This is a genomic window from Siphonobacter sp. SORGH_AS_0500 (assembly GCF_031453245.1).
Classification (GTDB): domain Bacteria; phylum Bacteroidota; class Bacteroidia; order Cytophagales; family Spirosomataceae; genus Siphonobacter.
In genome coordinates this window covers 3433401-3548743 of the sequence record NZ_JAVIYT010000001.1, presented here as the reverse complement: position 1 = coordinate 3548743, position 115343 = coordinate 3433401, and the positions used below count along the sequence as shown (strand labels likewise).

Below are 115343 nucleotides of genomic sequence, written 5' to 3'. Positions count from 1 at the left end.
AAGCTGATGAGCAGACAGGTCGCAATACCAAAGGCCAGACCGAAAAGGTTAATGGCCGAATAGGTCTTGTTTCGCCAGAGGTTACGGAGGGCGATTTTGAAATAATTAGATAGCATATCGATTGCTGATTGATCGTTTTTGGTTGTTAGGAAACGAGACTTTCCGAAGAGGCTGATGGCCATTTTACAAGCAACCGCCCTTTACAGACAATCATCAACTAAGAACTAACACTCACCCTTTACTCACTCTTTAAACTCCTGACCGGATTGGTCAAAGCAGCCCGAATGGACTGGTAACTCACCGTCCCCAGAGCAATCAGCAAGGTTAACAACCCCGCTTCCGCAAATACCCACCATTGTACGGAAACGTGATAGGCAAATTGTTCCAGCCAGCGATCCATCGTTACCCAGACCATCGGAATCGAGATAAGCAGAGCTATCGCCACCAGTTTGATATAGTCTCTGGTGAGAAGCGTTGAAATTTGAAGGACACTGGCTCCCAATACTTTACGAATACCGATTTCCTTGGTTCGCTGTTCGGCACTGAAGGCAGCCAGCCCCAACAGACCCAGGCAGGCAATGAAAATGGACAAGCCCGAAGCCAGTGTAAAGAGTGAACTGTATTGCTGCTCGGTCTGGTACTGTCGGTTGTAATGCTCGTCGGCGAAGTAAAAACTAAAGAGGTTGCCCGGAAAGTAACGTTCGTAAGCAGCTTTTAACTGCTGAATATGCTCATGAACGTAATCCGTTGAAATTTCGGCGGTCAGATACGTGGTGTTCTGTTGGGGCCAGTAAACAATGGGCTGAATAGCCTCTTTCAGACCCAGGTGGTGATAGTTTTTTACAACGCCAACCACTTCAACAGCCTGTCCGTTGAATAAAACCGTTTTGCCGAGAATGGATGAGGGAGAATAGCCTAACTTGGCCGCTGTCGCTTCGTTGACCATAAAGGCATGAACGTCGCTCCAGGGTTTTTCGGTTTCGCTTTTTGTGAAACTACGGCCACTGGCCAGGGAGATTCCGTAAGTCTTGAAGAACTGATCATCACAGATTAAGACGGCAAAGCTCGTTTTCTGGTCGGGTGAAGACTGATCCGTTCGCAGGACGTTTTCCGTGGAAAAATTAAAACCACTTCCCGGTACATTGCCAGAGGAACTAAAGGCCGTTACAAAGGGAAGCTGACTCAGGGCATTTCTGAAGCCAGCCGTACGGGTCAGGAACGTGCTGTCGCGACCCACTTCTGGTCCCTGCATGACCAGCCGTTGTTGCAGGGTAACTCCCAGATTCTTCCGTTGCATGTAATGCAATTGCTGGTAGACAATAAAAGTCGCCGCAATAAGGGTGATGGAGATACTAAACTGAAAAAGAACCAGTGACTGGCGTAACCAGCTTTTGCCGGACTTGAGCAAGCCGCCTTTTAAGCTAAGCAGTGGATTAATACCACTCAGGGCAAAAGCCGTATAAAAACCAGAGACACCGATGCCGGCCAGAAAGAAAATGAAAGCGTAGAACCAGTAATGAGAGTCGAATAAAACGGACAGGGAAAGGTTCTTCTGGATCAGTGCGTTGAAAGGAGACTGAAGTACATCGACTACTACAAAAGCAACTAGTAAAGCGATGATATTCAGTATGATAGATTCGCCCAGAAATTGACCAATGATTTGAAAGCGATGGGCTCCGATTACTTTTCTTACCCCCACTTCTTTGGATCTTTTGGAAACCAGAGCCGTACTTAGGTTGACGTAATTGAACCAGGCAATGAGTAAGATGAGCGAGGCAATGCCACTCATCAGGTACACAAAGCCCAAATTTCCGAAGGTGATGAACGAATCGGTTAGCGAAGCTCCCAGGTGTTGAAATTGAACGGCTTGTAACCGGATTTGATCCGTGCTTCCGGTAGGCAACGTCTTGAGTAACTGATTGAATTTCTGTTCTGCCCTTAATGCTTCGGCCTGAGGGGTGAGTAACACATAGGTGGTTACAAACTGAGCTCCAACGCCAGCGGGGTCTACCCAGCTATTGTCTTTAATGACCGAAGGATTCGCCAGCGTAGCCATTGAAAAGATAATATCTGCCTGGATATCAGAATTTTCCGGCATATTCTCATAAACCAAAGCTACGGTGTATTCCGTTTTTCCAAACTGATTATCAACCGTAATTGGTTGACCTACCGCCGCTGCATTACCAAATAATTTTTCGGCTTCACGTAGGGAAAGGCCGACGGTTCTGGGCTTGTTCAGCTCAGAAACAGACCCTGATTGAACCGGAAACTGAAAGAGATGAAACAGTGAAGCGTCGGCATAAATAGTCTTATCTTCCCGAATGGTTTTTTCCGCAACCCTGACCATGCCATTTCCCAGGCCTTCGGCAATCCGGCAGTAGGATTCTAGTTCCGGGAAATTAGCCCGGAGTATTACCCCGGGAGCTGAAGAAGACTGCGTTGAGCCCGACTGCGGCTGCATCAGGACTCGGTACAGACGAGTCAGCTTAGGGTGGAAGGTATTAAAACTCCGCTCAAAACTAACGTACTCCAGAATGAGAAGTGAGGCCGTTAACCCCAATGCCAGACCGGTTAAATTCACTGTGGAAAACAGTCTGTTCTTCCACAGACTTCGCCAGGCAATTTTCAGATAGTTCTGTAACATGACTGTTAGGGTCTTAGGCTTTGTTGGTTATGGGTTGTTCGTTGACGGTTATTGAGGAGAATACGTTTAATCAGCGTCGATTTTGAAGTATTTTCTGAAAATACCCTTCAAAACAAGGACCAACCATCAACTACCCGTTACTCACTTTTCAGACTTTTCACAGGATTGGCGGTTGCTGCCCGGAATGCCTGTGAACTCACCGTAAATACAGCAACGATAAGAGCCAGCAAGCCCGCTCCAACAAACACCCACCAACTGAGCGAAACGTGGTAGTAGAATTTTTCGAGATAACCATTCAAGGCCCACCACGCAATTGGTGAGGCTAGTACAAAGGCAATACCGACTAGCTTCACAAAATCTTTAGATAAAAGCGTAATGACGCTGATTATACTGGCTCCCAGTACTTTTCGTATGCCAATTTCTTTCGTACGTTGTTCAGCTGTAAAGGCCGCCAGCCCTAAGAGTCCTAAACAGGAAATGAAAATGCCCAGTCCGGCGAAGATGCGGGCCAGTGCACCTGCGACTTGTTCCGTACGGTAGAGTTTTCCGTATTCCACATCGGCGAAATTGTACGTGAAAGGGAATCGGGGATTTACCTCTTTGCATACGGATTCCAAACTGGCAAGGGCCTGTTGGGTCTGGCCCGGCTGCGTACGCACCATCATCTGGCCGTAGTAGGTGGGAGACCAACCGACGTTCAATCGCAAAATCAGCGGTCTGATTTGTTCATGAAGGGAATGAAAATGGAAATCATCGACTAGCCCAACAATAGTGCCGGGACGATCCCAAAAAGTGATGGGTTTACCCACTGGATCTTTGTATCCCATCAGTTGGGCAGCGGCCCGATTTACTAATACGGCCCCCGAATCGGTGGCGTATTTAGGAGAAAATTCCCGTCCGGCTAGTAGTTTAATGCCCAGTGTTTTCAGTCCGTCGTATCCAATAGCCGATGCCTCAAAAAGTGGACGACTTTCAGGGTCTTTACCGGGCCAGGATACGCCCGTGGTATTGCTCCCAAATTCGCCTAGTGCCTGATTAATGGAACTCACGGCCAGGATGCCCGGCTTGCGTAACAACTGCTGCTGAGCCACGGGAAATTTGGTTGATAACTCGCCTTCCAGGGGGACGTAAATCAGGTTTTCGCGATTGTATCCCAGGTTTTTGTTCTGGATGAAATGCACCTGCCGATAAATAATGATCGTTCCGATGATCAATAAAATGGAAAGGGTAAACTGAAAGACGACCAATCCCTGACGGAACAGTTTGCTGCCTCTGGAAAATTTCAGTCGGCCTTTCAATACGCGGGCAGGATTAAATCCAGACAGATAAAACGCCGGGTAACTTCCCGCAATGACACCAGTCAGTAGCGTAATGCCGAGCAGAAGCACATACGTAGACGCACGGGTATACTGTAAATCCAGTTGTTTTTCGGTAAGTTCGTTGAAACTAGGTAACACCAGTTCAATCACCCCAATGGCCAGTAATACGGCTAGAAAAGAAATCAATAAGGATTCTGAAAGAAACTGCCCAATGAGTGATTCACGAACGGCTCCCATCACTTTCCGAACGCCCACTTCGCGACTCCGACGCTCCGAACGGGCCGTACTTAAATTCATGAAGTTGATACAGGCAATCAGTAATATAAAAATGGCAACAATACTAAACAGCCGGACGTATTCGATACGACCGCCATTCTGAAATCCACCCCGCCAGTCATTATACAGATATGACTCGCTTAGTTTCTGCATGAAAAGATCGTTGGGGTATTCTTCTTTCCGGTAATTATTCAGAAATTTTTTAAGGCGTTTTTCCACGTTAGCCAGATTCGCATCCGGACGAACTTCAAAAATGAGCCGTGGGCCGTTGTTGCCCCAGTTTTCAATCCATGAATTCCGTTTACGGAAGTCCTCCCATGTTAACAGGAAATCATATTTCTCAGAAGCCTGAGGAGGAAGATTTTCGAATACGGCGGTAACTTTATACGGAGTGGTACTGCCAGCTACCTCCACCGTTTTTCCGAGGGCTTTTTCGGGGCTGCCAAAGTAATTATCCGCCAGTTTTCGGGAAATAGCTACGCTTTCTGGTGTTTTTAGTGCGGTAGCTTTGGTCCCTGCCAGTAACGGTATGGAAAGCATTTTGAACCAGTCTTCACCGGCCCAGCGAACCTTCTGTTTATTGAATTTCTCACCAACGGTAAAATTCAACTGATCTTCCCAGGTAAAACCAGAAGCGTGTACAACCTCTGGAAATTTCTTTTTCAACTCATAACTGAGCATCCCGGGTGTATGAGATCCGGCATTGGTTTCTCCGTTAAAAGTCTGTCGCTGCATGACCCGATACAACACCGGGCTTTTTTCGTGGAAACTATCCATTGCCAGCTCATCCTGCACCCAGAGCCCAATCAGCAAACTACAGGAGACGCCCAAGGCTAGCCCAACAATATTAATGAGCGAAAACACACCATTCCGTATCAAATTACGAAAAGCAATTTTAAGATAGTTGGTGAACATGGGTAGTCTTGAGTTTATTTCTGTTTACCGTTGTCGGTTTTCTGTTGTCAGTTTATTCAAAGCAACTCAAATGATGACTATAAGAGAACTGAAAACAGAAAACCGTAAACTGAAAACTAGATGTGAAATTTCGTATTTACGTTTTCCGTAACGACGTGGCCATCGAAGAGGTTAATGATCCGGTGGCTGTAGTTGGCGTCGTAAGGGGAGTGGGTTACCATGATGATCGTCGTCCCTTCTTCGTTGAGCTGCTGTAAAAGTTTCATTACCTCTTCCCCGTTAGTCGAATCAAGGTTACCCGTCGGCTCATCGGCGAGGATTAGCTTCGGCTTGGCAACAACCGCCCGGGCAATGGCTACCCGTTGCTGCTGACCACCCGAAAGTTGTTGCGGGAAGTGGTCTTTCCGGTGCATGATGTTCATGCGGGTTAATACCGTTTCCACGAGTTCCTTGCGTTCGGAAGCTGACTTGCCGAGGTAAAGCAGGGGTAACTCTACGTTCTCATACACCGTCAGTTCGTCAATCAGGTTAAAGCTCTGGAATACGAATCCGATGTTTCCCTTGCGAAGTTTAGCCCGCTGACGTTCCGAATATTTCGAGATTTCTTCACCCCAGAAGTTATACTCGCCCGTGGAAGGGTTATCGAGCATTCCTAATACGTTCAGTAAAGTTGATTTGCCGCAACCCGAAGGTCCCATGATGGCAACAAATTCGCCGTCAGCAATTTCTACATTGACGTGATCCAGAGCCGTTGTTTCAATTTCTTCAGTACGGTAAACTTTGCGGAGGTTTTTGATTTGAATCATGGTTTGGAGCTTCAGGTTGTTTTAACCACAGAGTTACTCAGGGTTTCGGCACAGAGTTCTCAGGGTACTTTTTATCAGATTAAGCTTTTAAATACGAGTACTTGATTTTCTGTCCACAAACGCACGAGGGTTCAAAAGGATTAAAGCGTGGTGAAACCTAGTGTCTTTGAGCCTTTGTGGCAAAAGATTTGGTATTCGCAGTCCTTTACTCATGGGTTACTCTGTGCAAAACTCAGCGTAACTCTGTGGTTAATATTTACTGGGGTTGCTTATTTTCCTTCAGGTTGAGCACTTCGTTATCACCGAAGGTTTCATAACTGGACGTAATTACTTTTTCACCGGGTTTCAGGCCATCCAATACTTCGTAATACGTTGGGTTTTTACGGCCTAACTGAATCTGACGTTTCACCGCCCGCTCGCCATTGGCTTCAACTACGAATACCCAGTTACCGCCCGTTTGCTGATAGAAACCACCCGTAGGCAGCAGAACTGCCTGCTCAGGTTTACCCAGTTCCAGACGAATGCGGAGGGTCTGACCGCGACGAATATCCGTTGGAGCCGTTTGAGCAAACAACATATCCACTTCAAAACGACCGTTGGTTACCGTCGGGAAAACCTTATCGACGATCAGTTTATACTCTTTACCGTCTAGATCTGCGTAACCTTCCAGCCCTTTCACAATGCGAGGCAGGTATAATTCGTCAATGGGCACGCGAACCTTAAATTTATCCAGAATATCGACCTGTCCAATCTTGGTTCCTTTGCTGATTAACTGACCAATCTGTAAGTCGGTAGCGGTTGAGAGTTGTCCTGAAATGGGAGCACGTACCAATAGGTTATCCAGCATTTGACCGACATTCTGAATGCTTTCCCAAATCCGTTTTTCAGATTGCGTTAGCTGAGCATTTTGTTGAATACGAATAAGCGAATCCTGCATGTACGAACGCTGGGTAACGTTCCGGCGGCGTTTCTGATAGGATACGTCTTCCCGTACATCCTGTTGTTCTTTTTCAGACAAATACTTGGATGCCCGATCGTTACGATTCAATTGCTGCTCCTTAATTTTTACCTGATAATCAATTTCAGCCAGCGTATTTTGTAAGGCTAGGGTGTTTTGTTGCAGTTGCAGACGCGAAGTCCGGGCGTTATTTAACTGATCGTACAGAGCCGTTTCACGCGTTAATACATTCAGTTTTAATTCCGTATTGGAAAGTTGAAGAATGACGTCACCCGCTTTTACCATATCACCCGACTGCTTGAAAATCTTCTCAATGGACCCTCCCTCTACCGCATCTAACTGCACACTTTGAATCGGAATAACCGTTCCGTTTACGGGGATGAACTCGTTAAAAGCCCCCTGCGAAACCGTTGAAATGGTCTGTTTTTCGGACTCTACCCGAAGCTGACTGCGTTTGTCCCGAAAGACCACCGCCCATAGTGTGAGTGAGACCAGGAGCAAGCCACCAATGATGAAAAACACACGCTTCGAGTTCCAGAATTTTTTTTCAATTTTCTTATCCACGGGGAAAATATGGTTTTAAGTTGTTAGTTAATGGTTGTCGGTTGATGGAAGATAGTTCGTGGTAGACTTAAACTAGCCGCTAGTGACGAACAACCATCAACTAATTCATGAGTAATTCCTTCAGCTTCAACTTCGCCCGCATGAACTGGGAGCGGGAAGTAGAGGGAGAGATATTTAATAATTCGGCAATTTCTTCATGGCTGTAATCCTCCAGCAAATGCAGGGTTAATACGGTACGGAAGCCATCGGGTAACTTCATCAGGGCCGTTCTAACTTCCGAAACTTCCCAATCGTCGGGTTCTGTGGCCTGTACAAAGGCTGCTTCTATGCCTTCTTCCACCTCTACCAACTGTACCCGCCGCTGGCGAAGCCGATTGAGAGCTTCGTTCACAACGATTTGTTTTAGATACGCTCCGACGGTACTTTCCTGACGAAAATCATTAATTCGCTGAAAGAACTTGACGAAAGCGTCCTGTAACACATCTTCGGCTTCGGCGGTGTGATTCAGGATTCGGTAACAAACGTTATACATTGATTTGGAATACAGCCGATACAGTTCGTACTGGGCAGAGCGGTCACCGCGGCGACAAGCTTCTACCAGAGCAGTACGATCAGTTTTACAAAGCGTTTCCATAATCTCAGTTGTTAAAAGGCCGTCGAACGGCGTTAATGAGGCCGTCCGACGGTAATCGAAACTAAACCCTGATGCCTTAACTTTCCAAAGCTGTGCCAAAGTTTGAAAAAGGCCCTCAGGAGCTCAAAAAGGGCATTTTTTAATAAAATAGTGTTCGCTGGCGTACAGCTACTGTACGGAATCGAACACTTTTTAGTAGCTTTCTGGTGTTATCTGTGAATGGTACAGTTTTGATCAGTACTAGGTAACTCTGAAATCATTTTTCAGGACCTGAAATTTTAGAAAATACAACCCAATGCCATTAACCTCTGCCCGTATTCTGGTCGTTGATGATAATGAAGACCTGCTAAAAGCGGCTCGGTTGTTGTTAAAGCAACATTTTACCCGCGTTGATACTGAGAAAAATCCCGAAAATCTACCGACTTTATTACGTCAGGAAGGATATGACGTGATTATGCTGGACATGAATTTCACCCAGGACGTGACTTCGGGGACGGAAGGATTTTTCTGGCTGGATAAAATTCTGAAAATCGACCCGGCAGCTATTGTCTTACTAATTACCGCTTATGGCGACGTGGAAATGGCCGTACGGGCCGTGAAATCCGGGGCGACTGATTTTATCCTGAAACCCTGGAGTAATGAGAAGTTACTCGCAACGCTATTTTCGGCCCTGTCCCTTCGGAAATCCAAACTGGAAATTGAAAAGCTCAAGTCTCAAAATGCCATTATTTCAAGAGACCAGCACGCTCGTTTCGGCGAAATGGTGGGCGTCAGTCCGGCCATGCACGAGGTTTTCGGCACCATTCAGAAAGTAGCCGCTACTGATGCCAATGTCTTGATTTTGGGTGAAAATGGAACGGGTAAGGAATTGATAGCTAGATCATTGCATCAGAATTCGAACCGAGCTCGTCAGGCATTTATTAGCGTTGATTTAGGAGCAATTAGCGAGAATCTTTTTGAAAGTGAGTTATTTGGCCACGTCAAAGGAGCCTTTACCGATGCCCGCGAAGACCGGGCCGGACGCTTTGAAGCCGCCGATGGAGGAACCATTTTTCTGGATGAAATCGGGAATCTTTCTCTGCCAATGCAGGCCAAGTTACTGACCGTTCTGCAAAGCCGTCAGGTCACACGGGTGGGGTCCAATCGGCCTAAATCTATTGATATGCGATTGATTTGTGCGACCAACATGCCTTTGGCCGAAATGATCACCAAAGGTGAGTTTCGGCAGGATTTATTATACCGCATTAACACCATTGAAATACGGATTCCGGCTCTGCGGGAGCGGCCCGAAGACATTGAGTTACTGGCTCATCATTACCTGCGGGTCTACACGCAAAAGTACCGCAAACGCATTCGGGACGTAAGTCCACCGGCTATTCAACGGATGACAAAATACGGTTGGCCGGGAAATGTGCGGGAGTTACAGCACGCCATCGAACGGGCCGTGATTATGTGCGAAAAGGATATGCTGCAACCCGAAGATTTATTCATTTCAACGGCTCAGAAAACGCCCGAAAAGCAAGCTTCGGCAGAAACCTTATCGCTCGATCAATTTAATCTGGATGAACTGGAAAAAGCCATCATTCGAAAAGTATTGAACAAGCATAGTGGTAATATTTCCAAGGCCGCGACGGAGTTAGGATTAACCCGTGCTTCTTTATACCGAAGACTTGAAAAATACGGGTTGTAAAACTGTTAATTTCCTTCTTACCCTTTTCTTATGTTAACTCTTTTTCCAACCCAGTATTCTACCTTATCTTCTAAACACCTAGGAACGTATATCGGAGAAAAATACGGGTTTTTGAAGGTCTCATGCCGCTTTTTGCTAAGAGGTGTGAGCGATACGTACGTTATTGAACATGCGGAAGGAAAAGCAATTTTAAAAATCTACCGGGAGTCCCATCGAAGCCTAGATGAAATAAAAGGGGAGGTAGAATTATTAGCTATTTTAAAATCAGGAGGTGGAAAAGTGGCGGAAGCCCTGATCGACTTGGAAGGTAATGCCGTTCAATCCTTTCAGGCAGCGGAAGGAATCCGTAATGGCGTCGTATTCAGGTATGCCTTGGGAAAGAACGTCTATGACTTCACAGATGAACAACTGGAGGTGCTCGGACGCGAAATGGCTTTTAATCATAAGATTACTAGCCAGACTCAATTGCATTACCCTCGTCAGGAATATACTATTGAAGCCACGATTGACAGGCCTCTGGAAGTAATTAAACCCTTTTTAATGGATTTTCAGGAAGAGTATCAATATCTGGAAGAGACGGCGAAACGGGTAAAACAAAAGATCAATAGTTATGACCTTCAGTCGTTTAGTTATGGCTATTGTCACTACGACTATCTACCTAAAAATTTTCATTTCGACGAGCGTAATACAATCACCGTTTTTGATTACGATTTCGCGGGAAAAGGGCTTTTGATGAATGATCTAATGACTTTTATGATGCATTATTTCTTTCATACTACGCTCAATCGCATTAGTTATGAAGAAGGAGATCGGCACTTTACTCTTTTTATTGAATCCTATCGAAAAGTAAAAGCTATCTCAGATCAGGAGTTGGAGTTAATGCCGTATTTAGGCTTTGGATTCTGGTTGTTTTACCTAGGTTTTCAGTGCGAAAATTTTGACGACTGGTCGAATACTTTCTTTAGTTCCAGGTATTTGCAGGATCGAGTTTCTATTATTAAAAAATACATGGGTCGGTATTGTCCCCTTTAAATAAGCGACGCTTTAGCAAATGGCATGAGGAATTTTTCGGCTCAGATTTACATACGTATTCTCATTTTAGTGCTGGTCAGTTTATTACTGGCCTACCTCTGGTTTAACTCCCGCCTGATTGTTACCAAAGGCGTTTTAATCCTTGTCCTGTGCTATCTGAGCTTTGATCTGGTTTCCTACGTAAAAAAGGCCAATCGCCGGGTTATGGATTTATTCGAAGCCATTCGTTATGCTGACTTTACCCGTTCCTATACTACCCGTTACTTGGGCGGCTCGCCGGAGTATGATTTTCTGGTGAAGGAGGTGATCGATTCCTACCGGAAAAACCGGACGGAAAAAGAAGAACTCGTTCGTTACCTCGAAACCATCGTGCAGCACCTGAGTGTCGGACTGATTGTTTTTGGAAAAGACGGGCACGTTGAGACGGTGAATACCGCGACCAAACGGTTAGTAAACCAGGTGGTTATTCGAAACATTCAGGATTTGAAAGCAGACATTCCGGCGTTGGTGGAGGCCTTGGAAACGGCTTCTTCCGGCGATACGGGTTTGTTAAGAATTGACTTAACTGGCGAGGAACGCACCGTGGCCTATGCGGTAACGGAGTTCATCCGTAAAGACCAGAAGCTGAAACTGGTTTCGCTGAAAGACATACAGTCGGAGTTACAAAATCAGGAATTTGATTCCTGGCGAAACCTGACGCGGGTATTGACGCATGAAATCGTGAATTCCATCACGCCGATTCATTCGCTCTCTGGTTCATTGAAGGGATTGCTCGAAGCGGAGTGGGAAAATGACCAGCGATTAACCGAAGAAACGTACGGCGATTTGATGGATTCGCTAGCCGTTATGGAGCGACGAAGCCAGAGCTTAATGCAGTTAATCGACGCGTATCGACGCTTTTCAAGACTACCGAAACCTGACTTTAAGATGGTCTCCATCAGTACGGTTCTCCAGAATCTCGTCAGCTTATACCGGGGTGAAGTAGCCGAAAAAGGAATTGAGCTAAGCGTCAGGGTGGAACCAGAAACGCTCGAAGTAACCGCTGATCCTCAGTTAATTGAATTTGTATTGATCAATCTCGTCAAAAATGCCATTCAGGCAATGGAAGGTGTGCCCGATGCCCGGCTGGAATTGATTGGCGAGTTGGACAAAAGCCAGCGGGTTTCCATTCATGTGGTTGATAATGGAAAAGGTATTATTCCCGAAGCCATGGATAAGATTTTCGTTCCGTTTTTCTCAACAAAGCAGGGTGGTTCAGGTATTGGCCTAAGCCTTTCCCGACAGATTATGCTTCAGCATCGGGGCATCCTAAGAGTAGAATCTGAACCGGGTGTAAAGACGGTGTTTACGTTACGGTTTTAATACATATCAGAATTTTACTTGGCCTGGGGAATGTAACTGGCGTGAATGTTGCGTCCTCTGATTACATCTGGGGCTATCCAGCCTGGGGCTATTCGTGTTTAACCCCGCTGGGGTTGTTGTTAAAATTGTTAAATAGGTTTACGAAAAATAACCCCGGAGGGTTCAATATGAGTAGCCTCGGATAAAATCCGGGGAGATAAGGTTGGTAATGATAATTTATTTCATGCCTGAAGCATGCATCATTACTTTATCTTCAGAGTCTTTCCTCCAAAGCAAAGCGAAGAAACGCATTCCGATTCACAATCGCAGAAGATTGCCAAAGCCCTGATGGTATTAAAGTCTTCGATTATAAATTTTAGACAGCTTTTAATACATCCCAGAATTTTCAAGAAGTTATGGGAAAAGTTTTTAGGTAATTAAAGATTACTCATAAAACCGGGGCAAGGCCCATTGGTATCTTACTACGAGTAACCGAAAAACAAAAATGAATCCAATGGCTACCGCTTTCGCCCAGGGAGCTGCCATGGGAAGTTCCAGCATCAGGTAATACAATCCGCCACCGATGATACTGGCCGTCGCGTAGATTTCCTTTTGGAAAACGATGGGAATATCATTCAAAAGAATATCCCGAATGACGCCACCAAAACAGCCCGTAATCACGCCCAAAGCAATACAGATGCCTGGAGGTAATCCATAACGGCTTGCTTGTTCAATACCTACAATGGTAAAGAAGCCCAAACCCAGGGAGTCAAAAAGCAAAAGAGGTTTCTGTAAACGTTCCGTTCCGCGACGAAGAAACATGGATACCACAGCGGCACCGAGAATTAAGAGGGGAGTGGTAGTCGTTCGCATCCAGGACACGGGCGTATTCCCTAATAACACATCCCGAACGGTTCCGCCGCCTACGGCAGTGACGAAGGCAATGATTAACACTCCAAAAGGATCCAAACGGCGTTGCATGGCCGCAAAGGCTCCGGAAACGGCGAAGGAAATGGTTCCGCCCCAATCCAAAAGCCAGCTATATTCCAGCATACATATTTAATAGATTGGGGCAAAAGTAGGGATTTCAGAAGCTCATGTTCACTCCAATCCCTTTATCAGCCGGGCCCAACGTTTTCCAGAGGTGTTCATGCTTTTGAAAATGTTGTCGATGAACGAGATACATTAGGCCATCAAAAACAAATAAAAAAGCCCCCTGTAGCATAACGGATTTGCCAAAACCCTGATTTCTAGCATTTTCCTGGTTCTTTCCTTTTTCATTGAGGTAGGCTCCCCCCGCTACGTAAGCTACATCGAGAGCGGTATTGACCAGAAATATTTTTTCGAATTTTTCCTGTTGCTGCAAGACTTCGTAAGGCGTGCGAGGTCGAGGGGAGCTGGTTAAGGTACCGATACCCGCTAGTAAAAGATTGACGGCTCCCCAGCCCATATTCATTTGGTGGAAAGCTTTCGCCTCGCCAGAGCTTCGGGCTAGTTTCGACCCACTGTAGGCCAGATTACCCACGGCCCAGCCACCTAATACGTACAAACCCTTTCTAGTGAGGGCGATACGGTTTTGATCGAACTCGTTGGAGGTTTGAGTTAAGCCCTGACGAGGAGTGCCGAGGCACAGAACCAGAAGTGACAGTAATTTTTTCAAGATAGTAACAAATTGGTTGTAAGGTAGATAAGTCAGAAAAGGGCATGCCAGGTAAGTTCAGTAGGGTTGATTTGGAATAAGCTACTACCTTTGTAGAATATTGAATGATTTGGTCGGCGTTTCCCATGCCATTACTTGAGCAATCCGATTACCGTCCCCCGTTTTGGCTGCCTGATGGGCATGCCCAAAGTATCTTCCCCGCTTTGTTCCGAAAAGTGACGGGTGTTGTGTACGAACGCGAACGCATTTCTACCCCCGATGACGATTTCCTGGATTTAGACTGGCGAATGAATACCGATCTGAGCAAGAGCGGTTTGCGTCCTCTGGTTATTCTGAGTCATGGCCTGGAAGGGAATTCTTCGAGTCAGTATATATTGGGAATGGTGAAACACCTAAATGCTCATGGCTACGATACCCTGGCCTGGAATTTCAGAAGTTGCTCGGGAGAAATGAACCGCCTGCCGCGTTTTTATCATAGTGGAGCAACCGATGATCTGGATTTTGTGGTAAAATACGCCCTGACGAAGGGTTATAAAGAGGTATATTTGATGGGTTTTAGCCTCGGCGGTAACCTGACGCTCAAATATTTAGGAGAATTGGCTGAAAATGCTTACCCCGAACTCCGAAAAGCGTTAGTCTTCTCCGTACCTTTGCATCTATCAAGCGGAAGCACGCACCTCGAACGCTGGCAGGCCTGGGTGTATTCGGATCGTTTTAATCGTTCGCTGAAGAATAAAATTCGGCAGAAAGCGGCCCTATTACCCGATTTAATTGATGCCAGCCACATTGATCAGGTGCGTACCATCCGGGATTTTGATAATTACTACACTTCACAACTACACGGGTATCCGGATGCGGAAACGTACTACGAAGCGAATTCTTCGTTGTACTTCATCGAAAAGATCCGCCTTCCTACCAGAATTGTCAATGCACAGAACGATCCGTTCCTGTCCAGCGACTGTTACCCGTACGACCGCTGCAAACCACTGAAATACGTCTGGTTACAAACGCCACCGCAAGGCGGGCATTGTGGTTTTTATCAGGCCGGATACAAGGGGGTGTTGTGGTCGGAGGAATTGGCGTTAAGGTACCTCCTCGAACCATCATAAACGTATTTGAACGAAACCTACTCGTAATTTGCTTCCAATGAAGTAAGTGCGACCATTGTTAATAATCCGTAATAAGTAGCGGTCAATCTGAATATGTTGACAAAAACCCTGGAACAAACCTACTTCGTGATCGATTTCGATTCGACGTTTACGAAGGTTGAAGGACTCGATGAATTGGCAGCCATTAGCCTGGCCAGCCAGAAAAACCGCGATGAAGTCGTGGGTAAAATTAAGGAGTTAACGGATCGTGGAATGGCTGGCGAGTTGTCGTTCGAGCAAGCCTTGCAGCAGCGAATAGAATTGCTGAGTGCCAGTCGCGAACACGTGGACCTGCTGGTAGAATTTCTACGGGGTAAAGTATCCGATTCGTTCCTCCGTAACAAGGAATTTATCAGCGAATATCGCGATCAGATTTATATTGTCTCCAGCGGTTTTCGGGAGTTTATCGAACCCATCGTAACGGAAATGGGCGTTCGCGAAGATCATGTGTTTGCCAATACCTTCCGCTTCGACGAAGCCGGAACGATTGTAGGGTATGACGACACAAACGTGTTATCAAAAAATGGGGGTAAGGTAAGTCTGCTCAGACAACTGAGTCTACCCGGCGATGTCTACGTGATTGGCGATGGATATACCGATTATGAGCTTCGCGAATCTGGTTTAGCCAATAAATTCTTTGCCTTTACCGAAAATATTGAACGTCAGAAAGTAGTCGAGAAAGCCGACCATATTGTAAACTCGCTCGACGAATTCTTATATATCAATCAGTTAAGCCGGAGTCAGTCGTATCCTAAAAGTAAACTGAAAGTATTATTGCTGGAAAACGTGCACGCCCGTGCCGTGGAAATGTTCAGCCGTGAAGGGTTTCAGGTAGAGTTATTGAAAGGAGCTCTGGACGAAGACGAACTGATCGAAAAAATTAAAGATATCAGCATTCTTGGAATCCGTTCGAAAACAATGGTTACCAAACGAGTGCTCGAAAATGCTCCCCGTCTGATGGTAATCGGTGCGTTCTGCATCGGTACGAACCAGATTGACCTCGCTACCGCTGAAGAGCGGGGTGTGGCTGTCTTTAATGCTCCTTACTCGAACACCCGTTCTGTCGTAGAAATGGCCGTGGGCGAGATGATTCTGCTCATGCGGGGTATTTATGACAAGTCCGTTAAAATGCACGAAGGCATTTGGGACAAGTCAGCGAAAAACTCGAACGAAGTACGTGGGAAGAAAATCGGGATGATTGGCTACGGTAACATCGGTATCCAGCTTTCCGTGGTGGCTGAAGCTCTGGGGATGGAAGTATTATTCTTCGATCTGGTTGAAAAATTACCGCTTTCGAACGCTCGTCAGTGCCACACGCTGGAGGAATTACTCAACCAGTCAGACGTGGTAACGCTGCACGTGGATGGTCGTAAAACCAACTCGATGCTCATTGGAGAGAAGGAATTCAACCAAATGAAAGATGGCGTGGTTTTCCTGAACCTGTCGCGTGGGCACGTGGTCGATGTAAAGGCCATGGCAAATGCCGTCAAATCGGGTAAAATTCGTGGAGCCGGGGTAGATGTATTCCCTCAGGAACCCAAAACCAACGACGAAATTTTCGAAAGCGAACTGAGAGGATTACCCAACGTAATTCTGACTCCACACATCGGAGGAAGTACCGAGGAAGCTCAGGCCAGTATCGGCGAATTCGTGCCCAATAAATTGCTGGGGTATGTAAATACGGGTAGTACGTATGGCGTGGTAAACTTCCCCGAAGTAACCCTGCCGCCTTTACACGATGCCCACCGGTTGCTGCACATTCACCAGAACGTACCCGGTGTGATGTCCAAAGTGAATGGAATTTTCGCGAAATACGGGGTTAACATTGTAGGGCAGTATCTGAAAACGTCCGAAAAAATTGGTTACGTAATTACCGACGTGGCTAAAAATTACTCCAAGGAAATTGTGCAGGAATTGAAGGAAATTGAAGAAACCATCAAATTCCGGATGTTATATTAATGAATGAAAGCCAGTACGCTTTAGGTTGTACTAGAGCTTACTGGCTTTCTTATCTTGCTGTTTATAGCCATGTCTCAATTGTACTTTACCCCTGGTCCGGCGGAATTATATCCTACGGTTGCTCAACATATTCAAACGGCTCTTGCTGAACAGGTGGGTTCAATTTCGCACCGTTCGGCTGCTTTTCGCAAAATTTATCAGCATACGGATGAACAACTGCGGACATTACTGAATATCCCTTCTTCGCACGCGATTTTATTTACTGGCTCGGCAACGGAAATCTGGGAACGAGTCATTCAGAACTGCGTAGAATTTGAAAGTTTTCACTGTGTCAATGGGTCTTTCTCGCAAAAATTCTATGATACAGCCAATGATCTGAAGAAGTTCACCCATTTGTTTGAAAAGCCACTGGGACAGGGTTTTGATTATGATGATTTCGTGAAAGTAACCGACGGCACGACGGAGGATACTAGCGGAAAAGTGAAAATTCCTGATTACGTCGAACTGGTTGGTTTAACTGCCAATGAAACCTCAACGGGCGTTCAGATGCGTGGCGTAGATATCAATAAGTTAAAGCGGAGTTACCGTTCTAAACTATTCTGTGTTGATATGGTGTCGTCAGCTCCCTATCACTCGCTTGATTTTGAGGAGGTTGACTCTGCCTTTTTCTCCGTGCAAAAGTCATTTGGGTTACCCGCCGGTTTAGGGGTATGGATTGTGAACGAAAAATGCCTAGCGAAGGCAGAATCGCTCAAAGCCAAGGACAACGTAATTGGCTCGTATCACAGTTTACCCAGTCTCTGGAAAAATTACAAAAACTTTGAAACACCAGAAACACCTAACGTCTGGAATATTTACCTGTTAGGAAAAGTGGCCGAAGACATGAATCGCGTCGGTATCGAAACCATTCGAAGAGAAACGGATGCGAAAGCCAAGAAGATTTATGATTTTCTGGAAAAAACGGAAGGGTATGAGCCCTACGTTAAAAACCCGGATCATCGCAGCCCAACCGTGGCCGTAGCGAACACCATCGAATCTTCGAAAGAACTGATTGAACGTATCAAGAAAGAAGGAATGGTTGTGGGAAGTGGATACGGAAAAGCGAAAGATAGCCAAATTCGAATTGCTAATTTCCCGGCTGTTTCGATGGAACAGGTAGAGCGACTTTTACAGGCGATGAAGCCCGTATAAGTAGTTGATCGTTTTGGGTTGTTAGTTGATAGTCAACGTTTGACAACCGAACCCTGTATGGCTAAATAACTATAATAATTTAACTTGTAGTTTTGAAAGATGATGAAAGAAGGCTGGCTTTGCACCAGCCTTCTTCATGCCTGAAGTTTTACACTTATCAACGTATATCCTAAATCTATTTAATCCATGAATTGGGGAATTCTTGCACCCGGACACATCGCCCGCAAATTTGCCGAGGACTTACAGTACGTTGCCGGATCAAAAATGGTTGCCGTAGGCTCGCGTAGCCTGGATCGGGCCATTGGCTTTGCTGAAGAATTCGGCGTAGCCAAAGCCTATGGTTCGTATCAGGAACTGGTCAATGACCCCGATGTGCAGGTGGTGTACGTGGCCTCGCCACACTCTGAACACTATGAACATACACTGTTGTGTCTGAATGCTGGAAAACACGTGCTTTGTGAGAAAGCCTTTGCTTTGAACACCGAGCAGGTGCGGGAAATGACGGCACTGGCCAAAGAGAAGGAGCTTTTTCTGATGGAGGCGATCTGGTCCCGGTTTCACCCAGCCATTCTGCAAACGCTGGAAATCGTTCAGTCGGGACAAATAGGAGAGATTGTCCACGTGCAGGCAGATTTTGGCTTTAAAGCGGAATATGACGTTACCAAACGTTTATTTAACCGCGACCTGGCGGGTGGTTCGTTGTATGACATCGGTTTGTATCCACTTTTCATTAGCAAGTTATTACTGGGTGTTCCCGCCGAGATCAAAGCCTTAGGCACAATCACCGAAACAGGGGTAGATATGAACTGCTCGATGGCCCTGCGTTACGACTCAGGAGCTACCGCCAGCCTGTTCTCTACGTTTGCCGCAAAGACGGACACGACCTGTACGATCTACGGGACTAAAGGTCAGTTATTCATTCAAAGCCGTTTTCACGAAACGACCGGGCTGACGTTATACCCTGAAGATGCCATGCCACAAAGTATCTCAACGGAACGTATAGGCTGGGGTTATGCGTATGAAGCCGAGCACGTGCAAAATTGCATCAGCGAAGGATTAACCGAAAGTCCCTTATTACCGCATTCGTTTAGTATTGAATTAATGGAGAGTCTGGTTGACATTCGGAGACAAATTGGAGTTGTGTATCCCGGTGACGAAAAATAGTTAAAAAATTTTTCGCTGGTAAGTGATTGGTAATCAATCCTGGTGAAAAAAAATATCGTAAAAAATGAATTTTCTTTGCTCTGGGACTTGCCAAAGGCGTTTTTAAACCCCTATATTTGCAACCCAGTTCGACGGATAAGTCGTCAGAACAAAGAGAATGGTCCGGTAGTTCAGTTGGTTAGAATACCTGCCTGTCACGCAGGGGGTCGCGGGTTCGAGCCCCGTCCGGACCGCAAGTTTAGTGACAAAAAGATTACAGTACAGTGCCTCAAAGGTCCGGTAGTTCAGTTGGTTAGAATACCTGCCTGTCACGCAGGGGGTCGCGGGTTCGAGCCCCGTCCGGACCGCAAAAGCCTGGTAACGCAAGTTATCAGGCTTTTTGCATTAGGGCTTTAGCAGCATTCTTTCTAGGATCATTATTAGTTTAGTTCTTTTCCTTATTCTATCGAGAGCGAAGGAACTTGCTTGACTTTAAGAAAACTTTCTCAATCAAAAAATAACTGCTTACTTCAAACTAGTACGCATTACCTAGTAAGGTTTCTCACTGCGTTCGAAATGACAGAGGCGAGGTCTTTTTTTACTTCTAGAATACGCTTTTATTCTCCTCTTCTGTCATCCAGAGCGAAGCGAAGGACCTTGCCTAGGCTTAGGAGTACTTTCCTTTACCATGCCGCGGAATGATAGGTCAATAAAAAAAGCTTCTGGACTACCCAGAAGCTTTTTTAACAGGTAAGTGAGTTACCGTCCCAATCTTCCCAAGTACCCAATCGATAAACCTACATTTAGCATTCGATTTTCAGGTTGATTTAACCAGCCGTTGGCGAAGTCACCCATGGGGTAATATCCCCGGGCTTCAATCAAGAATTGACCATAATGACTGTTAATGGCCACGCCCATGCCTCCCGCAGCTCCATAACCCGTACGATGGTTGAAGTCGTCTTTTTCATATTCCAGCGTTTCTTCGGGCTGTCCAGGATATTTGGTTTTGGTATCTAGGGCATAACTCGCCTGGGCACCGGCATTGATAAAAAACTGCGTCGTGTTACCGAATGAAAAACGAAAAAGAATCGGTACATCTACACTGGAACGGGTTATTCTGGAATTCTGATTTTGCCCGAAATACTTGGTTGTACTTTGGGTATAAAGAATCTCAGGTTGTAAGGCTAAAAAACCACCTAAGGCTAGTTTAGCGGCCAGACCTCCCTGAAAGTCGGGAGCAAGTCCTAGTTCAATCGGACGGTTGTTGTTAATTAATGCCGTGTGCGTGCCACCAACTTTAAAACCCAAATAGCTTTGACGTTTGAAATCATCGCGATGATTATATCGATGAGTAGATTTTTTGGACGAGCTAGGATAGCGATAGTAACGATACTGAGCCTGACTTGTAGCGACAATTCCCAGTAAAAGGGCAAGTACAATGGATAAGCGTTTCATACGTGAGTTGTTTTAAAACTCATTGTACTTAAAAAATAATGCCAAAAGGTTTGATAAATAAGTATTTTGTGATGGTAAGTACTTATGATTATTTCGGCGGAAGAATAACGGTTATACTAGGGTTAAATAGACTTTCAAATTTTCCATGTGGAGATGCGATTTATCGCGTATGGCCTGGAAATGCGTTCGCGTTTAAAGAGAGCAAGCCTGATTAGGAAAAATCAGACCCGTAACCCAAATAAAATCCGGGCCTTTACAGACCCGGATTTTTGAGTAATGAAATACAGATTTGAATTTATTTTTTCTGGAATTCGATGGTATCCAGTGCAAATAAATCCTGATTATCCTTAACCTCTGGATTGATGAATACCAGATAAAGATCGCTGGAACGAGTGACTGGGATACTAGCAAGGGTAGCCTTTGTTTCACCCGTTTCACGAATGGTTGCCTGACCAATGACTTTTCCGGTCGGCGAGCCCAAACGCACTTCCACTGTGCCCCCTGCGGCTTTGCCAGGAACCGTTACGGCGTTGAAAACTAATGCCCCAATATTGGTCAGGTCAATTGCTTTAAAGCCGATGTAACTGCCAGTAGTAGTAGCTACTGCCAGGTTTTTCTTCAGTTCCCGGGAGTTCATCGTCTGAATGTATTTCGACACATCGTTACTCAACGCCGGAACTTTAGAGCTACGCAACGTAGCCGTCTTCTGAACCGTTTGAGGAGCAATGGCACCTTTTCCCCGGTCGGTATAGCTGGCCGCAAAAATGTACGTTCCATTCTTGCCATTATCCTGCGGAACGTAATTACCTTTCACGGGCTGGCTCATTTTCTTCTGGTCGCTCAGGCTTAGAATGTACTTCACCATTTCGCCGACGTCAGCTCTGCTGAGTTGGGGGTGAGCACTCATGGGCTGTTCACCCCAAACGCCCGCTCCGCCGTTGATGACCTTTGTAATCAGTCGGTTCTGTACATCCTGGCCTTTGTACTTTTTCGCGACGTCGCGGTAAGAAGGCCCAATGGATTTCTTATCGATGGAGTGGCAGGCTTTACAATCCGAAAGTTCCATGAGGCGTTTGCCCGTCGAGAAGCTCGTATTCATCTGGTGCCCCTGAGCGATAATGGTTTTATCGAAACCTTCCAGGAAGTTGATATTTACCATTACATCTTCTTCGGGGATTTTCTTCGTAGCCAGCGAACCGTCTTCTTTATCCGAAACCTTCACTTCGTAAGTAACGGGCTGGTTATTAAAGTAGAAAGTCTGATTGCCTTTAACGGCCAGTTCCACTTTGGGTAACTCATTGCCTGCCGTTACTTCCAAGGCTTGCTGGCTAGTATGGCCTGCCGCGTCCGTAACTTTCAGGGTCGCCTTATAGGTACCGGGCTTAGTGAAGGTATAAGTCGCCGTTGGCGTTTTGAATTTTTTACCCGCAATGGTCCATTCATAACTCAAGGCATCACCTTCATAATCCATCGAACCTTTGGACGAAAACGTTACCTGTAGAGGAACCGCTCCGGCTTCTTTGTTTGCCTGGGCTACCGCTACCGGCGGACGATTTCCGGCATTATACGTAATGCGAGTCAGGCGGGCCTCGTCGTTTTGAGCAAACCAGTTCGGACCGTATTCCAGCATGTACAGCGACCCATCCCGATCAAATTGCATGTCAATGGGGTGCGAGAATTTCCAATCGGGCAGGAAGCGTTCAATACTCTGTAAATTGCCGTTAGGCTTCATCGTTACAATATTAATGTAATCCCGAATCCAGTCGTAACTGAAAAATTTACCCTGATAGAATTCCGGAAATTTCACCTTCGAATCGGCGTCATAATCTTCCCAGTAATAAACCGGCCCTGCCATGGCATTACGTCCACCTTTACCCACGATTTCCCCAAACTCTGGCGAATCGGCGTAGGGGTAATAAATCATTGGTTTCTGAGCCGGGGGTAACTCCTTCAAACCCGTGTTATGAGGCGAGTCGTTAATGGGCTTCGCCGGATCGTATTTTTCACCTGATTTCTTCTTTTCGAAATCGTATCTGTTATACGCCCGGTTATCCGCTACAAACAAGGGCCAGCCAAAGTAACCCGCTTGCCGGGCCTGGTTTACCTCATCGTGTCCGCGTGGCCCGCGACCTTCAATGTCATTACCGGCATCCGGGCCTACTTCGCCCCAGTACAGGTAACCGTTGTGCTGATCGACTGAAATGCGGTAAGGGTTACGGTTACCCATCACGTAAATTTCGGTTAAGGCCTTGGCCGTTCCTTTTTTGAAGAGGTTTCCCTCGGGAATGCTGTAACCCGCCGTTCCGTCGTCGTTAGGTTTAATTCTTAAAATTTTACCCCGATAATCATTGGTGTTTGAGGAGGTAGCCCGGGCATCATACCCCCGGCGGCCTTCCCGGCCATCGCTTGGCGAGAAGCCTTCCGAGTCGAAAGGATTGGTGTCGTCACCCGTAGAAAGGTATAAGTTACCCGCTTTGTCGAACTCAATCGAACCGCCGGTGTGGCAGCAGCCGTCGCGTTTGACAGGTACACGAAGTAAAACCTGTTCGGTGTTCCAGTTAATCTTTTCGTTCGCTGGATCAAACTTCACCCGCACCAGTCGGTTGGCCGTGTCTGCTCCGTATTTCGCCGCGGAAGGAGAATAATACAGATACATCCAGTGGTTATCTTCAAATTTCGGATCCAGGTTAATGCCCATCAAACCATATTCAAATTCCTTGTAAACCTTAACCGTATCCAGCGACTTTACTTTCGAGCTTTTCTTTGGATCGTAATACCGAATTTCACCGCGACGCTGGGTATAAAAAACCTTCCCGTCCCGAACGGCTAACTCCGTAGGTTCGTATAATTTTTCGTCGATGGTTTGACGAGAAAAACGGTTCTCTTCGGGTGCCCGTTGCGTTTTAGCTTTTTTGTAGTCGAGCGATGCTCCGGCTGAGGCCCAGCGTAAACCTCCCCAAAGGTGTTGCAGGAAAAGCGGTTCCATGAACGTCTCATCGGTATGACCATAAGCCGTGTAGAACATCCGACCGCCATCAAATTCATGATACCAGACCATCGGGTGGTTTTCGCCAGCGTTCATTTTTGAATCGCCGTATGACTTTTCATCGACGGTAATGAGCACCTTAATGTCAGGATTTACATTCTTATAGTCGTAGAATTCGTCGGTACGCTTGAAAGTCGTGGGTAATTCTGCCGTTGCGGGATGGTTCTTGTCGCGAACAGTCATGTCTCCCGTCCGAACGTTGGGATTACCGGGGTGGGAGAGAAACCAGCCACCCACCAGCTTCCCGTACCAGGGCCAGTCGTATTCGGTATCGGCGGCGGCGTGGATGCCTACATAGCCCCCACCAGCCTGAATGTAACGTTCGAAGGCTGCCTGCTGGCTATCGTTCAGAACATCTCCCGTCGTGCTGAGGAAAATGACTGCCTTGTATTTTTTGAGGTTGTCCTCGGTAAAGGCTGCGGAATTTTCGGTGGCATCTACCGTAAAATCGTGCTTGCGACCTAAGGCTTCAATGCAGCGAATACCCTGCGGAATGGAGCTGTGTCGGAACTTAACCGTTTTTGAAAAGACTAATACTTTTTTACCCTTCAGGGGATTTTCGGTAACCTGAGCTTTAACCAGAGCTGGCAATAGCAAGAGGCAAAGCCAGAGGGCTCGTTGCCACGCGGAGAGACGCATAAGAATTAATAGTTTAGAGATCGTACTCAAAGATAAGGAGTTTTAAGTGTATAGTTGACAATTTAAGCTGGTTCTGGACTATAAAAATGAACCGAATATTTCGAATAGACCATCAGGAAGGCAGATTTGTTTTAGCCGCAGGAAAACCACGAACCCCTGCCCAGCATGGACTTGATTTAGAAAAAAGGGTATGTTTCTCGAAAATCAGTAGGCTTAACGTTGAAGCTGGTCGCTAAAAAAGAAATCTATATCTCAAAGAAGTAGTAAACCCATTGAATTGACTTTTATTTTTATACCTTCGAATTCTGAATATACTTCCATCTGTTTAAAGCCTATCTGAAAATTATGTCGCTCGTACCCCTCCGAAAAAGCCTATTCAGGTTTCTGTACTTCATTTATTTGTTCGGGGGCATTACTTTAGCATTTGCACAAAAGACGGATTCACTAGCCGTATTAACAGCTCAAGAATCTGCCATTCAACAATACCACAAAGCTACGTTCCTGAATGCCCGTTACTTTAACGGTAGAGAATATACGATTCAGGAATTCCGTCCTATAGGTCACCAGTTTTTTGAATCATTAGACTGGGATACTACCTCTATTGTTTACAATGGATATTCTTACGATGGCGTACATGCAGTCTATGATATTCATCGGGATATTTATGTCATTCAGAATCATGACGGGCTGAATCGAATCATGTTAAGTCCAGAAGACTTATCGGGTTTCACCATTCATGGGCATCGTTTTACCAGACTTAGCAAAGGAATCAATCCGGGTTATTACGAAGTTATTTACGACGGAAAAACGAAAGTATACTGCAAGCGATTCAAAACCCGTACGGAAGACCTTTCGGACAGGACCGTTCAGATTATCTACAACATTGATGATCGGTATTACATTCTTAAAGATCAGAAATACCATCAGGTCAAAAGTAAAAAATCGGTACTTCAACTATTGGGTGATAAAAAACGGGAAGTCAGGCGATTTATGCGAGGCAAATTATACAAAGAAAACCGGAAAAAGTCTATCGGTGAAATGGCGGCATACTACGATCAAATCAGATGAAAAAACTTCTCCTTCTTTTCTTTTTGTCAGGTTTATTTAGTTTTCAGGTTTCGGCTCAACTTTCTTTTGATGGAAAAACCGTGAGCGGGAGCGTAACCGGATTAAGCTTTCGGAACTTCGTAAAATTGATTGAAAGTAACTCTGACTACTACTTCTACTATAATCAGACTGATACGGATAGTGTATTTGTGACCGCATCCGTCACCCAAAAGTCTTTACCCGCTTTTTTGAATCAGGTTTTTCAGGATACCGATTTGAAATATGCGATTGATGCTCAGCATCATATTTTTATTACCAAAGATCGACCCATTATCACGACCTTACCCAAGGGCGTTTTTGATGCCAATCGAGAATTAGATACTACCATTTCTTACGATTTTCACGATAAAGAATTAACCGCCCGACTGCTTTCAACGGCTGAAAGCAAGGTGTATGATATTGGCATAAAAACGTACCGAATCAAACCCGGCAACGCGACCGTTAGCGGTTCCGTCCGAAATATTGTTACGGGTGAACCCGTGATTGGGGCTTACATTACGGTAGAAAAATCTACAGCCGGAACCTCTACGGATGCCTTTGGGAATTACAGCCTAACCCTGCCGAGAGGTCGTCATACGCTTAGGGTGCGAAGCATTGGAATGCGGGAATCGCAACGGCAGATTGTGTTGTATTCTAACGGTACGCTAAATATCGAAATGGTTGAAAGTATCACCGCTTTGAAGGAAATTCTGGTCAAATCAGACCTGGATGCCAGCGTTTCGAGTAACCAGATGGGCGTGTCAAAACTGACCATTAAGACGATGAAGCAGGTACCGACGGCCTTTGGCGAAACGGATGCCTTGCGGGTAGTATTAACTCTGCCCGGCGTGAAATCAGTAGGGGAGAGCAGCACGGGGCTGAACGTACGGGGTGGCTCTACCGATCAGAACCTGATTTTATTTAACGATGCGACCGTCTATAATCCTTCGCACTTATTCGGCTTTTTCTCAGCTTTTAATCCTGATATTCTAAAGGAAATTGAATTATACAAAAGCGATATTCCGGCTCGACTGGGCGGTCGCTTATCGTCGGTGCTGGATATAACAACTCGGGAAGGGAATAAAAAGAAATTTTCGGGATCGGGTGGCATCGGATTATTAACCGGGCGATTAACGCTTGAAGGACCGATTATCAAAGACCGGACGTCGATTATGGTGAGTGGCCGCTCGTCTTACTCCAACTGGATTTTAAAGCAGGTAACCGACGAACGTTATAACAAAAGCCGGGCTTCTTTTTATGACGTGAATGTTCAGGTGAATCACGAAATCAATCAGAAAAGTAGTCTGATGATTATGGGATATATCAGTAATGATCACTTCAAGTTTAATTCAGATACTACCTACCGGTACGAAAGCCAGTTAGCCTCGATTAAATGGAAGCGAATCTTTAATCCTAAATTATTCGGAACCTTTACCGGAGCTTATACCCGTTATCGGTATGACATTCAGGGAGAGCAATTCCCGATTAATGCGTATAACCTGAAGTTTGGTATTAATCAGGCGAATATAAAAGCTGATTTTAGTTACATCCCGAATACAAAGCATACCATGGATTTTGGGATTAGTTCGATTCACTACAAGGTTCAGCCGGGTTCTTTTTACCCCCGAGGCGAGGGATCTCTTGTAAAACCAGAATTGATGGAACCGGAGCAAGGCGTAGAAAGTGCGGTGTACTTTTCAGAGCGGTATGATGTCAATCGAGCCCTCGCTATTACCGGTGGTATTCGCCTTTCCATGTTTCAATATTTAGGTCCTAGAAATGTAGCTCAATACGCCGAAGGATTACCTATTGATAAGTTATATACGACTGGTTTCCGCTCCTATGGTTCGGGTAATGTTATTCAGAATTACATGGGACCGGAATATCGTTTATCGCTCCGGTATATGGCTTCGTCTACGTTATCGGTCAAGGCTGGATTTAATACCACTCGCCAATACATTCAGATGCTTTCCAATACCGCGGCTATTTCGCCCACGGACGTTTGGAAATTGAGTGATCCTTACCTGAAACCGCAAGTAGGACAGCAGTTTTCTTTAGGCTTGTATAAAAACCTGCGTTCGGGTTCAATTGAACTTTCGGTGGAAGGTTATTACAAGCACTTACGTAACGTGTTGGATTATAAAAGTGGAGATTCATTAATCCTGAATAAGCAGATTGAAACGGCTGTTATTTCTGCCATTGGTAAGGCTTACGGCGTGGAAGTATTACTGAAAAAGTTAACCGGGAAACTCAATGGCTGGGCCAGTTATACCTATTCCCGAACCTTACTGAAAGCCAGCGATCCGACGCTTGCGGATGCTCCAAACAATGGTAATTATTATCCTGCCAACTACGATAAACCGCACGATTTTTCCTTGATCAGTAACTACCGGGTCAATCGTCGGCTGAGCTTTTCCATGAACTTCACCTATAGCACGGGCCGACCCTACACGCCGCCTCGCGGGCAGTATTACATGGATGGCGTGCTACGGATTTACTATGCCGAACGAAATCAGGCTCGCATTCCAGATTACATTCGGGCGGACGTGGGTATTAACATTGAAGGCAATCATAAGGTCAGAAAGCTGGCTCACAGTTCCTGGACGTTCTCGGTGTATAACCTGCTGGGTCGCAAGAATCCGTATTCGGTGTTTTTCCTAACCGAAGGCAGACAGATAAAAGGCTATAAGCTTTCCATTTTCGGTCAGCCGATTCCGAGCATTACTTACAATTTTAAATTCTAAAACACAGATTTTACGCTGGTTAGCAGGTTGTAAATCTTGATGATATTCAAATGAAATACGGTCTTTTACTCTTTTTTCTGGGATTGCTGGTAGCTGGGTGTATCGATCCGTTCAAGCCATCTCAGGATTTCGCCGATGGCCGTTATCTGGTCGTTAGCGGCTTCCTCAATGTGGGTAGCGACACGACTACGATTCTGTTGTCACGCACACAGTCGCTGAATAGTTTGGAATCTTCTACGAACGAAACGGGAGCAAGGGTTCGCATCGTGGGTGACAAGGGAACAACGCTACAATTGAATGAAGTTAAGCCGGGACGTTATACCCTGGCCCCACGGAATTACCTTACTTCCGAGAAATTTAGTCTTCAGATTAATACCCGTGATGGGAAGGAATACGCCTCGGATTTGGTACAGGTGAAGCAGGCTCCGGCCATTGACAGTATTACCTTTCAGGCCGATCGGGCCAATAGAATCATGCGTTTTCGAGTGAATACGCATGACCCGAATAACAATACCTGGTTCTACCGCTGGAAGACGGAGGAAACCTGGGAGTACACGAGTGCTTTGTACAGTAAGGATTCAGTTGCGGGGGGATTAAAGAAAATCAATCCCCGGGTACTGATCCCTTACCGTTGCTGGCGAACGGATCTTTCGTCGAAAATTTTCATTGGAACCTCGGCGAAGCTGGCTCAGGATCGGATCATGAATCAGAATTTGGTTTTGGTTGATAACGCTAGTGACAAGTTGTTAATCAAGTATAGTTTGTTGGTGAAACAATATGCCTTATCGCAAGAGGCTTATGAATATTGGGATATGCTGGCCCGAACAACCGAGACGACAGGGGGCCTCTTCGACCCGCAACCTTCGGTGTTAACGGGCAATATTCATTGCACTAACGATGCCAGCGAGTTGGTGTTCGGTTTCTTTAGTGCCGGTACCGAGCAGCAAAAACGGCTCACGGTTACTCCTTATCAGTTGGGTGGCTGGTATCCCGGAACGTACCCTAGCTGTAGTGCTCCTTTCGATACGCTGGATGCCACGGAGGTCATGATGACTTCTGATTTGAGCCAGAAACTGATTCAAATCATTGACGAACCCGGTACGCCTTTATCCTATATTATGGCTCCTGCTACCTGTGCGGATTGTCGGTTTCTGGGTGGCGGACTGAAAAAGCCTGTCTGGTTTTAATATCCTTATTCGATGAAGCTACGATTATTTATTTTGCTTAGTATGGGGCTTTGGGCTCCACAGCTTCTGGCTCAGGAATCTGTACGTCAGGCTTTCGATGCGTACAACCGTCAGGCCGTTCAGGAAAAATTATACGTTCATACCGACCGTTCATATTACGTCGTGGGCGAAAGTGTATGGTTTAAAGTGTACGCCCTGAATGGGCAAACGCATCAGTCAATGGATTTAAGTAAAGTGGCCTACGTGGAGCTGCTGGATTTAAGTCACGGCGTTGTTCTGCAAAGCAAAGTTTCGCTGAAAAAAGGATCGGGTAATGGTATGCTGGTATTACCAGCCACCATTCAGTCGGGGCATTATACCCTGCGGGCTTATACCCACTGGATGAAGAATTTCAGCCCGGAACTTTACTTCGAGAAGACGATTAGTATTGTTAATACCTTCACTAAAATTCCTGCTGAAGCGGGTACGTCCGAGCTGGATCTTCAGTTTTTTCCAGAAGGCGGGCATCTGGTTCAGAATCTGAAAAGTACCGTTGCCTTTCGGGGGATTAATGAGTCGGGGAAGGGCGTACATTTTTCGGGAGCCCTTGTGAATGAGCGTAATGACACGATTGTTCGCTTTCAGCCGCGACAAATGGGAATGGGAACGTTTGAGTTTACCCCGAAAGCGGGAGAGAGTTACCACGCCGTGTTGACGTATGCCGGAAAAAATGAGCAGTCCGTTTCTCTTCCGGCGGTTCAGGAAAAAGGATACGTTCTCCACGTTCAGCATTCTCGAAATCAGGACTTAACCCTTGATGTGGAGTCTTCAGGAATGGAAGAGTCCGTGTATGCATTGGTTCATACGCGGCAATCCGTGAAATTCAGCGAACGTCAGCGGTTACAAAATGGGAAAGCTCGTTTTCAGGTGCCGCTGGCTCAGTTAGACGAAGGCATTTCGCACATTACCCTATTTAACGCCCAGCAGCAGCCCGTTTGCGAGCGACTTTACTTCAAACGTCCGAAGCAGAAACTAGCCATTCAGGTGCAGACGGATAAGCCGGTGTATGCCACTCGTCAGGCGGTTTCATTGGCCTTGCAAGCCGCTGATTCCAGTGATTTATCGGTATCAGTTTATCGACTGGATTCGTTGGATCAGGGCGAATCCGAAGACGTGTATAGTTACCTCTGGCTCAGTTCGGATTTGAAAGGAACGGTTGAATCTCCGGCCTATTACGTGAATAATCCCGCCGCCGAGACTGATCTGGTGATGTTGACGCATGGCTGGAGCCGATTCCGCTGGGAAACTATTGTTCAGGGGCCGCAGATGAAGTACGTTCCTGAGCATGAGGAACATATTGTCTTTGGAAAAGTAACGGATATGAACCGAAACCCCGTGAAGGGAGCGGCGGTGTTTATGAATGCTCCGGGTCGGGATTTGTGGCTTTATCCCGCCATTAGTGACTCCGCAGGGCGGGTATTTTTTGAAATGCGTCATTTTTCGGGTCTGAACGAAGTCGTTGTTCAACCAGCGGATAGTCTGCATCAGGTGGAACTGGAAAGTTCGTTTTCGGATCAGTATTCTTCCCGGAGCTTACCCGGCTTTGCCTTCAATCCTAAAGAGCAGGAATTCTTACTGAATCGTAGTATCGACATGCAGGTTCGCAATGCCTATATGCCGATTTATACCAATGCCGTTGCTTCCGACACCGCTTATTTTTATGGCAAAGCGGATCGTACCTATTACCTCGATGCCTACACGCGGTTTCCAGTGCTGGAAGAAGTCATGCGGGAATACGTGCCTGAAGTGGACGTGCGACGCTCGCAGGGGCGTTTCCGTTTCCTGATGGTGGGGCGTACGGAATATAACTTTACCACGCCGCCGATGGTACTGCTCGATGGCGTACCCATGTTCGACCTGAACAAGTTATTGGCTATCGACCCACTGAAAATCAAGCGGCTGGACATTGTCAACAAGCGGTATGTATTAGGTTCTGCGGTGTTTAGTGGAATCGTTAGTTTCATGAGCTACAAAGGCGATATTGCTGGCTATCAGCCCGAGGGACTGGTCACTTCGTACGAAGGGGTTCAGGCCGGAAGGGATTTTTACTCACCCCGTTACGACACGCCTGCTCAACGCGAGAGCCGCATCGCCGATTTTCGTTCCTTACTCTTCTGGGAACCGCAGGCCCACGGCCAGCAAAAGTTACAGTTCTTTACTTCTGATCTGTCGGGGCATTACCGCGTGGTCGTACAGGGCATCAGCCAGTCTGGCCTAAGCGGTAGCCAGACGTATACGTTTGAGGTGAAGAAAAATGAGGTTAATTAGGGGAGGGGTGAAGTAGAGATGGGGCGTAGTAAAAACTAGGGGCTTTGACTTGGTTATTATTTCAATTCCAAATGGTGCGATTACAACAATGGTAGTGAGGGCTTGTGAATGGTGAACCCTAAATTTTAATTCCAATCAGGTACGATTACAACGCACGACCACCCGCCGCACGACCCACCGCACCCCTCATTTCAATTCCAATCAGGTACGATTACAACGCGGGACGGCTCGAACAAGGGGATTTACGCTTAACCATTTCAATTCCAATCAGGTACGATTACAACTCACCTCTGAATACGGGCGGTGTGGCTTTCGGGGCAATTTCAATTCCAACTAGGTACGATTACAACCTTATACAAAGGCGAAATCCCGCGTTGTTTGGCCAATTTCAATTCCAACTAGGTACGATTACAACCCAGAGTGACTAAAGGTCTTAATAACTTCATTTTTATTTCAATTCCAACTAGGTACGATTACAACCCATCCGTAAGCTACTCAAAAAACAGCCTTCCAAGCTAAGTAAAAGAGGTTATTCTCTCAGAAATAAGCTTTAAAAATCGTCGATCTGTAATGATAAGATTTTGCTGGGCGATCGACGACTGTCTTTAAGGCTGGAAATCAGCATTTAGAAGACCATTTGGACTGTTTTAGTCGTTACTTGACGCAGGTAATGAACCGATCGACGCTTTTGGATTACTCAATAATCTTCTCCAGTTCACTCAATGCGTTCACTTCGTACGTGGGTTTTAGCGGGCGAATGGCCTCGGCAGAACCAAATCCGTAAGCAGCCCAGCAGGAATCAATTTCGCAGTTATGAGCATATTGAATGTCCATCGTCGTATCGCCTACCATCAACGTCTGAGCGGAGGTAGTATGGGCAAAAGCAGGCTGAATGACCTTCGTATAACTAATGGGATTAGGCTTTTTATCCAGTCCGGCCAACAAAGGACTACCATCTCCCAGCGAAAGGGTAATGTAGGGCGTAAAGCCCAGATAATCCAGCGACATTTCGATGGAACGAATGCCCTTATTACTCATCACCAATAAAGTTTTTCCGCGTGCTTTTAAGTTCATTAATAACGCTTTGGCTCCCGGAAAAGGCTTCACTAAATGATACGCATTCTGATCGTAAAGATCCCGGTAAGATTTGACCCACTCCGTAATGCCCTCAGGGGTTAATTCTGGCTTTAAAACTTTGAAAGCTTCGGGCATAATGAGTCCGTGACTTACCACCTGATGTAATTTTTCCAGCGGGGGAATAGGCTCCTGGTAGTATTGGAATGTACGCTCAAACGTCGCTAAAATAGCCTCACGTGAGTCGCAAAGGGTACCGTCATAATCAAATAAAATGAGGGAATAGGGTTTCATAGTAAGGGAAAGAGAAGAAAGGTTTAAGGATAGAAACCGTAGAATCTAGGGATTAAAATGTCGGCGGTATAGATGATTTTAAAAAGCAATGGGCACAAAAAAGGTGGCCAGGTTACCCTGAGCCACCGGAATAGTTATTTCAACAGCGTTGTGTTGTAAAGCTCATACCAGTCTTCGTGCGAAAGCTTGATAGCCGAGGCACTTACGGCATTACGAATCCGGGCTTCGGATAGTGAGCCAATAATGGGCAGCGTTCCCAGTTGATACAACCAGGCTACGGCTATTTGCTCGATGTTGGCGTCGTATTTCCGACCAATTTCTTCCAGTTTCGCCCGTAATACTGCCGATTTATGATCCGTTCCGTTCAGGATTTCCCCACCCGCCAGCGGAGCCCAAACCAGTGGTTTACTGAAACGTTGTTTGATGAAATCCAGCCGTCCGTCTTCGATGGCTGAAGTGTTCGAGAGACTGAGTTCAATGTGATTCGTCACAATGGGACGTTTCAGGTTTGATTCCAGTAACTGATGCTGAAAAACCGTGAAGTTACTGACCCCAATATGCTTGATTTTGCCAGATTTCGCCAGTTCCATTAATAAACGGGCGGTTTCTTCAGGATGGCCTAAGCGATCCAACTGATCCAGCAGGAAAATATCGAGGTAATCTGTTTTCAGGCGGCGAAGCGAGTTCTCTACGCTTTCTATGATGTAATCCCGAGAGTTATCGAAATATGAAAAACCACGATTGGAACGGCGAATGCCACATTTACTAAACAAAACGAGGTCTTCGCGTTTAACCGATTTTTGCTGAATAATCTTACCGAAGTATTCCTCGCTGGTATAGTTACCGTAGCGGTCCGCGTGATCGAATGTATTAATACCTAACTCCAGACACAGGTTTACGACCTGCTCCATCGTTTTGAGGGTTTCATTTCCCTGGTCTTCCCAACGCCAGAATCCGTAAATCGCTTCGGAAACCTTCGGGCCAGAATCACTTAAATAAACTCTTTGCATACTGTGGTCGAAATTGATTGGATGGGCCTGCCGTGGGGTATACGCCAGGTCATAATGTCAAAAGTAGTATTTTCTCAAAAGAGAACAATGTAGAAAGCATATTACTCCGGCAAACCTTCGGGCTTTTGTCGGAGCGGTAACGAAGTGAACGTAAGAAGGCCCGAAAAAGACTAGACCACGGCTCGGTGATCACCTAAATAAGGGATTGATCAGTCGGAGGAGGGCAGCGAACTTTGACTGACCCTTGATGCAGAAACAAAAGCATGGGGTTTAACCAAAGATTCAACCTTTAAGACCGACTTCAATGAAATTAGTTAGAATGCAATTACCTACCCCCTTGGCCGAGCATTTCCAGAGCCTCAACCTGGGCGGTTCTGATGATGTATATGGAGCGAACAGCATCCAGATTTTTCCGCAATATGTGGATGCCAGCGGCGTTCAAAATGCCAATCTTACTCGCACCCACGCCGACGCCAGAGGTTTTCTGGACTGGTTAGGCACCTGGAATCGGGGAAATTTCTGGTATCAAGATGGGGGTGTCAACGTTTGGGCCTATGAGGAAACCTTTGATAACTGGCAGGATACGTATGGTCAGGATGCAGTATTGATCTTCTATCATTCGGGACATGGCGGGATGGATTTCAGCAATGGTAACTACTTTGTGCCGATGGGTGGCACGTGGGACAATCGGAATGAGGCGGCCTCTACCCGGATGCGGGTGGGGAATGAAACGGCTAAATATTTATTCTGGTCTACCTGCCAGTCCCTGAAGGTGCCCGATGTAGTTCCCGACAATCCGAATCACCTGGCTCCCTGGAGTACCTGGGATAGTCCCACCAATCAGGGGTTGCGGATGATTTTTGGGTTTCATACCAACAGTTACGATCACGCAGATTACGGGAAAAACTTTGGTAAAAATTACAATGCAGGACAAACCTTCCGAAATGCCTGGATTAATGCTTCCTGGGCCATCGCTCATAACCAGATTGCAACGGTTGCCACTTCGGGCAGTAATCAGCAGGAAGCCCTCCAGCGTCTGAACACGGAACGTTTGTTTCAATGGTCGGCTGTGGCCCGAAACTGGTGGGCCTGGAGTTGGACCGGAGGCTTTACCCAGCCCTTTCCGATGATGGCTGAATTACAGAAGCCGACGCAATTGGAGGTATTACTATTGGGAGCCCGTCAGTTTGATGAAAAAAGAGTCGCAGCACTGGCTTCGGAACTAGGCTTTTCCCGAAAAGAAGTAGAAAATATGGGTTTTCTCAAGGATGGTAGTTTAGCCGTTCTGAATGGGAAAGGCCGATTGCTGGTGGACGAGGAAGGCCGTTTTCAGGCGACCCTAGCCACCGCAAATCTGGGAAATACCAGAGCCATAGCAAAAGACAGAGCCATAACGATTGCCCAAAAATGGATCAAGGACTTAAACTTTGAGCGGGAGGGGATTACACTGAAATTTGACAGTCTTCGACCTACGATGATGCAGGCCGGTACGCGGGAAGGAAGTGGTCGGCTGGAAGAGCCCTTTGTCTCGGATACAACGGTAGTTTTTCGTCAGACAGCCAATGGTCTGGATAGCGTAAATGCGAATCATGGACTTGTGATGGTGACCGTTGATAATGACGGAACGGTGACGCACCTGCATAACTCCACCCGAGTGGTGGAAGGAACGTCTTCCGTGCCGCGTTTGATGCCCGGGATTCCTAAAAACGCTGCTTCTGCCTTATGGTCTGACGAAGCATTACTGAACCAACAGTTCCAGCAAAAACTGACTTCGGAAGGAGTGCTGCGTGAAACCAGCAAGACGCTGGATGCGACCTTACTGGAGTCTAAAACGGGATACGATTTCTCGGGTGCTCAATCCGCCGGAATCGTTGTACAACGGGATTATGAAAGAGCCAGCGGTACGTTAACCGCTAAAAGGTATAAAGTTCGGGTGCCTCTTTTTGCTTGATTATCAGAATAATACTTACGCTTTATTTCCCGAAGGCTCAAGGCTTTCGGGAATTTTTTATGGGTATAGGAATCGCTAAAAAAAGAGGTAAGTACTTGTCATTAGTTAATAATAGATGGTTCAGTTGAAAAATACTGAACATCAGTCGATCAATGGACCACCCTAAACTATTAACTACTTAATACATCTGAAGAGCTGCTTTATCCAGTTTTTTCCTAACTTGATTTTTCAAATGACCGATTCCAATGGATTATCTGGAGAAAAACCGAAATAGCTGGAACCAGCGAACCCTGTATCATCTGAAGTCTGATTTTTACGATTTAGAAGGTTTTTTGAAGGGAGCCTCCTCGCTAAAATCCATTGAACTTGATCTTTTAGGCGACGTTCAGGACCAGAGTATTTTGCATCTACAGTGTCATTTCGGACAGGATTCGCTCTCCTTAGCCCGCATGGGAGCCTGGGTTACGGGCGTAGATTTATCAGATATAGCCATTTATTCGGCTCAGTCGCTGGCTGTTCAAATGAACCTGCTCAATGCCGAATTCATCTGTTCTGATGTGTACGATTTGCGGCTTAATCAGCAATTTGATGTAGTTTTTACCAGTTATGGTGTCATTGGCTGGTTACCTGATATGGATCGTTGGGCTGAGGTCATTGCCCGACATTTAAAACCCGGCGGCAAGCTCGTTTTTGTTGAATTTCATCCCGTTGTCTGGATGTTCAATGAGAACTTTCGTTACCTGCAATATTCTTACTTCAATAAAGAAGCCATCGAGGAAGTCATTTCCGGCACTTATGCCGATCCCGAAGCTCCCATTACCACCGAAACTGTGGGCTGGAATCATTCCTTATCGGAAGTGATGGGAAACCTGCTGAGGCATGGGCTGCAAATTCAGTCTTTTGAAGAGTTTGATTATTCCCCTTATAACTGCTTCTCTGAAACCGTTGAAGTAGAACCCGGAAAGTTTCAGATTCAGCCTTATGAAGGAAAAATTCCGCTGGTTTATGCTCTGAAAGCGATTAAAATCTAACGACTTTTCTGTTTTAAATACTCCTTTTTACCTCTTAATCCCCAGTAAATGAAGCGTTTTCTAGTTGGTTTATTCCTTCTGCTTGCCCTACAACCCACGCAGGCTCAGCAGAAAAAATGGGTTCCTCTGTTCAATGGCAAAGACATTAAGGACTGGATCGTAAAGATTCACCATCACGATGTGGGGGTGAATTACGGGAATACCTTTCGGGTGGAAGATGGGGTGATCAAAGTTCGTTACGATCAGTACGACAAATTCAACGAACAGTATGGTCACCTGTATTACAAGACGCCATTCTCGCATTACCATCTGGTGGTTGAGTACCGTTTTGTTGATCCCTGGCGGAAGGATGCTCCCTCGTATACGGAATTAAACAGTGGAGTGATGTTCCATTCGCAGGACCCCCGAACCATGCCCAAAGAGCAGGACTGGCCCATTTCCATTGAAATGCAATTTCTTGCAGGCTTAGGTGACGGCAAAGCCCGTCCTACGGGTAATATGTGTTCGCCCGGAACTAACATTGTCTACAAAGGCAAGCTGGATACCCGCCACTGCATCGATTCTGACTCTAAGACCTATGGTAAAGATGAGTGGGTTCGGGCGGAGTTGATTGTACTTGGAGACTCGTTAATTCAGCACATCATCAATGGGAAAGTCGTTTTGGAGTATTCCAAGCCCCAGATTGGCGGCGACGTAGCTAATCGATATGATCCCAAGCAGAAAATAGATGGTAAAATCTTGAGTTCGGGTTTTATCGCTCTGCAAAGCGAAGGGCAGCCTATTGACTTCAGGAAGGTAGAAATCATGGATTTAACTCCTGCGAAAGCCAAACGCAAGTAAGGATTCAGGATATAGTCAAGTTGCATTAAAACGGAAATAGAAAGCGGGCGTCGTTCTTAATTCTAATTCCGTTTTAATATTTTGAAGGAAAAATAAAAACGATTTGTTGCATTTTTGCAAGGTGCTTAGAGTAACACCTTGATTGCCATGGAACGTATATTTACCTTCATCACTACTCCAGTGTACATTATTTTTATTGTACTGGAGCTTTACATCTCGCATCGCGAACGCCTTGGATTGTATAATTTCAAGGAAACCCGTAATAGTCTGCTGCTGGGCCTGGGCGGTTTGCTCATGGACGTGCTCATGAAAGGGCTTACCTTTTTTGTGCTTGATGGGCTGGCCCGGTTTTCTCCACTTTGGGATTTCTGGCAGCAGCATCCCCTGGCGGCCTGGGCAGGCGTTTTCTTTGCTCAGGACTTTTGCTTTTACTGGTTACACCGGGCCGAACATTACTGCCGCGTCTTGTGGGCGGTGCATTCTACGCACCATTCCGCCGAACGGTATAACCTGACGGTAGCCCTGCGTTCGTCAATGTTTCAACCCCTTTACCGGTACTTGTTTTATGTCCCGGCGGCTTTGCTGGGTTTTGATGCCCTGCATATCATGTTCATCTATGCAGTAAATCAGACCTATCAGTTTTTTCTGCATACCGAAACGGTAGGAAAGCTTGGCTTCCTGGAAAAATTCATGGTAACCCCATCGCATCACCGCGTACATCACGCCTCCAATGTGAATTACCTCGACAAAAACATGGGTCAGGTGCTCATTATCTGGGATAAAATCTTCGGAACGTATGCCGAAGAAGATCCTAACGATCCAACGTATTTTGGATTAACCAAACCCCTGCCCAGCCAGAAATTTACGGACGTTGCTTTTGATGAATGGCGACACCTCGCCGAAGACCTGAGCAAACCCGGACTGGACTGGAAGGATAAATTCAACTACATCTTTGCTCCACCCGGCTGGTCGCATGATGGCAGTACGTTAACCTCAAATCAGCTTCGGCAAATCGGTGAAAAATCATCGATGGGAAAAGAGGTATTTCACTGATCATTAAAGGTCAACCCAGAAGCTAAACCCATGCTTTCGAAATCCCAGCGATTCGTAAAAAGCATGGGTTTTTTCGCGAATAAGGTTGCTGGAAAGACTCACTTTATAGCACTTTTCTTCCCGACATTTCTCCATGGCAAACTGCATCATGCGTTTGCCAATGCCCTGTCCCTGAAATTCTGAACCTACGGCCACATCTTCAATAACGGCTGATTTGGCTCCGTTATGACCCAGATTTTCCATGATGAGTAAGGCAAACGTTCCGATGATTCTCCCCTGTACCAAAGCCACGTATATAGTATAAGAAGGGTAGGTCTGCATGGTTTTGAAAATGTGCATAGCCTCTGCTTCCGACAAAATTTTATCGTCCTGCAAAGCATCTTTATACAGTAATAAAATCGAAAAAAGGTCATTCGATACGGCTGGTCTGATCTCGGGTAATAAGGTGTGCATACGTTTCATGAGGATTAGATTCTGGTAAATGAATGAGTATTTATTGGAACGAATGGGAAAAGCAGCCCTCACTTAGCAAAGACCGCTAATCTTTCAGTTACTTTGGCCCTTCACTCCGTCACAAAAAACGAATGGCTTACGGTTTATTAAAAGGAAAACGAGGAATTATTTCTGGAGCCTTAGATGAATATTCTATCGCCTGGAAAGTAGCGTTGAAATGTTACGAAGAAGGAGCCACATTGGTGTTGACGAATGCTCCCGTTGCTCTGCGAGTAGGCGATCTGCCAAGGTTATCGGAGGCTTGCCAGGCTCCGATTATCGCTGCGGATGCTACCAACGTAAACGATCTGGAAAACCTCTGGAGCGAATCGCAAAGGGTGTTGGGAGGGAAGGTCGATTTTGTGCTTCATTCCATCGGGATGAGTCCCAATATTCGCAAAGGCCGTCCTTACGGAGATTTGAATTACGACTGGTTTCTGAAGACGCTGGATATTTCGGCATTATCTTTTCATAAACTCCTTCAAACGGCTGAAAAACAGGATGCTATTGCCGAATACGGCTCGGTTGTAGCCCTGAGTTATATCGCTGCCCAACGATCTTTTCCTGAATACACGGACATGTCGCAGGCTAAGGCCATGCTCGAAAGCATCGCCCGAAGTTATGGCTACCGATACGGGAAACTTAGAAAAGTTCGGGTGAATACGGTTTCGCAATCGCCGACCAAAACTACTGCGGGAACGGGTGTAGGAGACTTCGATGCGTTCTTTGCATACGCTGAACACCTGTCACCGTTAGGTAACGCTTCCGCAGAAGCCTGTGCCGATTATATCGTTACGCTTTTCTCGGATTTGACGCGTTCGGTTACCATGCAGAATCTGTACCACGACGGTGGTTTTTCCGCTGTTGGAATTACGCCTGAACTAATGGACCGAATCAAGTAACGCTATTGATTCCTAACGTATCCAAGCGTAACTTGGCAAAAACATGCTTCTTTCCCAAATGCTATGAAATGGTTCTTTTGCCTTCTTTTTCCGCTGATCAGTTCCGCCCAGCAAATGACCTTAAAAGATCAGATTACGCAGTACCTCGCTGATAAAAAAGGAACCTATGCGGTTGCTTTTAAAAATTTGCAATCGAAGCAGACCGTGTATCTCAATGAACACGAGTTGTTCCACGCGGCCAGTACCATGAAAACGCCAGTGATGGTGGAAGTATACAAGCAAGCAGCAGCCGGTAAGTTTGCTGTGAGGGATTCCATTCTGGTAAAGAATGAATTTAAGAGTATCGTAGATGGAAGTACGTACCGCTTAACTCCCGAAACGGATAGCGAACAGAAGTTATATACCGAAGTAGGTCAGAAAAAGTCGATTTATGATCTGATATATCAGATGATTATCGTAAGTAGTAACCTGGCTACAAATATTATTATTGATCTGGTTGGTGCGGAAAAGGTTACCAAAACTTTTCATCAATTAGGAGCAAAGAATAGTCAGATCAGACGTGGGGTGGAAGATCAGAAGGCGTATCAGAAAGGACTGAATAATGAAGTGACGGCTTATGATTTAGCAGAGTTATTCGAGAAGATAGCCAAAGGGAAAGCAGTTAATAAAGAGTCTTCAAAGGCCATGATTCAGATTCTACTGGATCAGAAATTCAACGATATTATTCCTGCTAAACTCCCTGCTGGAACGAAGGTTGCTCACAAAACCGGCTCTATCACCAACATTTACCACGACTCGGGCATTGTCTATCTCACCGACGGTCGTTCATATGTAATCGTCTTACTCTCCCGGGATTGGGATACCCGCGAAAATGCCATTCAAACGATGGCAACGATTTCTGAAATGGTTTATCAGGGTTTGAAAAGGTAGAGACGCGACTTTATCGCGTCTGGCCGGGGAATGAAGGTCATTTGAACCGTAACCAAATCAGCCTTTTATGCCGTGGTTGGTGTCTCACCAACCACTGTTTGCGTACAAATGGCTGGTGAGACACCAGCCATGGCAGGGAAAATCCTAACTAAAGCAGCCTCTACCCAGACGCGATGAAATCGCGTCTCTACCGTATAACAGATAGTAGAAAACCTACTCAAACAAGAAATCAAACGTTTACAAACGGCACTAAATAACGCCCATCTTTCGCATCAGGAACGTCGCACTTCGGTTTTGGCAGATGCCTTCTAGTAATTGATAACTGAAGAAAAGTTCATCGTTAATAATCTCGGCTTCGAAGCACTTGTTGCTCAGCATTTCGGGATAATCGGCAGTAATATCACAGACTTCCAGATCGTGCGTAGCAATGACGCCAATCGCTCGTTTTTCGATCAGTTTTTTAATTACTTCAATCGTTCCGCTGCGTTTATCGTCGGAATTCGTTCCCCGGAAAATTTCGTCCAGTAAGACAAAACATACCTTTTCATTCAGAGTAGTGATGATCTCTTTCAAACGCTTTACTTCGGCGAAAAAATAAGATTCACTATCCGCCAGCGAATCACTTAATCGCATGGAAACCAGAATATCCATGGGCTGAACGGTAGCTGCCGTTGCACATACGCAGGAGCCTACATTGGTTAACAAAAGATTGATTCCGAGCGTCCGTAAAAACGTACTTTTTCCTGACATATTCGAACCCGTAAGGATAATGAATTGCGGATGAAAAGTTACGTCATTAGCCACCCGTTTCTCCCGACGTAACAAAGGGTGAGCCAGGCTTTTGAATGAAACTTCGCCGGATTGGCTTAGGGTCGGGTAGGCAAAATCGGGATTATTATAGGCGAAATTGGCAAAGCTGTTCAGGGTTTCGAAAGTACCTAAAGTAGCTAGCCAGTCTTTGATCGAAGCGGCGTGTTTGGCTTTCCAGTTTAATAACTGATGCAGGGTATGAACGTGAGATTGGTAGAAACCATTAGTAATAATTGCAGCTAAGGCATGATTAATACCATTCATGGCCGCTAATAACGAAGAAAGTTGTCGAACGCTCAAACTGGCCGCCTGATTTTGGGATTGGTAAATCTGTTTTAAGGCTTGTAATTCTTCGCTTTTAAAATCTTGTTTTTCAATGGATTGAATGAGCGTACTGTATTTTTTTATAATAATGCCGATGCGTTCCGAATCAACGGTTTCCGATTGAATCTGTTTTAAGTTTCTGGAAACCAGGAATAGGTTAATAACTCCTACAATTCCGGCGAGGGTTAATAAATCAGTGTCCCAGGTTAATACGAAAAAGAGCAGGCAAATGACTAATAAGGCAGGAACCGCAAAAGCCAAAACTCTAAAAATGGGTTTGACGGGCGGACTTTTTCGCTCAGCCCAGTCCAGAATAGCCCGGTATTCTTCCGAAGTATCCTGACCAATTTGAGCCAGAGCGTAAAACTCCTGTCGCCACTCCGCACAGCCTGCCAACTCCTGAATAGCCCTTTGTCGGGCGTTAATTTTATGGTCTGGTAGTCGGTTTAATAATTGTTGAGCTAAAGCTTCCTGTCCAATGGAAGTGGCGGTTCGGTTCAGGTGTTGATAGAGCGATTTTTCTCCGAATAAATCCAGGTCAAAAGCGTAGGGATGCGAGACTTGCTGGTGTTGAATGCCATTTGCGAAGGGAAGTTTCCCTCCAGTTAAATAATCAATTTCATTTTGATTAATCTGGATGAGTCTTTGGGTAATGGCCATTTGACTGGACAGTTTTTCGTGCAGACTCATCAAGTAACGAAACAGCCCTAGGGGAATAATGAGTAAAAACCAGATCCAGCCTTCGGTGGATGTTTGCGTCAGGTAAATGATAAATCCTGCTAATAGAACTGTTAAAAATCGAAAGGTTCCAACGAGGTTATAACGACGATTCAGATTCGTTAATTCTTCCTGAAAATGGACTAAACGTTGATTATAAAAGGACATGGTAATTTTCAGTTGGCCGTTATCTCAGTAATCAACGGCTGGACGAAATAAAGTAGAGACGCGATCAATCGCGTCTGGGTAGAGACTGTTTAGGTCCCCATTCCAATGATCTCCATTCCCCAGCCAGACGCGATGAAGTCGCGTCTCTACATTTTTAGATGTTTATATAAGTCTTCATAACGCCGGGCAATGACAGGTTCCGCGTAATTTTCCAGTACCTTGGTTCGGGCGTTTTGCTGAAGTTGTTTCGCGTTGGGGGCGTAAAGGGTCTGATGCATCGCCCGCATGAGATCATCGGAAGAACGATAGTCAGCCAGAGCTCCGTTAATGCCATCATCAATTAACTCTGGAATGCCACCAATGCGAAAACCTACCGAAGGGGTGCCGCAAGACATGGCCTCCATGATGGTATAAGGCAGGTTTTCTTCCAGCGAAGGAATCACGAAAACGGAAGCTGCCGAATAGGCCCGGGCAATACGCTCAGGATCGGACAGGCGACCGAGATGATGCGACCGATAGGGCAGAGCAGGTAATCCCTGCGTTTGTCCAAAGATTAATAACTCAACCTGATCTTTCGTTTCCGGGTACAGGGCCGCCATTTTTTCCAGAGCTTCCTTAAAGTAAGAAAAGCCCTTCATCGGAGCATCCACCCGCATGGCTGCGAAGAGAATGAGATGTTTATGTTGCGGGACGTTCAATTTCCAGCGAGCTTCTTTTTTGTCAATCGGTTTGAAAACGTCCGTATCAATGGGGTTCGGAATGCTGACTACGGTATGGTCTTTCAGTAAACTGCTTTGACGAGCCCGATTAGCGAGCCAGTCGCTACAGGCTACCATCGTTAACGCAGCCGGGTCCATCACTTTCTTCTTACGTTCCCAAATTTCGTGGGACAAGTCGATTTCGGAAGGATACCGTAAAAATTTACAATTGCCACACGCTACCTGGTAATGATCACAGTCGCCGCTGTGATGACAACCGCCCGTGAAGGGCCACATGTCATGCATCGTCCAGACGATAGGTTTCTTTAAATTAGCTAGTTTCTGAAATGATTTGGTAGAAAGAAAACCGTGATTAATCCAGTGCAAATGCAGAATATGAGCTTTTTGCACAAATGGATGATCGGTTACATCTTCTCCGAATAAGGCCGGGTCGAAAGCCCAGTGCTGCTCTTTAGATTTTTCGTATGCTTTCAGATATAATCGCTCGCCCGCAAAGCGGGTCAGGGCCTTTTTCTTTCCCCACCAGGAGTCATCATACGCTACTACTGCTTCGCTGGAAGTCTGTTTTTGCTGGACTAGAATTTGGGAAAATAAAGGAGTATACCGACTCAAGGCCTGCTGCAGACGGAGAGCTCCCATAGAAGCTCCGCCCATGTTATCAGAAGTACTAAAAAGCGTAACGGATGTAGGCATAACTCTCGTAGTTTTCAGTGGGTAGTTTTCAAATTGGACAAACGCTCATATCTAATGAAAGAGTAACTGAAAACGGTAAACAGGAAACTGAAAACTAATCAAATTCCGTATTTAAATCGATTAATAAGCTTTCGAATCAGGCTGAGGCGGAAGTGCCGGCGAAGGTTTTTATGAATGGCTTCGTCGGGAGAAACGGCCTTGGTCAGGCGGGTTAATCGTTCCACGCGTTGCACATCCCAGCGGTGCGTTCCTTTCCCAAAATTGGTGCCTGAGCCGTCCATACCTGTACTCTCCAGTTTTGAAAATCGTGGGTGCAGGTTATACGCCTGATGTTTGTAATGAGCGTAGGTCCAGCGGATGGCCCAGGAATTCAGATCGCCCACTTGCTGCTTCTTCAGCATGGGTAACAAATCTTCCCCGCCCCGCATGAATTCCCGTTGAGCGGGTTTGTTCTTCATGAATTCCGGGAAGTCCTTTACCTCCCAGTCTACCTTTTGCCAGCGATCGGGCCAGGTCCCCCAGCCGTATGAACAGCCCCGTGCGAGTAATAACACCTCGTGCGGATATTCGTCGGGAATGGTAATGGGATAGAGGTAACCCGAAACAGAAAAGACTCTTACGTCATTCCGGTAATATTGCAGCGATTCGTTCATGAATCGCAGGTAGTCCCGGGTGCAGAGCAGATCGTCTTCCATCACGATGATTTTATCATGCATGGTCAAGACTTGCGTAACGCCCCGAATGATCGAAGCGGCCAGCCCTCGATTGTTTTCACTGAAATCCAGTTCAATACTTCCAAACCCTCGAATGCTTTGGGCAAATTCCCGAACGGCCTTTACCTTTTCCTCATCTTCCGCCGTTCGAGGGCCGTCCGAAAAAATATACAAAGGACTAAACTCCGATTCAGGACAGCGAAGCAAACTTCGAACCGTTTGTCGGAGGTGTTCCGGACGATTGTAACAAAACAAAGCAATCGGTGCAAACATGATAGTTTCCAGTTTCCAGTCTTCAGTTTTCAGTTTGCCGTTAGCTTAAATTTTATCCTAACTGAAAACTGTAAACTAACCACTGAAAACTGTATTAAAATTGTTTAATCAAAATACCCTGTCCCGTGGGGGAGGTGAAAATGGTGTGACCTACCTTTTGGGCGAAAGCGTCGTGGCCGTGTTTCTGGGCTTCGCAGGTGGGGAATCCGTAATCATCGAAAATAACCACGGCTCCTTTGACCAGTTTGGGCCAGAAATATTCCAGTGCTGCGACTTCAGGAACGACAGCATTCATATCAATGGATAGAAAGCAGATCTGCTCGGTGTCGGCCTGGGGTAAGGTATCTGGAATAGCTCCTTTGATAATACGAACGTTGAAACCCTGAAAAGTCTGCTTGACCTGCTCGTATAAATTCTGACTTTTCTCGTAACCCATCGTATGGTTTCGCTTGATTTCGTAATCAGAACTGTACCGTGGGTCCAGGCCCTGAAAGGTATCCATCAGGTAATACCGCTTATCTGTTTTCTGGAAGTCGATGTATTCCATAATGGCCCGGTCGCAGAAACCGCTGAATACGCCGCAGGCCACAAAGTCGCCGGGGAGGTTTTTAACCTGATCTGCCGCCCAGCAAAGCATGTAAATTCGCCATTCCATGCCGTTTTTAGGCACCAGCGAACCGCCGAGTTTGGTAACCCACTGGTAAGCTCTGGCGAAACGAGGGTCTTGCTTAAATTCTGTATTGACTTCGGTATAAAGCTTGTCCGTGGCGTAGTGAAACTTGTCTTTCTGGAGCAGGTGAAAATTCCACGGAGCCCGAACAAACTTCAGGTAAGGAATCCAGGATTCGGGGACAACTTTTGATAGAAAGGTTAATGCCATTTTTTGAGTTGACTGTTGACAGTGAGTAGTTTTCAGTTTATTACCGAAAATCCAAACTGACTTTTGACTGCAAAATTCATGTAAAATAACCACTTCATCAGGATTACTTTCGATTTCGTTCTTGAAAATGATGGAGGGTTAATGAATACTGAACGAAAATAGAAGGGTAGATGAAGCAGGTAACTGACTGATTACTAGTAAATAACAGCAAGACGGAATAGGTCAAAAACTCAAAATCTGAAACTCAAAACTCAAAACGTAACCCTCTAAACCACAATCGCTCCATTGAAAACTGAAAACCGGAAACAGAAAACTACCGAAGTGGCCTTACCTTCGTGGTCAAAAAAGTCCCTGATTTATGCCGAAACTTTCGGTTTGTATTCCTGCGTATAAAGAACCTGACTTGCTGGAAAAAGCACTGCGGGCACTGGAAACACAAACGTTTCGCGATTTTGAACTAATCCTGACGGATGACACCCCCGATGATTCCGTTCGGAAACTGGCGGAACGCTGGCAGGATCGATTACCCATTACCTACCAGTCGCACCGACCTTCGCTGGGAACGCCCGAAAACTGGAATGCGGGGCTGCGGCTAGCTCAGGGCGAGTATGTCCTCGTTCATCACCACGACGACTGGTTACTACGTCCCGATAGTCTGGCTTTATTCGTAAAAGCTCTCGACGATCAGCCGGAAGCCGTTTTTGCTTTCGCCAATACGGATATTCGCCGGTTGGAAACCGATGAACGCATTCGCCTCAATCGACCTTCAGAAAAGCAGTTAGAGCAACTTAAAACCGAGCCGGAAGTATTAATTACGGCAGATTTTGTTGGGGTGCCTAGTACCGTTATGTTCCGAAAATCAACGGGGATTTTCTTTGATTCTCAACTGAAATGGCTCGTTGATGTAGACTTTTACGTGCGTTGTCTGCGATACTGTCCGGTGGCGGCTTACATCCCTGAAGCGTTAGTGGGAGTCGCCATTCATGAAAAGCAGGTCACCGCTTCGGTTACCAAAAACAAGAACTTATTACTGTTTGAATACTTTACGGTAGCCGAAAAATTTGGTATTGACCTCCGTCGAGAACCCTATGCCGGAGCGTACGGTTACTGGTGCTGGCGACTGAAGGTCAAATCAGTGGATGAAATTAGAAAAGCGGGTTATGTGGGTCCATTACCGAAGGGCACCGAAGCGGTTATCCGAAGTTCCTGGAAGTACGGCATGCGTCATCGCTATATCAAACTGGTCATGTTCGTAAAGTATCGTATCCTGAAACTCAAACGAAAGGATTTACATGAATGAGTTACCCCTTTCGGTCGTCATCTGTACCTATAACCGGGCCGACCTGATTGGCCTGGCTTTGGAAGATTTAACAAAACAGACCCTGGATACCAGTCAGTTTGAGATTATAGTCATTGATAATAACTCCAAAGATAATACCTCCGAAGTCGTTCGAATCTTTACGGAAAAGTATCCGCATATTCATTATTTTTTTGAAGGTAAACCCGGTCGTAGCATTGCCCGAAACCGGGGTTGGCGGGAAGCCAAAGGCACCTTTGTGGCTTATCTGGATGATGATATTCGGGTAGATCCCCAATGGGCGATGGCCCTGTTAGGAGCTTTGCGACAACAGCCACAGCCCCTGGCCGTGGGGGGACTGGTAGAACCCTGGTACGCCGAAACGCCTCCCAAATGGTTCATTCCCGAATTTGAGTTACGGAGTTGGGGAGAAAAAGCGGGTTACATTCCGGCTCATCGGGCTCCGTTTGGTTTTGCCGGGGGTAACATGGGAATTGCCAGAAGCTTACTTGAAAAATACAGAGGTTTTCAGGAAGAACTAGGGGGTGGGGGCGATCACATGCCCCGTATGGGAGAAGAAACCGATTTGTTTTTCCGAATTTATAAAGATCATCAGGCCGAGGCCGACCGAATTTTCTGGTTTGAACCAGCGGCCCGCATTCAACACTGGACACCCGCCCGAAACTGGCAGGTGCCGTACCGAATGCAACGCAGTCACGCCAGCGGAGCTGCCAGGGCCTGGATGATGGGAGTAAAACCTTTTTCTGTGGGATATTGGCGGGTGATGGCTTTCGGAGTGAAATCAACGTTTCGCTTCATGCAGGCCTTGATTTCCAGTAAAAACCCCAGAAAAACGGAATGGATTAAATACCGACAAACGCTGGCGTACCTGAAAGGCTTTTCGGATGAAAGCATTCAGCATGGGAAAGATGGTTTGAAGTAGATAGAGAGTTTGAATGTTTGATTAGGGTTTGAAAGGTTTGAGGAAGAAATCAACCCCGGAGGGGTTGAATATGAATAGCCCCGGGCTGGATAGCCCCGGATTTCATCCGGGGGAAAGGGTGGTTTGGGGATTATAAATCCCTTACAGATGGCTTTCGGATTACAGATCCGAAAGAGCAAATCGGAAATTTTATACATTCCCCGCAGATGGCTAATCAAACATTCAAACTCTCAAACTTTCATACATCAAACAAAACTCAAACACCCTATAATCAAATAAAAAAATAAACAGCATTATACCTTGGGAATAGTTATTCGGCAGAGTTTGAAAGCCACGGGGGTAACCTATCTGGGCGTTGTGATTGGCACGCTCAATCAGATGGTTGTTGCCCTGTATTTTCTGGAAACCCAGGAAATCGGATTGACTCGTTCATTATTGAGTTTCAGTTTATTACTTTACGGCATTTTCACCTTCGGCGGCCCAGCCATCGCCGATCGATTCTTCAGTCATTTCCGAAATGAAGAATTAAAGCATAACGGTTTCCTAACCTTTCTGCTGGGGTATGCCGCCTTTTATTTCGTGGTCTTTATCGCGGTATTCCTGGCTGCCAAGCCCTGGTTTACTGATTTCTACGAAGACCAATCGCCGGAGTTAGTGAGGTACTATTACCTGTTGATTTGGCTGACGGGCTTTAACCTGTTACAGGGTATTCTGGAGGCGTACTGTCGCAATTTGCAACGCATTGCCATCCCTGCTTTTTTACGCGAAGTAGGACTGAAACTGGCCAATATGGCGGTGATTCTGCTGTATGGATTCAAGCTTGTGACGCTCGATCAGTTCGTGCAGTTGTTTGTATTTTCCAATGCTTTTGTAGGCATTGGTTTGCTGATTTACCTGCGATACATGGGCAAGCTCTATCTGGCCCCCATTTCCTGGAAACTGGTAAACCCGGTGATCGGTGAGATGATGAGATTCGGCTTTGTTGCCTCAATAGGAGCCATCGGAACGACCCTTTGTACCTACCTGGATATTCTATTAATTGGTTCCTATAAAGGCCAGAGTTGGGCCGGAATTTTTGCTACGGCCACCCTCATTGCCTCGCTCATTGAGATTCCCAAAAAATCATTAACGCAGATTGCGATTCCATTAGTAGCTCAGTCGCTGCGGGAGAAGAAGTATGAAACCGTTCAGCAAATGCACCAGAAAGTGGCTCTGCACCAGTTACTTGCGGGACTTTTTCTATTCATTGGTATCTGGTCAAACATTGATGATCTCTTCAAGATTTTACCCAAAGGAGCCGAATTTGCTTCGGGGACAACGGTCGTTTTTCTATTCCTGATTACTCGCCTGCTGGACATGGCGGGAGGGATGAGTAGCGAGATTATGGGTTATTCCCAGTATTACCGCGTTTCAACGGTTTTCGTACTGATTTTAGGGGGCTTAACCATCTGGACGAACCATCTGCTAATACCTCGTTTCGGTATCAATGGCTCCGCGATGGCTACTACCATTACTATTCTGATTTACAGCACCATGCGGGCGGCTTTTGTTTATTGGAAATTTAAAATATTACCCTTCACGCACCAAACACTGGGAGCGTTTGGCATTGGTTTGGTAACCTATCTCATTACCTGGGCCATTCCTGATTTTGGTGAATCTTTTCTTACCCAGGTAATTAACATCGCTCTTCGCGGAACGGTGACTACCGTCGTTTTTGCTTCTCTGGTGGTAGGCTTACGTATTTCTCCAGAGATTAATGGAATCGTGGATAATGTGATCAAAAAGTTCAGGAAAACCAATCCTTAAGATAAGATTAAAAAAAGAAATAATTTATTTTTAATTAATCTAAATAGACTTAGATTTGCGGCCATTCTATGTTTGTTTCCCAATATTTAAAAATATGGCCGTGAGGTTTCTACACACTAGCTTTCTTCTTCTATTGAGCATCTGTGCCTTCGCTCAGAATGGCAAAATTACCGGACAGGTACTTACCTCCGATAACAAACCCGCTTTTAGTGTTACAGTAAGCCTGAAAGGTCGGGCCATTGGTGCCATGACGGATGAGCAGGGTAATTTCACTATTCCCAAAGTACGGGCTGGGAAGTATACTCTTGTGGCTAGTTTCGTTGGATTGAAATCCCAGGAACAGGCTATTGAAGTGCTTGAAAATGAAACGACTACTGTTTCTTTCATGCTTCATGAATCATCTAATGAACTTCAGGAAGTAGTGGTCCGTTCGGCTCAGAATCCTTACCATAGCAATCAGGTTTCTTCGACCTTACGCATCAGTGAACCTATTCTGGAAGCTCCTCAGAACATTCAGGTGATTACGGGTAAAGTATTAGGTATTCAGCAAATTACAAGCCTAAGCGACGGGTTGATCCGTAACGTCAGCGGGGCCACTCGTCTGGAACACTGGGGAGATACCTATGCTCGGGTAAACATGCGTGGCTCACGGGCTTCGGCATTTCGGAATGGCATGAACATTACGTCTACCTGGGGACCTTTAACCGAAGACATGAGCTTTGTGGATCACATTGAATTTGTGAAAGGTCCTGCGGGATTTATGATGTCAAACGGCGAGCCTGCCGGTATGTACAACGTGGTAACCAAACGTCCCACCGGGGTAACTAAAGGCGAAGCGAGCCTGCTCTTGGGCAGTTATGATTTTTACCGGACCTCGCTGGATCTGGATGGAAAATTCTCGGATAAAGTGCTGTACCGTTTTAACGTCATGGGTCAGACTAAAAACTCCTTCCGTCCTTACGAGTATAACAACCGTTTCAGCATTGCCCCCGTTATTACCTATAAACTTGATGACAAAACTACTTTGACTACAGAGTACGTGTACCAGCACGCCAAAATGTCAAACGTAGGTAGTTACTATGTATTTGCGAAAGACGGCTATGCGGTATTACCCCGCAACTTTACACTATCTGATCCTGGGTTGGAACCTACCAACATTGATGATCATAACTTGACAGTCAATCTTCAGCATCAGCTGAATGATCGTTGGAAATTAACTGCTCAGGTAGCCTATTTCAATTATATGCAGAAGGGTAGCTCAATGTGGCCTGCTTATGGAGTAGGCGAACCTGATGCCGCTGGTAATATCATCCGTAGCGTTAGTCTTTGGGATGCTTCTAATGTTTCCAAATTCGGTCAGTTATTCCTGAATGGTGAAGAACAAACCGGAAAAGTTCACCACCGCATTCTGGCTGGTCTGGACTTGGGTAGCAAACAATACCTGGCCGACTGGAATCAGTCTCATAACCTGGATACATCGAAATCTTTTAATATCTACCGTCCTACTTACGGTTCGCCTGCGAATGGATATCCAAATTTTGATCGTTCAAAACCTCTGGCTGAACGGGCGGGAATTTACGGAACGCTTTCTCAGAGCTATACGGGGCTGTACTTACAGGACGAGTTAGGATTCTTCGAAAATCGTTTACGCCTGACCATTGCGGGTCGCTTTACTTATGCGAAAGACAACCAGTACAATACCATCACGTCTGATAAGAAAGTAACACCCCGATTTGGTCTGAGTGGATCTATTGATAAGAATACAAGCGTTTACGCATTGTATGATCAGACATTCCTTCCTCAAACGGGTATTCTCCGTAGTGGAGGCCGCATCAAACCCATTTCAGGTAATAACCTTGAAGTAGGTTTTAAACGTGACTGGTTTGGTGGTAAGTGGAATACAACGCTGGCGATTTATCGCATCCTGAAAAACAACCAACTTTCGCCCGATCCAAGCAATGCGGCTGGTCAAAACTTTGTGTTACAGTTAGGACAAACGCAGACCCAAGGCATTGAGTTTGACTTACGTGGTGAGATTGCTCCCGGTTTAAGCCTGATTGCTAATTATGCTTTAACGGATTCAAAAGTGACGAAAGAAACGTCGGACGCGAAAGTGGGTGATAAGATTCCAGGGTATGCCAAACACAACGCCAATGCGTGGGTAACCTACAAAATTCAGAAAGGTGTACTGAAGGGCACGGGTTTCTCCGCGGGCTTCAATTATCAGGGAGATCGTACTACTTGGAACTGGTCAGCTACGAGTTATGGAGAATTACCTAATTATTTCAAGCTTGACGGCGGTATCTATTGGGAAAATGATCGCTTTAACGTAACCGCTAACGTCTTCAACGTTCTGGATACGTACTTGTATACGGGTGCGGCTTATGGAACTTATTACTACTGGCAGGCAGAGCCTGGCCGCAATTCGCGGATCGGTGTAACGTATAAGTTCTAGTTACTGGTTGTTAGGTATTAGAAAGGCTCTTGGGAAACCAGGAGCCTTTTCTTTTTCCGTTGTGAGCCTTGGTAGCATAGAGTCTTTGTGCAAAAGAAAGAACTAAAGATCAGCTAAAACCGAGAGCCTTTGTAACAACAATTGAAAACGAAAAACGGAAAACTGAAAACTTGTAAACTATTAACTTACTTGTGTACATTAGGATCAGATTTTCACATTAAATCCTTCATCATGCGTTTATTGAGTAAAAAATCCGGCTTACTGACGGCGGCATTGCTGGCTTCTTTTGCGGGAATGAGTCAGAATATCCAGAACTTACCCGTACCTCTGGAAATTCAGAAAGCGTATTCCAATGAAACCCGGGCGACCAATGGCAAACCCGGTGCGAAATACTGGCAGAACCATTCCGATTATAAAATTCAGGTCGAACTCAACCCGGCCACGCGTCAGTTGAGCGGCACGGAACAGGTCGTTTACACCAACAACAGCCCCAACCGTTTGTCAAGCCTGGTAATCCGGTTATATCCTGACATTTTCAAGAAAGATGCCAACCGGGATGAGCGGGAAATTGATCCTTCCGATCTGAATGATGAAGGCGTAACGATTGAAAGCGTAACCGTTAATGGAAATGAAGTAAAGACCCAACGCAACGGAACGAATATGTTCGTAACGTTGAAAAGTGGTTTGGAAACGGGGCAGAAGTTAACGCTGGACGTGAAATGGAGTTACCTGATTCCAGCCAAAACGCACATCCGGGAAGGCTTATACTTTAAGTCTTCTTACATGGTGGCGTACTGGTATCCCCAAATTGCCGTATATGATGATATCGACGGCTGGGATAGACAGGATTATACCGGACAGAAAGAGTTTTATAACGATTTCAATAATTACGACGTGGACATTACCGTTCCGGCCAGTCATCTGGTGTGGGCTACGGGCGAATGGCAGAACCCTGAGAAAATTCTTTCTCCTGAAATTCTGGATCGTTACAAGGGCTCTCGTACTTCTGATCAGGTGGTGAGAATTGTCACTGCTGAGGACCGCGAAAAGGGTGGAATTACCATTGCAAAATCGGGTAAACATACCTATCACTTCAAAGCCGAACACGTTCCTGATTTCGTGTTTGCTTCTTCGGATACCTATCTCTGGGATGGGTCCAGTGCGGTTGCTGATAGTAAAACGGGCCGTCGCACGGCGGTAGCTGCGGTGTATCATCCGAGCAGCAAAGATTTTTACGACGTATGCCGTTATGCCAAACAGTGCGTTGAATACTTCTCTACGTATCTGCCCGGTGTGCCTTTTCCTTACCCCAACGAAACCGTATTTAACGGATCGGGTGGGATGGAGTTCCCAATGTTTGTGAATGATGGCTCGTATCCTCCGGCTTTTGCGGCTGAGGTAACGGCTCATGAGATTGCTCACACGTATTTCCCGTTTTACATGGGAATCAATGAGCGTAAATACGCCTGGATGGATGAAGGCTGGGCTCAGACCTTACCGAACTGGATGGAATTTCAGATTGACGGCATGCCGAAGAAGTTTATGCCTCAACAAACCAATGCCGCGTATTTTGATCAGTTTGCCGGAAAAGAGCAGGAGCAACCCATGATGGTTCCCACAAACCTGTTAACGGGAACGGCTTACACGTTTGCCACCTACATGCGTCCTTCGCAGGCGTATACCTTTTTGCGGGATATGCTAGGGCAGGAGAAGTTCAAAGCAACGTTACAGGAGTATATGGCTCGCTGGAATGGCAAACACCCCATGCCTTATGATTTCTTCTTCTCTTTTAATGATGCGTTGAAAGAAGATTTGTCCTGGTATTGGAAGCCTTGGTTCTTCGAAAAGGGGTATCCTGATCTGGCTCTTTCAGAAGTAGCGATTGACAAAAAAGGCAAGGCCAAAATCGTAGTTACGCAAAAGGGCTCATTACCCATTCCGATTCGCCTGATTGTACTGTTTACGGATAACTCTACGGAGGAAATCAACGAAACGGCACGTTACTGGAAGAACGGAGCGAAGACTTTTGAGGTAGAAAAGAAATTTAGTAAGCCCATTCAGAAAATTACCCTGAGCGGCTTGATGATTCCTGATGTAAACCGCAAGGATAACGTTTGGGAAGCTGGGAAGTAACTCCATTGTTCATCAAAAGAAAGCCCCGACTGGAATTTCCAGTCGGGGCTTTCTTTTGGGGAGGCAATTATTTTTGCCGTTGTTGGTGTATTGCGAAGCATTCCATGCTGGGAGTCACCCACCACTAAGTACGTAACGCTTTGATTTAAATACGTCCGGCTGAAGAGTAGTTGATTTCCCACTCCGTTGCTGTTTTTTGCCAAGGTTCTCGCAATCCATTAATGGAAAATAGTTGTTGGTTGACCGTTTTTAGTGATGGGTTCATACAGAAGTAACACACCAACTTCCTATGGCCATTCCGAATGCAGAGAGGAACCTCACTTGGAAATGAAAACCCGCCGAAGCCCAATAGCCCAACGGCAAACTCCGCTTCAACCGAAAGCAAATCCCGTTCTTCGTTCAGGAAGATAAAGAAAGAAAAGTGCTCGTCTGCGACGCAGACGAGCACTTTTCTTTCAACAAACAGCTAAACTCTTGTTTCCTATTACTTGACTTTTAATATTTAAAATTAAAAATTTAGTTATTAAACGTATTTATCAGTTGTATAATTGAAAAATACGTTTAATCTTTGTGGGGAAGTCAGGGAAATGAAAATATTAATACGAAACCGATGGAAGAATTAACCCGAACGGAAGAACGTGTGATGCAGGCGATTTGGGAGCTGAAGGAGCCTTTTTTTGTGAAAGATCTGGTGGAGCGGATGCCCGAAAAACCGCCGTATAATACCATCGCGTCAGTGGTGCGTATTCTGGAATCGAAAGGATTTCTGGGATACAAGGCGTACGGACGGACGTATGAATATTTCCCGAAAATCGCGAAAGCTGACTATCGAAAAAGCGGATTTCAGAAATTGCTGAGCGACTATTTCGATGGCTCGGCTATGGGATTATTGTCATTTATGGCGAAAGAGGAGCAGATTACGCCCGAACAAATCGAGCAATTACGGAAACTAATTGACGAAAACTAATCACTCAGGCCATGACTCATTTGCTGTATTCCTCCGTCATGCTGATTAGTTTTTATGCCGTGTACTGGTTCTGTTTGCGAACACTCACGTTTCATACGTACAATCGATTTTATCTGCTATTTGCCCTGATCGCCAGTATCGTGATTCCGGTTATGCCCGGAATTCCGGTTGCCAGCGTAATCAACGATTCGTTCCTTTTGCCAATGGAACAAGTTGAACCTGAAACCTTTCTGGGATTCACTACAGCCAACTGGCTCAAAACGGTGGGTTATGCATACGGAATAGGAGTGGGGTTGTTTCTGTTGCAGTTGCTGGGGGGAATCATCCGCGTATCCCTGCGAATACGCAACGCAGAGGCCATCCGCTGGAAGCAACTACACGTATTGCCGACCGGGTATACGACGGCTTCTTTCTTTCATTGGGTGTTTGTGGATGACTCTATAGTATCACCTAAAGAAAAGGAAATCGTACTTACGCATGAATACGAACATTTCCGTCGCTTGCATTCGCTGGATTTGCTGTTGGTGGAAATCGTTCGCTGCTTCTTGTGGTTTCACCCGGTCGTATACTGGTTACGTCGTTCGTTGATCCAGATTCATGAATACGAAGTAGATGCGTCGCTGGCTCATCAATACGGAGTCAAACCGTATGCTCAGGTTTTGCTCACACTCGCCGTATCACAACAAGGAACGCTCACGCATTCTTTCGCCCGCCATCCCATTAAAAACCGTATCGAAACGCTTTTTCAAACCCCTAGTATTTCTATGAAAAAAACGCTGTTTTTACTCGCTTTGCCCCTTACGGCGGTTAGCATGGCTTTGTTCGCCCAAGACGTACCGAAACCGCCGCCACCACCACCGACCCCACCAGCGGTTGCACCGCCTCCTCCGCCTCCGTTACCTACTAATATAGCAGAGCCAGCGGCTACCGTTTTACCACCGCCGCCACCACCGACTCCATCAGCGGTTGCACCGCCTCCTCCTCCGCCACCGTATCCGCGGAAAAAAAACGGGAAGAAAACAAGAAGTCAACCAGCAAATACCAAGAAAAACTCTTGATTCATGAGGTGACTTATGCGGAGTTTGAATCTTTTCTAAAAGCCTTACGGACCCGCTCGGAGAAATCTTCTACGGAAAAAAAGGATATGATTCCGGACGATTTTTATACTAATCTGAAGACATACAGAAGCTCCCAAACTGCTGGAATAACGGGTGTAAGCTGGTTGCAGGCCGAACGTTTTTGCGAGTGGAAATCGGAGCAAACGAAGAAAACGTTTCGATTACCAACGGAAAAGGAATGGCTTCAACTATTCTCGAATTCTATTGTGAAACAGACGAAAGGTTTCTGGTGTGTATTTTTCGGGTAAGATTCTCGTATTAAAGAAAAGGCCTTTCCTTGTAGACAAGGGAAGGCCTTTTCTTTAATACGGAATAGCCATTACAAGCCATTCACCGTCCGTTTGATAAATTCCGTTAAAGCAGGGCCGCTTAACAGACCTTGAGATAACAGAGCTAAATCAACCAATTGTTTCGCCAAAGCCTGATCGTTTGAATCTTTCACGCGGGAAATCGCGGGGTGATTCGCATTAATTAGTAGGTTATAAGTCACCGGCATTGACCCAAAGAAGGAAGGTTGTCCTCCCGCTTTCGACATGTCGTTCATGCGACGCATGAACTCGTTTTGCGTGATTACCACGGGTAACTCATCGGTGCTTAGAGGCTGAATCTCTACGCTGTAACCGGCACCAGCTACTCCCTCAAAGGTGGCCTTTAAAGTCTCTTTCTCTTCTTCTGTCAGAATGCTTTCAATGGTTACACCCTTGTCAATCAACTTGTCAAGACTATCGGCATCCACTCGCTTGAAGGTAGTTTTTTCCAGCTTCTGCTCCAGTTTACCAATGAAGTGCGGATCAATTACACCATCCAGCTTCAGTACATTATATCCACGGGCCATCGCTGTCTGGATGTAAGAATCCTGTTTGCCAGTATCGGTGGTGTATAACCAAACCAGATTGTCGTCTTTATCTTTCTGGGTTTCTTCCGTTTTCTCTTTGTATTCTTCGAGCGTGTAGAACGTATCTCCAGTGCTTTCCAGCAGAACGAAATCTTTCGCTTTATCGTAGAATTTATCTTCCGAGATCATCCCGTACTTCACGAACACACCAATGTCGCCGAATTTCTCTTCGTACCCGTGGCGGTCATTGTTGAATAGCTCGGACAATTTGTCGGCTACCTTACGAGTAATATAGCCGTTGATTTTCTTCACGTTCGAATCGGCCTGAAGGAAGCTACGGCTTACGTTCAGCGGAATATCGGGAGAGTCAATCACGCCGTGCAGTAACATCAGGAAATCGGGCACTACGTCTTTTACTTCATCCGTAATAAACACCTGACGGCTGTAAAGCTGAATTTTTTCCCGACTCAGTTGCAGCTCATTCTTGATTTTGGGGAAGTAGAGAATACCCGTCAGATTGAAGGGATAATCTACATTCAGGTGAATCCAGAAGAGGGGTTTTTCTGAGAAAGGATACAGCGTTTCGTAGAATTTCAGGTAATCTTCATCCACCAGCTCATTCGGATTTTTCGTCCAGATGGGTTCGGTTTCGTTGATTACTTTATCCTCAAAAGAGACAGGAATGGGCAGGAATTTACCATATTTCTCTAAAATCGTACGGATGCGGGCAGGCTCTAAAAACTCCTGAGAATCCTCGGTAATGTGAAGAATAATGTCCGTTCCACGGTCAGCTTTATCGGCAGCGGTAATCTCAAATTCCGTTGAACCATCACAGATCCAGCGAGCGGCGGGAGCATCCTGATAAGACTTGGTAATAATCTCCACCTGAGAAGCTACCATGAATGCCGAGTAGAAGCCCAGACCAAACTGTCCGATGATAGCTCCACGCTCAACCCCCTGATCTTTATACTTCTCTACGAATTCAAGAGCCCCTGAAAAGGCAATCTGATTGATGTATTTCTTGATTTCATCAGCCGTCATCCCTAAACCTTTGTCGCTGATGGTCAATGTTTTTGCCTCTGGGTTGATGGAAACTTTGATCGTTAGATCACCTAACTCTCCACCGTATTCGCCCATTGAAGCCAGGCGTTTGATTTTCTGAGTAGCATCAACGGCATTAGAAACCAATTCGCGAAGAAAAATCTCGTGGTCGGAATACAGAAATTTCTTAATAATTGGAAAGATATTCTCGGTATGAATCGAAATGTTTCCCTTTTCGTGAAAAGTTGTCGTTTCCATTGAGTTGTAAATAAGATTAAATAATATATGAATAGATGCCCGAAGAAAGACAAAGGCTGTTCCAAAAGTATAAAGGTGTCATAATGACAGTTTGAGTAGCCGACAAGCATAAATGACACAAAAAAGGCTTAGTTTCGGTCGAGTGGAGGTTTTTATCAACTTATAGTTAATATTGCAGGAAGTTGAGGTAAAAAATAATTACATTTTGGTATAAAAAGAAGGTAAAATTGCATAATTATTACTTGTCCTACTTGCCTCACAAAAGAAGAATCATAACCTATTTGAATACACGGCACTTCGGTGCCGTTATTTTTTTGTTATTAATTCGTTCTGGTTTTAGCATTTTATTCACTTTCCCTCTTAAAACTTAGCCGCTATTTTAAAGTAGATCATCGAATTATCTCTATGACTCCCTCGAAAAAATAATATAAATATCTAAAGAATAAGTAGATATAATTTTATTATTTATATTGATATATGATATTTTTTATCAATATTTGACTGTATTATTGATGTATGATGAAATAAAAATCAATTTTTACAAAACCCTAGCTACCTAAAATTCGTTTATACAAGCGATCAGTAACTTATTAACCGGAATTGACAAGGTGGTAGTAAAATTGTACTTTTGCAATATCATACAGCCCAAATGAAACGTTAGTATTTCAGCCTTCACAAAAAACATAACCCAAGATTATGAAAACTCCAGTACAGTCTAAATCATTAGCCCCAACGGATTATTTGATCGCTGTTATTTTGATTATTGGCTTGTTATTCACGGTGTTCTCTTTTAGCCAGATTCACTGATACTCGTTCGGCATTTCTTTAGAAAATTTTCTTTTTAGAAATAGTATGCATCGGCAGAACCTGCTTCAGGCAGGCTCTGCCGATTTATTTTTAGGGGTAATGACTACTTTACTCTTTTAAACTTGCTAGCCCAGCGAAAAGCCATTTTATTCGTGGCAGCATAACTAAACTTTACATTACAAGTGAATAATCTTTGGGGCATTGACTTAGGCGGGACGAAAATTGAGTGTGCTGTATTAGACGCCAACAATATTACTAATGTGCGGGTTCGCCGCCGCGTTCCTACCGAAGCAGATAAAGGCTATAAACATATTCTTAGCCAGATTGAAAAACTGGTGAAAATGGTTACGGAAGAACTGGGTGAAGGTCCGCAAAAGATTGGTTTCGCTACCCCCGGAACGCTTGATCCGGTTACACAAACCATGCGTGGGTGTAATACCGTAGTAATGAACGATCAGCCCATGCAAAAAGATCTGGAAGCTCTTCTGGGTATTCCCTGCATGATTGCCAACGATGCGAACTGTTTTGCTTTGGCCGAAGCCGCTTTAGGAGCTGCTCCGAAAGTGCATGAGAATCCACAGGTGGTTTTTGGAATTATCATGGGTACTGGCGTCGGCGGAGGCGTGGTTATCAATGGCAAAGTATGGGGTGGTCGTCAGGGCATTGGTGGCGAATGGGGGCATATCTTTCTGGATAACTCCGGTGGTCCCTGTTACTGTGGTAATCATGGTTGCGTAGAAACCGTATTGTCCGGTCCTTCACTGCAACGCTTTTATAAAGAAGAAAGTGGTTCGTCTTTAAGTATGCCCGACATTCTGGCTCGTTACCAGGACGGTTCGGACCCCCTAGCAACGGCAACGGTAGAACGAATGCTGAACATGTTTGGGAAAGCAATTTCAATCATCACCAACCTGCTCGATCCTGATGTCATTGTGATTGGTGGCGGGGTTTCTAACATTGATCTGCTGTACACCGAAGGTGTAGAGCGGGCCAGAAAGCACGTGTTCACGCCTAAACCTGACTTACTAATCGTGAAAAATGAGCTAGGAGACAGTGCGGGTGTGTTTGGAGCTGCGTTGTTATAATTTCAGAAACCATTCGCCGGATCGGAAAGTTTTAACAGGGTAAGGTTACGTACGAAACTAGCAATAGAATCTTTAAACCAATACAGCCATGCAACTTTCAGCAGAACGGACGGCACTCGTCCTCATTGAATTTCAGAACGATTTTACAACCGAAGGTGGCGTATTTCACGGAGGCGTAAAGGCCGTAATGGACTCAACGCAGATGTTACCCAATACGATTGAATTGGTGAAGCAGGCTCGCGAAGCAGGTATTCAAATCGTACACGTACCCATTGCTTTTACGGACGATTACCACGAATTAACGCCGAATCCGTACGGAATTCTGAAGGGAGTGAAAGACGCCGGAGCATTTAAGAAAGGTACTTGGGGAGCGGAGATCGTTTCAGATTTGCATCCACATCCCGAAGATATCGTGATTGAAGGCAAACGGGGATTATGTGGTTTTGCCAGCACGAATCTTGATTTTATTCTGCGGAGCCGGGGTTTTCAGAATATTGCACTCGCCGGATTTTTGACAAACTGCTGCGTAGAATCATCCATGCGTACGGCTTATGAAAAAGGATACAATGTCATTACGCTAACCGATTGTTGTGCGACGCTAAGTCAGGAAGAGCACGATAATGCCCTGGCGAAAGACTTCCCGATGTTCAGTCAGCCTATGACGCATCAGGCGTTTCTGTCCTCGGTCGGAACCGAAATAGAACTAGCAGGTAAGGCTTACGAATAAATAAAAAACGACTCAGGAAACTGAGTCGTTTTTTATTTAGGTTCTTCTAAGTGGATTGTCTGAAAAAGACATTTTGAATAAAAACAAACGAGTCATTCTTGTTTCCGATGTCAGCGAAAAAGCTGGCATCATTAATCAGGTGAGATCAAACAAGAACAGGGTAAGCCCTTAATAACGCTGGTGCGAGATTCCATTTCTTCAAAAGGACCGGTTCCTACCTGTCATTAGATCCCAATAGCCCCGTTCGTTCGCATTTCTAACGTTAGGCGTCACGGACGAACGCTTTAGATATCCTCACTCTTTTTAAATGCCAAACGGTATACCGACCCTTTTTCTCAAGATTTTATAATATGATAATAGATAAAAGATAAGGAATACGCAGAAACCCTTTCCTTTGTAATCCGTCAACTATTGCCCAATTATGAAACGCCACTGGATTACTTTTCTTTTTGCTCTGGGAAGCAACCTGGTTTTTGCTCAAACCAATTTCAAATTCCGTCCCGCAGCCCATTCGCACAACGACTACGAACAGCAAAAACCCTTTGAAAAGGCTTATTCGCTGGGCTTTGGCTCCATCGAAGCCGATGTTTACGTACAGAATGGCGAGTTAATGGTGGCTCATAACCGGGAAGACATCAAGCCTGAACGGACATTCCGGAAAATGTATCTGCTGCCTTTGCTGGTTAATCTGCGTCAGCATGAGGGGTATCCGTATCCTGGTCATCATAAAGTTCAGGTACTGATTGATCTGAAAGATGCGGAGGCCATTGATTTGTTGCAGAAAATGCTCAAGGACCACAAAATGGAGTTGCAGAAAGTGGACTTCGTGCTGAGTGGAAATATGCCTAAGCCCGAGGATTTTAATAAATACGATAAAATCCTGTCTTTCGATGGTCGTCGGAATATTACCTATTCGGCTGAAAACCGAGCTCGTGTTCCATTAATTAGTGCTGATTTCAAGGAATTTAGCTCATCCGGTTGGGACGGTACTACGCCCTTATCCACGGAAGTGGAAAATAAAATCAAAACCTTCGTCACGCAAGCTCACCAGAACAATCAGAAAACCCGGATTTGGGGAACACCCAATACGGTTCTGGCTTATCAGACGCTCCAACGCCTCGGTCTGGACTACATCGGTTCGGATGATCTGGACAAATTGGCGGAGATTTTGAATTAACCACCGTTTTTTAGCAGACACCCGTATATTCGCTTTCCTGGTTTAACTTTTTAGGAACTCGAATATGGTGACATAAGTGGCATCCCTTTCGAGTGGATGCCATTTTCTTAAAACATTGGGTATGAAGCTAATAAAACTGGCCGCTGGCGTTGTTAATACCACTCCTCTCGATTGGAAAGGAAATCTTGCCAACATTCTGACTTGCATCGACGAGGCTAGGAATCAGGATGTTACTCTTCTTTGCTTACCTGAATTGTGTCTGAGTGGCTACGGCTGTGAGGATATGTTTTACGCTCCCTACGTTGCGGAAACAGCCCTGAATATGCTCGATGAAATTGTGCCTTATACGTCGGATCTGGCTGTTTCCGTAGGTATGCCGCTCATGCTGAACAATAAAGTTTATAACGCTTCCTGTTTCATTGTGAATCGGCAGATTCGGGGTTTTGCTCTGAAGAAAAATCTGGCTAATAATGGCATTCACTACGAAACCCGGTGGTTTCATGCCTGGGCTTCGGGCGAACGAACGAACGTAAAAATCAATGGAATCGATTATCCCGTTGGTGATTTACTTTTCGAAGTGGCGGGTGTTAAAATTGGTTTTGAAATCTGTGAAGATGCCTGGATCGCCAATCGTCCCGGTCGGGAATTGTACGCTCGCGGCGTGGATATCATTCTGAATCCTTCGGCTAGTCATTTCAGCTTCTTCAAAAGCCAAACGCGGGAACGCTTCGTGCAGGATGGCAGTCGTTCTTTTGGGTGCGTGTATGTGTATACGAACCTGTTAGGTAACGAAGCGGGCCGGGCCATTTACGACGGCGATGCGATGATTGCTCAGTCGGGCGAAATGCTGGCTTCGGGAACCCGCTTTAGCTATACGGATCATTACATGGTAACGGCCACGGTTGATCTGGAGAAAGGTCGGCTGGAACAAACGCAGAATCGGGCGATTTTCAGTAAAGCGGGCGATGCTTTAACCGTTTCCGTTCCTTTCCAGTGGCCTGATATTCGTCCGGCTCGTAACCAGTATTTGCTGGAGGACTGGGAGGCCAAGGGCTATCAGAAAGAAGAAGAATTTGCCCGGGCTGTTTCACTGGCTTTGTTTGATTACTTGCGGAAGAGCCGCTCGCAGGGCTTCGTCGTTTCGTTGTCGGGGGGAGCCGATTCTTCGGCCTGTGCCGCTCTGGTCTATCTGATGGTGGAGCTGGGGATTGAAAGCATTGGGCTGGATAAATTCAAAGAGCGGCTGGGATACATCACTAAAATTCAGGACGCAACCACGACCAAAGAGATCGTTCACGAATTATTATACTGCATCTGGCAGGGAACGGAAAACTCGTCGAAGGAAACGAAACATTCCGCGACCTCACTGGCCGAAGATATCAATGCCCGGTTTTTCGATGTAAATATTAACGGACTGGTGGAAACCTACAAAGTTCTGATCGAAGAAGGACTGGAACGGAAGTTAAGCTGGGACACGGACGACATCGCTCTGCAAAACATTCAGGCTCGGGTGAGGGCTCCAAGTGCCTGGTTGTTAACCAACGTTTATAACTGTCTGTTACTTTCCACGTCCAATCGTTCGGAAGCTTCGGTAGGCTATGCTACGATGGATGGAGACACGGCAGGTAGTATCTCCCCACTGGCCGGAATCGATAAAACCTATTTGCGGAAATGGTTACTATGGCTTGAAAAGGTGGGCTTGGGCGGAACGCTGAGAGTACCGGGGCTGAATGCCATGAATAACCTTCAACCTACGGCTGAACTTCGCCCCGCTGATCGCAAGCAAACCGATGAGGCCGATTTGATGCCCTATGAAGTATTGAATGCGATTGAAACCTACGGCTTCCGCGACAAACAGGCACCCAAAGAAGTATTGAAAAAACTGGAGCTGGATTTTGAAGGCGTTTATACCCGTGAAGAGCTAGCAGGCTGGACCGAACGCTTTTTCCGGTTATGGAGCCGAAATCAATGGAAACGCGAACGGTATGCTCCGAGTTTCCACATTGATGACCGAAATCTGGACCCCAGAACCTGGTTACGCTTTCCGATCTTATCGGGCGGGTTTGAAAAAGAACTGGCTGAATTACGAGAAGAAGCCAATGCTCCTGCAGGTCGCCGAAGGATTGGATTTGGTAACTAATCGTTTCCCTGATTATTCAACATCTTTAAAGGCAACGGGCCCCGGTTTAAACCGGGGCCCGTTGCCTTTAAAGATGTTGAATTCAAATATAAAACCCCGCTAGGGTCGAAAATTAGTGGAATTTCCCCTGCAATGCCTCCATTGCTACGGCGAGATACACAAATGGAGCGTTCCAGTTGATGGCAATTTCATTGGAAGCATAAGAGCAGACCTCATCGGTAAAAGACTCATTCGGAAGTTGGTTGGGATAGGTGGGGCACTTATCCTGCTGCCCCGGATTAGGCCCACCCGAGAGCATTCCCGGAACGGGTTCCGGTACGCCATCCGCTTCAGAAAGCCGATGGTGGGGATGGAGGGGGGATTTAGACCCAGCTCCGGTCAGGAAGCAATAACCCGTCGCGTTTCGGCCTAGTAGATAATCCAGATTCGATAAAGCCCCTTCCAAGTATTCTTTTTTCGGACGCAGGCGGTAGGCGTGTAGTAAGGCAATACCCTGGTTAGCGGCCACTGAACTACTTCCCCAGCTAAAATCCTTCGCCGTTTGTCCCATCACCGTTGCGTAATCCCCCGATGAATAGTTTGCAATCAGATCGTCAGCGGCTTTGAGTAATAAGTTTCGAATACCGTTAACTTCAGTTTGAGCAGCTTCGGGTAACTGAGTTTGCAGGCGGGTTAACGTATAATACCCTAATGTTCGAACCTGATTCCAGGAAGGTAGGGGAGCGTTTGGCTCTGGAATCCAGGCCAGGCGATATTGTTTGTCTTTGGTTAGGGCGTATAATTCTGCGGAAGCCCAGATCCATTCATCGCTAACCTGACGGTCGCCATAGGTACCCGTACTAATATCCGGGTCAAAATTCCTATTAATCTCTTCCTGCTCGTATAACACTTTCGGATGTTCCTTCGCCCAATTCCAGGCCTGCACAGCCCTGACCCGACACGAGTCTGAAAGGCCCGGTAACTCCCTCGAAAAAGGCTTGAAAACCCGGGCGGCCTGAGCCATAACTGCTGCAAAGTCCAATGTAGCTGCCGTACTTTTCTGCACAACATAACGAACGGTTTTGGCTTCGTGCGGCATGATCATGCCGTCGAATTTGGCATTGGTTAGTTTATGATACACGCCACCGTCGTGAGGATCCTGCATGGTTAACATCCAGCGAAGGTTAACTAAAACTTCATCCAGCAAATCAGGAATAGCATTCGTTTTTTCGGGAATATCAATCACTAACTTTCTTACGTAAGCGGGGTAATCTTCGTAGAGTGAAAGCAGCGTTCCGACGGTAATACCGGAGTTAACGATATACTTGTTATAATCCCCGGCATCATACCAGCCGCCAGGGGAGGAAATGACCGTTCCTGCCGGGCGTTCTTTCGAAGCTGCTGATGGATGAACGATCACTTTTGTATCCGAATGTCCCGCTGGGCGAGCCCATTTTCCCGCAAAAGGCTTACTTAATGCCGTTGATACCCGGTTATAATAGAACATTTTCACACCAGCCTTAGCGATGGGGAGATGAACATTCGGCTGAATTTTGAAAGGATAGGAAGCTCCAATTTCGGGTACAACGAGCTGATAAGTACCCGGTTTTTTGAAAGCCGAGAAGTCCGCGAGATGACTTTCTTTTTTAGAGTAAAGATTGATGCGGGCAGCTTCCGTTTTTCCCCGAAACACCGTATCCTTTCCTGACACAATGACAAAAGAAGAACCTTTCATGATGACGGCTCTCTTTAGGGCATTAGGATAAAATCCGACCTGATTCAGTTGGATGGATTCTGAGGCAGACTGGGCAAAACCTGAGTAACTACAGAAGAATACGAAAAGAAAAAATAGACGCTTCATAATAGATTTAAAGGACGGTTCTGATGGCAAGTTACGGGTTGGGAGTGGGATAAAGCGGTATTTTCGGGAAAGGGTAGTAGCTTTGATTGACGAAAAATGAACAGCAATTCTTTTTTGGCTAGTTTCCACTTATTTACTTCTCATGTTTCTTGCCATTGACGTCGGTAATACTGACATCGTTTTTGGAATTTATACAAACCAGAACTGGCTTCATCAGTTCCGGATTCCGACTCATTACAGTACGCGGCCCGCAGATTATGAAGCCCGATTACGGATGCTTTTTCTGGAGAATGATCTGAAAATCAGTGATATAAATCGAGTCGGTATTAGCAGTGTTGTTCCGGGAGAAACGGCTTTGATTCGTTCGCTGGTAAAAGAACTTTTTGTCTTAGAGCCTTACGTACTGGGGCCTGAAATTTACCCTCATTTGGGAATAGAACTGGCCAGCCCCCGTGAAATTGGGACGGACTTGGTGGCCAATGCCGTGTATGCCTGGTATACGTATCAGCAGAATTGCATTGTGGTTGATTTTGGAACCGCTCTCACGTTTACCGTGGTTTCCAATGCTCGAATTGTGGGCGTTAACATTGTGCCGGGTATTAAAACGGCTCTTCGTTCGTTATTTTCAAATACGGCCCAGTTACCCGAAGTGCCGCTGGAAATGCCAGCGTCAGCGATTGGTAAAAATACCGTTCACGCCATTCAGGCCGGGATTCTCTGGGGGTATGTGGGTTTGGTGAAAGAGCAGTTATTGCAAATTCAGAAAGAAGTAGGGCCTTGTAAAGTATTAGCTACAGGAGGGCTCTCTTCTGTATTAAAACCCTTGCACGAACTTTTTGAAGAAGTAGATATTAATCTCACCCTCAACGGCCTGCGGATCGTGGGTGATTTAATTCAGCGATGAAATTCGATTACAGATAATGGGTTATGGCTTGAATTTATACCTCGTGAATTGCAGTATTCAAGCATAAAGTTTTATTTAAATATGTATTTTAAACATGTGTTTAAAATTCTTTGTTAATTCTACACAAGTATTATTTATTTGCATCAGCATATGACAAGCCACCCAGTTGATACGGAAGAGAAGATCAAGGAAGCTGCTCAGCGAATCTTTCTTGAAAAGGGGTTTGACGGTACGACGATTCGAGATATAGCCGAAGCTGCTCAGATCAATACGGCTTTAACAAACTATTACTTCAGAAGTAAGGAAAAGTTATTCTGGCTGGTCTATGAGTCGTTGCTCAAGGAAGCCCTCAAAAGCGTGCAGGCTATTCTGGACAAGCCTATTGGTGTAAAGGAAAAACTGGTAGAATTGCTTGACCACATGTTTGAAGTACACGGCCAAAATCCAAATCAGGCCATCTTCCTCATGAACGAATGCCGACGGAATCCGCAGGGATTTGCTGATAAAATTGGTATTAACTGTGGAGCTATGGAGCAGGGGTTTATCCTGCAATTTGAAGAGGAAGTAAAGAAAGGATTAATCATCGACATTTCTCCCGATACGATATTCCCTCTGATTTTTGGACTAATTCAACAGATTTTCGCCGGGCGTGAGCTTACCATGCATTTATTCCAGATGAATGAAGCAGAATTTAACAAGCACGCACTGGAGCAAAAGAAAATTATTAAAGAAATGTTGTTAAAGTATTTATTCATCGAATAAAGGCCTCTTATTCAACCGAATGAGCCCTTTGGAAACAATGGGCTTTTCTTTTACTCTTGATTTAAACAAACGTTTAAATTATCTATTTTAATCAAATAATCCAATGTTACGCCTTCCCCTGTTGCTTTGCCTGAGTTTGCTGACAAGCGGGGTTTTTGCCCAGCAATTATCGCTGGAAGAACTTACCGAAAAAGCACTTACGCATAATCTGGATGTTCGCTCAAGTCAGCTTGAACAACAGATCACGGAGTCCCGAATCAAAGAAGTGAAATCATCGGCTTTGCCGCAGGTGAACTTTGCCGGAGACTATAAATACTATATCAAGATTCCCGCTCAGGTCATCCCCTTATCCGCCTTCGGTGGGCCGGAAGGTGCTTATTCGGCGGCAGCTTTTGGCTTACCCTGGAACCTCGGGAGCACCGTTCAGGCCAATCAGGTGATTTATAATCCCGGAATTATGATTGGACTGAAAGCGGCGAAAGTGGGTCGCGAAGTATCCGAGTTGCAGATTCGTCGCACTAAGGAAGACATTGCCTATAACGTGGCTGTTTCCTATTACAACGCCCAGACCTTAGCCCAGCAGGTGAAATTTCTGGAAGGGAACATCGAAGCCCTTGACCGCTCCATTCGCATTACCGACTTACAGTTTCAGAATCAGCTAGGAAAGGGAATTGACGTGGATCGTCTGCGGCTAAATAAAGTGTCCATGCAAACGCAAATCGAGTCTTTAAAGGCTGATTACATAAAATTGGTAAGCCTGCTGAAGTTTCTGGCGGGTATTTCTCAACAGGACGAACTGACTATTAACAATACCATTCAGGAAGCAACCGTGGTAGTGCCTAACTCGCAGGAAAGTGGCCTGAACCGGACGGAATTATTACTGTTGGATCGCCAGCAATTTGCGAATACGCTGGAACAGAAGAACATTAAAGCCGGATTCTTACCTACGGTTTCGGCCTATGGGGTAGCCAATCATAACGTTTTTGCGATTGGCGGCGACCAGTCGTATCTGAAGGGCATTCCGGCGTACTGGCTGGGTCTGCAAATCAACTGGAATATTTTCGATGGGTATGCCCGTCGTCACAAGCTTTCCCAGAAGCAGCTCGAAGGACAACAATTATCGCTCAACCTTCAAAAAACGAAAGAATCCATTTCGATGGATATTACCAATGCCCGAACCCAAATGTCGGTGCAGAACCAGAACCTGAAAACGTCCGAAGAACAGGTCAAACTGGCTCAGAAAGTATACGAACAAACGCAGCTTCAGTTCAAGGAAGGAACGATTGACATCAGTAACCTCATTCAAACGGAAAATGCCCTCCGCGAAGCTCAGAATAATTTCCTTACCTCATTAGTAAAACTCCGGACAGCTGAACTCGACTGGAAAAAAGCCACTGGTAATCTCATCACCCAATAGATCCACTTTTATATGAAACGCATTTTCGTAGCTATCGGTCTGGCAGCCACTATTGGTCTGACGGGCTATAAGTTGCTCGACAACAAGGAAAAAGTTGCCGCTAAAGTATATAAACCCGAAGTAAACCTGAAAGTAGGTGTTCGGACGGCTAAGGCTGAAGTTCGTGATCTTTCGCAGGAATCTCAGTTTTTAGGTTCGTTTGCGGCCAATCGCGAAATCGAAATTCGTCCGCAGGCGGGGGGTGAAATCGTTCAGTTACCCATCGTTGAAGGGCAGATGGTAGGAGCTGGAAAACTGGTAGCCAAGATCGACGACGATCAGTTACGTTTCCAGATTGAAGCCTTGCAGATCAGCATTGAGGGTTACCAGAATGACCTGAAACGGTACGAAGCTCTGGTTAAAGGAGATGCCACGCCCGCTGTGAATATCGAGAAAACGCAGCTCAGCATTCGTTCGACGCAGGCTCAGATCAAGCAATTACAGAAACAGCTTTCCCAAACCACCATTACGGCTCCTTTCTCAGGAATCGTTACTACTAAAATGGTAGAAAAAGGTTCGGTGGTTTCTCCCGGAACGCCGCTGGCGAAAGTAACCGACATTTCTTCGCTGAAACTGGTCGTTCAGGTGCCTGAAAAAGCTGTGAATCAGTTCAAAATGGGCCAAATGATTTCGGTAAAAACCGAGGTTTATCCCGACATTGATTTCAAGGGGCGGGTATCGTTAATCGGTGCCCAGGGCGATGCCGCTCATAACTACCCTGTCGAAATTACCGTATTAAACACGGCTGCTCACCAGTTACGGGCGGGCATGTACGGCAGCATTGCCAATACGAGTGAATTAAAAGGACAGACTCTGTCCGTGCCTCGTCAGGCCATTGTCGGTTCGACGAAACAGGCTCAGGTTTACGTGGTAGAGGATGGTAAAGCTGTGTTACGCGACGTGAAAATCGGAGCGACCACAAACGATTACTACGAGATTACCAGCGGCATCCAGGCGGGTGAACAAGTCGTGGTGAGTGGACAAATCAACCTTCAGAATGGAACCCCCGTGGTGGCCCAATAAAGCAGAAGAAGCTTTGGTTTGAGCATTAATATCTAGACAGTTTTCAGCGTTAGTTTGGTGAGATCGTCCGTTCCCTTCAACCGATCTGTTTTTAAGGCCCTCTCCTATGACTCAAACCTGATCAAACGGAATCTAATGTCTCAAACGACCAGAGTAACTTCCTAATAAACAGCATAGCAATGAATTTCATAGAGACCATCATTAAGCGGCCCTCGATGATTATCGTACTTTTTGCGATACTCACGCTGGGAGGGATCGCCTCTTATCGGCTGCTGAGTTACGAGCTGATGCCCGAGTTTTCGGTGCCGGTCGTAACCATCACGACGATTTACCCCGGTGCGGCTCCTTCGGAGGTGGAGTCGGAGGTAAGTAAGAAGATTGAAGATGCCGTATCCGGACTGGACAACATCGATAACATTACCACGAAGTCACTTGAAAATGCCTCGCTGGTTATCGTGGAATTTAAAGCCGGAACGGACATTGACAATGCCCTTGACGAAACGCAGCGGAAGATTAATAACATGGTGAGCGACCTTCCCGACGACGTGGAAACGCCTTCCTTATCCAAAATTTCCCCGAGCGATCAGCCCATTATGCAGTTACTGGCAACCTCGAATCTGCCCAACGAAGTGTTTTATCAGCAGGTTGAAGATCGGTATTTGCCCATTATGCAACAGGTGCCCGGCGTGGCTGAAATTACCATGGTTGGGGGTGACAAACGGGAAGTACGGGTAAACGTGAATGACGACAAACTGAATTATTACGGATTGTCGCTCTTGCAGGTAACACAGGCCATTAATCAGGCGAACATGGAATTTCCGACGGGTAAGGTAAAAAGCTCTTCGGAGCAGATTACGCTGAAACTGGCCGGTAAATTCTCCTCACTTGACGACATCCGTGATCTGGTGATTTCGACTTCACAAACGGGTAGCCCCATTCGGGTGCGTGACGTGGCGACGGTAGAAGATGGATTAGCCGATACCGAAAGCATCAGCCGCTTTAACGGTCAGAACGGAATTGGCTTGTTCATTAAAAAACAATCGGATGCGAATGCCGTAGAAATCAGCCAACTGATCCAGGAACGTTTAGCGACCATTGAAAAAGAAAATGAGAAAGATAAAGTCCATTTTACGATTGCTTACGACAGCAGCATTTTCACACTCGAATCGGTTGAAGCCGTAACGCACGACTTGATTCTGGCCGTTGTGCTGGTGGCAGCGGTAATGCTGTTGTTCCTGCACAGTTTCCGAAATGCCATTATCGTGATGGTATCGGTTCCGGCTTCGCTGGTGTCTGCCTTCCTGTTCATGGGTGTAATGGGTTATTCCCTGAACCTGATGACGCTGCTGGCTCTTTCGCTGGTAATCGGTATCCTCGTCGATGACTCGATTGTTGTGCTGGAAAACATTCAGCGACATTTGGAAATGGGTAAAAACCGCTGGCAGGCTACCCTCGATGGGGTAAAAGAAATTGGCTTTGCCGCTGTGGCTTTGACACTGGTAATTGTGGTGGTATTCGTACCGATTACGATGGTTAACTCCGTCATTGCCGACTTACTACGCCAATTCTCCTTAACGGTAGCGTTCTCCACGCTGATCAGTTTGCTGGTGAGTTTTACCCTGACGCCTTACCTGACTTCACGGATATCAAAACTGGAACATCTGAATCCGAAAAATCCTTTTCACGCCTTTCTGTTATGGTTTGAACGGGGACTAACGGGTCTGTCCAACTGGTACCATAATGCTCTGGTTTGGGTGATTGGACATAAAATTGCTTTTACCGGAATTCTGATTGCCCTTTTCGTGGCTACGGGCTGGGTAATGGGACTGGGCATCATAGGTCAGGAATTCGTGGCTCAGGGCGATCAGGGTAAGTTTTTGTTAACCATGAAGCTCGATAAAAGTGCTTCGTTGGAGCAGAATAACCTGACGGCTCGCAGCATTGAAGATTACCTGCGGAAGAAGCCCGAAGTAGAGACGATTTTCGCGAACGTAGCGGGTGCGAGTACGGGCATGGCCAGTACCGGGCAAGGCGAAAGTAACCGGACGGAGTTGACGATTGAGCTGGGACCCGTAGAGTATCGTCCCGATCATTTATCGACTGAAAATTACATGATTGCGGTTCGAAAAGAGTTAATGAAAAAATTCCCCGGGTTGGAGTTTACCTCATCGGTCATCGGAATGGTAGCTACGGGCGAATCGCCCATTATGATGATTCTGAGTGGGGATAATCTGGATGAGCTGATGAAAACGGCTCAGGGTTTGGCGGATCGTCTGAAGAAAATTCCTGGATCGAACGACGTAAAAGTGTCGGTAGAGGCGGGTAACCCCGAAGTTCAGGTGCAGATTGATCGTGAGAAAATGGCGAAGCTGGGGCTGAATATTCAAACCGTAGGCGGACTGTTGCAAAATGCCTTTGCGGGTAATGATGATTCCAAATACCGGGACGGTTCCGAAGATTATGACATTCGGATTATGCTCGATGCCTTTGATCGGAAGAATCCCGAAGCCGTGAAAAACATTACGTTCTTTAGCCCTATCGCGAATCGTCCGGTGCGGCTGGCTGAGTTTGCGGATGTTCGTTTGGGAAATGGCCCTTCGCTGCTCGAACGTAAAAACCGTCGGACGTCGGTAACGGTAACGGGTAATACCCTGGGCGTGGGTTCTGGAACGCTGATTAACACCATTAATGAAGATCTGGCGAAAAATCCATTACCTGCCAACGTAACCTTAACCTGGGGCGGCGACGCCAAAAACCAGAGCGAAGGGTTCGGTTCGCTGGGTCTGGCGATGGGTGCCGCGTTGATTCTGGTGTACTTCATCATGGTATTACTGTACGACAGTTTCATTTACCCGCTGGTTGTATTATTCTCCATTCCCGTGGCCATTATCGGAGCCTTAATCGCTCTGGCTTTGTCCTCTTCCAACATGAGTATCTTCGCTATGTTAGGGATGTTAATGCTGATGGGTCTGGTCATGAAAAATGCCATTTTGATTGTCGATTTCGCCAACCAGCTTAAAGCTCAGGGGATGTCTTATAAAGAGGCCATTATTCACGCAGGAGAGGAACGGCTGCGACCCATTTTAATGACCACTATCGCCATGGTCATTGGGATGTTACCCATCGCTCTGGCTGCCGGTGCCGGTTCAGAATGGAAAAACTCCCTGGCCTGGGTATTAATTGGTGGATTAACCAGTTCCATGATCCTTACCATTTTCCTGGTTCCCATGATTTATTATCTGGTAGATCGGGTGCAGGAGAAATGGGGAAGTAAGAAAAAGAAAGCAGTAATAGAAGTAGAGTCCGTTCCCGTATAAGCCCTGAAAACGAAGGGTGTCTTTCGCAAGAAAGGCATCCTTTTATATTTATCGTAGAGACGTCGATTTATCGCGTCTCAGCCGGGGAATGAAAATCATGTGAAAGGTAACCCGAAACCGTCTCTGCCGGGGAACGAAAATTATACAAAAGGGAACCGAAAACTGCCTCTACCCAGACGCCATAAATGGACGTCTCTACGCAGTAATTCAGCATTCTAAAAATTAAACGTCAACTGTCGTCCTTCCCATTCGTCAGCCCCTTCCAGATTAGAAAGTGTAACCCCCATGAGACGAATCCCCATGCGTAAAGGAAAAATGCTGTCGAATAAATCTTTGACAATTCGTTCGTAAAACGATTGCTCAGTAATGGGCTGGAGGCTCGTTCGGCTGCGGGTAATCTGCTCAAAATCGCCGAATTTCACTTTCAATGTGACCGTCTTTCCGTACGCATGAGCCCGTTCGGCCCGTCGCCATACTTCCTCCGTAATCGGCCAGAGTTCGTTTAGTAATAACTCCAGATCTTCCAGATCGCTCGAGAAGGTTTCTTCGGCTCCAATGGATTTACGAATGCGATCCGGATTTACCGGGCGATCATCCTGTCCACGGGCAATCTGGTAATACCAGCGTCCCGCTTTCCCGAAATGTTTCACCAGAAATTCCTGCGACTGAAGTTTTAAATCACCTCCGGTAAAAATGCCCATTTTGTGCATCTTCTCGGCAGTTACTTTACCGATGCCGTGGAAGTCTTTTACCTCCAGCGTTTCCACAAACTTTTCAGCCTGACTGGGTTTAATAATGAAGAGTCCGTCAGGTTTACGGTAATCCGAGGCAATTTTGGCCAGAAACTTATTGAAAGAAACGCCCGCAGAGGCTGTCAGTCCGGTTTCTGCCTTGATCTGAGCCTTGATTTCTTCCGCAACCTGCGTAGCGGTTTCAATGCCTTTCAGGTTTTCTGTGACATCCAGATACGCTTCGTCCAGGGAAAGCGGCTCAATTAAGGGAGTATATTGGGCGAAAATATCCCGAATTTCCCGGGAAACGGCTTTATAGACCTCAAACCGGGGACGAACGAAAATGAGCTGCGGACATTTCCGAATGGCCGTTACCGAAGCCATCGCCGAACGAACCCCGAATTTCCGGGCTTCGTAGCTGGCGGCTGCCACCACGCCCCGTTCGCGACTCCCACCTACAGCCAGCGGTTTCCCCCGAAGGTCTGGATTATCCCGCTGTTCGACGCTGGCATAGAAGGCGTCCATATCAATATGTATGATTTTCCTAAATGTTGCCAAAATTCAGTGTGTAACTTTGGAGAGTTTTCAGTTGCTCGTTTTCTGTTTTCAGTTTTTGTATCGCTTTTGGGTTGAATCTGTTTTATTAACCAAAGACTAAGTAAATAATTACACTCGAATACTTTAATTACTGATGACTAGCCTTCGGAATCTGGTTTTAACTGAAAACTGCAAACCGTAAACTGAAAACGAAGATGTTTGATTTATCCTCTGAGCTACAATTCCAGACGAGCCGATCCTCGGGGCCGGGTGGTCAGAATGTCAATAAGGTTGAAAGTAAAGTGGAAGTTCGTCTCAATATTCCAGCTTCACAAATTCTTAACGAAGAGCAGAAGCAGAAGATTCAGCAACGCCTGAAAAGTCAGCTAACCACCGAAGGTGATCTGGTAGTTACTTCACAAGAGTCGAGGAGCCAGATGAAGAATAAAGAATTGGCAGTGAAGAAGTTATATGCAGTATTAACCAAGGCTTTTGAAGAACCCCGCGTTCGGAAAGCAACCAAACCTACCAAGGCTTCAACCCTGGAAAGATTACAAACCAAGCGAGTAGCTTCCGAGCGAAAAGCATCCCGTAGTCGCAAAAACTGGGAAGACTAAACGTTACCTTTTATTTTTGTCCCAAACGATTTCCACATGCATTCTTTCAAACTTAGTTTTCTGTTGCTGCTAAGTCCCCTCTTGTTAGTGGCACAAACCAAGAAGAGCGTCCAGCGAACCATGCCCGACCGCCCCAAGCTGGTGGTAGGGATCGTAGTCGATCAGATGCGTTATGATTTCCTGTTCCGCTATTCAGAAAAATACGGAAAAGGCGGTTTCAAGCGATTATTAGGCGAAGGTTTCAACTGTGCCTATACGCATTACAACTACATGCCGACGATCACGGCCCCCGGTCACACCTCCATTTATACGGGTTCGGTTCCGGCCATTCACGGGATTGTGGGCAATGAATGGTTTGACCGGAGCCTGGGCCGCGATATTTATTGTACGGAAGATACGACGGTAGTAACAGCGGGTAATAACCCATCGCCTGCGGGTCGGATGTCTCCCCGGAATGTATTAGCCAGCACCATTACCGATCAGTTGAAGATCGCGACGAATTTTAAATCCAAAGTCATCGGTGTTTCTCAGAAAGACCGGGGGGCAATCATTCCGGCGGGTCACACGGCAGATGGAGCGTATTGGTTCGATTCCCGCGATGGAAGCTTCATTACCAGTACCTTTTACATGAAAGATGTACCGAAATGGGTGAAGGACTTCAACGCTAAAAAACTGGCGAACAAGTACCTGGAAAAGCCCTGGACAACCTTATTACCCATTGAGCAATACACGGAAAGTACTGCCGATGATATGCCTTATGAGCAGCCTATTCCCGGCGAAAAGAAACCCGTGTTTCCCCACGAAGTAGGCGGAACCTTCCAGGGATTCTATGAGAACTTCCGTAAAACGCCCTTCGGTAACAGCATTACGAAAGATTTTGCTCTGGAAGCTCTGAAAAACGAGAAATTAGGCAAAGGCAATGTAACGGATTTCCTGGCGGTTAGTTTCTCTTCAACGGATTACGTCGGTCACAGTTTCGGCCCTAACTCCATCGAAACGGAAGATACTTACTTGCGTCTGGATAAAGACATTGAAGAACTTTTAACCTTCCTCGATAGCTGGGTAGGGAAAGAAAACGTACTCGTTTTCCTTTCCGCTGACCACGGTGTTGCAGACGTTTGGGGCTTCTCGAACGAACACCACATTGCAGCAGGTTCATTGGATAAAGTAACATTGAAAGCCAGAAACGTGCTGAACCAGGCATACGGTGAGGCAGACTGGATTCAGTATTACGGTAACTATCAGTTATACCTGAATCCTGAAGTAATGAAGGCTAAAAAACTGACGTACTCAGACGTGTACCCGGTGTTACGCGATTCCATTGTACAGATGAAAGGAGTAGCCAACTTTGTGAATCTTCATTCACTGGAGGCTGTTTCCATGAATGATAATCAGGCCTATTTCGTTAAAAATGGCTACCATCCCCGTCGCGGTGGGGACTTTATGTTAGTCTCAGAACCCGGCTGGCAGGATGGCTACACTAAGGCCGGAACGGGTCACGGAACGCTTTATAACTACGATTCACACGTGCCTTGTCTGTTCTACGGTTGGAAAATCCCTCACGGACGCACGGGGGCTTCTACCTACGTAGCTGATATTGCGGCAACAGTTTCGTATTTACTTGATATTTTGGAACCAAGCGGTTGTGTGGGCAAGCCCGTACTGGATATGGTTGGACAAATCAAGTAGTTTTCGGTTGACCGTTTTCAGTTTACGAAAAATGCCCGGCACAAACCGGGCATTTTTCGTAGCATAATGTAGAGACGCGACTTTATCGCGTCTGGCTGAGAAATAGAAGCAATTTCGGCATAACAAAACTGCCTCTTACCCAGACGCGATGAATTCGCGTCTCTACGTTTTTTATTTGATAAAGGAACGAATTACAATTTCAGGGCGATCTGTTTCCCGGTTTTTATCGATTCATAAATCGCATCAATGATTTTTAAATCTTTCATCCCTTCTTCGCCGTCTACCGGAATCACTGGTTTTTTATTCTGAAGGATAATCGCTGCCATTTCATCCATCTGTACCGTTTGATGGGTTACGACGGGCTGATTGATCTCGCCTTTATTGGTTCGCCCTTTCAGGGGACCATAACCCGTGGCAGGACTTAATTCAGCGAAGCCTTTATCCCCCGATAAAAAGAAACGATCGAGAAAATTAATATTATAACTGGAAAGACAGGAAGCAACGGCTCCACTGGGAAAACCTAACTGGAAAGTAATGGTCTCGTCAACTCCTTCTTTAAATTTCTGCGGATCCGTCTTCGTTTCCTGAGCCGTTACCCAAATGGGGTCTTCGCCCAGCATGTATCGTGAACCATTGATGGCATAAATACCAATGTCCATCATCGAACCGCCACCCGCGAGTTGCTTGTTCAAACGCCATTGGCTCGGATCGCCGATTTTGAAACCCGATAAGCCCTGAAAGAAATTAACCTTACCCAGTTCTCCGTCTTTTCGCATGCGAACGACTTCAAGGGTAAAGGGTTCAAAATGCAGGCGATAGCCCACTAATAACTTCACGTTTGCCTTTTTACAGGCATCGATCATATCCTGACATTCCTTCGCGTTGAGGCCCATGGGTTTTTCAGTAATCGCATGTTTCCCCGCTTTCGCTACCCGAATAACCTGGTCCCGGTGCAGGGCGTTTGGGGTAATTACATACACCGCGTCGATGTCAGCATTATTCTTGATCTGATCAAAATTGTCGTAGTTATAGCAGTTCTTTTCGGGAATATTGTACTTAGTCTGCCAGTCTTTGATCTTCGAAGGAGTACCGCTGATGACTCCCACCAGCTTCGCCATTTTACTTGATTGCATGGCTTCGGCTACACGGCTGCCATAACCACCCAGACCCATAATGGCAACCCGTAACACAGGTCCATCATAGGGTTGTGATTCACGCAAAACAGAGGGAGCGGCGGCGGCGGCGTAAGATGTAAAGGACAAGGCAGCGGCGGAGGCCGTCAGTTTCTGTAGAAAGTCGCGACGTGATTGCATATTATAGAATTGGGTTTGAGGTAGAACAAGCAAATGACCAGGACCATTGCCCTGATTCAAAAATGATCATTTCTCCCTGATATACTTCTACGCATTCGTCGAAAATCCTATTCCAGCTGGGTTTAGAGAAGCCATCTTCTCAGTTTTGAGTTTTGAGTTTTGAGTTTTGAGTTTTGAGTTTTCAGTTTTCAGTTTTCAGTTTTCAGTTTGGGAAGAGAAAAATCGTAAAGGTAGGGGAGTTGTTTGAAAAGGGAATTATAACCCCGGAGGGTTTAACATGAATAGTCCCGGTCTGGATGGACCCGGATGACAATCCGGAGTTTCTTATGAGAATACTTAATGGATGGACCCGGGATAAACGTTGGAGGGGTCCATACGCCAATCTCTCGCCTTGACTGGTGTCTTTACCAGCCATTAATAGGAAGCCTAGTGGTTGGTGAGGACACCAACCCTGGCGGATGGGAAGAGGTTTGGAAAAGGGAATCATAACCCCGGAGGGGTTCAATATCAATAGCCCCGGATGACAATCCAGGGTTCCCTATGCCCGGGATAAACGTTGGAGGGCTCATACGCTAATCTCCCACCCTGGCTGGTGTCCTCACCAGCCCTTACTAAAAGCATAATGGTTGGTGAGGACACCAACCACGGCGGAGTTATTGAGTTTACAATCCTCAATAACAGGCGATCATTCACATAGAGACGCGACTACATCGCGTCTGGGCAAGGGACGTTTAGTGTTACTTTAGGGATCGTAAATCCCTAACAGATGGGCTTTCGGATTGCAAATCCGAAAGAGCGTAGCGTAGGAGTATAGTTGTAAAATAAAGAATAAGGCCCCTTATTCCAGAGCACGGGAACTGGCATTGACTTGAAAAAGAAAAGCATCCAGAGGTGACCAGACATAGTCGTCGGAACAACGATACCCTCTTAACCATAAATCTCCCCTTATTTTCCTCAAGTAAAGACCTCTCGGAAAGTTACGATCCGCTAAAAGCGGCTTTGAATAAATGACGAGGGCTCCGGGTGGGTTTTGATTTACTACCTCTTTGCTTACTTCTTCCTGATCGGTAAAATAAAATCTACTGTAAAATGCGGCCTCCAGAGGGCATTCTACCAAACCTAATAGACGGGCCTGCTTTCGGATTTCCTCTAATGTTCCACCCTGTTGAAGGCCCAACCCTCCAACAGTAAATTCTGCGACCGATAGAGACTGCTGGCGGGGAGAGGGGCAAAAATGTGGGCTAAACAAAAGCATCTCCGCAAATTCATTGAGGAAAATAGGGTAACCCTTGAGACGATCAAACAGATGTTCCCTAGATAAGCCACCGTAGGTTATCTCTTTTATTACCATCTGATTACTATACTATTAACTATATTTTGGCAAAAGGATTATTGCTGATGTACTGAAACTTAGAAAACTTACTTGAGGTATTTTAACGTCAAAATATTAGCTATTGAAGAGCAAGCCATCGCCGCACCATAAGCTACCAGCATTGACGTATGAGGTAATAATAATCCCACGATATACAAAAAAGTAGCATAGCCCATGCCAGAGTTAACCATCCCTCGTAAAATCCGGGCACACTGGGCGGGCCCCTGCTGAATGTGCGTAAAGACAGCGAGGCAGGTGGTCATAATAGGGAAGGGTGTTAATAGACCACTCCAAACCGGTCCCGTCCAGGAAGCCACTTGCGTAATGACCGCTACAAAAGTTGTTGCCACGATCATCCGTAAAGGGAGGTCAAAGCGGGGTGGGGCTGCAATGTGAGCCGGAACTTCGGGCCGGGGAAATAGCTTGTAGACCAGTAAAATGAACAGTAATAAGGTTATGAAAAGGAGATGAATACTTCCCGAATAAAATTGTCCGATGTATAAACTTCCGAAAATCATGGCGTAGCAGAGCATCAGTAAGGGAAACCAGTGCAAGCGGGGAGCCAGTTTCGCATATAACCAGGCGAAGGCATAGGTAGAGAAACAACCCACCAGCGAACCCATAGCCGATTTTGCCGCGAAATCCTTACTCTGCTCAAGGGCCAGAAAAATAGAAATAGGCCCTGCCACCCAGGGAAACCCACCGAGCCATCCGCCAATAACATTACCCCACCGTCGGGCTGCCAGCGTAACACCGGCAATCAACGAGGGCATTAAAATTAACTTGAGTACAAGTGTGTTCATCCGTAATGAGAAAGCCACGAAGGTAAGGGATTCCTTCGTGGCTTGAGTTGGTATCAATAGTCGGAAAAATTAGACCGCAACCGGAGCTTTAATCGCAGGCCAGGGGTCATAATTTTCGAGTTTAAAATCTTCGTAAGTAAAGGCAAATAAATCCTGAACTTCGGGATTGATTCGCAGCGTGGATAAGGCTCGCGGTTCGCGACTCAACTGTAACTCTACCTGTTCTAAATGGTTCAGATACAGGTGCGTATCGCCACCCGTCCAGATAAAATCACCGAGTTCCAGGTTTGTTACCTGAGCAATCATCATCGTCAGTAATGCATAGCTAGCAATGTTAAAGGGTACGCCCAGGAATACGTCCGCACTGCGTTGGTATAACTGGCAGGAAAGCTTGTTGTCGGCTACGTAAAACTGAAACAACGCATGGCAGGGTTGCAGAGCCATACCATCCAGATCGGCTGGATTCCAAGCGGATACAATGATTCGACGGGAGTCTGGCGATTTTTTCAGAAGGTTAACGGCCTGCGTAATCTGATCGATTACCCGTCCGTCGGGGGCTTCCCAACTTCTCCACTGTTTACCGTATACGGGACCAAGGTTGCCTTCCGCATCCGCCCATTCATCCCAAATACTAACACCGTTGTCTTTCAAGTATTTAATATTGGTATCGCCCTGAAGAAACCAGAGTAACTCGTGAATAATGGATTTCGTGTGTACCTTTTTGGTAGTCACTAAAGGGAAACCTTCGGCCAGATTAAAACGCATCTGGTAACCGAAAACCGAAATAGTACCCGTGCCGGTACGGTCGGTTTTGCGAGTGCCGTGGTCAAGAATATGCTGGAGGAGATCCTGGTATTGTTTCATCGATACTTAAAAGCTGAGAGCGGGGACAAAGGTAAGGCTATTCGGCGAGACTATCGGCCTGAATTTCCTGGGGGCTTAGTCCTTCGATGCTCACTGAATGGGTAATCTCCGCTGACTGAGCAAACTGGGCTGTTGCCGAACAGTATTTCTCCATCGAAAGTTTGATGGCTCGCTCTGCTTTTTCTTCACTCACATTACCCTTGATGTCAAAATGCACATTGATTTTGCGAAACGGACTCATTTCAGTGCCTTCAATCTTCACCCGTTCACCTGATACACTCACTTTGACATCTTCGATTTGCAGCCGCTGTTTTTTCAGAATCAGGATCACGTCAATGGCCGAGCAGCCGCCCAACCCCATCAGCAAAAGCTCCATGGGGCGGACGCCTGCATTCTTGCCACCAATAGCCTCGGCTGCATCAATAGAAACTTTGGCCTCGGATGAACCAGAAGCCTGAAAATGAAAAGCGTCATCAACGCGAACTAATTCAACTTGCATCGTAGAGAGTGGTTTACTGTAAACAGCATCAATTAATAGCAGAACACCAGCAGGCTTAAAAATCTGGCTAGTATCATGAATTAACAAGAATCCTGCAAAAGTAGTTTGCTTTGAGGGATTAAAAGATATAATACGAGTCTTAAAACTAACGCTTGGTGATGGGCGGTGGAGGTGGGGGGAGAGGGACACCATTCCATATGAAATCAGCGTATTTGAAGCTTTTACTAACGGTTGAGTCGGGGGTTAGTTGTGTTGATGTATATACTTGCTGTAAATAGGAGAAAAGTACTCGCAACTCCGTAGGCTCACGATCAAATCCATAAGCGTGTGATTCTACGTGACTTTTGCCCAGAGAAATATAAATGCCGCACGTTTGGTCATCTGTCCAATTAGCTACATAATTTTTGCGAAGCTGAAATATATCCAGTTTGTGTAATTTTTTTTTGATCGTTCGTAACATTTCGGATGGAACCTGGCCTCTATAAAAGCCTGGGCCAATGCTAGTATAACTTTTAGCCTGGAATAAAAATGATCCTAAACTATCCATTTCAAAGTACATAGATGGACATAATCCAAAGCATCCAGTGCTATAAAAGGCTATTTTGTCGAAAAAAAAAGGATGATACTCGGCTGGAGGAATTCTATTAAAAATCAGCGTATCAGAGTGATTCAAAATACTGGAAAGCTCTTTTGCGTGACTATTTATACTAATCAAAGAAAGTTCATCTGCTTTATTATTTTCTATTCTGAATAAATATCTAAATGTATTTTTTCGTAACTCATCTATATAAAGATGGTTACCCACTAATTTGTAGTTTACAAACTCATTTGAAAAATCGAAGCAAATTGATTTTTCAAATGATAATAGTATACTTTTATTAAAAGTTGTGTCAGGATTTTCTTTTATCCAGTCTCCAATTATACGATCCGATAATGGCTGAGAATTATAGCTTTTTGGACTATTGCAACTTGCAAAAATAAAAGTAAGTAAGAAAGAAAATAGAGTTGTTTTCATAAAGGATAGCTTTAGAAAACAATTATAACTAATTTTTTAGTTATAAAAACTATTCTTGGTTTTATTTTAAACCGGACATTCTGTACTCCCCCGATTTTTTGCCCTTTTGGGTGATTTTAAAGACTTGCCTTTGGGATACGTGTACACACGTGGCTGTCGGGGAAGGGGCTCGGGTTTGGGTGGTTCTGGGATGGAGTGAAAATCGAAGTAACTCTGAAATTCTGTGGGTTTTCCGGCATCGGCTTTAATAGGAAAGGTCGGTTGTCCTTTGTACTCGTATGTTTCGTATTGATAGTCAAAGAGATAAACCGTAATGTAACCGTCTTTGCTATATTTTCGGGCGATGGCATTGGGAGAAATAAAGGATTCAGCCCGTAAATATTTTCCACGCGTCCGCAACGAGTCCGGGAACTCGGAACGGTATAATTTAGCCCGATTATAGAGAAATGAAAAGTTAGTAGAATCCAGTTGTAACGCCGTCGTGATGTAATAATGCGAATACTTTTTCTGTTTGGTTCCGGCGTATAAAACACCGAGGTTATTAATCGCGGTTTTACTCAGATACCCGTTATAATTCTCAATGGCCTTTTCCTTTTCGTTCAGGATTTTATACACATTCCCGGCGTTGTTTCGGTAGTAACCGCCCGCCGTATCAATCGACATGGCCCGTTGAAAATCAGCCAGTGATTTTTTATAGGAGCCTTTAGCCTCATTATCTTTCTTTTCCTGTTCCAGTTGCAAGCCCCGATACGACAGGGTGATACCGCGGTTGTTTAATAACATCGGTTCGCGGGAATGCTTCAGTACTAAACTATCGTAACGTACCAAAGCTTCAGGAATTCGGTCGCTTTGCAAATCCGTAATAGCCACGCCGTTATGGGCATTAAGGTTATTGGGTTCAAGTTTGATGGCTTGCTGGTAATCTTTTGAAGCATCGTCAAACTGTTCGATGTTCATCTGAAAATTTCCCCGATTGGTTAATAACCCTGCGTGATTAGGCTCGCGTTTCAGGGCTTCGTTTACGTTGCGATGAGCCAACTGAAAGTCACCCACGCCTCGGTAGGCTTCGCTTAAACCCGCATACACGGCGGTGGCATTAGGCTTGTTTTTTAAGGCATTTTCAAATTCGGGAATGGCCTGTCTATAGCGTTTTAACCGAACTAGCGTAAATCCGCGACATATATAAAAATCAGCGTAGTCAGGATTGTCGGGATTAATGATATGAACGCTGGCCGTGAAATCTTTCCAGGCTTCAGCGTATCGACCTAACCGGTAATAGGCCATAGCCCGACCTAGGCGAGCGGGCATGTACGTAGAATCCAGTGAAACGGCTCGCTGGTATTGAGCCAGGGCCTGCTTATCCTGATGCTGGCCGATGAGAATATTTCCAATTCCGGTGGCAGCTTCGGGGGAGGTGGGACGAATGCGTAAGACGCGATGAAAGGCCTCTCCGGCCAGCGTATAATCGCCCATTCGGTAATGAGTGTAAGCCATGCCAAGGTGAGCCAGATACCCTTCGCGGCCACCGGCATCGAGGTATTCCTGAAAAGCTTTAATGGCTTCGTCGGATTGTTTCAGGGCCAGATGAGCGTGCCCCAAACGTAATAATACCTGTAAATCAGCTCCTTCCTGACGAGCTTGCTGAAAATTCCGCACGGCTTCATCCCATCGATTTTGAGCCGCCATGAGCTGCCCCATCGCAATTCGGGATTGCGGATTGGTATTAACTGATTGTTCCAGGTAACGCTCAATGTGCGGATACGTATTGGTATTCGTAGGAGCGGATTTCCAGAGAGCAATCGCCTGGTTGTAAAAGAGAACGTCTGAATTTTCAGGAGTGGAAGGAGTCGTTCGAAAATAATTCAAAGCCTCCGAGTATTTACCCATCTGACTGGCTGCCAGACCCTTCTGTAAACCCGCATTGGGAAAAGGCAACGGTTGATTAAGTAACTGAAGTGCCTGGGCGGAATGCCCCTGAGCTAATTCCACCAGAGCCAGATTATAGCGAAGCGTATCGCGGTTTTCTACCTTCAGTGCCCCATTGAGTAAAGGCCAGGCCCGGTCATAACGACCACGTTTGGCAAGCTCAGCAGCCAGATTATTCATCTTACGCAACGAATCCGTCCGGGTTTGAGCCGTAACCAGAGTGGATGCACAGAAGAAAAAAATCACCAGCCAACGCAGCATTCTAAAGGAAGAAAATTTTTACAGTTTTCAGTTTGCAATTTTCAGTTTTCAGTGAAAAAAATGATTTAGCTGAGTACATCAATGATAGCTCAAATAGGGGGGCACAATATCCCAACTGAAAACAGAAAACTGTCAACTGAAAACTGATTATAAAACTAACGCATAATCAAGGTACTTGGTCTTGGAGGGGAGGGGTTAATTCTTTAACCGGGGATAACCCCATATCAGCTCCGGCTTTCAGTAAAAACGGATAGGCGTATTCCCATTTGTTCGGTAGCGTTCCCTCCAGAATGGCTTCACGAATGATGGTTTTCAGCGTACCTACTTCTCTGGAAGGTTGCAGCCCGAAGACTTCCATAATCATTTCTCCGGTAACGATGGGCTGAAAATTACGGAGCTGATCGCGTTCTTCAACTTCTTTCATCAGAGCTTCCACCTTATCAAAATTGGCGAGATAACGTTTCACCCGGTTTCCGTCTTTAGAAGTAATATCAGCCCGGCAAAGCTTCATCAGATCGTCCAAATCCTCGCCAGCTTCCACCATAACTCTCCTCAATGCCGAATCTGTGATATCATCTTTGGCCAGAGCAATGGGGCGTAAGTGCAGGCGAACCAGTTTTTTCACTTTCCTCATTTCTTCACCCAAGGGCAACCGGAACTTACGGAAAATGGTAGGAACCATGCGGGCACCCATCTCTTCGTGACCGTGGAAAGTCCAGCCAATTTTGGGATGAAAACGCTTGGTTGCGGGTTTGGCAATGTCGTGCAGGATGGCCGCCCAGCGTAACCACAGGTCGTCACTCATTCGGCAGACGTTATCTAATACCTGAAGTGTGTGGTAAAAATTGTCTTTATGTCCTTTGCCATCAATTTGTTCGGCACCTTTCAGGGCCACAAAATCAGGGAAAATGATTTCGAGTAAACCCGAAATTTCCAGTAACTTAAATCCATATGAAGGCGTTTGTGTTCGGATAATCTTGTTGAGTTCGTCCGTAATGCGTTCCTGAGAAATGATTTCAATACGGTCTTTCGTCCGAATTAATCCATCAAACGAATCCGGGTCAATATCAAAACCGAGCTGGGTAGCAAACCGAATGGCCCGCAGCATGCGAAGGGGGTCATCGGAAAAAGTAATATCTGGATTAAGCGGTGTCCGAATGACTTTCCGGCGTAAATCGGCCTGGCCGTCAAAAGGATCAATCAGGGTGCCAAAGTCTGCTTTATTCAGAGAAATGGCTAATGCATTGATGGTGAAATCACGACGATTCTGGTCATCTTCCAGCGTTCCGTCTTCTACAATGGGTTTGCGGGAGTCGGAGCGATAGGATTCTTTACGAGCTCCGACAAATTCTACTTCCCAGCCATCAAACTTTACCTGGGCCGTGCCGAAATTTTTGAAAAACGGCCAGCGAAGCCTGTTTATCGCCTGAGTTTCTGGCCACTTGCTCAGCTAGAGCGATGCCACTTCCTACGCAAACAATATCAATATCCTTGGAAGGTCGATTCAGTAACAAATCCCGTACGTAGCCGCCAATGACATAGGTTGGCAGGTTCAGTTGCTCCGCAGAACGGGCAATGATCTGAAATACAGGATGATTTTTAATTAATTCATTCATGGCGAAAAGCCGGATCGGTGATCATTGGGCTCGCAAAAGATCTATGCGAGAACCTGATACTGTATTATTTACGGATAAATTCAAATTCACCACCCACGCCCAGTCGAACGATGCGGGAAGGTTTGCCGGAAGTCCAGCCTGCCGGAGCTGGAATTATTTCCTGAGCCGCCTGGCGGATGTCAGGAGTAATATCTTCACTTTTCTTAGGAATGGGCTGACCTGAAATTGCGGCAATTGTAGAAACGAGAGGTTTGCCGAAACTTTTTACCAGATCAAGGCAAGGGCCTGATTTCACAACGCGAATGGCAATGCTTCTGTCGGGAGCCAGCAGATTTTCGGCCACATTTTTTCCCTGAGGAAAGACTACAGTTAACGGATCTTCGGCGTATTCGATCAGATCAAAAGCCAGATCGGGCACTTTCGCGACGTAACGATCCAGCATGGAGGTGTCCCACAGCAAGATAATAAGTCCCTGCTGAGGGGGAATTTGACAGGTTTTGCGAAGTAACTCCACCGTTTCCGGTCGAGTGGCATCTCCGCTCAGTCCCCATATGGTATCGGTAGGATGAAGCACCAAGCTTCCGTTTCGCAAAGCCTGCAAGGGCATTTTGATATTCATAGTACAAAAGTAACCCCTCTTTTTGAGTTTTGAGCGGCCGCCGCTGCGGTTTTCAGTTTTGAGCGACCGTCGCTACGGTTTTGAGTTTTCAGTTTTCAGTTTTCAGTTTTCAGTTTTCAGTTTTCAGTTTTCAGTTTTCAGTTGGAAAGAGAAAATCTATAAAGGTAGGGGAGTTGCTTGAAAAGAGAACAACAACCCCGGAGGGGTTGAACATGGATAGCCTCGGGTAAAACCCGGGGTAAACGTTGGACGGACTCATACGCCCATCTCCTGCCTTGGCTGGTGTCTTCACCAGCCATTCATAAATAAAGCCTAGCGGTTGGTGAGAACACCAACCTGGGCGGATGATTTCCAATCCGAAAAAGCATACCATTCAAGCATTTTAGGTAGAGACGCGACTTCATCGCGTCTGGGTAAAAGGCGGTTAGCGTTGTTTTAGGGATTATAAATCCCTTACAGACAGCTTTCGGATTACAAATCCGAAAGAGCGTAGAGCGTTTAGTTATTTCTACATATGTTGATAAATACCCAAAAATTGCCTCTTACCCAGACGCGATGAAGTCGCGTCTCTACCCATGCAACCCGCCGATGGGAGTCATGAATCCTAAAGAGCAGCGTTCTTGCTTGAAAACGAAAAACAGCTAATGGAAAACGGTACTAATGAACCGGATGCTCCAATTTATAGAGAAAAAATGCTTCTTTCGAAGATTGATTAGCGGCGGGAGGGTACTTCCGAAAACCCCAACTCAGGTAATATGGACCATACCAGGAAATCAGGGAAGGGTACGTGTCACGATCGATTGATTTGTTAAGTTCAGCGGGTAATAACTCGTATTCTTCAATCTTGCCTAGCGTTTTATCTTTCTGAATCTGAAGAGCCCTGACTTTGGATTCATATGTATAACTCAAGCAAAGTGTGTTGGAACTGAGCGTACTAAGTTGCACTTGTGGACTCAACAAATCGGAGGTCAAATCCTTTAATTCCATCGAGTTATCCCATACGAGTTCGCCCGAACGATTCAGGCCGCAAACCAAAGCGTGGGTATAACGGAACGATTCATAACTATTTTGAAGGCGGCGATTGGTAACAGCCGTTGGGGTAAAAGAACTGCTGGTTTTGGTTTGGGGAAAGTACGCTTCCGCCACCATCAGATAACCCTCCTCCGTGGGAATCAGATCCTGAATATGAAGCAAGTAATGAAATTTCAGGTCCTTGCCCAGTTTCTTTTGGGCTGCAATTTTATTTCGCATCCGTTCCTGTCGACTGGGTTTCAGGTAATTGAAGAAATTCTGTAAATCCGAAAAGGGAACGTACTGAATCTTGTTCTGTGGCTGATCGGTTACTTTGGTGAGGTATAAGCCCTGCGAATAATCCGAGCAGTTGAGTGAATAGTTGCCTACCAGCAAGGACTCCCCATTTTCCAGATGAACAATTTTAGCCGTAATCAGACTTCGGTCGGACTCGTCATTGAGGGTTGTTTTGCTTAACAAATGCCCGTCATAAGCATACGTGTACATCTGAAGCAGGCATTTCCCGCGACGATTGTACTTACTGAAAACGTGAATTTTATTTCCTTTTTCATCCACGTCCAGGTCATTGATGGTTAAATGAAAGTCAAATAATTCGGGGAGAGCCTGTGAGGTTTTATCAAAAAAACTGAAAGAAACCACTACCGGACGGTCATTATAAGTACCTCCCAAAAAGGCTTTATTACCCAGAATTTTAAATTTCGAAACAATGTCAATGGCCGGTACTTCCCCTTCAATTACTTCCATTTCGCCCGTGTCAAGGCTGGTTTTCCAGATTTGGATTTTATCAGAATCTGGGTCGCCACAGAGCCAGAATAAATGTTCGGGTGTGTGGTAAGAAAGTAAGGCTTTGTACGGTGGCTTCAGTTTAAACTCGCTTTCCCAGCGTAAAGCCAGTGTTGAATCGTAGCGACTAAACTGATAGGTATGGTTGATGCCCCGAGAGGGGTTATCAAGAATTTTAGTAACCAAAACGCCCTGACTTCCCAGGGGCAGCACTTCAAAATCGTCCGTAATTTTATCATCCCGCAGAATTTCCAGCCGTTTAGAAGGCAGCATCTGAGCCCAGACCGAACTGGCGTACAGGCAAAAAATAACCAATAAAAGACGTTTCATAGCGGCGAAAATTAGGGTCATTACAAAGCATTCATACCCCGGTCGTAGGGCAGACCGAGGTATGAGCGAATTTACTGGAAAGGAACGGAGTGAACAAGGGTTATGCTCATTCCTTTGCATGAAATAATGGGGGAAGGGTATTCTGAAAATCAGTACTTAAGAGTAAAATAAAGGATAGTTAGGTAGGTGGAATGTAATGATCTGTTAGTTAATAGGCAGGTTCGTCGTCTTGGGGCAGGGGAATGCCTAACTGATAGGCCCAGTCCTCCCAGGGAACGTATTCCTTAAAAATCATAATCCCGACAATGACGGAGAAAATGGCCGTAATTAGTACCGCTCCCGCAGCCAGATCTTTGATTTCGCCGGCAATCTTTCGGTATTCAGGCGAAACCATATCCACGGTTTTTTCAAAAGCCGTATTGATCGCCTCTGTTACCCAAACCAGTACAATGCAGATCAGCAGGTTTACCCAGTCTTTTTTTGTAATGTTCAGGTAAAAACCCATACACACCACTACCAGTGTAGCCAGCAGGTGAATCCGGGCGTTGTTTTCCGAATAAACCATGACTTTCAAACCCTTGAGGGCATAGCGAACACTTCGAAAAAACTTGGGAATGTCAATGGGCATGACGCTGGGTTTGCAAATGGTTTAAAAATAGCTTGACGCGGTTTGAGGAAGTCAGAAAAGGTTTGATCATGGATACTCTCAGACAACCTTAAACGCGATCAAACGCTTTCTTTTTGCATCAAACTTAGGAGGACGAGGTAAGAAATGCCAATCATTACCGAAAATTCAAGCGTCATCAGGATCGCCTGTTTGTTGACCAGACTCTCCAGGATCTGTTGGATGAGTAAGCCCGGTTTCGTAAACGGGTGCCAGCTATTGAGCCGTTTGACCCGACCAAGGTAAATGCCGAAGCCACTTAAAGGCAATACGGCAAGCATCACGTATTCAGACCATTTCGGGATGATTCGCATCAGATTTTGCCGCATCCAGTGGAAGGATAATAACCCGCAGATCAGGCTAGTCATAGCGTAACTAAAAATCATCAAGGCATCGTGCCAGGCTGGAATGCCGCTGGAATGCTGAATGTGAATAAAATCCGTAATAACATAAGGAGCATTCGGAAAAAATAGCAGCCAAAGTATGCCTACAGAGGCCAGTTTAAGTTTTGAGCCGGGTTCGTTCAGGGTAATGCGTTCAAACCAGAGCGAAAGAAAAAGTGGCATCCAGGCCAGGAACAGATTCCAGTTAATCATGACATACCAGCCGCCATGGGTAATGCCAAACCGAATGGCTAGAAACGTAGCCGAAAGAACAGATAAAGCCGAGAGGCTGCCAATCTGTAAAGTGCGGGTGTGAATGAGTTGCATAAGCGAAAGGTTGAAGGTTGAATTATTTTTTTAAAGGGTGGGAGGTGAGGTGTTGATAGAGTTTCCAGTCACTATAATTCCAAGATTGCCAGGCATCCGGGTATCGTTCATACCGCTTTTGAAAAGATTCAACAGCGAAACTTAATTTATCCTCAAGACCTGGATGCGTTTCGCTGTAGGCCTGTAATTGAGGAAGATTAGAGTGGTGAAGACTGAATAGGTAGCTTAGGTCAAGACTACGGGAGTAGTTTAAATTATAGTGAGTAATAATCTTAGCCCAGGGCATCGCTACCATGAGAATAAAAACAAAGTAAGTAATCCAGCTATTCACACGAAATAGATAGGCATTGGTCTTCTTTTGGTGAATTTTTAAAAGTGTAGTGAATAATCCCAATCCTGTTAAAAGCAGCCAGAGGTAAACGCCTATTCGCTTGTATGTTAGCCCATAATTTTGAACATATAACGAATTGGTATGGGTAGTAACTGCAAGTAATAAAATGTTTAGTCCAATCCACGTATAAGCCTGTTTTACTAAGGTTTGATTATTGGGAAAGAAATTCAGGTTTTTACGGAAATAGAATAAGATTAGAGTAATAGCTAATAAGATACTGATAATTAGGACATTGATTCCGTCATGAACGGATTGGGACAACTCGTATGCCGATTGAGCTTTGGAGCCTGAATAAAGAGATTGAAGTTCGACCACTAAAAAGATAGCCAGCAAACTATTCAACATAACCAGCATAATAACTCCCTGACGATATTCCCATTTTAATTGCAATAAATGGCCTTTGAATCGGGTACGAATTCGTTTTAATGTATTAGGTCTACTTAAATCACTTTCAGTAAAAGCGTTAGGAGAGTAAGGGAAGATTAAGGCTGGTATCCAGGTTAATCCTACGAGAAATAAAAAGAGGTAACCTGCGTCCAGGGTGTAAGTGGTTGAGAGAAAAGAAAAATTAGGATTAGCCCAATAATAGAGTCCATAAAAACACAGGGTAATGGCGAGTGGAGGAAGTAATAATTGAATCTGTTTGGAAAAGCGTCGTTGATTCGTTGGCGTATCGGCCTTGGTTAACAAGTTTGCCCCGGCATTAAACGAGGCTATCCCAATGAAGCTAACGAAACCATTGAACGCAGAAACGTAAGGGGATAACTGAGCAATAGAATTGTAGCCAATCAATAACAGAATTGAAAAAATATAGAGAAAAATGGAAGTATCGCCGCCGTAGAAAGCTATAGTCATTCCACAAAGAACAGATCCCAGACTGGCTAACTGGGTATTTATTTGCTTTAAATAATCACGGTTCCGAACGAGTAAAAGGGTTAGCACCAAGACGTTGAGTGCCAGAAAATTAATCCCAAAATTTTGGTTGTAAAACAGATAGTTCTGTAGAATAATAGCGGCGAGCAGAAGAAAGAATCCGTATTTCATGTTAAAAAGTACTTTGAATTACAAAGTTAAAGGCTAAAAAAAATTAAGACTTGGTCGGCACTGATTTTAAAAGTGATTCCAGGGCGTTGAGGTGTTCCTGAAAGGCCTGGCGGCCCGTTTCGGTAGCCTGATAGGACGTATTAGGTTTACGACCGATAAATCCTTTTCGAATAGCAACGTATTGTACTTTTTCCAGAGCCATCAGGTGGCTGGCGAGGTTACCATCGGTTTGCTGAAGTGTTTCTTTCAGCGTATTAAACTCTACCCAATCGTTCACCATCAGCACGGACATAATGCCCAGCCGTACCCGATTCTCAAATGCTTTATTTAACTGATCAATAAAACTTTTCATAGAAATCAGACCCCAAAAGTCTGCTTATGCCCCGTATTTACGATACATGATAATACCGTACAGGATGTGGAGGACGCCAAAACCCAGGGCCCAAAATAACAGGCTAGTACCCGTCGAGGCAAACCAACCGCAGCAAATTCCCAGGATTAATTCACATAGTCCTAAATTTCTTACGTCGCTATGGGTGTATTTGCTGGCATTAATGAGTGCCATTCCATAAAAAATAAGTGTACAAGCGGCTATTAATTCCGGTGCACGGAACAGTAAAAAATAGCAGAAAAAGGCACCTGTACCCAGAGGAATGGCCATATTAATCAGTAATCGTTTGGAAGTGGCATCCCAGAGTTTCCAACCCCGCTGGCGGGCCCGACGGTTGGTAAAGTAAAGTCCGCCGACAATGGAAAGTAACATGACCCCACCAAAGTTGACCACGAAGAACTGATAAAATCCATAAGGCTTGGATACAAAAGCCTGACCAACGATAGAATCGGTACCTTCCAGGAATTTCCAGGCGGCGGCGGCTCCGAGTAGAGCTACAGTTCCAGCAAAAACTCCAGATAATCCGCTTAGGGATAAAAACCGGGAGGAACGCTCCATCATTTGACGGATTTCAGACAAGTCGCGTAAGGGTCCTTCTTCTTGGGTCATAAATCGAAGTACTTTGTATTGCAAAGTAAATAAAACCTGATTCAATAAGTCAATAGAAAAGGGAAAATTTATTTTTGGTGGATGAGCTAGGGTCGATGATAAATCCTTTGACAGATTCCTTTCGGCTGGCAAATTCGAAAAAGCAAAGAGTTAACGAAATAAACAAAATAAAACCCCAGTGGGGTTATGAAGAAAAGATTACTTGTCTCCCCGTTATCCCTAAAGACTGTCATCTCGAACGAAGAGAGAGACCTTTCCTGGCGTTAGGGCGATTGACAAGCCTAGTCAAGTTCGTAGCCTTCGTAAGTTCCTTCGCTTCGTTCTGGCTGACAGATTTAATTATCAACATAAATCCGCCAATAGCCTGCTTGAATCCAAGGAAAGAACAACGTAAGGTCTACTTCATCTTATCTCAAAATTTTATTTTAGACTAAAAATCCAAAAGAGTGAGGATAAAGAAGAAGTAAGAAAATTGACAGACAAAACCCCGGAGGGGTTAAATATGAATAGCTTCGGTCTGGATGGACCCGGATCATAACCCGGATCATAATCCGGGAAAAATTCGAAAGGAAGGCCCTAGCCTGGTATTACCCGCATTTCATATAGGGTTAGCCTACGACTAACCTATATTCAACCCAAAGCAAAAGATTACTTACCCGATCGTTGCCCAATCCAGAGACCAATCAAAACCAGAACCGTTCCGGCGGCAGTATACAGGGTAAAAGGTTCGCCGAGTAAAAACGTGGCGTAAGCAAAACCAAAAACGGGACAGAGGAAAAGAAATAGGGAAGCCCGAACGGCATCATCTTTCAGCAACTTCAGCCAAAGCTGAACCGCCGCAACGGAAACGAAAATAATTAACCACACTTCGGTAGCCCAAAAGCGGTTATCGTAATGGCTTTCTTTTTCGTGAAAAAAATAAATTAGAGGAAGACAAATCACTCCTGAAATCAGGGCCTGCCAGCCGTTGATGCTACTTCGGGATAACTTCCAGTCGATTTCAGAAAAGTAAATCGTAGCTACTGAATAGGAGAGCATACTCAGAAAAAGCAGTAATAGCCCTTGTGGTGTAGCAAAGCTATTTTGAAGTAAAGGATACGTCGCGATTGCAACGCCAGCCATGCCCAAAACAATAGCAATCCATGCTTTTGATCGAACGCTTTTACCCGTATAAAATGCAGATATAATGCTAATTAATAAAGGATTAATGGCAATGGCCAAGCTGCCAATACCAGCGGCCACCTGTTTCATTGCAAATACGAATAAACCCAGATAAATAACGGTATTAAGAACGGCAAATAGGAGCAACTGTAGCCATTCCTTACCCTGAGGCATTCGCTGTTTTTCAAAGGCTAATGCGTAAATCAACAAGAAAAATCCAGCCCCGAAATAACGGATATCAAACAGAACCATGGGTTCTGCCGATTGCAGACCAAACTTGGCCGCTACGGAGGCGGATGACCACAAAGCCGCAAACAATAAACCTGTGGCGACAAACGAATTTTTCACGATAGGAGGAAAGAAAGTATAAAAAAGAGGCGGAATCCATCATTCCGCCTCTAACAAGTTATTCGTCGATGAATCGTTTGGTAATGGGCTGATACGAATCAATTCGCCGGTCGCGGAAATAGGGCCACGTCGTTCGAATCCGATCAGCCACTTCCAGGTCAAGTTCCTGTACGTGAACGGTTTCCTGATCGTGTGGAGCGAGGTATAATAAACCTCCGTGGGGTTTGGCAACAAAGCTACCGCCCCAGAATTCCTGATCCGCTTCTCGGCCCACGCGGTTCACTGCGACTACGTAAACACCGTTCGCCACCGCGTGACTCCGCTGAATGGTTTGCCAGGCTTCGTATTGCTCTTTATTAACCTGAGGGTCGGTTTCGTTTACATCCCAGCCAATAGCGGTGGGGTAAAACAGGATATCTGCACCCATCAGAGCCGTAATGCGGGATGCTTCGGGATACCATTGATCCCAGCAGATGAGCACGCCGATTTTAGCAAATTTGGTATCAAAAACTTTATAACCTAAATCGCCGGGGGTGAAGTAAAACTTCTCGTAATAACCCGGATCATCGGGAATATGCATTTTACGGTATTTGCCCAGATAGGTACCATCCGCATCTAAAACAGCGGTTGTGTTATGGTATAAACCAGCGGCCCGTTTTTCAAACAGAGATGCGACAATAACTACGCCCAGTTCAGCAGCCAGCTTGCTCATACGGTCGGTGGTTGGACCTGGAATGGCTTCTGCCAGCGAGAAATTGTGGTGATCTTCAACGTCACAAAAATACAGCGAAGTAAAAAGCTCCTGCAAACATACGATCTGAGCACCTTTGGAAGCAGCTTCGCGAATGCCAGCTTCGGCCTTCTGAATATTGGCCTCCACATCGGCAGAGTTAGTCATCTGCACCAGGCCTACATTTACTTTTTTATTCATTTTTCTTTAACAGATTCAATCGTTATAGCTGGGTTGGACGATCTGGTTTGCCCTGTACGACCGCTTCAGAAATAACGTATAGTACTGATTTTGGTTCCGGTTTTCCGTGCTGATTTATCCGATTTTGCGTTTCGTGAAATACGTCTGGACTTCTTCTTTTTCTAAAGCATTAAAGGTCATTTCCTGCGTTAGTCCACCTTTGCGGGCTACGGCCACACCATAATGCATGTCCATATAGCCGTCAATGTGGTGAGCATCAGGGTTAATGGATACTAACACGCCTTTTTCCAGAGCATAAGGAATCCACCGCCAATCCACGTCCAGTCGGTAAGGACTCGCATTGAGTTCCAAAATAACACCATTCGCCGCACATGCGTCTATTAACTTTTTGTGATCAACGGGGTAACCGGGGCGAGAAAGTAACAACCGACCCGTTGGGTGTCCGATAATAGTGGTATATGGGTTTTCGATGGCGGTAATGAGCCGCTGCATGGCCCGTTCTTCCGTCATTTTCAGATTGGAGTGAACCGATGCCACCACAAAATCGAAGGTCTTCAGCACTTCCGACGAGTAATCCAACGAACCATCTCCCAGAATATCGGATTCAATGCCTTTAAAAATGGTGAAATTCAGTCCTTCTTTCTGGAACTGGGCGTTCAGATCATCCACCTGCTGATGTTGCTCATAAACCCGCTCCTCGTTCAACCCATTGGCATACGTTGCCGACTTGGAGTGATCGGCAATGCCTAAGTACTGCAAGCCTAACTCCGCCGCCGCCCGAGCCATTTGCTCTAAGGTATGTTTTCCATCCGACCAGGTTGAGTGGTTGTGAACGGTACCTTTCAGGGCATCCCAGGTGATGAGGTTTTTGCTTTGAAAAGCAGGGTCAAATTCCAGCTCGCCATTGCGTAACTCCGGCGATAGATAGGGCATGCCTAGTTTCGTATAAATCGCTTCTTCGGAATCATGAGGTTCCAGCAAGGCCGTTTTTAGAAGTGTAGTCGTGCCAACGGGTTTAATCAAATGTTTTTCATCCGAGGAGTGCACAAAAACCTGATTAACAAATTGCTGAGGTTTAACGATTCGCACTTCTACCGGAATCGTCCGGTCCAGAAAACGGCCTCGCCAGATGAACGGGGTAGAGGCCTTCTCATCGGGCGTAAGAAACTCCAGCGTATTCAGAAACGACTGCACTTCTGCTGGTTTTTCTGCGGAAACCACCAGTTGAATCAGCTCAACAATTTCCAGCTTGCGGCGGACCTCTCCGGTAATTTCAACTTTATACTTTTTCTCTAAAGCATCAAACAATACTTCAGCTAAAACCAGAGCCGCGTCCATGCGAAGTTTAGAGGAATTGGATTGTAGGAAGAGCAGATTCGTATGAATCGTTTCCTGCGTCTTTTCGCCGAAACCCTTCAGTTTGGCAATATCTCCGTTCTCACAAGCCAATAATAGCTGCTGCGTATCAGTAATGCCCAGCTCTTTCCAGATGGTACGAATTTTCTTCGGTCCAATTCCCTTGATTCTGAACATGTCCAGAATACCTTCGGGCGTGTTAGCTAATAAATCATTGAGATCTTTTAAAGAACCCGTCGTACGGATTTCATCGATTTTCGCAGCCATACTTTTCACTACCCCGGGAATCATCGAAAGCTCTTCGATGGGGGCAGTAAGCAGGTCAACGTTAGTTTTATCGAGATTAAAAGCGGCATTCTGGTAGTTACGAATTTTAAACTCGTTTTCACCGTGAAGCTCCAGTAGCTTAGTAGTCAGTTCGAAAATTTCAACTATTTCTTCGTTCGTCACGAGACAGGCAATTTTTTGAGCAAGATAAAACCCTAAACCTGTTTTTCCTGTTTTGTGGGATGATTTTACGGGTTAATAACTAGGAATGAGCTAGTTAAGTTTAGGGTGCAGGAACAGAATATAAAACGTGCAGACAACAGAAATGACGCTACTGAAAATCAGCAATTCAAAGGGATAACCCCCTAAACAATTCTTGATTTATGTCAGTTTAGTAAAAATGACGTATACATGAGCAAAGAGATTAAGATTGATTTTTAATAATTTACATAATGAATATAAAAAAATAAACATTCCAGTAACCGTATAGTCAATTTTCCAGTGTAGTCTTAGGCTTTATCTGAAAAAATATATTTTTGTGAGTCTTATTTTTTATAGATATTATTCCGTCAAGTCAATATCATTATAACTATTTCAACACACTGTCAATAGTATGAAATTAGCCGTAGTAGGGACCGGATACGTGGGATTAGTCACGGGCACGTGCTTTGCCGAAACAGGAAACCAGGTAGTTTGCGTGGACATCGATGCCCGCAAAGTCGAGAAGATGAAAAGTGGGATCATCCCCATCTACGAACCCGGTCTGGAAGAGTTATTCTTACGTAACACCGCTGAAGGCCGCCTCTCCTTCACGACTTCGTTAGCCGAAGGCATTGAAGGAGCCGAAGTGATCTTTCTGGCTCTACCCACGCCTCCCGGCGAAGACGGCTCGGCCGATCTTAAGTATATCCTGGGCGTAGCCAAAGACCTGGGCCCTTTGCTCAAACAATATACCGTCATCATCGACAAATCGACCGTTCCCGTGGGAACGGCTGAGAAAGTAAGAGCCGCTATCGCTGAAAAAGCTAGCGTGGAGTTCGATGTGATCTCTAACCCTGAATTCCTTCGCGAAGGCGTAGCCGTGGAAGACTTCATGAAGCCCGACCGCGTGGTGATTGGAACGACTTCGGAGAAAGCCAAAGCGTCTATGAACCGGCTGTATGCCCCGCTGGTGCGTCAGGGCAACCCCATTATCTTCATGGACGAGCGTTCAGCGGAGATGACCAAGTACGCCGCCAATGCCTTTTTAGCGGTCAAGATTACCTTCATGAACGAGATTGCCAACCTCTGCGAGAAAGTGGGAGCCAATGTCGATGACATTCGCCGGGGCATTGGTACCGACAGCCGGATTGGCAAACGCTTTTTGTTTGCCGGGATTGGCTACGGAGGCTCGTGCTTCCCCAAAGACGTGCAGGCTCTTTCCAAGACGAGTAGCGAGCACGACTACGACTTCCAGATTCTGGATTCGGTGATGAAAGTCAACGAAGAGCAGAAGACGCGGTTGTTGCCCTCGGTGCTGGAGTACTTTGGCGGAGACGTCAAGGGCAAGACGATTGCCGTATGGGGATTGGCCTTCAAACCCTACACCGACGACATCCGGGAAGCTCCGGCCTTGTATAACATTCGAGAACTGCTGGCGGCGGGGGCTCACGTGAAGGCGTATGATCCCGAGGCGATGGAGAACGTAGCGAATCTAGCGGATCTGGGCTCGAAGGTGACCTTCACCAAAGATGCCTATTCGGCGGTGGTGGATGCCGATGCGTTGATGATTATGACGGAGTGGCCTCAGTTTAGAACGCCGGATTTTGAGAAGCTCGAAGCGAGGTTGAAGAACAAGGTGATCTTCGATGGACGTAACGTCTATGAACTCGAAGACATGAAAGAGAGAGGCTATACTTACTTCTCCATTGGTCGTCAGAAAATTAATTAATACCTACCTAGAAGCGGAAAGAACCCAGTATCTTTCCGCTTCAATTCTTTTCTTTTAGAAACTTATGAAACGTGTGTTAATCACCGGAGCCGCCGGTTTTTTGGGCTCTCACTTAAGTGATCGCTTCATTAAAGAAGGGTACTACGTTATCGGGATGGACAATCTGGTCACGGGTGATCTCAAAAATATTGAACACCTCCGTTCGTTGCCCCAATTCGAATTTATTCACCACGATGTATCCAACTACATTGATGTTTCGGGTGAACTGGATTACATCCTGCACTTTGCCAGTCCAGCTAGTCCAATTGACTACCTCAAGATTCCGATCCAGACCTTGAAAGTAGGATCACTCGGCACGCATAACTGTCTGGGTTTGGCTAAAGCCAAAGGAGCCCGGATTCTGGTGGCATCCACTTCGGAAGTGTACGGCGATCCGCTAGTTCACCCGCAAACGGAAGATTACTGGGGTCACGTAAACCCTATTGGTCCTCGTGGGGTGTATGATGAAGCAAAACGTTTTCAGGAAGCGATCACGATGGCCTACCACCGTTACCACGGCGTAGAGACTCGCATTGTTCGCATCTTTAATACCTACGGTCCCCGAATGCGTCTAAACGACGGTCGTGTATTACCTGCTTTCATTGGTCAGGCTCTGCGTGGCGAAGATTTAACGGTATTCGGTGATGGTTCGCAAACGCGTTCTTTCTGTTACGTAGATGATCTCATCGAAGGCATTTACCGATTGCTCATGAGCGATTATGCCGAACCCGTGAACATTGGTAACCCCGGCGAAATCACGATCAAGCAATTCGGTGAAGAAATCATCAAACTAACCGGAACGAAACAACAGTTGATTCTCAAGCCTCTGCCGCAGGATGATCCCAAGCAGCGTCGTCCGGACATTACCCGTGCTCAGCAGATTTTGGGTTGGGAGCCTCAGATCAGTCGCGAAGAAGGGCTGAAACGCACCTACGAATACTTCAAGACCCTGCCCGAAGAGGAATTGTACAAGGCAGCAAACTATCGTTTCGGTACCCCTTACGAACAAGGCAGCCACACGATTAGCAAATAACAGTACCTAGTATTGATACAGGAAAAGGCCAGCAATTGCTGGCCTTTTCCTGTATTGAACAAATGAGTAATCAAGTTAATGATGACCGTTCATTCCACCGCCATTTACACTGGTTTGGCGGTCAATGGAAGAGGGTAATACGTGCCCCTGTTCTATAAATTTAGGCTCAACTTTTTCAGGTTCCGTATGCTCCCGACTAGAAGTGCCTTTCGCCAGTCCATCTTTAAACGAAGCCACCCGGCGACCGATTTCCGCATTTTTCTGATCTTCTTCCAACCTACGAATGTGATCTCGCAATTCCTGGCGGCGGTCGTTTAGTTCAGTAATGGGAGTGAGGTAATGGAGTTTGTTTTCCAGGGTTCCTTTCTGAATTAAATGCTCCGCAAGACCGTTTTCAATAGTGGCTAATTCACCTAATTTCTGGAGACGAAGTTTGCGTAACCGCTTCAGTCGCGGTCCGGCCTGTAACCATCGGAACCAGAATCCCTGAAGGATGGGGAAAGAAACCCCGAGGCAAACGGCCCCTGCCACCGCAAATAACACCCCCGAAAGTACGAACGATGCCAATGCAAACGGACTCGTGACTAAGCCCTGATTCAGTACATCGACCTGCTGCATCTGTTTTTCTACCTGTAAAATGGCAGAAGCAGAGTTAGGGTCGGCCTGCTGAATCTGAAGGTTCTTGATGTTCTGAGTAATAGCTTGTTTCATTTTGTCGGTTCGGTACGCTTCGTAACGGAACCAACCCAGAATGAATAAGGTAAGCACAGAAAAGACAGCCAATGTAATTTTGAAAGCTGCGTACAACTTCTGACTTTTCTCCTGATTCTGTAAATAAGGCCCCTCAATCAGACGGTCGTAAACGGGCTTTAATAAGACCGAGACCATCGCCAGACCAATGGCAAAAAACCAGGCTTCGGTCTGGTTACGAATGTTGAGGGCGTAGGCAACAATTTCGTGCGAGATAATTAAATCCCCCGCCACGAATGAAACACCAGCGACAAAATACAGAATCCCAGCAAATAGCGAATACTTGGGAGCGGCTTTCTGATAGCGTTCTTCCAGTGAAGTAATGTCCTGCTCGGTTTCCGCAATACGTTTACTTTGCCTTTCAACTTCTTTGTTAATTCCGTCAATTTTTACCAGATGCTGCTGGAGGGAAGCAAAAGCTTGCTGTTGATCCTGACGCGTTTGCCGGATTTCGCTGTCAACTTCGCGTAGTTCCTGTTGGTAAGAAACAATCTGGTTTTGTAACCGATCCGCATTCACGGTATTGGTTACAAAATCTGCATAAGCATCCGGGTTTACTCGCTCTAAGCCACTGCTATAGCCACGATGAAAATCCTGATTTTGCGAATCATCGGGGTTGTTCAGGGGTGGTTGTGTCATGATTTCTACGTTTTAAATGGGTCAATCGATTCTTCCATCCAATCCGGTTACGGGGTAGGGAAAAGGCAATGATTAGCACAGAAGAATGTAGAATTGTTTCGTAGAAAATGAAGCAGGATTAATGGAACAGCGGTGACACTAGATATATAAACGAAAAAAACGCCTTTCCCGTTGAGTAAGGTTCGAAAAAACTTAGAAATGCAAAAGAGCAGAAGGCAGACTTAAACGCCAAATAACTGTTTCAGAACCATCCACAAAGCCTTTTTCTTGGCTTTATCTTCATGGAAGTCTTTCAGGTGATCGACCATCACGAAATTGATATCCTGTACATTTCGAACCTGATAGGGCATCAGGAAAATCTGCAAACCAATCTTCTTCAGGGGAACGCCAAAGGTTAATACATGGTGCACCATTTTCCCACTTAAAAGATTCTGATGTTCTGAAACGGAAACCTGAGCAAGATCCAGTAAGTCAATGGTATCCAGTGAAAGATTGACCGATTTAAGGATATTCTGGAGCAAGTCTAAATCCTGCAAGGAAGGGTTCTCTGTCAATAGTAAAACCTGATGGCTAAGTTGAATCGGCTTAGGTTCAGCAGGCTTGACAGGTGGGGTAACTGGTTCAGGTAGAGTAACCACAGGGGGCGTTACTACTGCGGGTGCCGGAGTTTCGGCTACTGCCGGTTTTTCGATGATTTCCTCAACAAAAGGTACCGTAGGTGTCACCTCTTCTACCGAACTAACTTCTTCCTGCGTAGTTTCCTGAACTGAAATATCTGAAGAAACCAGAAAAAGCTGCTCCTGCGAAAAGAGTTGCTGTAAAAAAGCCGTATCACCCGAACCGTTCATCATGCCGCAAAAATACGGAGAGATTGGTAAGAAGCTTTCATTAAAACCAGGTTTAAGCCTGAAAATTGAATTTGGAGTGAGGTTAACTCAAAACGCTAAACCGATAACTGCAAACTCCCGTATCTTTGCCGCCTGATTCTGATACCGGGCTGCAACCAAACTTCCCACAGCAATCGTAACACTGATGACACCCAAAGAACAAGGTTTTTTCTTTCCTGCTGAGTGGCACCCGCACCGGGCTACCTGGCTGACTTTCCCGCATAACGACCACTCCTGGCAGGGAGACAAACTTGCCGGTATGCGTCCGCAGTACATTCAATTTATTAAAGCTATTTCTCAGGGCGAAAAAATTTGCATTAATGCCAATAGCGAAGCCCTTAAAATGCAAATTATCGGCTGGTTAACCGAGGCAGGCGTTGATCTCAATCAGATTGAATTTCTGATTAATCCTACCAACGATGCCTGGTGCCGCGACCACGGTCCAGCTTTTCTGATTAACCCCGAAACCAAACAACGCCAGATTGTAAACTGGGGCTATAACGCCTGGGGTGGTAAGTATCCACCGTATTCGGATGATGATGCTCTGCCTGTTAAAATTGCAGCCTATCTGGATTTGCCTTACGTATCACCGGGAGTGATTATGGAGGGGGGATCGGTTGAATTCAACGGAGCGGGAACGGTATTGACTTCCAAATCCTGTTTACTCAATCCTAACCGTAATCCCCATTTAACTCAGGGCCAGATCGAGCAATACCTGTGCGATTATTACGGCATGGAGCAGGTATTATGGGTAGAAGATGGCATCGTCGGTGATGATACGGACGGACACATTGATGATACTACTCGTTTCGTAAATGAAGATACCGTTGTGGCTTGCGTGGAAGCAGATCGGAATGATGAGAACTTTGAAGTGTTAAATACGAACCTTCAAATGCTTAAAGAAATGCGTCTGTTGAATGGTAAACAATTAAATATCATTGAGTTACCGATGCCCAAGCCCGTTTATATCAATGATTTTCGTACGCCCGGCAGTTACGCCAACTTCCTGATTTGTAATGCAGGGGTGATCGTTCCGGTGTTTGATAACCCTAATGATCAAATGGCGATTGATATTCTGGAAAAGGCATTTCCGACGCAGAAAGTGATTCCTTTGTTGGCTAATGAAATCATTTGGGGGCAGGGAAGCTTCCACTGTCTAAGCCAGCAGGAACCTTTGGTTTAGACGATACCGAATAAACGCCAGCGAAAAGCTAGTACACCGATGCCAGCTTTTCGCTGGCATTTCTTGCCTCTGCTATGTAAAGCACTGCCTTATGGATAGAGAATGCTGAAAGAATGCCAGCCTAACTTATTACCAAAACTTTAAAAACCTATGATTAACTACAACGGACGGCGTTTCCGAACAGCCGTTAATACTGAAAATGGGGAAGTAAATAATGAAACCATTTTTAACTATTACCAGCAAAATGGAGAGGTATGGGCCGATTATGCGGGTGGTTCCGTCATTCGTGGTTCGATTATTGGGAAGGTAACTGAAGAAGGAGCCATTGACATGGTGTATCATCATCTGAGCGAAACGGGTGAATTGCGAGCCGGAAAGTGTCACTCCGTGCCTGAAGTTATGAACAATGGAAAAATCCGTTTGCACGAAACCTGGCAGTGGACTTCCGGCGATGCTTCCTCGGGTCAGTCTATCATTGAAGAGGTTTAACAAAGTTCTTATCATTATTTAAGCATACATAGTTAGTTTTTAAAACGTTAACTATCATTCTAAAAACTAATAGCTACTTACCCTGTGTTGTCCCGACCTATTTATTTCCTGTTTTTCCTGATAAGCCTGACGGCCTGCAAAAACCAGAGCCGACGCTCACCAGTTGCGGTGAAGTTTCAGCCGACTTCCTTGAAAGCAGTTACCATTCAGGAGAAAATTACCCGTCAGGATGAACTCATGTTGGCGTATACCCTGAGCGTACTCGATGAAAATAACCATCTCATCAATACCCAAAATGGTGCTTGGGGTGTACAGCGAACTAAAAAAGGCGATCAGTTTACGGCTTTTCCGGGTTTAAGCATTGAAGTGCCGCCGAAGAGTCGGGTAGTAGCCACTGTCGTATTAATGGAAATTGACGATTACAGCAAAGCTCAGAAACTGGTTACCGATATTCGAAAATATACGGGTTACGCCGGAGCGGCAGCGAGTTTATTACAGGTAACCGAACTGACCAATCCGGTGGGTTATTTTCTGTTATCGCTTCAGGCGGCGGGATTGGTATTAAATAATTCCAACCGAATTGATCCCGACGATTTGTTAGGGTCTTTCAGCCGAACGTATACCTACGAAGAGGTAGCGAAAATGACAGCTACGCAAACTATTCCGCTGAAATTCAGTGCTGATACTCGCTTTGACAGCTATGAATATCAGTTGAATTTTCAGATTTCCCGGCAATCACGCTAGGGTTTTACCGATGGGGCTGGCCCCTCCCTAACTTAGAAAAATAGGTCACTACGCGGAGTTTCGCTATCTTTGAGCAATAATTTGGCCCGAAATTCGGTTATGCTCGGATGAACCCCAATTGCTCAGGTATGTATAAATCACTTCGGTGGATCGCTTTGGTTTTTTGCTTTCAGGATTTTACTGCTTTCGCTCAACAATCCAATGATCCAGTTTTGATTACCATCGGCCCTAAAAAGGTTACGGTGAGTGAATTCATGTATCATTACAAGAAAAACCCGGTCGGAGCTGACAGCCTAACCGAATCCGCCGGAATTCGAGAATATCTTCCCCTTTTTATTAATTATAAACTCAAGGTACTGGCGGGCGAAAGTCGGGGAATTGATACCACCGCTGACTTTAAAGAAGAATTAGCTGGCTATCGCAAAGTGTCGGCTCAGTCCTTTATTACGGATAAAAAAGTAACGGAGGCTTTGGTAAGAGAAGCGTACGAAAGGCTGAAAGAAGAAGTCAATGCGTCGCATATCCTGCTGGAAGTAGCCCCTAATGCTTCACCCGAAGACACCTTACGCATTTACAACCAGGCTCTTTCTATCCGTGATCGGATCAACAAGGGAGAACCTTTCGAAGAATTAGCCAAACAGTTTTCCAAAGATCCTTACGCCGCTAAAAATGGTGGAACCTTAGGCTGGTTTACGGGTTTGCAAATGGTTTATCCCTTTGAAACGGCTGCTTATACTACCAAGAAAGGTGAAATCTCGATGCCTGTCCGCACCAAGTTCGGTTACCACCTAATTCGGGTGAATGACCGTCGGAGTAGTCAGGGAAATATTCAGGTAGCTCATCTGTTTGTTCGCGTACCGGGGCATGCTACGGATGCGGATAAAATGACGGCCAAGACAAAAATTGAGGAAGCTTACGGCGAACTGCAACGCGGCGTTCCGTTTGATGCCGTAGTGAAACAGTTTTCGGAAGATGCCAGCACGAAAAATGCTGGAGGAGTAATGCAGCCCTTTGGAACGGGTAAAATGTTACCTCCATTTGAAGAAGCCGCGTTTGCTTTAAAGAAAGAAGGAGCGTATTCGGCCCCATTTCAGACGCCTTATGGCTGGCATATATTAAAGCTGGTAAAGCGGATTCCGCTACTTGATTACGAAGAAATGGTAGGGTACTTACGAACGAAAGTGCAGTCAGACGAGCGTTCGAATGTGAGCAAGTCAGCAGTACTTCGCCGCATTAAGCAGGAGAATAAATTTGAGGAGAATAAAACGGCATTGGCTGCCGCTCTGGAAAAAGCTACGCCTTTGCTGGCAGACGGAAAATGGCAGGCTACGAATGATCAGAATCTCAACGGGCAGTTACTTTTCCGCATTGGATCTGACATGTATCGGGTAAGTGATTTCTTCGATTATGCTCAGCGAAATCAGAAACCTCAACCCGGAGCGAACCCTCAAGCCCTGCTGAAAACGCTTTATAATGCTTACGTAGAAGAGAAAAATCTGGCCTACGAAGAGGATCATCTGGAAGCTAAAAATCAAGATTTTAAAGATCTGGTTCAGGAATACCACGACGGCATGTTGTTGTTTCAGATGCTGGAAGAAAACGTGCAGGGGAAATCCCTGACGGATACAACCGGACAGCGTCAGTTTTTTGAACAAAATCGGAATAAATATCAATTAAGTCCTCGCGTCCGGGCTTCGGTGTTAAGTGCTTCCACACGTCCGGTGCTGGATCAGGCGTTAAAGGCTCTGGCTAAAAGCCCTTATGTGATTAACCGGAAAATTGAAGACCTGACGTTTCCTAAAGGACAGACCAAATTAACGGAGGCCCAGCGGGAGAAGCTTTTCGACCTGATCGTGATTTTAAGTAAAAACCCAGCGTATCAAATTGCCATTAGTGGACATGCGGATGCTGGGGAGGCTGATTCCTGCTCAGCCGGTCGTTTACGAAGCGTGGTGAACGAGTTGACCAAACGCGGCAATATTTCAGCTACCCGCATTGTTGAAGTTGATGAAAGTAAATTTAAGCCTGTTTCAACCACCAATCGCGACAAAAATCGTCGGGTAAGCTTTAGTTTAACGACTACTTCGAAACAGGACGTGGTTCGTCAGTTCAACGTAGCGAAAGCCAATACTTTAACGCTGGAAGATGGGTATTTTCAGAAAGGAGATAATAAATTCATTGATGGGATTACCTGGAAAACGGGTAAGCAAACCCTTGAAAAAAGCGGACGTTTTGTAGTCATTGATGTAACGAACGTGGACATGGCCCGAACCAAAACTCTGGGAGAAGCCCGTGGACAGGTAATTAATGATTACCAGCAATACCTGGAAAAAAACTGGGTAGAGTCTCTGAGAAAACAATTTCCGGTTCAGGTGAATGAAAACGAGCTGAAAAAGCTTAAGTAATTAAAAAGAAACTGCAACGTTAGGAAAGCATGCAACGTAACGTTAGTATTTAGCATCAATCCAATAGACACCCGTTTTCTAACTATATTACCTACTTAATTAAAAATGAAGAAATTATTCGGGCTGTTACTCCTGTTTTTGCCAGTGCTGGGCTTTGCTCAGGCCACGAAGGGTAAGGTCATTGACGGTGTGATCAGCAAAGTGGATAACCACTATATTCTCCGCTCTGATTTAGATCAGATGTATTACCAGTACCAGAACGAAAATCAGAAAAATCCTCCTTCGAAGTGTCAATGTCTGAATAGCTTGATTATCAATAAGGTAATGTTAGCAAAAGCAGAGATTGACTCCGTAACGGTAGAGGATCGTCAGGTGGACGGCGAACTCGAAGGCCGGATGGATCAGATGATTCAGATGTACGGTTCGCAGAAAAACATTGTCGAACAATTTGGCAAAAGCATAGAGCAACTGAAAGCGGAACTTCGCTCGGACGTGAGAAATAATCTGCTGGTGCAGGAAATGCAGCGGAAAATCACGAGTGACGTAAAGATTACGCCTAATGAAGTACGGAAGTTCTTTAATTCCATTCCCAAAGACAGTCTTCCTTATTTCCCTTCGGAAGTGCAGGTAGGCCACATCATTCGATTGGCAGAAGTAACCAAGGAAGAAACCGATGCTTTGAAGCAACGCTTGCTGGAATATAAAAAACGGGCTTTAGCAGGCGAGGACTTTGCCCAGTTAGCCATAACGTATTCCGAAGATTTGGGTAGTGCCCAAAGCGGTGGTTTGTATCAAAACGTGAAACGGGGTACCATGGTATCGGAGTTTGAAGGAGCCGTTTATCGCCTCAAACCCGGTGAATATTCTGATCCCGTTGAAACAGAATACGGCGTTCACTTAATCAAACTGGAAGACATGAAAGGCGAAGTCTATACGGCTCGTCACATTCTGCTGCGTCCTGACTATAATCGTCTGGATGTAACGAAAGCAACGAAATACCTGGATTCGGTTCGTACGCTTTTAGTAGATAATAAAATTACTTTTGAGAAAGCTGCCAAAGAGTTTTCTGAAGATAAAGCTACTGCTGATGTAGGAGGCTGGATTCAGGATCCGGAAACGCGGAGTACGCGTCTGGCTTTGGATGAAACGATGGACCACAGCCTTTACTTTACGCTGGATTCAATGCAGGTAGGTACGTATTCAACAATTTTGCCTTACCGTTCCGGCGATGGTAAAGTAGGTGTTCGGATTATTTATTACAAAGCAAAATATCCGCCCCATTACGCGAACCTGGAGGAAGACTACCAGAAGCTGCAAAAAATTGCCTTGAGCCGGAAACGAAACAATGCTGTTGAAAAGTGGTTTAAAAAGACAAAAGCTGAAGTGTTCATCCAGGTACGTGATGAAGAGCTGAAAACCGAATGTAGCGATGTTGTGGCGGCCTACGGGCAACAGTAACAGCATCTGTTCGGAATAAGCCGGAGGAAAGGGTTTGAATGCATTTGAAGAGGTAAAAGTTTGTAATGATGAAAATCTTGCATTACTTATCTTTTCAAATAGATTCAAACCCTTTTTCGTTTATTAAAATCAAATAACTGGTCCCTAACCCTATTTTATTTATGGCGTATTCTTCCGATGTAGAGGGTGTAAAAGCCCTGAATGAAGCTTACCAGAAATTACATGCTGAAATTACCAAAGTAGTCATAGGGCAGGACGATGTAGTAAAGTTGTTACTAACGGCAATTTTCTGTCAGGGTCATTGCTTATTAGTGGGCGTGCCCGGACTGGCTAAAACCTTACTGATTCAAACCATGGCAAACGCTCTGGATCTGGATTTTAACCGGATTCAGTTTACGCCGGACTTAATGCCTTCGGATATTACGGGATCAGAAACGTTGGATAATGACCGCAACTTCCGATTCATCAAAGGTCCCATTTTCTCAAACATTATTCTGGCGGATGAGATCAACCGGACGCCTCCTAAAACGCAGTCGGCTCTGCTGGAATCCATGCAGGAGTATGCGGTTACCATTGCGGGGCAGAAGTATGGCCTAAGCAAGCCTTTCTTTGTACTGGCTACCCAAAACCCGATTGAACAGGAAGGAACCTATCCCTTACCCGAAGCCCAGCTTGATCGTTTCATGTTTATGATCCAGTTGGATTATCCCAAATTTGAAGCTGAACTAGCGATTGTAAAAGCGACGACCTCGGATATACGTTACGAAGTGAAGCATCAGGTAACGGGGGAAGAAATTCTGTACTTCCAGCAATTGGTTCGTCGCGTCCCCATCGCGGACAATGTGGTAGATTACGCCGTTCGTCTGGTTCACAAAACGCGTCCCCGCACGGAGCTGGCCTCCAAAGAAGCCAATGAGTTTCTGGAGTGGGGAGCAGGGCCCAGAGCCTCGCAGAACCTGATCCTGGCGGCCAAGTGTAATGCCTTATTTAGCGGAAAATTTTCACCGGATATTGAAGATGTAAAAGCCGTTGCCCTGGCCGTATTACGCCACCGGATCGTCCGAAATTTCAAGGCTGAAGCTGAAGGCATTTCGGTTGAAGATATTGTCAAACGAATTGTTTAAACCCTCATAATTATTTGATAGTATATTTTTACGGTTGTAAAACGTTGACTGGTACTCTATCAACTGACAACCGCAGCCGCTAAAAACGATCCAATACATACGTAATAAAGAAGCCCGGTTCATCACTGATGAACCGGGCTTCTTTATACGTATGTTACAAGCTATTAAAATTCCAGTTTCAGGGAATCTTCTTCGCCTTCGGTTACCGTTTCAGGAGTTGCAACCACTTCAGTGGAAGCACCCTCTTCATCCCATAACAAACGAACGTTCTTGGCAATATAATCGCCACGGTCATTTAAGGACAGAACGAATTCTACCTCATCTCCTTCCTGAAGCTCATTGAAATCAGTATCCACCAGGCTGGTGTAATGGAAGAACAGGTTATTGGGTGGATATTTAATAAAGCCGTATCCATTTTTAAGCGAGTAGATCGTGCTGGTCATTAACTCGCCCGTATGCTCAGCCAGACTATCTTCAGCACCTTCCGCTTCCGTATTGGTACGTTCTGGACGTGAAGAGTTGTTCTGGGGAGGCGTTGGAGGCACTACGAACATATTGTTAATCAATGGATCATTGCGACGAACGCGATCTTCAATGATTTTCTCCATATCGGCGTGGAAAGTAACCTCGTCCAGTAAGTCCTGAGACGTACGCGTTACCATTTTCTGACCGTCTTCCGTAGTGTATTCGAAGTCCCAGCTTAAAACCATTACTTTGGTTGCCAGCGAGTTTAATTTGCGAACCAGAGGCACGTAATCGCCATCTGAAGCAATCAGGACAATAACATCAAATCGTTTGGATAAGGCTTTCTCGTAAGCTTCCAGAGCCAGCCAGACATCAATTCCTTTTTCGTAACGATTGCCAAAGGAGCTACGAATGGGAAGGTAATGCGTCGTAACGCCTTCAGCCATGAGTAAATCGTCAAAAACCCGGTCGTAGAAAAGCATATTTCCCCGCTGACTGGCTTCCTGTGCATTCAAACGGCCTCGGAAATAATGAGAGTCAACAATCTGGCAAAAACGTATATCAGAGCTTAATTCGTCCGCAACCTGATTTCTTATAAAATTATGTAAGCCTGAAACGCTTATGCGACTTTTACGGGTATGAAAATAGTTGTAATAATTGCTGACGTGTAAAAAGTAGTTTCCGTCATAAAAAACTCCAATTCTTGTAAGAGCTAATGGATCGTTGGCCATTTGATAAATTATGTTTTATAGTTACTTATAATTTATTCAATAGAAATAATTCCTTTAAAAAGGCAAGTTATACTTGGGGTAGGATATCTTAATAAATCTAGATGTGCAGGTATAAGTACTCAATTTTAAACGGAGTGTTAACTCCCAATAACTAATCTAATAAATAGAGCTCATTTCCAGTGAATTCACAAATTTACAAACTCATTGCCTTTCTTGCAAATGCATCAGGTCATGTTCAGTATCAATATCAATAAGTCCTCTTAAAAAAGTTACTTTTTTTACTGCCAACTGCCTTTGTTTTACATATCGTTTAACTCCCGAATCACCTTTTAACTGTAGTAATGACTCAAAGTAAGCAGCACCAATGAGTAAAGGAACGCCCCAGTCGGAACCATAGTCAGAAACTACTACGCAGCTGGAATCGTTTACTTCTAAATAAGTGAGAATAAATTGCTCTAGTAAGGAGGTATTCATAAAAGGCTGATCCGTTAAGGCAAAAAGAATAGCATCGGCCTGCTGTTGAATGGCATATTGGGTGGCTACACGTACGGAAGAAGCCATTCCTTCCGACCAGTCAGGATTAATCAGAATCTGCAAAGGTAGGGAATGGAGGGCTTCAGCAACGGCTCCAGCATACGCTCCAACGACAACGCAATGCTCAAGGGTAACGTTCGGATTCGAAATAGCTAAGGCTTCTTCCGTGACGTACCGGATCAGAGGTTTTCCCTGCCATTGTACCAATTGTTTGGGTCGTCCAAGCCGGCTTGAATTTCCTGCTGCAAGAATAGCTACCTGGATTTTCATCGTTTATAGCTCAATAGCTACGGTTTCTGTGGGTGGATCGAAGGCATTAATAGGGTAGGTGACTTCAACCAGAAATAATCCATCCGGCGGAACGGCCCGCCCGGCTCGTTTACGATCTTTGGCTAGTATAATTTCATTTACATCTTCAACGGAAATCCGTCCTCGGCCTACATCCATGAGCGTTCCCACCAGAGCTCTTACCATTCCCCGAAGAAAACGATCTGCTCGCACGTGAAAGATTAACTCGTGACCACGTTCTTCCCAGCGGGCTTCAGTAATGTCGCAGCGAAAGGTTTTTACCTGGGTATTAACCAAACTAAAGCTCTGAAAATCGCTGTGATTCAACAAGAACTGAGCGGCCTGATTCATGGCTTCCACATTTAACGGAAAGCTAAAGGGATAAACCATAAAAGGGCGGAAGGGGTTTTTTACTCTCGAAATTCGATACTCGTATTTGCGGGAAGTTGCAGTAAACCGGGCATGAACATCCTGCCGAATCGGGAAAATGCGGTAGATGACAATGCCTGCAGGTGTCATGCGGTTAGACTTAAAGGCAATGAATTCCAGATCTTCCGTAATGGGTTCCGGCCAGTCAAAATGAGCGTATTGTTGTTCGGCGTGAACTCCCGTATCCGTGCGGCCAGAGCCGATTAGATTTACCGGACTTTTTAGTAAAATGGAGAGCGATTTTTCAAGGGCTTCCTGTACAGAAACAGCATTAGGCTGTTTTTGCCAGCCATTGAACGTAGACCCATTATACGCAAACGAAATCATGTACCTCATCTTGCAAAGGTACATGCAGAATGCCTGAATCGAAATGAGAGAACGTGGGAATGACTACTTTTGCCCCAGGCGGGCTTTGTACTTGGAAAAATTGGCCTTGATTACCTGAATAATGTCGTATTCAGAAGACTGCAATACAAAGTCATCGTCAATGGGAAATAAACGCATGAATTCCTTCAGATCTTCGCCTTCCAGTTTAGTAATCTGATTTACTACCTGTTCGTTATACTTGAATTCAGCCAGTTTGTGTTTGCGGTCCTGTTGCTGGTAAACGGCTAGTTTACGTTTAGTTTTGGCTTCTTTGCTGAATAATTCATAGAGCAGGGAAATGGGGGAGGTGGCCATACCCAACATCTGATCCGTACTCATGTTCTTTTTGGCAAGGGGCTCTTTCAGAGCTTTTTCGATCTCGTATTTAATTTCGGCCTCCGACTTAGCTGTTACCCGCACTTCATTCAGCGTAGTACCATCGCCCTGAAAGACATATTGCTTTACCCGAACCGTAAAATCATCGTGCGTGGAATCAACGGTAATCGTAGCATCGTCACAGCCATTACAGGTAATGCGAAGGTTATCACCGGGCCGGGCCATAACCAGGAACGTACCTGATTTATTCGTGCGGGTTACATCCTGCGTCCGCATGTTCCGTACCGAAGCTAGGTTGATAGGCTTATTGGTCGAATCGCTTAGGGCAATACCCGTAATGTAGCGATCCTGAGCTAAACCTTTAAAATTTAGACTAAGCCCGAAAAAAATCAGTATAAATGCAGTGAGTTTATAGATCATTGGAAAAACAATTCTTTCGTAAAACTAAGGTTTTCCGAGAAAATTGTACAGCAATTAATGACTTAAGGTATATTAACAAATCAGGTGACGGTTTATAATCCGCCACCTGATTCATTATTGCATTCTATTCTCCTGATTTTTCTTCAGGCACCTTATCAATAATTCTGCTCACTTCCCGCTCCAACTGCCGGGAGATTTGAGTAGGGTTATCAACAGCTTTTTCAACGGAACCCCGCCAGACTAATTTTTGAGTTTTGGCATCTACAATATCCACCACTACCGTTCCTGCGTCGTATTTTTCCTGACGGTAGCGGGGACCGCCGCCCCAGCCATACCAGGCAGGGCCCCAACCTTGCCAGCCCCAACGTCCCCAACCCATGTAAGGGCCGTACATCGGACTGGGATCTGAGACGGTGCGTTCCCGCTGTTCAACGAAAAAGTGATAGCCAATCAGCATATCCGGGTTGCGTGTATTTTCTTTATACCCTTTTTCATTAAGCGTATT

General features: G+C 45.6%; 88 protein-coding genes, 2 tRNA genes, 1 pseudogene and 1 CRISPR repeat array (2 of these 92 cut by a window edge). Of the genes and pseudogenes, 46 read left to right on the top strand and 45 right to left on the bottom strand.

Annotated features, from left to right (window positions below; genetic code table 11):
• From QE357_RS15225 to QE357_RS15200, 6 genes are all read right to left on the bottom strand, one after another.
• Positions 1-116, bottom strand: the beginning of a protein-coding gene (locus QE357_RS15225) for an ABC transporter permease (protein ID WP_309709106.1). Its footprint begins 2302 nt before the window's first position; only the first 116 of its 2418 coding nucleotides appear in the window; it begins with the start codon at positions 114-116; its stop codon lies beyond the left edge, outside the window.
• 122 nt (positions 117-238) lie between these two features.
• A complete protein-coding gene (locus QE357_RS15220; RefSeq protein ID WP_309709103.1) occupies positions 239-2644 on the bottom strand; it encodes an ABC transporter permease in 2406 nt (801 codons plus the stop codon).
• Between the two features lie 137 nt (positions 2645-2781).
• A complete protein-coding gene (locus QE357_RS15215) occupies positions 2782-5154 on the bottom strand; it encodes an ABC transporter permease (protein ID WP_309709100.1) in 2373 nt (790 codons plus the stop codon).
• Positions 5155-5270: 116 nt separating this feature from the next.
• Complete coding sequence (locus QE357_RS15210; protein ID WP_094813994.1) at positions 5271-5960, bottom strand: ABC transporter ATP-binding protein; 690 nt, start codon at positions 5958-5960, stop codon at positions 5271-5273.
• Between the two features lie 256 nt (positions 5961-6216).
• Positions 6217-7482, bottom strand: coding sequence for an HlyD family efflux transporter periplasmic adaptor subunit (locus QE357_RS15205; protein ID WP_309709087.1), 1266 nt, complete (start codon positions 7480-7482; stop codon positions 6217-6219).
• A 100-nt stretch (positions 7483-7582) separates the two neighbouring features.
• Positions 7583-8116, bottom strand: a complete 534-nt coding sequence (locus QE357_RS15200) for an RNA polymerase sigma factor (RefSeq protein ID WP_106637603.1) — start codon at positions 8114-8116, stop codon at positions 7583-7585.
• Positions 8117-8411: 295 nt separating this feature from the next.
• On the opposite strand from QE357_RS15200, the gene QE357_RS15195 reads away from it, so the two are divergent.
• From QE357_RS15195 to QE357_RS15185, 3 genes are read left to right on the top strand one after another with little or no spacing between them, the layout of a single operon-like run.
• Positions 8412-9806: a sigma-54 dependent transcriptional regulator gene (locus QE357_RS15195; protein WP_309709083.1), complete on the top strand. Its 1395-nt coding sequence runs from the start codon at positions 8412-8414 to the stop codon at positions 9804-9806.
• Positions 9807-9836: 30 nt separating this feature from the next.
• Positions 9837-10838, top strand: a complete 1002-nt coding sequence (locus tag QE357_RS15190; protein WP_309709080.1) for a phosphotransferase — start codon at positions 9837-9839, stop codon at positions 10836-10838.
• Between the two features lie 24 nt (positions 10839-10862).
• The gene (locus tag QE357_RS15185; protein ID WP_106637562.1) at positions 10863-12200 is read left to right on the top strand and encodes a PAS domain-containing sensor histidine kinase; all 1338 of its coding nucleotides are present in this window, start codon (positions 10863-10865) and stop codon (positions 12198-12200) included.
• 423 nt (positions 12201-12623) lie between these two features.
• On the opposite strand, the gene QE357_RS15180 is transcribed toward QE357_RS15185, so the two are convergent.
• On the bottom strand, positions 12624-13232 hold the full coding sequence (locus tag QE357_RS15180; protein WP_309709077.1) for a trimeric intracellular cation channel family protein: 609 nt from the start codon (positions 13230-13232) through the stop codon (positions 12624-12626).
• A gap of 34 nt (positions 13233-13266) precedes the next feature.
• On the bottom strand, positions 13267-13839 hold the full coding sequence (locus QE357_RS15175) for a DUF6992 family protein (RefSeq protein WP_309709074.1): 573 nt from the start codon (positions 13837-13839) through the stop codon (positions 13267-13269).
• A gap of 125 nt (positions 13840-13964) precedes the next feature.
• Here QE357_RS15175 and QE357_RS15170 point away from each other — a divergent pair, with 125 nt between their 5' ends.
• The 6 genes from QE357_RS15170 (at position 13965) to QE357_RS15145 (ending at position 19648) form a co-directional block, all read left to right on the top strand.
• On the top strand, positions 13965-14948 hold the full coding sequence (locus QE357_RS15170) for a YheT family hydrolase (protein ID WP_106637604.1): 984 nt from the start codon (positions 13965-13967) through the stop codon (positions 14946-14948).
• 93 nt (positions 14949-15041) lie between these two features.
• On the top strand, positions 15042-16946 hold the full coding sequence (serA, locus tag QE357_RS15165) for a phosphoglycerate dehydrogenase (protein ID WP_309709070.1): 1905 nt from the start codon (positions 15042-15044) through the stop codon (positions 16944-16946).
• 69 nt (positions 16947-17015) lie between these two features.
• On the top strand, positions 17016-18137 hold the full coding sequence (locus tag QE357_RS15160) for an aminotransferase class V-fold PLP-dependent enzyme (RefSeq protein WP_309709068.1): 1122 nt from the start codon (positions 17016-17018) through the stop codon (positions 18135-18137).
• Between the two features lie 186 nt (positions 18138-18323).
• Positions 18324-19301: a Gfo/Idh/MocA family protein gene (locus QE357_RS15155; protein WP_106637566.1), complete on the top strand. Its 978-nt coding sequence runs from the start codon at positions 18324-18326 to the stop codon at positions 19299-19301.
• A 159-nt stretch (positions 19302-19460) separates the two neighbouring features.
• Positions 19461-19534: transfer RNA gene (locus QE357_RS15150), tRNA-Asp, on the top strand.
• Between the two features lie 40 nt (positions 19535-19574).
• Positions 19575-19648: transfer RNA gene (locus QE357_RS15145), tRNA-Asp, on the top strand.
• Positions 19649-20039: 391 nt separating this feature from the next.
• Here the strand turns inward: QE357_RS15145 and QE357_RS15140 are convergent.
• A complete protein-coding gene (locus tag QE357_RS15140; protein WP_309709065.1) occupies positions 20040-20735 on the bottom strand; it encodes a porin family protein in 696 nt (231 codons plus the stop codon).
• Between the two features lie 295 nt (positions 20736-21030).
• Entirely contained in the window at positions 21031-24420 is a 3390-nt protein-coding gene (locus QE357_RS15135; protein ID WP_309709062.1) for a ThuA domain-containing protein, read from the bottom strand.
• Between the two features lie 345 nt (positions 24421-24765).
• On the opposite strand from QE357_RS15135, the gene QE357_RS15130 reads away from it, so the two are divergent.
• Genes QE357_RS15130 through QE357_RS15115 form a run of 4 tightly spaced genes read left to right on the top strand, consistent with a single transcriptional unit; the run spans position 24766 to position 31744 of the window.
• Positions 24766-25488 (top strand): hypothetical protein, encoded by a 723-nt coding sequence (locus tag QE357_RS15130; protein ID WP_309709059.1) that lies wholly within the window; start codon positions 24766-24768, stop codon positions 25486-25488.
• Entirely contained in the window at positions 25485-28250 is a 2766-nt protein-coding gene (locus QE357_RS15125) for a TonB-dependent receptor (RefSeq protein ID WP_309709056.1), read from the top strand. Before QE357_RS15130 ends, QE357_RS15125 begins: the two co-directional genes overlap by 4 nt.
• Before the next feature lie 50 nt (positions 28251-28300).
• Positions 28301-29437, top strand: a complete 1137-nt coding sequence (locus tag QE357_RS15120; RefSeq protein ID WP_106637570.1) for a DUF4249 domain-containing protein — start codon at positions 28301-28303, stop codon at positions 29435-29437.
• A 12-nt stretch (positions 29438-29449) separates the two neighbouring features.
• A complete protein-coding gene (locus QE357_RS15115; protein ID WP_309709053.1) occupies positions 29450-31744 on the top strand; it encodes a hypothetical protein in 2295 nt (764 codons plus the stop codon).
• A 121-nt stretch (positions 31745-31865) separates the two neighbouring features.
• A CRISPR array of direct repeats spans positions 31866-32224; the repeat unit is 31 nt; unit sequence CATTTCAATTCCAATCAGGTACGATTACAAC.
• Between the two features lie 213 nt (positions 32225-32437).
• Here QE357_RS15115 and QE357_RS15110 read toward each other — a convergent pair.
• Positions 32438-33112: an HAD family hydrolase gene (locus QE357_RS15110; protein WP_309709050.1), complete on the bottom strand. Its 675-nt coding sequence runs from the start codon at positions 33110-33112 to the stop codon at positions 32438-32440.
• A gap of 134 nt (positions 33113-33246) precedes the next feature.
• Positions 33247-34122, bottom strand: coding sequence for an aldo/keto reductase family oxidoreductase (locus QE357_RS15105; RefSeq protein WP_106637573.1), 876 nt, complete (start codon positions 34120-34122; stop codon positions 33247-33249).
• Between the two features lie 304 nt (positions 34123-34426).
• Between QE357_RS15105 and QE357_RS15100 the strand changes: the two genes are divergently transcribed.
• The 4 genes from QE357_RS15100 to QE357_RS15085 all read left to right on the top strand — a co-directional run bounded on the left by QE357_RS15100 (position 34427) and on the right by QE357_RS15085 (position 38997).
• Positions 34427-36073 carry a DUF6345 domain-containing protein gene (locus QE357_RS15100; protein WP_309709046.1) on the top strand — a complete coding sequence of 549 codons (1647 nt, stop codon included), beginning with the start codon at positions 34427-34429 and terminating at the stop codon, positions 36071-36073.
• 245 nt (positions 36074-36318) lie between these two features.
• Positions 36319-37104, top strand: a complete 786-nt coding sequence (locus tag QE357_RS15095) for a class I SAM-dependent methyltransferase (protein ID WP_309709043.1) — start codon at positions 36319-36321, stop codon at positions 37102-37104.
• A gap of 48 nt (positions 37105-37152) precedes the next feature.
• Positions 37153-37944, top strand: coding sequence for a DUF1080 domain-containing protein (locus QE357_RS15090; protein WP_307140816.1), 792 nt, complete (start codon positions 37153-37155; stop codon positions 37942-37944).
• Between the two features lie 147 nt (positions 37945-38091).
• Positions 38092-38997, top strand: a complete 906-nt coding sequence (locus tag QE357_RS15085; protein ID WP_106637577.1) for a sterol desaturase family protein — start codon at positions 38092-38094, stop codon at positions 38995-38997.
• 3 nt (positions 38998-39000) lie between these two features.
• Here QE357_RS15085 and QE357_RS15080 read toward each other — a convergent pair whose 3' ends face one another.
• Positions 39001-39459 (bottom strand): GNAT family N-acetyltransferase, encoded by a 459-nt coding sequence (locus QE357_RS15080; RefSeq protein ID WP_309709036.1) that lies wholly within the window; start codon positions 39457-39459, stop codon positions 39001-39003.
• Between the two features lie 122 nt (positions 39460-39581).
• On the opposite strand from QE357_RS15080, the gene QE357_RS15075 reads away from it, so the two are divergent.
• On the top strand, positions 39582-40391 hold the full coding sequence (locus tag QE357_RS15075; protein ID WP_309709033.1) for an SDR family oxidoreductase: 810 nt from the start codon (positions 39582-39584) through the stop codon (positions 40389-40391).
• 63 nt (positions 40392-40454) lie between these two features.
• On the top strand, positions 40455-41321 hold the full coding sequence (locus QE357_RS15070; protein WP_309709030.1) for a serine hydrolase: 867 nt from the start codon (positions 40455-40457) through the stop codon (positions 41319-41321).
• A 249-nt stretch (positions 41322-41570) separates the two neighbouring features.
• Here the strand turns inward: QE357_RS15070 and QE357_RS15065 are convergent, their stop codons facing one another.
• The 4 genes from QE357_RS15065 to QE357_RS15050 form a co-directional block, all read right to left on the bottom strand.
• Complete coding sequence (locus QE357_RS15065; RefSeq protein WP_309709027.1) at positions 41571-43340, bottom strand: MutS-related protein; 1770 nt, start codon at positions 43338-43340, stop codon at positions 41571-41573.
• 146 nt (positions 43341-43486) lie between these two features.
• The gene (locus QE357_RS15060) at positions 43487-44752 is read right to left on the bottom strand and encodes a glycosyltransferase family 4 protein (RefSeq protein ID WP_309709024.1); all 1266 of its coding nucleotides are present in this window, start codon (positions 44750-44752) and stop codon (positions 43487-43489) included.
• A 98-nt stretch (positions 44753-44850) separates the two neighbouring features.
• Positions 44851-45738, bottom strand: coding sequence for a glycosyltransferase (locus QE357_RS15055; RefSeq protein WP_307140809.1), 888 nt, complete (start codon positions 45736-45738; stop codon positions 44851-44853).
• Between the two features lie 94 nt (positions 45739-45832).
• Entirely contained in the window at positions 45833-46618 is a 786-nt protein-coding gene (locus QE357_RS15050) for a TylF/MycF/NovP-related O-methyltransferase (protein ID WP_309709021.1), read from the bottom strand.
• A gap of 358 nt (positions 46619-46976) precedes the next feature.
• Here QE357_RS15050 and QE357_RS15045 point away from each other — a divergent pair, with 358 nt between their 5' ends.
• The 8 genes from QE357_RS15045 (at position 46977) to QE357_RS15010 (ending at position 57585) form a co-directional block, all read left to right on the top strand.
• The gene (locus tag QE357_RS15045) at positions 46977-47918 is read left to right on the top strand and encodes a glycosyltransferase family 2 protein (protein ID WP_309709017.1); all 942 of its coding nucleotides are present in this window, start codon (positions 46977-46979) and stop codon (positions 47916-47918) included.
• Entirely contained in the window at positions 47911-48858 is a 948-nt protein-coding gene (locus QE357_RS15040; protein WP_309709014.1) for a glycosyltransferase family 2 protein, read from the top strand. Before QE357_RS15045 ends, QE357_RS15040 begins: the two co-directional genes overlap by 8 nt.
• Before the next feature lie 300 nt (positions 48859-49158).
• The gene (locus QE357_RS15035) at positions 49159-50664 is read left to right on the top strand and encodes an oligosaccharide flippase family protein (protein WP_309709012.1); all 1506 of its coding nucleotides are present in this window, start codon (positions 49159-49161) and stop codon (positions 50662-50664) included.
• A 94-nt stretch (positions 50665-50758) separates the two neighbouring features.
• Positions 50759-53119 carry a TonB-dependent siderophore receptor gene (locus tag QE357_RS15030; RefSeq protein ID WP_309709010.1) on the top strand — a complete coding sequence of 787 codons (2361 nt, stop codon included), beginning with the start codon at positions 50759-50761 and terminating at the stop codon, positions 53117-53119.
• A gap of 231 nt (positions 53120-53350) precedes the next feature.
• Complete coding sequence (locus QE357_RS15025) at positions 53351-55252, top strand: M1 family metallopeptidase (RefSeq protein ID WP_309709007.1); 1902 nt, start codon at positions 53351-53353, stop codon at positions 55250-55252.
• A 610-nt stretch (positions 55253-55862) separates the two neighbouring features.
• The gene (locus tag QE357_RS15020; RefSeq protein WP_106637605.1) at positions 55863-56219 is read left to right on the top strand and encodes a BlaI/MecI/CopY family transcriptional regulator; all 357 of its coding nucleotides are present in this window, start codon (positions 55863-55865) and stop codon (positions 56217-56219) included.
• Positions 56220-56230: 11 nt separating this feature from the next.
• Positions 56231-57277 (top strand): M56 family metallopeptidase, encoded by a 1047-nt coding sequence (locus tag QE357_RS15015; RefSeq protein ID WP_309709002.1) that lies wholly within the window; start codon positions 56231-56233, stop codon positions 57275-57277.
• Positions 57274-57585 (top strand): SUMF1/EgtB/PvdO family nonheme iron enzyme, encoded by a 312-nt coding sequence (locus QE357_RS15010; RefSeq protein WP_309708999.1) that lies wholly within the window; start codon positions 57274-57276, stop codon positions 57583-57585. The genes QE357_RS15015 and QE357_RS15010 overlap by 4 nt, the downstream gene beginning before the upstream one ends.
• 71 nt (positions 57586-57656) lie before the next feature.
• Here the strand turns inward: QE357_RS15010 and htpG are convergent, their stop codons facing one another.
• The gene (htpG, locus tag QE357_RS15005; protein ID WP_309708996.1) at positions 57657-59471 is read right to left on the bottom strand and encodes a molecular chaperone HtpG; all 1815 of its coding nucleotides are present in this window, start codon (positions 59469-59471) and stop codon (positions 57657-57659) included.
• Between the two features lie 989 nt (positions 59472-60460).
• On the opposite strand from htpG, the gene QE357_RS15000 reads away from it, so the two are divergent.
• The 4 genes from QE357_RS15000 to nadE all read left to right on the top strand — a co-directional run bounded on the left by QE357_RS15000 (position 60461) and on the right by nadE (position 65407).
• Positions 60461-61363 carry an ROK family protein gene (locus QE357_RS15000; protein WP_309708994.1) on the top strand — a complete coding sequence of 301 codons (903 nt, stop codon included), beginning with the start codon at positions 60461-60463 and terminating at the stop codon, positions 61361-61363.
• An 88-nt stretch (positions 61364-61451) separates the two neighbouring features.
• Positions 61452-62090 carry a cysteine hydrolase gene (locus QE357_RS14995; RefSeq protein WP_309708991.1) on the top strand — a complete coding sequence of 213 codons (639 nt, stop codon included), beginning with the start codon at positions 61452-61454 and terminating at the stop codon, positions 62088-62090.
• Between the two features lie 421 nt (positions 62091-62511).
• Entirely contained in the window at positions 62512-63267 is a 756-nt protein-coding gene (locus tag QE357_RS14990) for a hypothetical protein (RefSeq protein ID WP_309708988.1), read from the top strand.
• A 121-nt stretch (positions 63268-63388) separates the two neighbouring features.
• Positions 63389-65407: an NAD(+) synthase gene (gene nadE / locus QE357_RS14985; protein ID WP_309708984.1), complete on the top strand. Its 2019-nt coding sequence runs from the start codon at positions 63389-63391 to the stop codon at positions 65405-65407.
• A 112-nt stretch (positions 65408-65519) separates the two neighbouring features.
• Here nadE and QE357_RS14980 read toward each other — a convergent pair whose 3' ends face one another.
• Entirely contained in the window at positions 65520-67247 is a 1728-nt protein-coding gene (locus QE357_RS14980) for a glycoside hydrolase family 9 protein (protein WP_309708982.1), read from the bottom strand.
• Positions 67248-67389: 142 nt separating this feature from the next.
• On the opposite strand from QE357_RS14980, the gene QE357_RS14975 reads away from it, so the two are divergent.
• The 5 genes from QE357_RS14975 to QE357_RS14955 all read left to right on the top strand — a co-directional run bounded on the left by QE357_RS14975 (position 67390) and on the right by QE357_RS14955 (position 74709).
• Positions 67390-68151 (top strand): type III pantothenate kinase, encoded by a 762-nt coding sequence (locus QE357_RS14975; protein WP_106635673.1) that lies wholly within the window; start codon positions 67390-67392, stop codon positions 68149-68151.
• Between the two features lie 150 nt (positions 68152-68301).
• On the top strand, positions 68302-68913 hold the full coding sequence (locus tag QE357_RS14970; protein ID WP_106635674.1) for a TetR/AcrR family transcriptional regulator: 612 nt from the start codon (positions 68302-68304) through the stop codon (positions 68911-68913).
• Between the two features lie 103 nt (positions 68914-69016).
• Complete coding sequence (locus QE357_RS14965; protein WP_309708976.1) at positions 69017-70330, top strand: TolC family protein; 1314 nt, start codon at positions 69017-69019, stop codon at positions 70328-70330.
• Between the two features lie 12 nt (positions 70331-70342).
• Positions 70343-71392, top strand: a complete 1050-nt coding sequence (locus tag QE357_RS14960; RefSeq protein ID WP_309708973.1) for an efflux RND transporter periplasmic adaptor subunit — start codon at positions 70343-70345, stop codon at positions 71390-71392.
• 179 nt (positions 71393-71571) lie between these two features.
• Positions 71572-74709 carry an efflux RND transporter permease subunit gene (locus QE357_RS14955; RefSeq protein ID WP_309708970.1) on the top strand — a complete coding sequence of 1046 codons (3138 nt, stop codon included), beginning with the start codon at positions 71572-71574 and terminating at the stop codon, positions 74707-74709.
• Between the two features lie 215 nt (positions 74710-74924).
• Here QE357_RS14955 and dinB read toward each other — a convergent pair whose 3' ends face one another.
• A complete protein-coding gene (dinB, locus tag QE357_RS14950; protein WP_255400646.1) occupies positions 74925-76001 on the bottom strand; it encodes a DNA polymerase IV in 1077 nt (358 codons plus the stop codon).
• Between the two features lie 191 nt (positions 76002-76192).
• Here dinB and arfB point away from each other — a divergent pair, with 191 nt between their 5' ends.
• Entirely contained in the window at positions 76193-76594 is a 402-nt protein-coding gene (gene arfB, locus QE357_RS14945; RefSeq protein WP_106635677.1) for an alternative ribosome rescue aminoacyl-tRNA hydrolase ArfB, read from the top strand.
• 36 nt (positions 76595-76630) lie between these two features.
• On the top strand, positions 76631-78283 hold the full coding sequence (gene pafA / locus QE357_RS14940) for an alkaline phosphatase PafA (protein WP_106635678.1): 1653 nt from the start codon (positions 76631-76633) through the stop codon (positions 78281-78283).
• 191 nt (positions 78284-78474) lie between these two features.
• On the opposite strand, the gene QE357_RS14935 is transcribed toward pafA, so the two are convergent.
• The 18 genes and pseudogenes from QE357_RS14935 to polX form a co-directional block, all read right to left on the bottom strand.
• Positions 78475-79596 carry a Gfo/Idh/MocA family protein gene (locus tag QE357_RS14935; protein WP_106635679.1) on the bottom strand — a complete coding sequence of 374 codons (1122 nt, stop codon included), beginning with the start codon at positions 79594-79596 and terminating at the stop codon, positions 78475-78477.
• An 838-nt stretch (positions 79597-80434) separates the two neighbouring features.
• Entirely contained in the window at positions 80435-80947 is a 513-nt protein-coding gene (locus QE357_RS14930) for a hypothetical protein (RefSeq protein ID WP_309708963.1), read from the bottom strand.
• A 68-nt stretch (positions 80948-81015) separates the two neighbouring features.
• Positions 81016-81771: a hypothetical protein gene (locus QE357_RS14925; protein ID WP_307140786.1), complete on the bottom strand. Its 756-nt coding sequence runs from the start codon at positions 81769-81771 to the stop codon at positions 81016-81018.
• Between the two features lie 69 nt (positions 81772-81840).
• A complete protein-coding gene (locus QE357_RS14920; protein WP_309708958.1) occupies positions 81841-82635 on the bottom strand; it encodes a thymidylate synthase in 795 nt (264 codons plus the stop codon).
• 37 nt (positions 82636-82672) lie between these two features.
• Complete coding sequence (locus tag QE357_RS14915; protein ID WP_106635938.1) at positions 82673-83134, bottom strand: OsmC family protein; 462 nt, start codon at positions 83132-83134, stop codon at positions 82673-82675.
• Positions 83135-83279: 145 nt separating this feature from the next.
• Positions 83280-84149, bottom strand: coding sequence for a DUF6438 domain-containing protein (locus QE357_RS14910; protein ID WP_309708953.1), 870 nt, complete (start codon positions 84147-84149; stop codon positions 83280-83282).
• 66 nt (positions 84150-84215) lie between these two features.
• Positions 84216-86336: a tetratricopeptide repeat protein gene (locus QE357_RS14905; protein ID WP_309708949.1), complete on the bottom strand. Its 2121-nt coding sequence runs from the start codon at positions 86334-86336 to the stop codon at positions 84216-84218.
• Between the two features lie 166 nt (positions 86337-86502).
• Positions 86503-87952 (bottom strand): annotated as a pseudogene (locus tag QE357_RS14900) (CCA tRNA nucleotidyltransferase).
• Between the two features lie 64 nt (positions 87953-88016).
• Complete coding sequence (locus tag QE357_RS14895) at positions 88017-88571, bottom strand: Sua5/YciO/YrdC/YwlC family protein (RefSeq protein WP_309708946.1); 555 nt, start codon at positions 88569-88571, stop codon at positions 88017-88019.
• A gap of 657 nt (positions 88572-89228) precedes the next feature.
• Positions 89229-90716, bottom strand: a complete 1488-nt coding sequence (locus QE357_RS14890) for a hypothetical protein (protein WP_309708944.1) — start codon at positions 90714-90716, stop codon at positions 89229-89231.
• Positions 90717-90924: 208 nt separating this feature from the next.
• Positions 90925-91344 (bottom strand): diacylglycerol kinase family protein, encoded by a 420-nt coding sequence (locus QE357_RS14885; protein WP_106635688.1) that lies wholly within the window; start codon positions 91342-91344, stop codon positions 90925-90927.
• A 98-nt stretch (positions 91345-91442) separates the two neighbouring features.
• A complete protein-coding gene (locus tag QE357_RS14880) occupies positions 91443-92090 on the bottom strand; it encodes a DUF1361 domain-containing protein (RefSeq protein ID WP_106635689.1) in 648 nt (215 codons plus the stop codon).
• A 22-nt stretch (positions 92091-92112) separates the two neighbouring features.
• Complete coding sequence (locus tag QE357_RS14875; RefSeq protein WP_106635690.1) at positions 92113-93525, bottom strand: DUF4173 domain-containing protein; 1413 nt, start codon at positions 93523-93525, stop codon at positions 92113-92115.
• 43 nt (positions 93526-93568) lie between these two features.
• Positions 93569-93877, bottom strand: a complete 309-nt coding sequence (locus tag QE357_RS14870) for a transcriptional regulator (protein WP_106635691.1) — start codon at positions 93875-93877, stop codon at positions 93569-93571.
• Positions 93878-93901: 24 nt separating this feature from the next.
• The gene (locus QE357_RS14865; protein WP_106635939.1) at positions 93902-94525 is read right to left on the bottom strand and encodes a hypothetical protein; all 624 of its coding nucleotides are present in this window, start codon (positions 94523-94525) and stop codon (positions 93902-93904) included.
• 648 nt (positions 94526-95173) lie between these two features.
• Complete coding sequence (locus QE357_RS14860) at positions 95174-96034, bottom strand: DMT family transporter (protein WP_232793588.1); 861 nt, start codon at positions 96032-96034, stop codon at positions 95174-95176.
• Positions 96035-96092: 58 nt separating this feature from the next.
• The gene (locus QE357_RS14855) at positions 96093-96965 is read right to left on the bottom strand and encodes a carbon-nitrogen hydrolase (RefSeq protein ID WP_309708936.1); all 873 of its coding nucleotides are present in this window, start codon (positions 96963-96965) and stop codon (positions 96093-96095) included.
• 114 nt (positions 96966-97079) lie between these two features.
• A complete protein-coding gene (gene polX / locus QE357_RS14850) occupies positions 97080-98771 on the bottom strand; it encodes a DNA polymerase/3'-5' exonuclease PolX (protein WP_309708934.1) in 1692 nt (563 codons plus the stop codon).
• 430 nt (positions 98772-99201) lie between these two features.
• On the opposite strand from polX, the gene QE357_RS14845 reads away from it, so the two are divergent.
• Positions 99202-100518 (top strand): UDP-glucose/GDP-mannose dehydrogenase family protein, encoded by a 1317-nt coding sequence (locus QE357_RS14845; protein WP_106635696.1) that lies wholly within the window; start codon positions 99202-99204, stop codon positions 100516-100518.
• 64 nt (positions 100519-100582) lie between these two features.
• Positions 100583-101590: a UDP-glucuronic acid decarboxylase family protein gene (locus QE357_RS14840; protein WP_106635697.1), complete on the top strand. Its 1008-nt coding sequence runs from the start codon at positions 100583-100585 to the stop codon at positions 101588-101590.
• 75 nt (positions 101591-101665) lie between these two features.
• Here the strand turns inward: QE357_RS14840 and QE357_RS14835 are convergent, their stop codons facing one another.
• Together QE357_RS14835 and QE357_RS14830 are read right to left on the bottom strand one after the other, a co-directional pair.
• Positions 101666-102979 carry a hypothetical protein gene (locus QE357_RS14835; RefSeq protein ID WP_309708927.1) on the bottom strand — a complete coding sequence of 438 codons (1314 nt, stop codon included), beginning with the start codon at positions 102977-102979 and terminating at the stop codon, positions 101666-101668.
• A gap of 221 nt (positions 102980-103200) precedes the next feature.
• Positions 103201-103830, bottom strand: coding sequence for a DNA polymerase III subunit psi (locus tag QE357_RS14830; RefSeq protein WP_309708924.1), 630 nt, complete (start codon positions 103828-103830; stop codon positions 103201-103203).
• A 181-nt stretch (positions 103831-104011) separates the two neighbouring features.
• On the opposite strand from QE357_RS14830, the gene QE357_RS14825 reads away from it, so the two are divergent.
• The 6 genes from QE357_RS14825 to QE357_RS14800 all read left to right on the top strand — a co-directional run bounded on the left by QE357_RS14825 (position 104012) and on the right by QE357_RS14800 (position 111269).
• Complete coding sequence (locus tag QE357_RS14825; RefSeq protein ID WP_309708921.1) at positions 104012-105049, top strand: agmatine deiminase family protein; 1038 nt, start codon at positions 104012-104014, stop codon at positions 105047-105049.
• A gap of 150 nt (positions 105050-105199) precedes the next feature.
• Positions 105200-105538 carry a n-acetylglutamate synthase gene (locus tag QE357_RS14820; protein WP_106635701.1) on the top strand — a complete coding sequence of 113 codons (339 nt, stop codon included), beginning with the start codon at positions 105200-105202 and terminating at the stop codon, positions 105536-105538.
• 84 nt (positions 105539-105622) lie between these two features.
• Positions 105623-106282 carry a hypothetical protein gene (locus QE357_RS14815; RefSeq protein WP_309708916.1) on the top strand — a complete coding sequence of 220 codons (660 nt, stop codon included), beginning with the start codon at positions 105623-105625 and terminating at the stop codon, positions 106280-106282.
• Positions 106283-106410: 128 nt separating this feature from the next.
• Entirely contained in the window at positions 106411-108687 is a 2277-nt protein-coding gene (locus QE357_RS14810) for a peptidylprolyl isomerase (protein WP_309708914.1), read from the top strand.
• 105 nt (positions 108688-108792) lie between these two features.
• Entirely contained in the window at positions 108793-110145 is a 1353-nt protein-coding gene (locus tag QE357_RS14805) for a peptidylprolyl isomerase (RefSeq protein WP_106635705.1), read from the top strand.
• Between the two features lie 161 nt (positions 110146-110306).
• Positions 110307-111269, top strand: a complete 963-nt coding sequence (locus QE357_RS14800) for a MoxR family ATPase (protein ID WP_106635706.1) — start codon at positions 110307-110309, stop codon at positions 111267-111269.
• A 164-nt stretch (positions 111270-111433) separates the two neighbouring features.
• Here QE357_RS14800 and QE357_RS14795 read toward each other — a convergent pair whose 3' ends face one another.
• The 5 genes from QE357_RS14795 to QE357_RS14775 form a co-directional block, all read right to left on the bottom strand.
• A complete protein-coding gene (locus QE357_RS14795; protein ID WP_106635707.1) occupies positions 111434-112465 on the bottom strand; it encodes an NYN domain-containing protein in 1032 nt (343 codons plus the stop codon).
• Positions 112466-112666: 201 nt separating this feature from the next.
• The gene (locus QE357_RS14790) at positions 112667-113269 is read right to left on the bottom strand and encodes a nucleotidyltransferase family protein (protein ID WP_309708906.1); all 603 of its coding nucleotides are present in this window, start codon (positions 113267-113269) and stop codon (positions 112667-112669) included.
• A 3-nt stretch (positions 113270-113272) separates the two neighbouring features.
• Positions 113273-114052 carry a tRNA pseudouridine(38-40) synthase TruA gene (gene truA, locus QE357_RS14785; RefSeq protein WP_309708903.1) on the bottom strand — a complete coding sequence of 260 codons (780 nt, stop codon included), beginning with the start codon at positions 114050-114052 and terminating at the stop codon, positions 113273-113275.
• Positions 114053-114106: 54 nt separating this feature from the next.
• Positions 114107-114838, bottom strand: coding sequence for a hypothetical protein (locus tag QE357_RS14780; RefSeq protein WP_106635710.1), 732 nt, complete (start codon positions 114836-114838; stop codon positions 114107-114109).
• A 124-nt stretch (positions 114839-114962) separates the two neighbouring features.
• Positions 114963-115343 carry the 3' portion of a DUF4136 domain-containing protein gene (locus tag QE357_RS14775; protein ID WP_309708900.1) on the bottom strand. 207 nt of this gene lie beyond the right edge of the window, so 381 of the gene's 588 nt are visible here — the last part of the coding sequence; the start codon falls outside the window, past its right edge; it ends in the stop codon at positions 114963-114965.

Bases quoted from the DNA above. Each gene is read 5' to 3' on its own strand.
- QE357_RS14990 (WP_309708988.1), top strand. From the start codon at position 62,512: ATGAAACGCCACTGGATTACTTTTCTTTTTGCTCTGGGAAGCAACCTG.
- QE357_RS15015 (WP_309709002.1), top strand. From the start codon at position 56,231: ATGACTCATTTGCTGTATTCCTCCGTCATGCTGATTAGTTTTTATGCC.
- QE357_RS15080 (WP_309709036.1), bottom strand. From the start codon at position 39,459: ATGAAACGTATGCACACCTTATTACCCGAGATCAGACCAGCCGTATCG.
- QE357_RS15050 (WP_309709021.1), bottom strand. From the start codon at position 46,618: ATGGCATTAACCTTTCTATCAAAAGTTGTCCCCGAATCCTGGATTCCT.
- QE357_RS15055 (WP_307140809.1), bottom strand. From the start codon at position 45,738: ATGTTTGCACCGATTGCTTTGTTTTGTTACAATCGTCCGGAACACCTC.
- arfB (WP_106635677.1), top strand. From the start codon at position 76,193: ATGTTTGATTTATCCTCTGAGCTACAATTCCAGACGAGCCGATCCTCG.
- QE357_RS15220 (WP_309709103.1), bottom strand. From the start codon at position 2,644: ATGTTACAGAACTATCTGAAAATTGCCTGGCGAAGTCTGTGGAAGAAC.
- QE357_RS15185 (WP_106637562.1), top strand. From the start codon at position 10,863: ATGAGGAATTTTTCGGCTCAGATTTACATACGTATTCTCATTTTAGTG.
- QE357_RS15190 (WP_309709080.1), top strand. From the start codon at position 9,837: ATGTTAACTCTTTTTCCAACCCAGTATTCTACCTTATCTTCTAAACAC.
- QE357_RS14935 (WP_106635679.1), bottom strand. From the start codon at position 79,596: ATGCAATCACGTCGCGACTTTCTACAGAAACTGACGGCCTCCGCCGCT.
- QE357_RS15170 (WP_106637604.1), top strand. From the start codon at position 13,965: ATGCCATTACTTGAGCAATCCGATTACCGTCCCCCGTTTTGGCTGCCT.
- QE357_RS15155 (WP_106637566.1), top strand. From the start codon at position 18,324: ATGAATTGGGGAATTCTTGCACCCGGACACATCGCCCGCAAATTTGCC.
- QE357_RS15210 (WP_094813994.1), bottom strand. From the start codon at position 5,960: ATGATTCAAATCAAAAACCTCCGCAAAGTTTACCGTACTGAAGAAATT.
- htpG (WP_309708996.1), bottom strand. From the start codon at position 59,471: ATGGAAACGACAACTTTTCACGAAAAGGGAAACATTTCGATTCATACC.
- QE357_RS15195 (WP_309709083.1), top strand. From the start codon at position 8,412: ATGCCATTAACCTCTGCCCGTATTCTGGTCGTTGATGATAATGAAGAC.
- serA (WP_309709070.1), top strand. From the start codon at position 15,042: ATGTTGACAAAAACCCTGGAACAAACCTACTTCGTGATCGATTTCGAT.
- QE357_RS15075 (WP_309709033.1), top strand. From the start codon at position 39,582: ATGGCTTACGGTTTATTAAAAGGAAAACGAGGAATTATTTCTGGAGCC.
- QE357_RS15025 (WP_309709007.1), top strand. From the start codon at position 53,351: ATGCGTTTATTGAGTAAAAAATCCGGCTTACTGACGGCGGCATTGCTG.
- QE357_RS15200 (WP_106637603.1), bottom strand. From the start codon at position 8,116: ATGGAAACGCTTTGTAAAACTGATCGTACTGCTCTGGTAGAAGCTTGT.
- QE357_RS14930 (WP_309708963.1), bottom strand. From the start codon at position 80,947: ATGGTAATAAAAGAGATAACCTACGGTGGCTTATCTAGGGAACATCTG.
- QE357_RS14895 (WP_309708946.1), bottom strand. From the start codon at position 88,571: ATGAATATCAAAATGCCCTTGCAGGCTTTGCGAAACGGAAGCTTGGTG.
- pafA (WP_106635678.1), top strand. From the start codon at position 76,631: ATGCATTCTTTCAAACTTAGTTTTCTGTTGCTGCTAAGTCCCCTCTTG.
- QE357_RS15085 (WP_106637577.1), top strand. From the start codon at position 38,092: ATGGAACGTATATTTACCTTCATCACTACTCCAGTGTACATTATTTTT.
- QE357_RS14880 (WP_106635689.1), bottom strand. From the start codon at position 92,090: ATGCAACTCATTCACACCCGCACTTTACAGATTGGCAGCCTCTCGGCT.
- QE357_RS14830 (WP_309708924.1), bottom strand. From the start codon at position 103,830: ATGATGAACGGTTCGGGTGATACGGCTTTTTTACAGCAACTCTTTTCG.
- QE357_RS15045 (WP_309709017.1), top strand. From the start codon at position 46,977: ATGCCGAAACTTTCGGTTTGTATTCCTGCGTATAAAGAACCTGACTTG.
- QE357_RS14810 (WP_309708914.1), top strand. From the start codon at position 106,411: ATGTATAAATCACTTCGGTGGATCGCTTTGGTTTTTTGCTTTCAGGAT.
- QE357_RS15095 (WP_309709043.1), top strand. From the start codon at position 36,319: ATGGATTATCTGGAGAAAAACCGAAATAGCTGGAACCAGCGAACCCTG.
- QE357_RS14925 (WP_307140786.1), bottom strand. From the start codon at position 81,771: ATGAACACACTTGTACTCAAGTTAATTTTAATGCCCTCGTTGATTGCC.
- QE357_RS15180 (WP_309709077.1), bottom strand. From the start codon at position 13,232: ATGCTGGAATATAGCTGGCTTTTGGATTGGGGCGGAACCATTTCCTTC.
- QE357_RS14995 (WP_309708991.1), top strand. From the start codon at position 61,452: ATGCAACTTTCAGCAGAACGGACGGCACTCGTCCTCATTGAATTTCAG.
- QE357_RS14805 (WP_106635705.1), top strand. From the start codon at position 108,793: ATGAAGAAATTATTCGGGCTGTTACTCCTGTTTTTGCCAGTGCTGGGC.
- QE357_RS14855 (WP_309708936.1), bottom strand. From the start codon at position 96,965: ATGAATAAAAAAGTAAATGTAGGCCTGGTGCAGATGACTAACTCTGCC.
- QE357_RS14790 (WP_309708906.1), bottom strand. From the start codon at position 113,269: ATGAAAATCCAGGTAGCTATTCTTGCAGCAGGAAATTCAAGCCGGCTT.
- QE357_RS15105 (WP_106637573.1), bottom strand. From the start codon at position 34,122: ATGCAAAGAGTTTATTTAAGTGATTCTGGCCCGAAGGTTTCCGAAGCG.
- QE357_RS15115 (WP_309709053.1), top strand. From the start codon at position 29,450: ATGAAGCTACGATTATTTATTTTGCTTAGTATGGGGCTTTGGGCTCCA.
- truA (WP_309708903.1), bottom strand. From the start codon at position 114,052: ATGAGGTACATGATTTCGTTTGCGTATAATGGGTCTACGTTCAATGGC.
- QE357_RS14865 (WP_106635939.1), bottom strand. From the start codon at position 94,525: ATGACCCAAGAAGAAGGACCCTTACGCGACTTGTCTGAAATCCGTCAA.
- QE357_RS15110 (WP_309709050.1), bottom strand. From the start codon at position 33,112: ATGAAACCCTATTCCCTCATTTTATTTGATTATGACGGTACCCTTTGC.
- QE357_RS14875 (WP_106635690.1), bottom strand. From the start codon at position 93,525: ATGAAATACGGATTCTTTCTTCTGCTCGCCGCTATTATTCTACAGAAC.
- QE357_RS14965 (WP_309708976.1), top strand. From the start codon at position 69,017: ATGTTACGCCTTCCCCTGTTGCTTTGCCTGAGTTTGCTGACAAGCGGG.
- QE357_RS14845 (WP_106635696.1), top strand. From the start codon at position 99,202: ATGAAATTAGCCGTAGTAGGGACCGGATACGTGGGATTAGTCACGGGC.
- QE357_RS15040 (WP_309709014.1), top strand. From the start codon at position 47,911: ATGAATGAGTTACCCCTTTCGGTCGTCATCTGTACCTATAACCGGGCC.
- QE357_RS15125 (WP_309709056.1), top strand. From the start codon at position 25,485: ATGAAAAAACTTCTCCTTCTTTTCTTTTTGTCAGGTTTATTTAGTTTT.
- QE357_RS15070 (WP_309709030.1), top strand. From the start codon at position 40,455: ATGAAATGGTTCTTTTGCCTTCTTTTTCCGCTGATCAGTTCCGCCCAG.
- QE357_RS15135 (WP_309709062.1), bottom strand. From the start codon at position 24,420: ATGCGTCTCTCCGCGTGGCAACGAGCCCTCTGGCTTTGCCTCTTGCTA.
- QE357_RS14820 (WP_106635701.1), top strand. From the start codon at position 105,200: ATGATTAACTACAACGGACGGCGTTTCCGAACAGCCGTTAATACTGAA.
- QE357_RS15030 (WP_309709010.1), top strand. From the start codon at position 50,759: ATGGCCGTGAGGTTTCTACACACTAGCTTTCTTCTTCTATTGAGCATC.
- QE357_RS14800 (WP_106635706.1), top strand. From the start codon at position 110,307: ATGGCGTATTCTTCCGATGTAGAGGGTGTAAAAGCCCTGAATGAAGCT.
- QE357_RS15090 (WP_307140816.1), top strand. From the start codon at position 37,153: ATGAAGCGTTTTCTAGTTGGTTTATTCCTTCTGCTTGCCCTACAACCC.
- QE357_RS14885 (WP_106635688.1), bottom strand. From the start codon at position 91,344: ATGCCCATTGACATTCCCAAGTTTTTTCGAAGTGTTCGCTATGCCCTC.
- QE357_RS15065 (WP_309709027.1), bottom strand. From the start codon at position 43,340: ATGTCCTTTTATAATCAACGTTTAGTCCATTTTCAGGAAGAATTAACG.
- nadE (WP_309708984.1), top strand. From the start codon at position 63,389: ATGAAGCTAATAAAACTGGCCGCTGGCGTTGTTAATACCACTCCTCTC.
- QE357_RS14960 (WP_309708973.1), top strand. From the start codon at position 70,343: ATGAAACGCATTTTCGTAGCTATCGGTCTGGCAGCCACTATTGGTCTG.
- QE357_RS14970 (WP_106635674.1), top strand. From the start codon at position 68,302: ATGACAAGCCACCCAGTTGATACGGAAGAGAAGATCAAGGAAGCTGCT.
- QE357_RS15140 (WP_309709065.1), bottom strand. From the start codon at position 20,735: ATGAAACGCTTATCCATTGTACTTGCCCTTTTACTGGGAATTGTCGCT.
- QE357_RS14870 (WP_106635691.1), bottom strand. From the start codon at position 93,877: ATGAAAAGTTTTATTGATCAGTTAAATAAAGCATTTGAGAATCGGGTA.
- QE357_RS15020 (WP_106637605.1), top strand. From the start codon at position 55,863: ATGGAAGAATTAACCCGAACGGAAGAACGTGTGATGCAGGCGATTTGG.
- QE357_RS14915 (WP_106635938.1), bottom strand. From the start codon at position 83,134: ATGCAAGTTGAATTAGTTCGCGTTGATGACGCTTTTCATTTTCAGGCT.
- QE357_RS14825 (WP_309708921.1), top strand. From the start codon at position 104,012: ATGACACCCAAAGAACAAGGTTTTTTCTTTCCTGCTGAGTGGCACCCG.
- QE357_RS14795 (WP_106635707.1), bottom strand. From the start codon at position 112,465: ATGGCCAACGATCCATTAGCTCTTACAAGAATTGGAGTTTTTTATGAC.
- QE357_RS14980 (WP_309708982.1), bottom strand. From the start codon at position 67,247: ATGAAGCGTCTATTTTTTCTTTTCGTATTCTTCTGTAGTTACTCAGGT.
- QE357_RS15215 (WP_309709100.1), bottom strand. From the start codon at position 5,154: ATGTTCACCAACTATCTTAAAATTGCTTTTCGTAATTTGATACGGAAT.
- QE357_RS14975 (WP_106635673.1), top strand. From the start codon at position 67,390: ATGTTTCTTGCCATTGACGTCGGTAATACTGACATCGTTTTTGGAATT.
- QE357_RS15060 (WP_309709024.1), bottom strand. From the start codon at position 44,752: ATGCCTACATCCGTTACGCTTTTTAGTACTTCTGATAACATGGGCGGA.
- QE357_RS15130 (WP_309709059.1), top strand. From the start codon at position 24,766: ATGTCGCTCGTACCCCTCCGAAAAAGCCTATTCAGGTTTCTGTACTTC.
- QE357_RS15120 (WP_106637570.1), top strand. From the start codon at position 28,301: ATGAAATACGGTCTTTTACTCTTTTTTCTGGGATTGCTGGTAGCTGGG.
- QE357_RS15160 (WP_309709068.1), top strand. From the start codon at position 17,016: ATGTCTCAATTGTACTTTACCCCTGGTCCGGCGGAATTATATCCTACG.
- QE357_RS14835 (WP_309708927.1), bottom strand. From the start codon at position 102,979: ATGACACAACCACCCCTGAACAACCCCGATGATTCGCAAAATCAGGAT.
- QE357_RS14780 (WP_106635710.1), bottom strand. From the start codon at position 114,838: ATGATCTATAAACTCACTGCATTTATACTGATTTTTTTCGGGCTTAGT.
- QE357_RS14910 (WP_309708953.1), bottom strand. From the start codon at position 84,149: ATGAAAACAACTCTATTTTCTTTCTTACTTACTTTTATTTTTGCAAGT.
- QE357_RS14920 (WP_309708958.1), bottom strand. From the start codon at position 82,635: ATGAAACAATACCAGGATCTCCTCCAGCATATTCTTGACCACGGCACT.
- QE357_RS14905 (WP_309708949.1), bottom strand. From the start codon at position 86,336: ATGCTGCGTTGGCTGGTGATTTTTTTCTTCTGTGCATCCACTCTGGTT.
- QE357_RS14840 (WP_106635697.1), top strand. From the start codon at position 100,583: ATGAAACGTGTGTTAATCACCGGAGCCGCCGGTTTTTTGGGCTCTCAC.
- QE357_RS14955 (WP_309708970.1), top strand. From the start codon at position 71,572: ATGAATTTCATAGAGACCATCATTAAGCGGCCCTCGATGATTATCGTA.
- QE357_RS14890 (WP_309708944.1), bottom strand. From the start codon at position 90,716: ATGAAACGTCTTTTATTGGTTATTTTTTGCCTGTACGCCAGTTCGGTC.
- QE357_RS15100 (WP_309709046.1), top strand. From the start codon at position 34,427: ATGAAATTAGTTAGAATGCAATTACCTACCCCCTTGGCCGAGCATTTC.